This window comes from Rhizobium sp. SG570, assembly GCF_012275345.1.
GTDB lineage: Bacteria > Pseudomonadota > Alphaproteobacteria > Rhizobiales > Rhizobiaceae > Rhizobium > Rhizobium lusitanum.
This window is the reverse complement of record NZ_JAAZQI010000002.1, coordinates 1-109,853: the sequence shown is the minus strand read 5'-3', so window position 1 is coordinate 109,853 and position 109,853 is coordinate 1. Positions and strand designations below refer to the sequence as shown.

The 109,853-nt window shown below is 59.9% G+C and carries 121 protein-coding genes and 1 tRNA gene (1 of these 122 running past the window's edge); 70 read left to right on the top strand and 52 right to left on the bottom strand.

The window, feature by feature from the left end; translation table 11 throughout:
* Positions 1 to 294, top strand: the 3' portion of a protein-coding gene (locus tag FHT28_RS04300) for a tyrosine phosphatase family protein (protein WP_092572828.1). Its footprint begins 240 nt before the window's first position; only the last 294 of its 534 coding nucleotides appear in the window; its start codon lies beyond the left edge, outside the window; its stop codon occupies positions 292 to 294.
* Between the two features lie 60 nt (positions 295 to 354).
* Here the strand turns inward: FHT28_RS04300 and FHT28_RS04295 are convergent, their stop codons facing one another.
* From FHT28_RS04295 to FHT28_RS04285, 3 genes are all read right to left on the bottom strand, one after another.
* Positions 355 to 1,023, bottom strand: a complete 669-nt coding sequence (locus FHT28_RS04295; protein WP_092572829.1) for an EF-hand domain-containing protein — start codon at positions 1,021 to 1,023, stop codon at positions 355 to 357.
* 232 nt (positions 1,024 to 1,255) lie between these two features.
* Complete coding sequence (locus FHT28_RS04290; protein ID WP_037193888.1) at positions 1,256 to 1,762, bottom strand: superoxide dismutase family protein; 507 nt, start codon at positions 1,760 to 1,762, stop codon at positions 1,256 to 1,258.
* A gap of 142 nt (positions 1,763 to 1,904) precedes the next feature.
* Positions 1,905 to 2,228, bottom strand: coding sequence for a hypothetical protein (locus FHT28_RS04285; RefSeq protein WP_037193886.1), 324 nt, complete (start codon positions 2,226 to 2,228; stop codon positions 1,905 to 1,907).
* 289 nt (positions 2,229 to 2,517) lie between these two features.
* On the opposite strand from FHT28_RS04285, the gene FHT28_RS04280 reads away from it, so the two are divergent.
* The 3 genes from FHT28_RS04280 to FHT28_RS04270 all read left to right on the top strand — a co-directional run bounded on the left by FHT28_RS04280 (position 2,518) and on the right by FHT28_RS04270 (position 6,893).
* Positions 2,518 to 5,310, top strand: a complete 2,793-nt coding sequence (locus FHT28_RS04280) for a DUF2339 domain-containing protein (protein ID WP_245297418.1) — start codon at positions 2,518 to 2,520, stop codon at positions 5,308 to 5,310.
* Between the two features lie 70 nt (positions 5,311 to 5,380).
* Positions 5,381 to 6,034 (top strand): HD domain-containing protein, encoded by a 654-nt coding sequence (locus FHT28_RS04275; protein ID WP_174156934.1) that lies wholly within the window; start codon positions 5,381 to 5,383, stop codon positions 6,032 to 6,034.
* 10 nt (positions 6,035 to 6,044) lie between these two features.
* On the top strand, positions 6,045 to 6,893 hold the full coding sequence (locus tag FHT28_RS04270) for an MOSC domain-containing protein (protein WP_168595686.1): 849 nt from the start codon (positions 6,045 to 6,047) through the stop codon (positions 6,891 to 6,893).
* A 96-nt stretch (positions 6,894 to 6,989) separates the two neighbouring features.
* Here the strand turns inward: FHT28_RS04270 and recO are convergent, their stop codons facing one another.
* The 11 genes from recO to rpoZ form a co-directional block, all read right to left on the bottom strand.
* Positions 6,990 to 7,769, bottom strand: coding sequence for a DNA repair protein RecO (gene recO / locus FHT28_RS04265; protein ID WP_113118324.1), 780 nt, complete (start codon positions 7,767 to 7,769; stop codon positions 6,990 to 6,992).
* Between the two features lie 58 nt (positions 7,770 to 7,827).
* Entirely contained in the window at positions 7,828 to 8,202 is a 375-nt protein-coding gene (locus FHT28_RS04260; RefSeq protein ID WP_037193875.1) for a response regulator, read from the bottom strand.
* Positions 8,203 to 8,532: 330 nt separating this feature from the next.
* Positions 8,533 to 9,285: a Crp/Fnr family transcriptional regulator gene (locus tag FHT28_RS04255; protein WP_037193873.1), complete on the bottom strand. Its 753-nt coding sequence runs from the start codon at positions 9,283 to 9,285 to the stop codon at positions 8,533 to 8,535.
* 85 nt (positions 9,286 to 9,370) lie between these two features.
* Positions 9,371 to 10,315, bottom strand: a complete 945-nt coding sequence (era, locus tag FHT28_RS04250; RefSeq protein ID WP_037193870.1) for a GTPase Era — start codon at positions 10,313 to 10,315, stop codon at positions 9,371 to 9,373.
* A 22-nt stretch (positions 10,316 to 10,337) separates the two neighbouring features.
* Positions 10,338 to 11,057 (bottom strand): ribonuclease III, encoded by a 720-nt coding sequence (gene rnc / locus FHT28_RS04245; RefSeq protein WP_037193868.1) that lies wholly within the window; start codon positions 11,055 to 11,057, stop codon positions 10,338 to 10,340.
* A complete protein-coding gene (gene lepB, locus FHT28_RS04240; protein ID WP_037193866.1) occupies positions 11,054 to 11,800 on the bottom strand; it encodes a signal peptidase I in 747 nt (248 codons plus the stop codon). The genes rnc and lepB overlap by 4 nt, the downstream gene beginning before the upstream one ends.
* A 115-nt stretch (positions 11,801 to 11,915) precedes the next feature.
* A complete protein-coding gene (gene acpS / locus FHT28_RS04235; RefSeq protein ID WP_047552783.1) occupies positions 11,916 to 12,320 on the bottom strand; it encodes a holo-ACP synthase in 405 nt (134 codons plus the stop codon).
* Positions 12,321 to 12,360: 40 nt separating this feature from the next.
* Positions 12,361 to 12,951: a DUF2062 domain-containing protein gene (locus FHT28_RS04230; RefSeq protein WP_047552780.1), complete on the bottom strand. Its 591-nt coding sequence runs from the start codon at positions 12,949 to 12,951 to the stop codon at positions 12,361 to 12,363.
* A gap of 221 nt (positions 12,952 to 13,172) precedes the next feature.
* Positions 13,173 to 13,322 (bottom strand): DUF3563 family protein, encoded by a 150-nt coding sequence (locus FHT28_RS04225; RefSeq protein WP_080739544.1) that lies wholly within the window; start codon positions 13,320 to 13,322, stop codon positions 13,173 to 13,175.
* Between the two features lie 192 nt (positions 13,323 to 13,514).
* Positions 13,515 to 15,743 carry a bifunctional (p)ppGpp synthetase/guanosine-3',5'-bis(diphosphate) 3'-pyrophosphohydrolase gene (locus FHT28_RS04220; RefSeq protein ID WP_037193859.1) on the bottom strand — a complete coding sequence of 743 codons (2,229 nt, stop codon included), beginning with the start codon at positions 15,741 to 15,743 and terminating at the stop codon, positions 13,515 to 13,517.
* A 100-nt stretch (positions 15,744 to 15,843) separates the two neighbouring features.
* Positions 15,844 to 16,245: a DNA-directed RNA polymerase subunit omega gene (gene rpoZ / locus FHT28_RS04215; protein WP_034507844.1), complete on the bottom strand. Its 402-nt coding sequence runs from the start codon at positions 16,243 to 16,245 to the stop codon at positions 15,844 to 15,846.
* A 310-nt stretch (positions 16,246 to 16,555) separates the two neighbouring features.
* Here rpoZ and FHT28_RS04210 point away from each other — a divergent pair, with 310 nt between their 5' ends.
* Entirely contained in the window at positions 16,556 to 17,143 is a 588-nt protein-coding gene (locus FHT28_RS04210) for an NYN domain-containing protein (RefSeq protein ID WP_037193857.1), read from the top strand.
* 71 nt (positions 17,144 to 17,214) lie between these two features.
* Here the strand turns inward: FHT28_RS04210 and smpB are convergent, their stop codons facing one another.
* Entirely contained in the window at positions 17,215 to 17,694 is a 480-nt protein-coding gene (gene smpB, locus FHT28_RS04205) for an SsrA-binding protein SmpB (protein WP_034507847.1), read from the bottom strand.
* Positions 17,695 to 17,833: 139 nt separating this feature from the next.
* Positions 17,834 to 18,718, bottom strand: coding sequence for a 4-hydroxy-tetrahydrodipicolinate synthase (dapA, locus tag FHT28_RS04200; RefSeq protein WP_047552772.1), 885 nt, complete (start codon positions 18,716 to 18,718; stop codon positions 17,834 to 17,836).
* 216 nt (positions 18,719 to 18,934) lie between these two features.
* Here dapA and FHT28_RS04195 point away from each other — a divergent pair, with 216 nt between their 5' ends.
* Both FHT28_RS04195 and FHT28_RS04190 read left to right on the top strand, forming a co-directional pair.
* On the top strand, positions 18,935 to 20,989 hold the full coding sequence (locus FHT28_RS04195) for a lytic transglycosylase domain-containing protein (protein ID WP_047552770.1): 2,055 nt from the start codon (positions 18,935 to 18,937) through the stop codon (positions 20,987 to 20,989).
* A gap of 69 nt (positions 20,990 to 21,058) precedes the next feature.
* The gene (locus FHT28_RS04190) at positions 21,059 to 21,952 is read left to right on the top strand and encodes an alpha/beta hydrolase (RefSeq protein ID WP_047552768.1); all 894 of its coding nucleotides are present in this window, start codon (positions 21,059 to 21,061) and stop codon (positions 21,950 to 21,952) included.
* A gap of 120 nt (positions 21,953 to 22,072) precedes the next feature.
* Here FHT28_RS04190 and FHT28_RS04185 read toward each other — a convergent pair whose 3' ends face one another.
* Together FHT28_RS04185 and FHT28_RS04180 are read right to left on the bottom strand one after the other, a co-directional pair.
* The gene (locus tag FHT28_RS04185) at positions 22,073 to 23,140 is read right to left on the bottom strand and encodes a porin (protein ID WP_037193849.1); all 1,068 of its coding nucleotides are present in this window, start codon (positions 23,138 to 23,140) and stop codon (positions 22,073 to 22,075) included.
* A gap of 469 nt (positions 23,141 to 23,609) precedes the next feature.
* Entirely contained in the window at positions 23,610 to 24,671 is a 1,062-nt protein-coding gene (locus FHT28_RS04180) for a porin (RefSeq protein WP_168595685.1), read from the bottom strand.
* A gap of 855 nt (positions 24,672 to 25,526) precedes the next feature.
* On the opposite strand from FHT28_RS04180, the gene FHT28_RS04175 reads away from it, so the two are divergent.
* Complete coding sequence (locus FHT28_RS04175; RefSeq protein WP_281408430.1) at positions 25,527 to 25,946, top strand: hypothetical protein; 420 nt, start codon at positions 25,527 to 25,529, stop codon at positions 25,944 to 25,946.
* Between the two features lie 265 nt (positions 25,947 to 26,211).
* On the opposite strand, the gene FHT28_RS04170 is transcribed toward FHT28_RS04175, so the two are convergent.
* Positions 26,212 to 26,646 carry a MarR family transcriptional regulator gene (locus tag FHT28_RS04170; RefSeq protein ID WP_037193845.1) on the bottom strand — a complete coding sequence of 145 codons (435 nt, stop codon included), beginning with the start codon at positions 26,644 to 26,646 and terminating at the stop codon, positions 26,212 to 26,214.
* Positions 26,647 to 26,730: 84 nt separating this feature from the next.
* Between FHT28_RS04170 and FHT28_RS04165 the strand changes: the two genes are divergently transcribed.
* Positions 26,731 to 27,597, top strand: a complete 867-nt coding sequence (locus FHT28_RS04165; protein ID WP_168595684.1) for an SDR family NAD(P)-dependent oxidoreductase — start codon at positions 26,731 to 26,733, stop codon at positions 27,595 to 27,597.
* A 63-nt stretch (positions 27,598 to 27,660) separates the two neighbouring features.
* Here the strand turns inward: FHT28_RS04165 and FHT28_RS04160 are convergent.
* From FHT28_RS04160 to FHT28_RS04110, 11 genes are all read right to left on the bottom strand, one after another.
* A tRNA-Ser gene (locus FHT28_RS04160) sits at positions 27,661 to 27,750 on the bottom strand.
* Between the two features lie 115 nt (positions 27,751 to 27,865).
* Complete coding sequence (locus tag FHT28_RS04155; protein ID WP_168595683.1) at positions 27,866 to 28,975, bottom strand: site-specific integrase; 1,110 nt, start codon at positions 28,973 to 28,975, stop codon at positions 27,866 to 27,868.
* Positions 28,976 to 29,131: 156 nt separating this feature from the next.
* On the bottom strand, positions 29,132 to 29,326 hold the full coding sequence (locus tag FHT28_RS04150) for a hypothetical protein (protein ID WP_168595682.1): 195 nt from the start codon (positions 29,324 to 29,326) through the stop codon (positions 29,132 to 29,134).
* Positions 29,323 to 29,748 carry a hypothetical protein gene (locus FHT28_RS04145; protein ID WP_168595681.1) on the bottom strand — a complete coding sequence of 142 codons (426 nt, stop codon included), beginning with the start codon at positions 29,746 to 29,748 and terminating at the stop codon, positions 29,323 to 29,325. Before FHT28_RS04145 ends, FHT28_RS04150 begins: the two co-directional genes overlap by 4 nt.
* A complete protein-coding gene (locus tag FHT28_RS04140) occupies positions 29,745 to 30,812 on the bottom strand; it encodes a hypothetical protein (RefSeq protein WP_168595609.1) in 1,068 nt (355 codons plus the stop codon). The genes FHT28_RS04145 and FHT28_RS04140 overlap by 4 nt, the downstream gene beginning before the upstream one ends.
* 99 nt (positions 30,813 to 30,911) lie before the next feature.
* Positions 30,912 to 31,238, bottom strand: coding sequence for a hypothetical protein (locus FHT28_RS04135; protein ID WP_168595680.1), 327 nt, complete (start codon positions 31,236 to 31,238; stop codon positions 30,912 to 30,914).
* 76 nt (positions 31,239 to 31,314) lie between these two features.
* Entirely contained in the window at positions 31,315 to 32,292 is a 978-nt protein-coding gene (locus tag FHT28_RS04130) for a DUF2303 family protein (RefSeq protein ID WP_168595679.1), read from the bottom strand.
* A gap of 28 nt (positions 32,293 to 32,320) precedes the next feature.
* Positions 32,321 to 32,665: a hypothetical protein gene (locus FHT28_RS04125; RefSeq protein WP_168595678.1), complete on the bottom strand. Its 345-nt coding sequence runs from the start codon at positions 32,663 to 32,665 to the stop codon at positions 32,321 to 32,323.
* A gap of 29 nt (positions 32,666 to 32,694) precedes the next feature.
* On the bottom strand, positions 32,695 to 32,871 hold the full coding sequence (locus FHT28_RS04120) for a hypothetical protein (RefSeq protein ID WP_168595677.1): 177 nt from the start codon (positions 32,869 to 32,871) through the stop codon (positions 32,695 to 32,697).
* Between the two features lie 2 nt (positions 32,872 to 32,873).
* Positions 32,874 to 33,011 (bottom strand): hypothetical protein, encoded by a 138-nt coding sequence (locus FHT28_RS04115; protein WP_162737699.1) that lies wholly within the window; start codon positions 33,009 to 33,011, stop codon positions 32,874 to 32,876.
* Between the two features lie 79 nt (positions 33,012 to 33,090).
* Positions 33,091 to 33,393 (bottom strand): hypothetical protein, encoded by a 303-nt coding sequence (locus FHT28_RS04110; RefSeq protein ID WP_168595676.1) that lies wholly within the window; start codon positions 33,391 to 33,393, stop codon positions 33,091 to 33,093.
* Positions 33,394 to 33,566: 173 nt separating this feature from the next.
* Here FHT28_RS04110 and FHT28_RS04105 point away from each other — a divergent pair, with 173 nt between their 5' ends.
* The gene (locus tag FHT28_RS04105) at positions 33,567 to 33,872 is read left to right on the top strand and encodes a hypothetical protein (protein WP_168595675.1); all 306 of its coding nucleotides are present in this window, start codon (positions 33,567 to 33,569) and stop codon (positions 33,870 to 33,872) included.
* Between the two features lie 14 nt (positions 33,873 to 33,886).
* Here the strand turns inward: FHT28_RS04105 and FHT28_RS04100 are convergent, their stop codons facing one another.
* Complete coding sequence (locus FHT28_RS04100) at positions 33,887 to 34,531, bottom strand: S24 family peptidase (RefSeq protein ID WP_168595674.1); 645 nt, start codon at positions 34,529 to 34,531, stop codon at positions 33,887 to 33,889.
* Between the two features lie 464 nt (positions 34,532 to 34,995).
* Here FHT28_RS04100 and FHT28_RS04095 point away from each other — a divergent pair, with 464 nt between their 5' ends.
* The 25 genes from FHT28_RS04095 (at position 34,996) to FHT28_RS03975 (ending at position 57,370) form a co-directional block, all read left to right on the top strand.
* A complete protein-coding gene (locus tag FHT28_RS04095; RefSeq protein ID WP_168595673.1) occupies positions 34,996 to 35,466 on the top strand; it encodes a hypothetical protein in 471 nt (156 codons plus the stop codon).
* On the top strand, positions 35,463 to 36,824 hold the full coding sequence (locus tag FHT28_RS04090) for an SAM-dependent methyltransferase (RefSeq protein WP_246704798.1): 1,362 nt from the start codon (positions 35,463 to 35,465) through the stop codon (positions 36,822 to 36,824). Before FHT28_RS04095 ends, FHT28_RS04090 begins: the two co-directional genes overlap by 4 nt.
* Positions 36,821 to 37,366 (top strand): hypothetical protein, encoded by a 546-nt coding sequence (locus FHT28_RS04085; RefSeq protein WP_168595672.1) that lies wholly within the window; start codon positions 36,821 to 36,823, stop codon positions 37,364 to 37,366. The genes FHT28_RS04090 and FHT28_RS04085 overlap by 4 nt, the downstream gene beginning before the upstream one ends.
* Positions 37,363 to 37,749 (top strand): DUF4031 domain-containing protein, encoded by a 387-nt coding sequence (locus FHT28_RS04080; protein WP_168595671.1) that lies wholly within the window; start codon positions 37,363 to 37,365, stop codon positions 37,747 to 37,749. The genes FHT28_RS04085 and FHT28_RS04080 overlap by 4 nt, the downstream gene beginning before the upstream one ends.
* A complete protein-coding gene (locus FHT28_RS04075; protein WP_246704797.1) occupies positions 37,746 to 38,387 on the top strand; it encodes a hypothetical protein in 642 nt (213 codons plus the stop codon). Before FHT28_RS04080 ends, FHT28_RS04075 begins: the two co-directional genes overlap by 4 nt.
* 5 nt (positions 38,388 to 38,392) lie before the next feature.
* Positions 38,393 to 38,677 carry a hypothetical protein gene (locus FHT28_RS04070; RefSeq protein ID WP_210255681.1) on the top strand — a complete coding sequence of 95 codons (285 nt, stop codon included), beginning with the start codon at positions 38,393 to 38,395 and terminating at the stop codon, positions 38,675 to 38,677.
* Positions 38,674 to 39,894: a helix-turn-helix domain-containing protein gene (locus FHT28_RS04065; protein ID WP_168595669.1), complete on the top strand. Its 1,221-nt coding sequence runs from the start codon at positions 38,674 to 38,676 to the stop codon at positions 39,892 to 39,894. Before FHT28_RS04070 ends, FHT28_RS04065 begins: the two co-directional genes overlap by 4 nt.
* Positions 39,881 to 40,549, top strand: a complete 669-nt coding sequence (locus tag FHT28_RS04060; RefSeq protein WP_168595668.1) for a transcription termination/antitermination NusG family protein — start codon at positions 39,881 to 39,883, stop codon at positions 40,547 to 40,549. Before FHT28_RS04065 ends, FHT28_RS04060 begins: the two co-directional genes overlap by 14 nt.
* Positions 40,550 to 40,767: 218 nt before the next feature.
* A complete protein-coding gene (locus FHT28_RS04055) occupies positions 40,768 to 41,160 on the top strand; it encodes a hypothetical protein (RefSeq protein ID WP_168595667.1) in 393 nt (130 codons plus the stop codon).
* Between the two features lie 114 nt (positions 41,161 to 41,274).
* Positions 41,275 to 41,892 (top strand): phage terminase small subunit P27 family, encoded by a 618-nt coding sequence (locus tag FHT28_RS04050; protein WP_168595666.1) that lies wholly within the window; start codon positions 41,275 to 41,277, stop codon positions 41,890 to 41,892.
* 2 nt (positions 41,893 to 41,894) lie between these two features.
* Positions 41,895 to 43,664, top strand: a complete 1,770-nt coding sequence (locus FHT28_RS04045; RefSeq protein WP_168595665.1) for a terminase TerL endonuclease subunit — start codon at positions 41,895 to 41,897, stop codon at positions 43,662 to 43,664.
* Positions 43,661 to 45,034, top strand: coding sequence for a phage portal protein (locus FHT28_RS04040; RefSeq protein WP_246704796.1), 1,374 nt, complete (start codon positions 43,661 to 43,663; stop codon positions 45,032 to 45,034). The genes FHT28_RS04045 and FHT28_RS04040 overlap by 4 nt, the downstream gene beginning before the upstream one ends.
* Positions 45,031 to 45,939 (top strand): S49 family peptidase, encoded by a 909-nt coding sequence (locus FHT28_RS04035; protein ID WP_168595664.1) that lies wholly within the window; start codon positions 45,031 to 45,033, stop codon positions 45,937 to 45,939. The genes FHT28_RS04040 and FHT28_RS04035 overlap by 4 nt, the downstream gene beginning before the upstream one ends.
* 98 nt (positions 45,940 to 46,037) lie before the next feature.
* Positions 46,038 to 47,330 (top strand): phage major capsid protein, encoded by a 1,293-nt coding sequence (locus tag FHT28_RS04030; RefSeq protein ID WP_168595663.1) that lies wholly within the window; start codon positions 46,038 to 46,040, stop codon positions 47,328 to 47,330.
* A 77-nt stretch (positions 47,331 to 47,407) separates the two neighbouring features.
* On the top strand, positions 47,408 to 47,812 hold the full coding sequence (locus tag FHT28_RS04025; protein WP_168595662.1) for a hypothetical protein: 405 nt from the start codon (positions 47,408 to 47,410) through the stop codon (positions 47,810 to 47,812).
* A 65-nt stretch (positions 47,813 to 47,877) separates the two neighbouring features.
* Positions 47,878 to 48,246, top strand: coding sequence for a hypothetical protein (locus FHT28_RS04020; RefSeq protein WP_168595661.1), 369 nt, complete (start codon positions 47,878 to 47,880; stop codon positions 48,244 to 48,246).
* 19 nt (positions 48,247 to 48,265) lie between these two features.
* A complete protein-coding gene (locus FHT28_RS04015; protein WP_168595660.1) occupies positions 48,266 to 48,856 on the top strand; it encodes a hypothetical protein in 591 nt (196 codons plus the stop codon).
* On the top strand, positions 48,853 to 49,197 hold the full coding sequence (locus FHT28_RS04010; RefSeq protein ID WP_168595659.1) for a hypothetical protein: 345 nt from the start codon (positions 48,853 to 48,855) through the stop codon (positions 49,195 to 49,197). Before FHT28_RS04015 ends, FHT28_RS04010 begins: the two co-directional genes overlap by 4 nt.
* On the top strand, positions 49,197 to 49,883 hold the full coding sequence (locus FHT28_RS04005; RefSeq protein WP_168595658.1) for a hypothetical protein: 687 nt from the start codon (positions 49,197 to 49,199) through the stop codon (positions 49,881 to 49,883). Before FHT28_RS04010 ends, FHT28_RS04005 begins: the two co-directional genes overlap by 1 nt.
* The gene (locus FHT28_RS04000; RefSeq protein WP_168595657.1) at positions 49,883 to 50,302 is read left to right on the top strand and encodes a hypothetical protein; all 420 of its coding nucleotides are present in this window, start codon (positions 49,883 to 49,885) and stop codon (positions 50,300 to 50,302) included. The genes FHT28_RS04005 and FHT28_RS04000 overlap by 1 nt, the downstream gene beginning before the upstream one ends.
* Positions 50,303 to 50,354: 52 nt before the next feature.
* Positions 50,355 to 51,284, top strand: a complete 930-nt coding sequence (locus FHT28_RS03995; RefSeq protein WP_168595656.1) for a phage tail tube protein — start codon at positions 50,355 to 50,357, stop codon at positions 51,282 to 51,284.
* Positions 51,285 to 51,390: 106 nt separating this feature from the next.
* Positions 51,391 to 51,822 carry a hypothetical protein gene (locus FHT28_RS03990; protein ID WP_168595655.1) on the top strand — a complete coding sequence of 144 codons (432 nt, stop codon included), beginning with the start codon at positions 51,391 to 51,393 and terminating at the stop codon, positions 51,820 to 51,822.
* 23 nt (positions 51,823 to 51,845) lie between these two features.
* Entirely contained in the window at positions 51,846 to 52,193 is a 348-nt protein-coding gene (locus tag FHT28_RS03985; protein WP_168595654.1) for a hypothetical protein, read from the top strand.
* 39 nt (positions 52,194 to 52,232) lie between these two features.
* Positions 52,233 to 56,720 (top strand): hypothetical protein, encoded by a 4,488-nt coding sequence (locus FHT28_RS03980; RefSeq protein ID WP_168595608.1) that lies wholly within the window; start codon positions 52,233 to 52,235, stop codon positions 56,718 to 56,720.
* Complete coding sequence (locus FHT28_RS03975; protein WP_168595653.1) at positions 56,717 to 57,370, top strand: hypothetical protein; 654 nt, start codon at positions 56,717 to 56,719, stop codon at positions 57,368 to 57,370. Before FHT28_RS03980 ends, FHT28_RS03975 begins: the two co-directional genes overlap by 4 nt.
* Positions 57,371 to 57,393: 23 nt before the next feature.
* Here the strand turns inward: FHT28_RS03975 and FHT28_RS03970 are convergent, their stop codons facing one another.
* A complete protein-coding gene (locus FHT28_RS03970; RefSeq protein ID WP_168595652.1) occupies positions 57,394 to 57,684 on the bottom strand; it encodes a hypothetical protein in 291 nt (96 codons plus the stop codon).
* A gap of 111 nt (positions 57,685 to 57,795) precedes the next feature.
* On the opposite strand from FHT28_RS03970, the gene FHT28_RS03965 reads away from it, so the two are divergent.
* The 11 genes from FHT28_RS03965 to FHT28_RS03915 all read left to right on the top strand — a co-directional run bounded on the left by FHT28_RS03965 (position 57,796) and on the right by FHT28_RS03915 (position 67,815).
* The gene (locus tag FHT28_RS03965) at positions 57,796 to 58,431 is read left to right on the top strand and encodes a hypothetical protein (protein WP_168595651.1); all 636 of its coding nucleotides are present in this window, start codon (positions 57,796 to 57,798) and stop codon (positions 58,429 to 58,431) included.
* A complete protein-coding gene (locus FHT28_RS03960) occupies positions 58,428 to 58,856 on the top strand; it encodes a hypothetical protein (protein WP_210255674.1) in 429 nt (142 codons plus the stop codon). The genes FHT28_RS03965 and FHT28_RS03960 overlap by 4 nt, the downstream gene beginning before the upstream one ends.
* 3 nt (positions 58,857 to 58,859) lie before the next feature.
* The gene (locus tag FHT28_RS03955) at positions 58,860 to 63,326 is read left to right on the top strand and encodes a phage tail protein (RefSeq protein WP_168595649.1); all 4,467 of its coding nucleotides are present in this window, start codon (positions 58,860 to 58,862) and stop codon (positions 63,324 to 63,326) included.
* A gap of 4 nt (positions 63,327 to 63,330) precedes the next feature.
* The gene (locus tag FHT28_RS03950; protein WP_168595648.1) at positions 63,331 to 63,789 is read left to right on the top strand and encodes a hypothetical protein; all 459 of its coding nucleotides are present in this window, start codon (positions 63,331 to 63,333) and stop codon (positions 63,787 to 63,789) included.
* Entirely contained in the window at positions 63,779 to 64,207 is a 429-nt protein-coding gene (locus FHT28_RS03945; RefSeq protein WP_168595647.1) for a hypothetical protein, read from the top strand. Before FHT28_RS03950 ends, FHT28_RS03945 begins: the two co-directional genes overlap by 11 nt.
* Before the next feature lie 118 nt (positions 64,208 to 64,325).
* Complete coding sequence (locus FHT28_RS03940; RefSeq protein ID WP_168595646.1) at positions 64,326 to 65,549, top strand: hypothetical protein; 1,224 nt, start codon at positions 64,326 to 64,328, stop codon at positions 65,547 to 65,549.
* 24 nt (positions 65,550 to 65,573) lie between these two features.
* Positions 65,574 to 66,059, top strand: coding sequence for a hypothetical protein (locus tag FHT28_RS03935; RefSeq protein ID WP_168595645.1), 486 nt, complete (start codon positions 65,574 to 65,576; stop codon positions 66,057 to 66,059).
* 39 nt (positions 66,060 to 66,098) lie between these two features.
* Positions 66,099 to 66,731: a hypothetical protein gene (locus FHT28_RS03930; RefSeq protein ID WP_168595644.1), complete on the top strand. Its 633-nt coding sequence runs from the start codon at positions 66,099 to 66,101 to the stop codon at positions 66,729 to 66,731.
* Positions 66,732 to 66,788: 57 nt separating this feature from the next.
* Positions 66,789 to 67,106, top strand: a complete 318-nt coding sequence (locus FHT28_RS03925; protein WP_168595643.1) for a hypothetical protein — start codon at positions 66,789 to 66,791, stop codon at positions 67,104 to 67,106.
* 38 nt (positions 67,107 to 67,144) lie between these two features.
* Positions 67,145 to 67,405 (top strand): hypothetical protein, encoded by a 261-nt coding sequence (locus tag FHT28_RS03920; protein WP_168595642.1) that lies wholly within the window; start codon positions 67,145 to 67,147, stop codon positions 67,403 to 67,405.
* 80 nt (positions 67,406 to 67,485) lie between these two features.
* Positions 67,486 to 67,815: a hypothetical protein gene (locus FHT28_RS03915; RefSeq protein WP_168595641.1), complete on the top strand. Its 330-nt coding sequence runs from the start codon at positions 67,486 to 67,488 to the stop codon at positions 67,813 to 67,815.
* A gap of 8 nt (positions 67,816 to 67,823) precedes the next feature.
* Here the strand turns inward: FHT28_RS03915 and FHT28_RS03910 are convergent, their stop codons facing one another.
* The 9 genes from FHT28_RS03910 to FHT28_RS03870 form a co-directional block, all read right to left on the bottom strand.
* Positions 67,824 to 68,018, bottom strand: coding sequence for a hypothetical protein (locus FHT28_RS03910; RefSeq protein WP_168595640.1), 195 nt, complete (start codon positions 68,016 to 68,018; stop codon positions 67,824 to 67,826).
* 204 nt (positions 68,019 to 68,222) lie between these two features.
* Complete coding sequence (locus FHT28_RS03905) at positions 68,223 to 68,522, bottom strand: hypothetical protein (RefSeq protein ID WP_168595639.1); 300 nt, start codon at positions 68,520 to 68,522, stop codon at positions 68,223 to 68,225.
* Positions 68,523 to 68,531: 9 nt separating this feature from the next.
* On the bottom strand, positions 68,532 to 69,257 hold the full coding sequence (locus FHT28_RS03900) for an SOS response-associated peptidase (protein ID WP_168595638.1): 726 nt from the start codon (positions 69,255 to 69,257) through the stop codon (positions 68,532 to 68,534).
* A 501-nt stretch (positions 69,258 to 69,758) separates the two neighbouring features.
* Positions 69,759 to 69,950, bottom strand: coding sequence for a hypothetical protein (locus tag FHT28_RS03895; protein WP_168595637.1), 192 nt, complete (start codon positions 69,948 to 69,950; stop codon positions 69,759 to 69,761).
* 173 nt (positions 69,951 to 70,123) lie between these two features.
* Positions 70,124 to 70,621: a hypothetical protein gene (locus tag FHT28_RS03890; protein WP_168595636.1), complete on the bottom strand. Its 498-nt coding sequence runs from the start codon at positions 70,619 to 70,621 to the stop codon at positions 70,124 to 70,126.
* On the bottom strand, positions 70,614 to 71,018 hold the full coding sequence (locus FHT28_RS03885) for a hypothetical protein (RefSeq protein WP_168595635.1): 405 nt from the start codon (positions 71,016 to 71,018) through the stop codon (positions 70,614 to 70,616). Before FHT28_RS03885 ends, FHT28_RS03890 begins: the two co-directional genes overlap by 8 nt.
* 188 nt (positions 71,019 to 71,206) lie before the next feature.
* Entirely contained in the window at positions 71,207 to 71,953 is a 747-nt protein-coding gene (locus FHT28_RS03880) for a TIGR04255 family protein (RefSeq protein ID WP_168595634.1), read from the bottom strand.
* A 408-nt stretch (positions 71,954 to 72,361) separates the two neighbouring features.
* Positions 72,362 to 73,579 (bottom strand): FAD-dependent oxidoreductase, encoded by a 1,218-nt coding sequence (locus FHT28_RS03875; protein WP_037193841.1) that lies wholly within the window; start codon positions 73,577 to 73,579, stop codon positions 72,362 to 72,364.
* Positions 73,580 to 73,824: 245 nt separating this feature from the next.
* Positions 73,825 to 74,943, bottom strand: coding sequence for a Gfo/Idh/MocA family oxidoreductase (locus FHT28_RS03870; RefSeq protein ID WP_168595633.1), 1,119 nt, complete (start codon positions 74,941 to 74,943; stop codon positions 73,825 to 73,827).
* Between the two features lie 232 nt (positions 74,944 to 75,175).
* Here FHT28_RS03870 and FHT28_RS03865 point away from each other — a divergent pair, with 232 nt between their 5' ends.
* The 5 genes from FHT28_RS03865 to iolB all read left to right on the top strand — a co-directional run bounded on the left by FHT28_RS03865 (position 75,176) and on the right by iolB (position 81,836).
* The gene (locus FHT28_RS03865; RefSeq protein WP_168595632.1) at positions 75,176 to 76,048 is read left to right on the top strand and encodes a MurR/RpiR family transcriptional regulator; all 873 of its coding nucleotides are present in this window, start codon (positions 75,176 to 75,178) and stop codon (positions 76,046 to 76,048) included.
* A 178-nt stretch (positions 76,049 to 76,226) separates the two neighbouring features.
* Entirely contained in the window at positions 76,227 to 78,164 is a 1,938-nt protein-coding gene (iolC, locus tag FHT28_RS03860; RefSeq protein ID WP_168595631.1) for a 5-dehydro-2-deoxygluconokinase, read from the top strand.
* A gap of 25 nt (positions 78,165 to 78,189) precedes the next feature.
* On the top strand, positions 78,190 to 80,040 hold the full coding sequence (iolD, locus tag FHT28_RS03855; RefSeq protein ID WP_168595630.1) for a 3D-(3,5/4)-trihydroxycyclohexane-1,2-dione acylhydrolase (decyclizing): 1,851 nt from the start codon (positions 78,190 to 78,192) through the stop codon (positions 80,038 to 80,040).
* 67 nt (positions 80,041 to 80,107) lie between these two features.
* On the top strand, positions 80,108 to 81,022 hold the full coding sequence (gene iolE, locus FHT28_RS03850) for a myo-inosose-2 dehydratase (protein WP_168595629.1): 915 nt from the start codon (positions 80,108 to 80,110) through the stop codon (positions 81,020 to 81,022).
* A 16-nt stretch (positions 81,023 to 81,038) separates the two neighbouring features.
* Positions 81,039 to 81,836 carry a 5-deoxy-glucuronate isomerase gene (gene iolB, locus FHT28_RS03845; RefSeq protein WP_168595628.1) on the top strand — a complete coding sequence of 266 codons (798 nt, stop codon included), beginning with the start codon at positions 81,039 to 81,041 and terminating at the stop codon, positions 81,834 to 81,836.
* Positions 81,837 to 81,885: 49 nt separating this feature from the next.
* On the opposite strand, the gene FHT28_RS03840 is transcribed toward iolB, so the two are convergent.
* Together FHT28_RS03840 and FHT28_RS03835 are read right to left on the bottom strand one after the other, a co-directional pair.
* A complete protein-coding gene (locus tag FHT28_RS03840; RefSeq protein WP_168595627.1) occupies positions 81,886 to 83,253 on the bottom strand; it encodes an MATE family efflux transporter in 1,368 nt (455 codons plus the stop codon).
* Positions 83,254 to 83,317: 64 nt separating this feature from the next.
* Positions 83,318 to 83,755: a glyoxalase superfamily protein gene (locus tag FHT28_RS03835; protein ID WP_047562220.1), complete on the bottom strand. Its 438-nt coding sequence runs from the start codon at positions 83,753 to 83,755 to the stop codon at positions 83,318 to 83,320.
* Between the two features lie 309 nt (positions 83,756 to 84,064).
* On the opposite strand from FHT28_RS03835, the gene FHT28_RS03830 reads away from it, so the two are divergent.
* Positions 84,065 to 84,457: a PilZ domain-containing protein gene (locus FHT28_RS03830; protein ID WP_037193823.1), complete on the top strand. Its 393-nt coding sequence runs from the start codon at positions 84,065 to 84,067 to the stop codon at positions 84,455 to 84,457.
* A 91-nt stretch (positions 84,458 to 84,548) separates the two neighbouring features.
* Positions 84,549 to 85,661, top strand: coding sequence for a pyridoxal phosphate-dependent aminotransferase (locus tag FHT28_RS03825; RefSeq protein WP_168595626.1), 1,113 nt, complete (start codon positions 84,549 to 84,551; stop codon positions 85,659 to 85,661).
* 133 nt (positions 85,662 to 85,794) lie between these two features.
* Here the strand turns inward: FHT28_RS03825 and FHT28_RS03820 are convergent, their stop codons facing one another.
* Positions 85,795 to 86,058: a sel1 repeat family protein gene (locus FHT28_RS03820; protein ID WP_034507870.1), complete on the bottom strand. Its 264-nt coding sequence runs from the start codon at positions 86,056 to 86,058 to the stop codon at positions 85,795 to 85,797.
* A 464-nt stretch (positions 86,059 to 86,522) separates the two neighbouring features.
* On the opposite strand from FHT28_RS03820, the gene FHT28_RS03815 reads away from it, so the two are divergent.
* The 3 genes from FHT28_RS03815 to FHT28_RS03805 all read left to right on the top strand — a co-directional run bounded on the left by FHT28_RS03815 (position 86,523) and on the right by FHT28_RS03805 (position 88,966).
* Entirely contained in the window at positions 86,523 to 86,861 is a 339-nt protein-coding gene (locus tag FHT28_RS03815) for a DUF2147 domain-containing protein (protein ID WP_047640150.1), read from the top strand.
* A 316-nt stretch (positions 86,862 to 87,177) separates the two neighbouring features.
* A complete protein-coding gene (locus tag FHT28_RS03810; RefSeq protein ID WP_162693676.1) occupies positions 87,178 to 87,339 on the top strand; it encodes a hypothetical protein in 162 nt (53 codons plus the stop codon).
* 124 nt (positions 87,340 to 87,463) lie between these two features.
* Positions 87,464 to 88,966, top strand: a complete 1,503-nt coding sequence (locus FHT28_RS03805) for an AMP nucleosidase (RefSeq protein WP_037193816.1) — start codon at positions 87,464 to 87,466, stop codon at positions 88,964 to 88,966.
* A 27-nt stretch (positions 88,967 to 88,993) separates the two neighbouring features.
* On the opposite strand, the gene FHT28_RS03800 is transcribed toward FHT28_RS03805, so the two are convergent.
* The gene (locus tag FHT28_RS03800) at positions 88,994 to 89,224 is read right to left on the bottom strand and encodes a hypothetical protein (RefSeq protein WP_168595625.1); all 231 of its coding nucleotides are present in this window, start codon (positions 89,222 to 89,224) and stop codon (positions 88,994 to 88,996) included.
* Positions 89,225 to 89,377: 153 nt separating this feature from the next.
* Between FHT28_RS03800 and FHT28_RS03795 the strand changes: the two genes are divergently transcribed.
* The 4 genes from FHT28_RS03795 to FHT28_RS03780 are packed head-to-tail and all read left to right on the top strand — an operon-like array spanning position 89,378 to position 91,758.
* Positions 89,378 to 89,737, top strand: a complete 360-nt coding sequence (locus FHT28_RS03795; RefSeq protein ID WP_047562149.1) for a YciI family protein — start codon at positions 89,378 to 89,380, stop codon at positions 89,735 to 89,737.
* A 10-nt stretch (positions 89,738 to 89,747) separates the two neighbouring features.
* Entirely contained in the window at positions 89,748 to 90,110 is a 363-nt protein-coding gene (locus tag FHT28_RS03790; RefSeq protein WP_168595624.1) for a YciI family protein, read from the top strand.
* Between the two features lie 18 nt (positions 90,111 to 90,128).
* A complete protein-coding gene (locus FHT28_RS03785) occupies positions 90,129 to 90,506 on the top strand; it encodes a YciI family protein (RefSeq protein WP_168595623.1) in 378 nt (125 codons plus the stop codon).
* 10 nt (positions 90,507 to 90,516) lie between these two features.
* A complete protein-coding gene (locus FHT28_RS03780) occupies positions 90,517 to 91,758 on the top strand; it encodes an RNA polymerase sigma factor (RefSeq protein ID WP_168595852.1) in 1,242 nt (413 codons plus the stop codon).
* Positions 91,759 to 91,763: 5 nt separating this feature from the next.
* Here the strand turns inward: FHT28_RS03780 and FHT28_RS03775 are convergent, their stop codons facing one another.
* The gene (locus FHT28_RS03775) at positions 91,764 to 92,723 is read right to left on the bottom strand and encodes a lysylphosphatidylglycerol synthase domain-containing protein (RefSeq protein ID WP_168595622.1); all 960 of its coding nucleotides are present in this window, start codon (positions 92,721 to 92,723) and stop codon (positions 91,764 to 91,766) included.
* Positions 92,724 to 92,817: 94 nt separating this feature from the next.
* Here FHT28_RS03775 and FHT28_RS03770 point away from each other — a divergent pair, with 94 nt between their 5' ends.
* From FHT28_RS03770 to FHT28_RS03760, 3 genes are read left to right on the top strand one after another with little or no spacing between them, the layout of a single operon-like run.
* On the top strand, positions 92,818 to 93,837 hold the full coding sequence (locus FHT28_RS03770) for a glycosyltransferase family 2 protein (RefSeq protein ID WP_037193803.1): 1,020 nt from the start codon (positions 92,818 to 92,820) through the stop codon (positions 93,835 to 93,837).
* Positions 93,830 to 95,326, top strand: a complete 1,497-nt coding sequence (locus tag FHT28_RS03765; RefSeq protein ID WP_092572847.1) for a glycosyltransferase family 39 protein — start codon at positions 93,830 to 93,832, stop codon at positions 95,324 to 95,326. Before FHT28_RS03770 ends, FHT28_RS03765 begins: the two co-directional genes overlap by 8 nt.
* Before the next feature lie 15 nt (positions 95,327 to 95,341).
* The gene (locus FHT28_RS03760; protein WP_168595621.1) at positions 95,342 to 95,962 is read left to right on the top strand and encodes an NUDIX hydrolase; all 621 of its coding nucleotides are present in this window, start codon (positions 95,342 to 95,344) and stop codon (positions 95,960 to 95,962) included.
* On the opposite strand, the gene FHT28_RS03755 is transcribed toward FHT28_RS03760, so the two are convergent.
* Entirely contained in the window at positions 95,963 to 97,330 is a 1,368-nt protein-coding gene (locus FHT28_RS03755) for an aspartate aminotransferase family protein (RefSeq protein ID WP_168595620.1), read from the bottom strand.
* A gap of 288 nt (positions 97,331 to 97,618) precedes the next feature.
* On the opposite strand from FHT28_RS03755, the gene FHT28_RS03750 reads away from it, so the two are divergent.
* The gene (locus FHT28_RS03750; protein WP_168595619.1) at positions 97,619 to 98,959 is read left to right on the top strand and encodes a glutamine synthetase family protein; all 1,341 of its coding nucleotides are present in this window, start codon (positions 97,619 to 97,621) and stop codon (positions 98,957 to 98,959) included.
* Between the two features lie 5 nt (positions 98,960 to 98,964).
* Here the strand turns inward: FHT28_RS03750 and FHT28_RS03745 are convergent, their stop codons facing one another.
* Positions 98,965 to 99,912, bottom strand: a complete 948-nt coding sequence (locus FHT28_RS03745; protein ID WP_168595618.1) for a diacylglycerol kinase family protein — start codon at positions 99,910 to 99,912, stop codon at positions 98,965 to 98,967.
* Between the two features lie 334 nt (positions 99,913 to 100,246).
* Here FHT28_RS03745 and FHT28_RS03740 point away from each other — a divergent pair, with 334 nt between their 5' ends.
* On the top strand, positions 100,247 to 101,455 hold the full coding sequence (locus FHT28_RS03740; protein WP_348644969.1) for an MFS transporter: 1,209 nt from the start codon (positions 100,247 to 100,249) through the stop codon (positions 101,453 to 101,455).
* On the opposite strand, the gene FHT28_RS03735 is transcribed toward FHT28_RS03740, so the two are convergent.
* Entirely contained in the window at positions 101,420 to 101,824 is a 405-nt protein-coding gene (locus tag FHT28_RS03735) for a helix-turn-helix domain-containing protein (RefSeq protein ID WP_113119275.1), read from the bottom strand. The genes FHT28_RS03740 and FHT28_RS03735 overlap by 36 nt on opposite strands.
* Before the next feature lie 104 nt (positions 101,825 to 101,928).
* Between FHT28_RS03735 and FHT28_RS03730 the strand changes: the two genes are divergently transcribed.
* Positions 101,929 to 102,942, top strand: a complete 1,014-nt coding sequence (locus FHT28_RS03730) for a zinc-binding alcohol dehydrogenase family protein (RefSeq protein WP_168595616.1) — start codon at positions 101,929 to 101,931, stop codon at positions 102,940 to 102,942.
* Between the two features lie 355 nt (positions 102,943 to 103,297).
* Positions 103,298 to 104,671 carry a magnesium transporter gene (gene mgtE / locus FHT28_RS03725; RefSeq protein WP_037193786.1) on the top strand — a complete coding sequence of 458 codons (1,374 nt, stop codon included), beginning with the start codon at positions 103,298 to 103,300 and terminating at the stop codon, positions 104,669 to 104,671.
* Between the two features lie 66 nt (positions 104,672 to 104,737).
* Here mgtE and FHT28_RS03720 read toward each other — a convergent pair whose 3' ends face one another.
* Positions 104,738 to 105,211: an Lrp/AsnC family transcriptional regulator gene (locus tag FHT28_RS03720; RefSeq protein ID WP_037193784.1), complete on the bottom strand. Its 474-nt coding sequence runs from the start codon at positions 105,209 to 105,211 to the stop codon at positions 104,738 to 104,740.
* A 144-nt stretch (positions 105,212 to 105,355) separates the two neighbouring features.
* Here FHT28_RS03720 and FHT28_RS03715 point away from each other — a divergent pair, with 144 nt between their 5' ends.
* On the top strand, positions 105,356 to 106,264 hold the full coding sequence (locus FHT28_RS03715) for a DMT family transporter (protein WP_168595615.1): 909 nt from the start codon (positions 105,356 to 105,358) through the stop codon (positions 106,262 to 106,264).
* A 66-nt stretch (positions 106,265 to 106,330) separates the two neighbouring features.
* Here the strand turns inward: FHT28_RS03715 and FHT28_RS03710 are convergent, their stop codons facing one another.
* Both FHT28_RS03710 and FHT28_RS03705 read right to left on the bottom strand, forming a co-directional pair.
* A complete protein-coding gene (locus tag FHT28_RS03710) occupies positions 106,331 to 106,858 on the bottom strand; it encodes a GNAT family N-acetyltransferase (RefSeq protein ID WP_168595614.1) in 528 nt (175 codons plus the stop codon).
* Between the two features lie 6 nt (positions 106,859 to 106,864).
* Entirely contained in the window at positions 106,865 to 108,529 is a 1,665-nt protein-coding gene (locus FHT28_RS03705) for an electron transfer flavoprotein-ubiquinone oxidoreductase (RefSeq protein WP_113119219.1), read from the bottom strand.
* A 294-nt stretch (positions 108,530 to 108,823) separates the two neighbouring features.
* Here FHT28_RS03705 and FHT28_RS03700 point away from each other — a divergent pair, with 294 nt between their 5' ends.
* Together FHT28_RS03700 and FHT28_RS03695 are read left to right on the top strand one after the other, a co-directional pair.
* On the top strand, positions 108,824 to 109,612 hold the full coding sequence (locus tag FHT28_RS03700; RefSeq protein ID WP_047638902.1) for an SDR family oxidoreductase: 789 nt from the start codon (positions 108,824 to 108,826) through the stop codon (positions 109,610 to 109,612).
* A gap of 75 nt (positions 109,613 to 109,687) precedes the next feature.
* Positions 109,688 to 109,853: transposase (locus tag FHT28_RS03695; RefSeq protein WP_168595613.1), on the top strand; the 166-nt coding region annotated here is incomplete at its 3' end.

Sequence of the window (109,853 nt, the reverse complement as noted above, 5' to 3'; positions counted from 1 at the left end):
CGCGCGGCGCCCTTGCTGATCCATTGCTGGATGGGTGTATCGCGTTCGCCAGCCGCGGCGCTGATCGCGGCCCTCGCCGTTCATCCGGAAGAGGACGATCTGGCGCTCGTCCGCCGCCTGCGCTCGGCCTCCCCTTATGCGACACCAAATGCCCGGCTGATCGCCATCGGTGACGACATGCTCGGGCGCAAGGGCCGGCTGGTCGCGGCGGTCAAGGAGATCGGACGCGGCGCAGATGCCGATGGCAACGCGGCTTTCATCCTGCCATTGGCTGTGCACAGCGACATTCTATGAAAGAACGGAGACTGCGCTTGCGCAGCCTCCGTCCGTATCGCAACAATCCATCCCGATGGATCAGGCCGCAGCGCTGCCCGTCTGGTCAAGATCATACTGGCCGTAGGTATTCTGATAGAGATTCATCGACGATTGCATTTCGGCAAGGAAGTTATCCAGCGCGTTATTCTTGGCAGTCGTGGCTAAGCTCGTTGCGCTGCTGCCGCTGGACGTCGGCTCCAGGGACAGCATGTCGGCGGCAGAAGCGTCCAGGGGCTTGAGGACATCGAGGCCTTCGGCGAACTGATCCTTCGACAGCGAGCCAGAGCCTTGCGTATCAATGCTCTTGAAGAGGTTCTGGGCGTCGCTTTCGCTCATGTCCTTCGGTCGCCCGGCAACGAACTCGTCCGCCGAAACCTTGCCATCCTTATTGGTGTCTAGGCTGGCAAACAGCTGGTCCATGGGCGATTGGCTGGATGAGCCGCCAGTGGACGAAGCCGTGCTCGACTGGCTGGCGCCTGTCTGCTGCATCTGCAGCAGCATGGATGCCAGATTGCCGGAGAAAACATCGGTCGCGCTCGGATCGCTGCTGCTGCCATTATCCTCGTCGCTGAGGACGCTTGCCGACAGGAGACCGGATTGTGCCGCCTCCTGCAATTCCTGGGCGTCCACAATGCCGTCCTGGTTCTTATCAAGGGGACTGTACGAGGCAGCCGTCATGCTGCTTCCAACTGAAGAAACTCCACTCATCCAAATCTCCTAAAGCAAACGCCATCGGCGTGTTCGGTTACCCCCCGGCACACTTATTCATCTGCGGATAGAATAGGTCGATTTGGTCGCGTGATTAAAGATATGTGTTAATTGATCATTAACCTCAATTGACAGCTACCGAATCATATCGCCAATGGGCCTTGGCGCGGCGAAGACAACCTTTGCTACACACCGGCAGCATAAAGGGTCCGAATCACCCTGACCGCCTCATCTATTGAATGACAGCACATGCGAGGCGCTTGCCGGCACCACCAACCGGCTGACTGCGGTAATCATCCGAGTCGGCATGGATCATCAGCGTCCGGCCGCGAATGCCATTCTTGCCGTTCAATGACACCATGCCGTTGAACACCTGGGCGTGCAGCTTGCCGTCCTGATCGACATATTGGTTGGGCATATCGCCCGCATGCGGTCCCTTGGCGGCAAGGAAACCATGCTCGGCCTTGGTGGGATTGAAATGGCCGCCTGCGGACTCGAATCCGTGCGTGTGATCGCAGCGGCTGCTTTCATGAATGTGGAAAGCCACCCAGCGATTGGACGGCAGGCCGGACACCTCCATCTCGATCAGCACGCCCGCCTTGCCTTCGGTCAGCGTTGCCCGCCCCGCCTGCTTGCCATCGAGACCGACAAAATCGGCCGTCGCCGTTCCCTGGCTCTGCGCTGCGGCGGGCAAGGCCGCGGCGAGAGTGAGAATTGCAGCGATCATCATCCGTTTCATGGAACAGTTCTCCCTTGCGTGTCGGTATCTAACGCTTGGCGGAGACGAGTGTTCCGAGGAGGGGAAATGCGGCTGCATCAAATAGATAAGGCGGCCCGCCGGCATATCCGGCTGGCCGCCAAAACACTGCAGCGGACATCTATCAGGCGGCTATGCCGCTGACGTCGTACTGGCCATAGGTGTTGTTGTAGGCATCCATCGGTGACAGAAGGTCCACGCCAGACGCAATATTGGATTGCGGCGACGTGGCCGTGGATGCCGCATCGGCGCTCGGCAGTTGCATCAGCTTTGCGATGAGGCCACCCAATGCGCTGGCGGAGCTATCAGTATTGGCTTCGAGAATGCCTGGACGCTCGCCGGCTTCAAGCTCCGTACGACTGAGGACGCCGTCACCATTGGCATCGAGACGCGAAAGCGTGCCGCGATACGGATAGGAGCTGCTGGATATGGAAGAAACATGGGACATACAAACCTCCTGAGGTAGGAGCCGCCTCATGCGACATCGTTTGTACGCAATACATTCAGAGTTGAACTATGGAGCCTTGATAAGCTGCTTTGCTCGGCTCGTAAAGACAAATTGTTAATGAGTATTAACCATAGTTTTCAAGCAGTAAATCGCAATTGTCTAATATTTCTTCCGCATGGCTTTATCGAGACGATGGCCATAATCCACTGGAATCATAAGCAAATTTGACTGTCTGGTCTTACCGTTCTGGCCGATTGGTATATTGTGCGGCGGATTGCCTAGAGAGGACATGATGGAACTATTGCCGCTCGTCATCCTGATCGCCGGTATTTTCATACTGCGAGGATACAATCTGCGGATAAGGCGACTGGAAAAGCGCGTCCAAGGGTTGCAAAATGCACTCGCTGGCAGGGTGCTGATGGCGGACGCAGGCGAATCAGTCCGCATGACGGAGCCGGCGATCGCCGCCGCCGCGGGACCCGCAGCAGCCATCCAGGAGCCACCGACCGAAGCGGCAATCAAAGAGCCTACAGCGGCCGGCATCGAAGAACCTGCCGTCGCCGCGCGCAACATCCCCGATGCACTCACGGATGGCACGCTCACGGATGATGGTCCGGATATCGCGGCGCGGGAAGCGCCGCAGCCGAGAGAGAGCCTGGAAAGCACGATCGGCGCGCGCTGGGCCGTGTGGGTCGGCGGCATCGCTCTCGCGCTTGGCGGTATCTTCATGGTCAAGTATTCGATCGAGAGCGGCCTGTTGAGCCCGGGCGTCCGGCTTGTGCTTGCGGCGATCTTCGGCTTGATCCTCGTCGCGGCAGGCGAAATCATTCGCCGACGCTCGGCGCCTGTTCTCGGCAATGCCTTCCAGAACGCGATGATCCCCGGCGTGCTGACGGCAGCCGGCGTCGTCGCGTTGTTCGGATCGACCTATGCGGCGCATGGCATCTATGGCTTCATCGGGCCGGCGATGGCCTTCGTTCTTCTGGGCCTGATCTCGCTTGCAACGCTTGCACTGTCGCTGCACCACGGACAGGCGCTCGCCGGCCTCGGCCTGCTCGCCTCCATGGTCACCCCCGCCCTGATCGCGTCGACGGCGCCGCAGCCATGGGTCCTGTTCGGCTATCTCGTTCTGACGTGGCTTGCGACCCTGCTCGCGTCGCGGCTGCGGCGTTGGTTGATTACGCCCTCCTTTGCCAATGCGCTGCTCAGCCTTTGGCCGATGCTCTATGTCGCCTACAGCGAAGTCGTGGACTTCACGCCGGTTACGCTTTCCATGCTTGCCATGATCGGCGGCACCATCTTCATCTGGCCGGGACGCTACCTAGCTGCCACTGCCGCGAAGGCGGCAGATGGCATGGGGACAGAGACGGCGGCCGATCCGATGCAGCTAGCGAGCACCGGAGGCTGGGGCGCGTTCCTTGCCCGACCGCCGCTCGGCATGACATTGACGGCGTCGATCGGCGCCCTTGCGGTATCACTCCACCTGCTGACCTACAGTCTCCAATCTGGATATCCCATCGTCGATGCCATGTTCATGTTCGCGGCGATCGTCGCGGCAGTGGCGGCTTTCGGCGCTGGCCGCATTCATGCGGGCTGGGCGGCGATCCTGTCAGCCGTCGTCGCCGTCGTTGGCGTGTCCGGCGTTCTGACCAACTGGATTGCCGGTGTCGAGCCCAAAAGCGCCGACGGCATCGTGACGATGCAGAGCATGGTGCTCTATGAAGCGCTCGGCCTTGGAGGCATCTTCGTGCTGGTCGGCGCCTTCTTTCTGAGGCGGTTCGCAGAGGGCGAGAAGCCCTTCGCCGCGCTCTGGAGCCTGATCATGGCCGCCACGCCGCTGGCGATCGCGACGATCAGCTTCATCAATTTCGGCAACTGGACGTTCGACTGGCTGCACGGCCTTTATGGCATCGGGCTGGGCATCGTCCTGATGGCGCTCGCGGAATGGCAACATCGCCGCTCAAGCGAAGGGCTGAACCTGCCGACCAACATACTCGCCGCCGGCTCCTTCGGCGCCATGGTCTTTGCCTTGCACATGTTTGCGCATGACGCCGCGCCTACCATACTGCTGCCGGTCCTCGGCATCGCTTATGTTTCGGCGGCGCGCCTGCGCGACTGGCCGGTCCTTCCCTGGACCATGGTCGCCGCATTGATCATCACCATGACGCGCATCGCGTGGCAGCCGACCATCGTCGATCCGTCGGAGCTCGGCACGACACCGGTCTTCAACATGCTGCTGGCGGGCTACGGCATTCCTGCCGCACTTGCCGCGTTGGCGGCTTTCACGGTCCGTCACTCTCCAAGTGTCCGGCTGCGCAACACGCTGCAGGCATTGGCCTCCTTCCTCGTGCTGCTGACGATCGCCATCCTGGTGCGCCATGCCATGAATGGCGGTGTCCTCAATGACACCGTGCCAACACTCGGAGAACAATCGATCTACACGCTGCTGGCGATCGGTGCTTCCGCGACGCTGATGGCCCTCGACCTCAGCGCCGCGAGCCCTGTCTTCCGCTATGGCAGCATGGCTCTCGGCACCCTCTCCGTCATCCTGATCCTGACATTGCATTTGCTGGGATTAAACCCGTTTATCACTGGCGAGAGCACCGGCCGGATTCCGTTGTTCAATCTGTTGCTGTTGGGCTATCTCCTGCCCGCCATCGCCTATGGCGGACTGGCGCTCTATGCGCGGAACCGACGCCCCCTACCCTATGTAAGCATGCTGGCCGTTGCCGGCGCGGTCATGGCCCTTTCCTGGGCGACGCTATCGGTGCGTCGGCTATGGCAGGGGGAATACATTCCTTTCTGGAACGGCTTCATCCAGGGCGAACTCTATTCCTATTCCGTCGTCTGGCTGCTGATCGGCATCGCCCTTCTCGGTCTCGGCGCCCGTTTCGAGGCACGCAGCCTGCGCATCGCCTCGGCGGCGCTGGTCTTCATTGCCGTCGTCAAGGCCTTCCTGATCGATATGGCAAACCTCGAGGGTTTCCTGCGCGCCCTGTCCTTCATCGGCCTCGGCGCTGTCCTGATCGGCATCGGCCTGTTCTACCAGAAGATCCTGACACGCAAGAAGACGACGGGGTGATTGCGGCGAATCCCTTGTCCCGGTAGGACGAGGGAACCTGGCGACAGATCATTCCGGAGCAAGTGCGATAATGGACACCAACAGGATGGCGCGGGCGTTTGCCCCCTTCGAAACGCTGGCGGCGGATCTTATCCCGCATGCCGCCGACGGCGATGACGGTTCGCATGATATTGCCCATATCCTGCGCGTCTTCAGGAACGCCATGGCTATCCAGGCCGAGGACGGCGGCAATGCCCGGATACTCGCCGCGGCCGTGTTGCTGCACGACTGCGTTGCGGTCGAGAAGAATTCGCCCCATCGCGCGCAGGCTTCGCGGCTGGCGGCCGAGAAGGCCTCGGGCATCCTGCGACAGCTCGGATGGACGGATGCCGACATTGCGGCCACGGCGCATGCGATCACCACGCACAGTTTTTCCGCCAATCTTCCGCCGGAAACGCTCGAGGCGAAGATCCTGCAGGATGCCGACCGGCTGGACGCGATCGGCATGGTCGGCGCGGCGCGCTGCTTCTATATCGCAGGCCGCCTCGGTTCCGGCCTCTACGACCCATTCGACCCGCTTGCAACGGAGAGACCGCTCGACGACAAGCGCTTCGCCATTGACCATTTCGAGACAAAGCTGTTCAAACTGGCAGATGGCTTCCAGACCGAGACCGGCCGCAGGTTTGCAGGCGCGCGGCACGACCGGCTGAAGACGGTGCTGGCAATGTTCATCGACGAAATCTGAGGGCTAAACCATGCGGGTCAGCGATCTCTTTATTTATCCGCTCAAGAGCGCGCGTGGCATCGCCATTCCATCGGCCGCCATCGACGCCTTCGGGCTGACTGATGATCGCCGTGCCATGCTGGTCGATCCCTCCGGCCATTTCATTACCCAGCGCGAGCTGCAGGCGCTTGCGCAGATCGATATCCAGCCCGGCCCCTCCAACCTGCGCCTGAAGATGGAGGGCAAGCCCGACATCATCGTGCCGCCGCAGCACCCCGACAATCGCATGGACGTCATCGTCTGGAAATCGGCCGTCAGCGCATCGGTTGCCGATGAAGAAACCAACAAGGCCCTGTCCGACTGGCTGAAGCGCGACGTGAAGATGGTGTTCTTCGACGGGCTTGCCAAGCGCGCCGCCAATCCGGAATGGGCGGGCGACGATACGCCGGTCACCTTTTCGGATGGATACCAGATCCTCGTCACCACAACCGGCTCGCTGAAGGCGCTCAATGCCAATCTTGCTGCCCATGGCGAAGGCGCTGTGGGCATGGAGCGCTTCCGTCCGAACATCGTCATCGATTGCGACGAGGCGTGGCCGGAAGACCGCTGGGCGACGATCGAGATCGGCGGCATCCGCCTCGATCTGGTCAAGCCCTGCGCGCGCTGCATCATGACGACGCAGGATCAGAAGACCGGCTCCCGCGACGGGCCGAACCCGATGCCCGCCATGGGTCGCGTCCGCATGTCCGCCGATCGCCGCGTTCCCGGTCCCCTGTTCGGCTGGAATGTCGTGCCGCGCGGCGAAGGCTCGGTCAAGATCGGCGATGCGGTGACGGTCATCGAGGAACGGCCGGAGGGTTGGGCCTTCAAGCGGCGATAGCGCAGTTCATTTTTTACGCAATTCCGGAGGGAAAACCGCTGCGCACTTTTCCTGGAATTGCTCTGGGAATCGCGCCACGGGCGCACAGCCCGCTTTTCAGTGCTTTGCGATGAGAACTGGCGAGGCAGTCGTATCATCCAACGCAACGGAATTGACCGCCTTCAGCGCCGCCTGAATGAAACCCTCGCGCGCTGCGGCGATCTGTATGCCGCGCGGCTCATAGACATGGCGATGCAGGAAGAAACCCGTCAGACGGAAAGCGGCGGCCAGGCTTTCGCTATCCGCGGCGACGACGGCCCCGATCGTGAGGAAAGGCGGCAGGACCAGCATCTTGTCGGCCCACGGCAGACCTGCAGCACGGCAGACGGCGCGCCCGGTCTTTGGCGAAACGAATGCCAGGTCTTCGCGTATGCCGGTCGCCGCGCATTCGGTCAGATCGAGACCGAAGCCGAGATCGTTCAGCACCGCGAGCTCGAAACGCACGAAAAGCTCGCCGGCATCGGCGGGATTCTCCAGGTTTTCCAGGATGACATCGAGCGCATCGTAAAGGTGCGGGTGTGGATCCCGCTCCGGCAGCAGCCGCAACAGGGCGCCCATCGCCTGCACGCCGTAGACGGCGGTCGCCGTTTCCATCAGCCGCGCTGCTCTCAATGCAATCGGCTCCATGCGAAATTCGCCGAGATGCTCGTGCAGCCTTGCCCGCCAGGTCACCTCGACCAGATTACCGGCCTGCAGCACCGGCTGCATGGTACGAGACCGGCCTCCTCGCACCAGGCCCATATGCCGGCCGCGCGACCGCGTCATCACTTCGGCGATGACGCTGGTCTCGCCAAGACGCTTGACGCCCAAGATGATTGCGTGGTCCTGCCATTGCATTGGCTGGTCTGCCCCAAAAGAATTCGCGATTCGAGTTTAGGACAAATAGCTGCGGCTGTCACATGGCGGAAGATCTGCCGACCGCTGTCAGCCTTTCGACAAAGAGGCGCATGGACTGCTCATCGAAAGGTTTGTTCAAAAGCGGCACATGCCGCAGGTCCGGCGGGAAATCGAGCGTATCGGAATAGCCGCTGACGAAACCGAAGGCGATGCCGCGCTCGGCCAGCAGCCGGGCAAAGCCAAAGCTTGTCGACTCCCCGAGATTGACGTCCAGCATAGCAAAATCATAAGTATCGGAATGAATGGCGTTGACCGCCTGTTCCAGATTCGAGGCAATCTCCACCTGCTCGATCCCGACAAGACGCAGTATTTCCTCCGCCTCCATCGCAATAATGAGATTGTCTTCGAGAATAAGAACGCGCTGAAATGTCATATCAGCGCCATCCCTGCGTGTGTGCGCCAAGCGGCGCCCCCCGTAAATAAGTCCACATCTATCCCTCCGGCGCCAATCATCGGCCCGTATTGAATGGATGGTTTTCCCCATCCGTGCTGGCTCGGTCCCTTGTGACATGACCTCGCCTCTCAACCGCTTCGCACTTTTTGCAATGCGGCACTATGGGCTCGTCAACATGCTCCAATCGCTTCTGCTGCCGGGGTTAGTAAAAGGTGAAACTGGTCGAAAAGTGACGGTGATAGTAATCTATGCTGATACAGTTGCCGCCGACATTTAAAAAAGACATGTCGCCGACGAAATGAATTGCCTTCAAATGAAGGGCCGCTTGCCCGAATCAAGCCCGTCCCAACCGGCGATTTCGGCGAGCTTTTTCACGTCCAGAACGTTGCATCCGCGCTCCTGCCAGAGAATCAGCCCGCGTTCGGCCAGTTTTTTCAATGTCTTATTGGTATGGACAACGGAAAGGCCGAGTGTGTCGGCCACATGCTGCTGCGTGATCGGAATGACTTTGCTGCCATTGAACAGCCGAAGGGCGCTGGCGCGCTGATACAGGTAGGCGATCAGATAGGCTGCTCGCTCGATTGCCGACCGGCGTCCGATGCTCAGCAGATGCTCATCCAGTATTCGCTCTTCCCGGGCCGCAATCCAGGTCAGATCGAAGGCAAGAGGCGGATGGGAATTGTAGAGCGTCATCAATTCCGTGCGTTCAAAAACACAGAGCGATATCGGCGAAAGCGCTTCGGTGGAGTGCTGCATCTCTCCCATGATCGAGCCCTGCAAGCCAACGAGATCGCCAGGCATGACATAGTTGAGAATCTGCCGGCGGCCGTCCTCGAGCGTCTTGTAACGGAAACCCCAGCCGGACAGGATCGTGAAGAGGTGGGCGCTGTGCGCACCTTCGAGGAAAATCGTGGCGCCCGCGTCGACGAGAAGCTCGCCCTTCTTGAAACTGCTGATGAAATTCAGCTCATCGCGGTCGAATTCGCGAAAATGCGGGAGAGACCTCAACGGACATTGTTGGCATGGCGTTCGTTGCCCATGCATCGTCGCGGCCTTCGCCATGGATCGCCTCCCTGAGTTGCATCAGCTCAAGCGGCAAGCCCGATAAGCTGCTGCAATATAAAGCACTCAGCGAAGCAAAGTTCCATCAACGCGGGAAGTCCAGCCCCATCTCCCGGAAGCGCTCGGGGTCGTCTCCCCAGTTCTCGCGCACCTTCACGAAGAGGAAGAGATGCACGGGCTGCTCCAGGATCGCGGAGAGTTCCTTGCGCGATGCGGTGGAGATCGATTTGATCGCTTCACCGCCCTTGCCGAGCGCAATCTTCTTCTGACTTTCGCGCTCGACGTAGATCACCTGCTCGATACGAACAGAGCCATCCTTGCGCTCTTCCCACTTTTCCGTCTCGACATGCGAGGCGTAAGGGAGCTCCTGGTGGAGCCGCAGGAACAGCTTTTCACGGGTAATTTCGGCGGCGAGCTGACGCATCGGCAGATCCGAGATCTGATCCTCCGGATAATACCAAGGCCCTTCCGGCAGGGTCTTTGCCAGATAGTCCATAACATCGTCGCAACCGGAGCCGTTTTCGGCCGATACCATGAAGGTCTGCGTGAAGGCGATCTTCTCATTGGCAGCGGCGGCAAGCGCCAGCAGGTCCTCGCGGCGGACACGGTCGATCTTGTTGAGAACGAGGATCTTCGGCTGAAAAACCTCCTTCAGCCCTTCGAGAATGGCCTCGGCGTCACCGCGCAATCCTCGCTCGCTGTCGATCAGCAGCATGATGAGATCGGCATCCTTGGCGCCGCCCCAGGCGGACGTCACCATGGCGCGGTCGAGACGTCGGCGCGGCTTGAAGATGCCGGGCGTATCCATGAAAACGATCTGCGCATTGTTGTGGATGGCGATGCCGCGAACGATCGCGCGCGTGGTCTGCACCTTATGGCTGACGATCGAAACCTTGGCGCCGACGAGCCGGTTGAGCAGCGTCGACTTGCCGGCATTGGTCGGGCCGATGAGGGCCACGAAACCCGAATGGGTCGGACCGGTCTGTTCAACCGCGCCGTCGTCGGCGGGCGTGTCTTGCTGATTGGTCATCTTTTCCGTCGTTTCCAGGCAGTCATTTCTCAGTCGACTGAGGCTGCCATATACCTTCGCGCTCCAAGATCCGCGTCGCCGCAACCTGTTCAGCCGCGCGTTTGGAGCGTTCTATTCCTGTCTCGGGCGCCGTTCCCGCCACTTCCACGGTCACCGTGAAGCGGGGATCATGATCCGGTCCGCTGCGATCATCAACCCTGTAGACCGGGGTGACGCCGAATTTCGCATGCGCCCATTCCTGCAATTCCGTCTTGGCGTCGCGCCTTGCGCCATCGGGCCGAACCGCGCGGCGCTCCCAATAACGCAGAATGAACTTGCGGGCCACTTCGAGGCCGCCATCCAGATAAAGCGCTGCAATCAGGCTTTCGACGACATCGGCACGCACATTGAGCATGCGCTTCCCGGTCAGCTTCTTCACGTCGGCGCCGGTGCGGATATAGAGATGCAGCTGCATTTCATCGGCGACTTCGGCGCAGGTATCGGCGCTGACCAACTGATTGAGGCGCACAGAAAGCTCACCTTCGGTCGCCGTCCCGAACGTCTTGAACAGCAGCTCGGCGATGCACAGGCCAAGAACCCGGTCGCCGAGAAATTCCAGCCGCTCGTAGTTATCAGTCTTTTGCGTGCGGGCGCTGGCATGCGTCAGCGCCCAATCGAGGCGTTCCCTTTCGGCGAATTCGTAGCCTATCGCAGATTCCAGTTTGGCACGATCCGCCTGCGAAAGCGTCTGCACTTTCGTCATTCGACAACCTTGAAGAGGCGATCCCAACGCATGTTGGTCGGCCATTTCCAGATCTCGCGGAACGACGTGTCGTGCCCAAGCGAGAAGAAGATGATGCTGGCGCGGCCGATCAGGTTCTCAGCCGGCACATAGCCGACATCGAAGCGACTGTCGTCGGAATTGTCGCGATTATCACCCATCATGAAGTAGTGCCCAGCCGGGACGACGTATTCCTGGGTATTGTCGCCGCGCGAATTCGGCGAAAGATCCAGCGTGTCGTAGACCTTGCCCGTATCCGACAGCCGCTCGCTGTAGACGGGGATATTGTCGCCCGGCTCCTGGCTGTAATCCGACGAGAACGTGCCATGCGGCTCACGCGGCACGGCCTGGCCATTGATATAAAGAATATCGTTCTTCACCTGGATGCGGTCGCCGGGCAACCCGATGACACGCTTGATATAGTCGACATCCGGATTCGGCGGGAAGCGGAAAACCACGACGTCGCCGCGCTTCGGTTCGCTGCCGAGGATACGGCCGCTGAACACGTCCGGCGAGAACGGCAGCGAATACTTCGAGTAGCCATAGGCGAACTTGTTGACGAAGATATAGTCGCCGACCAGCAGCGTCGGCATCATCGAACCGGACGGAATGGTGAATGGCTGAAATAGAACCGTGCGGATGATCATGGCCAGGACAAGCGCCTGAACGATGACCTTGATGTTTTCCCACAGGGCGTTCTGCTGTTTTACGGCTTTCTCGGACACGCAGTCTTATTCCTTTTTCGCACCCCACCGGCGCAACTTCCATTCAGGCACTCTCTACCCGCTTCATATCGCGGCGGCAATGGCACCGGTGCCAAAAGCGACATCCGGTGGCGATTCAGCCGTCCATCGGCAGCGCCTCGATGATCACAAAGGCCTGAGCAAGAGGAAAATCATCCGTTATCGTCAAATGAATGGCGGCGCGATGATTTGCCGGCAGCATGGCGGCCAACCTTTCGGCTGCCCCGCCGGTCAACTGCATCGTCGGCTTGCCGCTCGGCAGATTGACGACGCCCATGTCGCGCCAGAAGACACCCTGCGCCAGACCGGTACCCAACGCCTTGGAGCAGGCCTCCTTGGCGGCAAAGCGCTTGGCATAGGAGGCAGCCTTGTTCTTGCGGCGCTCGGATTTGGCCCGCTCTATCTTGGTGAAACAGCGGTCCGTGAAGCGGACGCCGAAGCGCTCTATCGTCTTTTCGACGCGGCGGATATCGATGAGATCGCTGCCTATCCCGATGATCATGAGAAGGCCCTCCAGCCGGCCGGGGCGCAGTCGGGCTTCGTCAAACGCTCGACGCGTTGTCGACAAGCGCCAGGCGCTCGCGGGCACGCTCCATCAGGCGCTCCTTGCGGCGCGTCTTGAAGGTCTTCACGCCATAATAGGTCAGAGCGTAGACGATCACGCCCGAAACGATCGCCGGGGGAATGCCGCCGATCAGCATCGGCTTCAAAACCGGGTCCCAAATCTGCAGGAGATCGCCCTTGTGCCACAACGCCGGCAGATCGATGCTGCCACCGCCCTGACCGCCGCTGTCGCGCGCCAGGATCAGATGGCCGATTTCCCAGGTGAAGGCCCAGATGAAGGGGTAGGTAATAGGATTGCCGGCTGCCAGGCAGCCGAGGGCGGAGGCGATGACGTTGCCGCCGATCAGATAGGCGATGATGATCGCCATCACAAAGTGCACGCCGATGAACGGCGTCCAGGACACGACGATACCCGCCGCAAAACCGGCCGCAACCGAGTGCGGCGAGGCGGCAAGGCGGACGAGACGCTTACCAAAATATTGGAACGAACGAAGGAAACCCTTGCGGGGCCAAATGTGCTCCCGCAGTTTTTCTTTCAGTGTCAGTGGTTTTCGGCGACGAAACAGCATGCGGCTTATCTAGTGCACTGGGGGCCGTCATGACAAGACCGGCCAAGCATATCACGCGCTGATTAAGAACCGAAAGTGCGGCCCTTTTTGGGAGCGTCACCTGTTCAGGGGCAGGAAAGAGAACGCCCTGACATTTTCTGGAAGCATTATCGCAAGTTGGCGACTGCTCCAAGGGCGCAACAATGGCGCGCCCCTCCTGGTCTTGAAAGTATTAACAGCTATTAACGCTGGCGGAACAGACCGCGGTCGACCTGACGCTGACGATATTCAAGGTCAAAACGGTCGTGCGAGCCGTTCAGATAAGCCATTTCGCGTTCTTCAACACTCGGAACACGCAGGGCGCGGGCGAATTTCTTGATCGGGCTAAACATTGTCTTCTCTCATCTTTGTTTCGTTTCTTCGATGACCAGAAGATAGGCTGGACGGAGGTCAATTACCACCGCTCTAAAATAGACACAGCAATGCGTTCAGTGCATACCTATCCAGAAAGCCGCTCGAATTTGGTCATAAAATGATCACAAAATATGCAGCCTGCACTGGATCGACAGCGGCGGCGGCCGATGTCACTCGTAAAGCCGCTTCACCGTCGCGATGCAATCAAGTTCCTTGAGCTGCACGAGAAGCTGGTTGAGCTGACGCAGATCCCAGACCTCGACATCCAACGCCATCTCGGTGAAATCGGCGGCAACGCGAACCGTGTTGAGGATGCGGATGTTCACGTCGATATCGGCAACGGTCTGCGCGACCTTGGCGAGCGTCCCGGGTTCATTCAGCGCGTTGATGAGGACACGGGCGGTAAAACGGGATTTGTTGGCCTCGTCCAGATCCCAGCGCACATCGATCCACCGTTCCGGCTCATCGTCGAACCGTTGCAGGATCGGCGACTGGATCGGATATATGGTGATGCCCTTGCCCTTTTCCATGATACCGACAATGCGGTCGCCGGGCACGGCGCCCGTCGGTGCGAAATGCACTTCGACATTGGCTGCCAGGCCACGGATCGGCGGCGCATCGGCGCCGTCGGCGAGATCGGCCTTGTTCTTGCCGGGGATCTTGAAGATCATCCCAGCGGCACTGTGAACATTGAACCAGCCCTCGTCGCCGGCGGGCTTGACGGTCACGCGTTCGTCCTGGTGGTCGGGATAGACGGCGCGCAGAACGTCGAGCGACGACATTTCCCCTCGCCCGACCGCAGCAATGGCATCCTCGACATCCTTCTGGCCGAGACGATGCAGGGCAGGCTTCAATGCTTCCCGCGAGAAGACCTTGCCGGCACGCTCGAAGGTACGCTCCAGAATGCGATGGCCGAGGCCGGCATATTGCTTGCGAATGGCAAGCCGGGTGGCGCGGCGAATGGCGGCGCGTGCCTTGCCGGTCACGACGATCTCTTCCCAGGCGGCCGGCGGCACCTGCACGCCGGAGCGGATGATCTCGACCTCATCGCCGTTGGTCAGCCGCGTGACCAGCGGCATGATGCGGCCGTTGATCTTGGCCCCGACCGTGGTGTCGCCGATATTCGTGTGGACGGCATAGGCAAAGTCGATCGGCGTGGCGCCGCGCGGCAAGGCAATCAGCTTGCCCTTGGGCGTGAAGCAGAAGACCTGATCCTGAAACAGCTCGAGCTTCGTATGCTCGAGGAACTCTTCCGGGCTGTCGCCCTCGGCCAGCGCCTCGATGGTATGACGCAACCAGGAGTAGGCATTGCTTTCCCGCGACAGGAGCTCGCCGTCGCCGTTGTTGCCGGTACTGGTGCTGGTGCCGTCCTTATAGAGCGTGTGGGCGGCAATGCCGAATTCGGCGATCTCATGCATGCGCTTGGTGCGAATCTGCAGTTCGATGCGCTGACTGGAGGGGCCGACGATCGTCGTGTGCAGCGAGCGGTAGTCATTCTGCTTCGGCGTCGAGATATAGTCCTTGAAGCGGCCCGGAACGACGCGCCAGCGCGTATGCACGATGCCGAGCGCGCGGTAGCAGGACGGAATATCGTCGACGAGAAGACGGAAACCGTAAATGTCTGAAAGCTGCTCGAAGGACAGCGACTTCGACTGCATCTTGCGGAAGACCGAATAGGGCTTTTTCAGCCGGCCCTTGACCATGGCATTGGCAAGGCCGTTGGCGACCAGCAGGTCACGCAGTTCGGTCTCGATCTTCTTGACCAGGCCTTCGTTGCGCCGCGACAGCTCTTCCAGGCGCTTGGTGACGGTATCGTGCGCCTCGGGATTGATGTGGCGGAAGGACAGCTCCTCCAGCTCCTCGCGCATATCCTGCATGCCCATGCGGCCGGCAAGCGGCGCATAGATTTCCATCGTCTCTTCGGAAATGCGGGCGCGCTTTTCCGGCGACATATGATCGAGCGTCCGCATATTGTGCAGGCGATCGGCGAGTTTCACCAGAAGCACGCGGACGTCGTCGGAAATGGCGAGCAGCAGCTTGCGCAGGTTTTCCGCCTGCTTCGCCTTCTTGGTGACGAGATCGAGCTTCTTGATCTTGGTCAGGCCTTCGACCAGACGGCCGATATCCTCGCCGAACAATTCGTCGATCTCGGCGCGCGTCGCCGTCGTATCCTCGATCGTATCATGAAGGAGAGCGACCGCGATGGTCGACTCGTCCAGACGCATGTCCGTCAGAATGGCAGCAACTTCGAGAGGATGGGAAATATAGGGATCGCCGCTGGCACGTTTCTGCTGGCCATGCTTCTGCATCGCATAAACATAGGCCTTGTTGAGCAGAGCTTCGTTGGCATCGGGCTTGTATTTCTGCACGCGCTCAACAAGCTCGTATTGCCGCATCATTCCAAAGCTACTCCCGCCAAAACAAAAGCGCGCCAGTCATATGACCGGCGCACGCATCCCCTCATCATATCGCTCCTGCCTGGAGCATCAAGCTCAACGATCAGTAATCGTCGCTTTTTTCCGGCGGAACCAGGCCTTCGATGCCCGCCAGAAGCTCTTCTTCCGACATCTGGTCGAAAGTAACGGCTTCCGGGAGATCTTCTTCCTCGTCGCTGGAGGCGGAAGCGCCGCCGGTCGCCAGCAGGCTTGCCGGATCCGGCTCGGGCTCGTCGATCTCGACATGCTTCTGCAGCGAGTGGATCAGGTCTTCCTTGAGATCGTCCGGAGACAGGGTCTCGTCGGCGATTTCGCGCAGCGCAACGACGGGATTCTTGTCGTTGTCGCGATCGATGGTGATCGAGGAGCCTTGCGAAATCAGGCGGGCGCGGTGGCTGGCGAGCAGCACGAGCTCGAACCGGTTCTCAACTTTATCAATGCAATCTTCTACTGTGACACGGGCCATTGCCTGTCCTTTGCGGTCGTGATGTCGTCATCATGTCTCGGAGTAGACACGCCGATACAAGCAAACGAAGGCAAATTCAAGTTTTTCCTGTTTGAGTGCTCTCGCGCCATCCCAGAAGGTGCTAAAATTCCCCTAGACAAATAGCTAGTTCTACCTAAGATTGCTTGGAATATCGCCTTTCGTGCCCTAAATCTCGATTATATGAATAATTCATAAAGTAATACGAATTATTCTGCAATGCCATACAAGGCCTTGTTTTAGCTTCACTTTGAAAAAATAATGCATTTTTGTAACAGTGGATATGTAAGCGATGTTTGACCCACGCGAAAAAATTGCCCTTTTTATAGACGGCGCCAATCTTTACGCTGCATCGAAGAGCCTCGGCTTCGATATCGACTATCGTAAGCTTCTGAAAGCATTTCAGAAACGCGGATATCTGCTGCGTGCCTATTATTACACGGCGCTTATCGAAGACCAGGAATACTCCTCGATCCGCCCGCTGATCGATTGGCTTGATTATAACGGCTACAAGGTCGTCACCAAGCCGGCCAAGGAATTCACCGATTCCATGGGACGTCGCAAGATCAAGGGCAACATGGACATCGAGCTGGCGATCGACGCCATGGAGCAATCGGAAACCGTCGACCATCTGGTGATCTTCTCCGGAGACGGCGATTTCACCACCCTGGTGGAAGCGCTGCAGCGCCGTGGCCGCAAGGTCTCGGTCATCTCGACCATGGCAACCCAGCCTCCGATGATCGCCGACGACCTGCGTCGTCAGGCTGATCATTTCATCGATCTCGTGTCCTTGAAAGCTGAAATCGGACGCGAACCGTCGGAGCGCCCTCAGCGTTCGGCCGAGGTAAGCCATGCGCAAACGGATGCCGACGAGCAATAGAGCCGGCAAGGTTTTCGCCGGCACCTGTCGGCCATGCCTGACCTATGCCCCGCGCTGGCCTGCCGCCGCCCTTACCGGTTGTCCTTCAACAGCCGGCTCTTCTGCCGATTCCAATCGCGCTCCTTCTCGGATTCGCGCTTGTCGTGCAACTTCTTACCCTTGGCGAGGGCCAGTTCCAGCTTTGCGCGGCCGTTGTCGTTGAAATAGATCTTCAACGGGACCAGCGTCATGCCCTCGCGATTGATGGCGGAGCGCAGCCGGCCGATCTCGCGGCTGGAAAGCAGCAATTTACGGCGGCGCCGCGGCTCGTGATTGAAGCGGTTCGCCTGCAGATATTCCGGCAGATAGGAATTGATGAGCCAGATCTCGCCACCTTCGTCCGAAGCGTAGGATTCGGCGATGTTGGCCTTGCCTTCGCGCAAGGACTTGACCTCCGTGCCCATCAGCACGATCCCCGCCTCATAGGTATCGATGATCTCGTAGTTGAAGCGGGCCTTGCGGTTTTCCGCCACTATCTTGTTGACTACGCGTTGGCTGCCTTTGGGGGCCATGATTTTTCTTCTTCTTTTCTTATGTCATTCCGGCGGCAGCCGTCGGCGCGCCAAGTTCCTGTACCCTAAATAGGCGAGACCGCCCTCCTTGTGAAGAGAGCGGCCCGGCGGAGATTCCAGCGATACGCTTGCTATACGCTCAGTTCAGCAGGCCGGCATGGCGCATTGCCGCATCGATTGCCGCCTCCGTACCCGGCTCCAAGGTCGAGAGCAGCGGCGAGCGGACGTTGCGGCTCATGCGGCCGAGGCGCGAGAGACCGTATTTAGCGCCACAAAGTCCCGGTTCAATAAAGATGGCCTTGTGCAGCGGCATCAGGCGATCCTGATATTCCAGAGCCTTGGCGTAGTCGCCGGCAAGCGTCGCCGCCTGAAGTTCGGCGCAAAGGCGCGGCGCAACGTTGGCCGTTACCGAAATGCAGCCGACGCCGCCATGGGCATTGAAGCCGAGTGCCGTTGCATCCTCGCCGGAAAGCTGGCGGAAATCACGGCCGCAGGTGATGCGCTGCTCGGAGACACGCTCTATCTTGCCGGTCGCGTCCTTCACCCCGACGATATTGGCGTAGGCCTTGGCAAGCGCGCCCATCGTCTCCGGCGTCATGTCAACAACTGACCGACCCGGAATATTGTAGATGTAGATCGGCAGTTTCACCGCCTCCGCAACGGCAGCAAAATGAGCATAGAGGCCCTTCTGCGTCGGCTTGTTGTAATAGGGTGTGACGACGAGAACCGCGTTGGCACCGACCTTCTCGGCATGCTGGGCAAGCTCGACCGCTTCGCGCGTGTTGTTCGAGCCGGCACCCGCCATGACCGGAACACGCTTGTTCGCCACCTCGATGCAGAGCTCGACGACGCGCTTGTGCTCCTCATGCGACAGGGTCGGCGATTCACCCGTCGTGCCCACAGGCACCAAGCCGCTGCTACCCTCTTTTATCTGCCAGTCGACATGTGAGGCGAAGGAAGCCTCATCCACCTTGCCGGCGTCAGTAAAGGGCGTAACGAGTGCGGGAATGGACCCCTGGAACATGCAAGTCTCCTAGCGGCGCTGCTTTCATGCTTCAGCCGCAATCCATGGTTATGAATCCGCGCACCATAAAGCGCCGGCTTGACGGCGACAAGCACGCTTTGAATGGTGAAGGGCAGTTTCCGATATGATAATTGATTGAAATTCGGACCCCGGTAAGGTTTCGTTAATATAGCATTTGGCAAATGGAAGGGGCCTGATAGTTTTGTGAGTAGCCGGATGAAGAGACCTGTCACGATCTGGACCGCTGTAGGCTTGGCGGTCGCATGGGGCGCTTTTGCCTCGCAGCTTCCCGGTGAACAGACATCGACCCGCGGCAGCGCCGATGTGGCCATGGCGATGCCCGATCCGATGAGCACCGCCTCGATCCCGCGCGGCCCTGCCGTTGCACCCGTGAACGGCGACTTGAAGGCCGGCCTCGACGCACTCTCCAACAAGAACCCCATGCAGGCGCTTGCCATTCGCAACGGCTTGGGCGAAGGCACGCTCGACCGCCATATTCTGACCTGGGCGATCGCCACGTCGGGTCAGCCGGGCATTCCCTCCGGCGAGATTGCCGCCGCCGCCCGCGAGCTTGTCGGGTGGCCTGGGCTCGGCAGCCTGCGCGGCAACTCGGAACGGGCGCTCTACACCGAAAATCCGCCGACGGATCAAATCCTTGCCGCATTCGGCAACACCCAGCCGGAAACTGTCGAAGGCTCGGTGATCCTGTCACGCGCGCTCGTCGCGCGCGGCAACTCGGCGCAAGCTGCCAAGCTGATCCGCAAGATCTGGCGTAACGAAGCATTGGACAAGCCTTTCGAGGACAAGATCCTCGCGGAATTCTCCGGCCTGCTGTCGTCTGCCGATCACAAGGCGCGCATGGACTATCTGCTTTACCGCGATCGCACCGCGCAAGCGAAGCGCTTCGGCGATCTCGGGAAGGCCCAATCGCTCTACAAAGCGTGGGCAGCGGTCAATGATCACTCAGCCAAGGCCGATGGGTTGATTGCAGCCATGGATGCGCAATGGCGCAAGGACCCGGCCTATCTTTTCATGCGGATCGAAAACCTCCGCCGCCAGAACAAATATGACGATGCCGCCAACCTTCTGGCGCAGATGCCGCGCGACCGCAGCGCGCTCGTCGATCCCGGCCAATGGTGGAACGAACAACGCATCGTCAGCCGCGGGCTGGTGGATCAGGGTGAGTTCAAGGCCGCCTATGGCGTCGTCGACGCCAATGTTGCGGAAAGCCCGCAGGATGTCGGCGAGGCCGAATTCCACGCCGGCTGGTATGCATTGCGCGGCCTGCAGGACGGCGCAACTGCGGCGATGCATTTCCGCAAGATCCTGCAGGTTTCGAATGGACCGATCTCGCAGTCTCGCGCCTGGTACTGGCTCGGCCGTGCGGCCGAAGGCGGCGGACCAGGCAAGGCCGGCGATTTCTATGCCAAGGCTGCTTCCTACCCGAGCACATTCTACGGCCAGCTTGCGGCAGAGAAACTTGGCCGGCAGACGTTGAATGTCTCCTATCCATCGCCTTCGACCGAGGACCGTCAACGCTTCCAGGCACGCGAGTCCGTGCAGGCCATTTCGCGTCTGGAGGCGGCGGGACATGGCTGGCGCGCCGAGGCACTCTACCGGGCGCTAGCGAAGCAATTGCAAAGCCCAGGCGAGATCGCCATGCTGGCGGCGCAGGCCGAGCGCTCGGGCAACCATCAGCTTTCGCTGCAGGTCGGCAAGATCGCCTATGGCCGCGGCGTCGATGTGGCGGCACTGGCCTTCCCGATCGGCGTCATCCCGAACAATGCCAATATTTCCGGCTCCGGCAAGGCGCTTGCCTATGCCATCGCCCGGCAGGAGAGCGCCTTCAATCCGGCTGCCGTCTCCTCGGCCAATGCGCGCGGCCTGCTGCAGCTTTTGCCGAAGACGGCGAAGGCCGTCGCCGGCCGACACGGCATGGCCTATTCCGCCGATAAGCTGACGCAGGATGCCGGCTATAACGCGACACTCGGCGCCCACTATCTCGGCGAGCAGATCGACACGTTCGGCGGTTCCTATATCCTCACCTTCATCGCCTACAATGCCGGTCCGAACAAGGTTCCGGAATGGATCAGCCGCTATGGCGATCCACGCGGCAAGTCGCTGGACGATGTCATCGACTGGATCGAACGCATCCCCTTCCCCGAAACCCGCAACTATGTCCAACGGGTGATGGAGAACTATCAGGTCTACAAGGCACGCCTCGGACAAAAGACCGACATCGTGCACGATCTCGTCAGCGGTCGCGGCTAAGCCGAAGCCACAACCACGGTTGTGCATGCTGCGGAAATGACGTTACATCCCAAGCACGAGGCACGGTGCATGCGCAGCGACGATCAAAGCGGCTTCATTGCCCGAACGATAGCAGCCCCGGACGGGCTGCAGCTCTACACCCGGGATTATGGCGGCGGGCAATCAGCAAATCTGGCGAGACCGCCCGTCATCTGCCTGCCGGGGCTGACGCGCAATTCCCGGGACTTCCACCAATTGGCCCTGCTTCTGTCGCGGGACCCCACGGTTCCCCGCAGGGTGATTACGCTCGACGCTCGCGGACGCGGTTCATCCGCATGGGATGCGGACAAATCTCACTACAATCTTGCCGTCGAAGCTCAGGACGTGCTGACCGTCTGCGCAGCCCTCGATATCCCAGAGGCCATCTTCATCGGTACGTCGCGCGGCGGTCTCGTGCTGCATATGCTTGCGGCCAGCCGCCCGGATGTCCTGAAAGCGGTCATTCTCAACGATATTGGCCCTGTCCTGGAAAAGGTCGGGCTGGTCGATATCCGCGATTACCTTAACCGTGACAGAAAACCTGCTGATTGGGATGAAGCCGTAGATATCCTGCGGCAGAATCACGGCAGCGCCTTTACCGCCCTCGGCGACGGCGACTGGCAGGATATGGCGCGCGCGATCTATGCTTTCACCGACGGCAAGCCCGTTGCCGATTACGACCCCGCTATCGCGGCACAGATGCAATCGCTTGATCTCGAGGCGCCGCTTCCTGACCTGTGGGCACAGTTCGAAGGCTTCCATGGCATACCGCTGATGGTGATTCGCGGCGAGAATTCAAAGCTTCTGACAACTGCTACCACCGCCGAAATGGCAAGCCGTCACCAAGGAACCGTCATCAAGACCGCCACCGGGCAAGGGCATGCCCCCATTTTGCATCTCGGCGACATTCCAGATGCAATTCGGTCTTTTCTCTCGGCGGTTTGACGGCACCCTCGGCCATTCAGGACTGCACAAAAGGAAAGGCCCGGTTGGGAAAACCGGGCCAGTTTTTTCTGATCGGAGGTCTGATCAGAAGTTTTATCGAATCCGATTCGGCGAACCGAATTAGAAACTGCGCTGGAAGCGGAGGATGCCGGCCCAGGTGTCTTTGTTCACGGAGTCGTAGTTCGTGTAGGTCACTTCCGGCTCGACGAGTAGATTCTTGACCGGATTGAACTTGAGGTTCGTGGTCGCGGAGAAGGTCTTCAGGTCGTCATAAGCAACCTGCAGGTTCCACTTCAGCTTGTCGTTGACCGGAACGCCAACACCGCCCCAGAGAGCCCAGTCACCCCAGCCGATACCAGCGCCGCCAGCACCAGCGTACTTGTTGAGCTTGCTGCCGTCGGTGTTGTAGCCGCCCATGATGAACGCGGAGAGAATACCGAAGTCGGCATCGACGCGAGCCTTGACAGCGCCTTCTTCAACGATCGAGTCATAGCCGCCTACGACACGGAACTGCCAAGCGCCAGCCTTGTAGCCAGCACCGGCGACAACGTCCGGCGCATAGTGGTCAGAGCTGTCTTCGCCGTTTGCACCCGTGGCACCCGTACCGGAGTTGGAATCTTCCACCGAGACTACAGCCGTGAAGCCGTTACCAGCATCATAATTGTAGGTGAGCTGGTTCAGTTCGTCGGTACCATTGATACCGTATTCGATCACGTCGTCGTTGATGACGTCGCCGGCGTAGCCGAGGAAGGTCGAGTAGGCCGAATCGGCCTTACCGACGAGGAAACCACCGAGGCTGATATTGGCCCAGAGCAGTTTGGTGGTGGTGGCGTTGCCGTCATTCCAGTCCCAACGATAGACCGTGTTGGTCTTCAGCGGACCGTATTCGGTGTCCGTTGCGGTATCGATGCTCAGCTGAGCGCGGGTATGCCAATATGTGCCGCGGGCGCCTTGGTCCTGACCAGCCTTGTAAGCGTTGTACCAGCCGCCTTCGGTACGGACCTGGCCGCCGATCTTGAGGCAGGTTTCGGTGCCTGGGATGAAGAAGTAGCCAGCGCCGTAAGCGTCGCAGATGCGGACGTATTCGAGCGGCTCCGGCTCAGCGGCGACGACAGCGTCAGCCGCATGAGCACCGGATACTGCTGCCAGCGCAGCAGCGGAGCCGAGAAGAAGGCTCTTGATGTTCATAGTAACTCCAGTTCCAATATCAATTAGGCATGAGAAATCACGCCGAAAAACGACGCGCCCCACCCCACCTAGATGTTCAAAGTTGACCCCTGATCTGGGAGAACCGAGACTAAAGTGAGTCTCGGTTCCGGTTTGGAACCTACAGATCGTTTTTTTCAGAGCAATATCAGATACAAACTATCGGCATTTATGACGCGCGTTTCAAAAAGTGCGTTGCACAAAAATCACGTCGCAAAACCGTCACAAATCCGCTGGACTCAAAGCCGATCTTTACTTGGAGTTACTTTAGAAGGAAAGCCGGAATATAAGGATATAGTGCATTAGAAAAATCAAGAATCAAAAGTCGTCTTTGTCTTTTCAATCACACGCGATTTATGTTCGATCACGCACACGAAAAAGCCCGGCCGTTAAGGCCGGGCTCTTCCTCACCGTAGTGAGAGAAATCAGATATGACAGACGTCAGATCAGATTAGAAGCTACGCTCGAAGCGGAGGATACCAGCCCACTGGTCTTCGTTGATCGAATCCCAGTTGGTGTAGGAAACTTCCGGCTCGATGAGCAGGTTCTTGACCGGGTTGAACTTGAGGTTCGTGGTCGCAGCGAAGATCTTCGAGTCGGTGTAAGCGACCTGGAAGTTCCACTTCAGCTTTTCGTTGATCGGAACGCTTGCGCCGCCCCAAAGAGCCCAGTCACCCCAGCCGATACCGGAAGCATCGCCAGCACCGTTCGAACCAGCGTACTTGTTCAGCTTGTCGCCGTCGGTGTTCCAGCCGCCCATCAAGAAGGCCGAGAAGACACCGAAGTCAGCATCGACACGAGCCTTGATGGCGCCTTCTTCGACGATCGAGTCGTAGCCGCCAACAACCTTGAAGCCCCATGCGCCAGACTTGAAGCCGGCACCGGCAACAACGTCAGGAGCGTAATGGTCGGAGCTGTCTTCGCCGTTAGAGCCAGTGGCGCCCGTACCGGAATTGGAATCTTCGACGGAGATCACAGCCGTGAAGCCGTTGCCTGCATCGTAGTTGTAGGTGATCTGGTTCAGCTCGTACGGGCCGTCATAGACCACGTCGTCGTTGATGACGTCGCCGGCATAACCGGTGAAGACGTTGAACTGCGAGTCCGTCTTACCAACGGTGAAGCCACCGAGGCTGATGTAAGCCCACAGCAGGTTGGTCTTGGTCGTGTTGCCGTCGTTCCAGTCCCAACGAATGATGGTCTCGGTCTTCAGCGGGCCGTATTCGGTATCGGTCGCAGTGTTGACGTTCAACTCAGCGCGGGTGTGCCACAGCGTACCCAAACGGCTGTTCGGGTTGTAAGCGTCGTACCACTGACCTTCGGTACGAACCTTGCCGCCGATCTTGAGGCAGGTTTCGGTGCCTGGGATGAAGAAGTAGCCGGCGCCGTAAGCGTCGCAGATACGGACGTATTCAAGCGGCTCCGGCTCAGCAGCAACGACAGCGTCGGCTGCGTGAGCACCGGAAACTACTGCCAGAGCGGCAGCGGAGCCGAGAAGAAGGCTCTTGATGTTCATTATTGACCTCCAGTCAAAGTTTTGTTCGAGAATGAGAACTACCCGAAGGTATTCCCTGTCCCATCCTCGCGTTTCAAGAAGTGGACGATCAATCGCCCTCGCTTCCGAGAGTGAAAATACAAGACGCGCTCTGTCACGCAATCGACATCTACTCGGAAAGGGGGATTTGCGTTAGCCTTCCCTAAGTCCTGTTGCCGAAAGGACACAAATCGGCAACCCCGCCGCAATATAGGTTTAGACTTTGTTAAGAAAATCTTTAATCCACGGGGACTTACGAGACAGGCGCAAACATCGCCGAAGAAATGGAATTGGGCGCAAAAATAGCCGTTCCATGGCGAATTGCAGGCTTTCGCGACGTCTCAGGGATCATTTACGACATTTACCGTTGCGATTGCAGGTAGTGGGCGGCGGCGAAACAGCTCACCTGCCGTCCCAAATCGATGCAGGTACCCAAATGATTCCGTCGTGGACGATTCGCTATTGGATGACGGAGCGGCCCCATGGCGAGATTATTGCGATGCCGCAACGCATCCGTGGAAGAATTGAACAGGCAGCAACGGAGGTGGGCCTGTGTTGGCCGATCTATCGCAATTCCGATTTGAGGAACGGCCGGCGGCTAATACTGACGATTTGATAGGAATGGCGGGCCACGCCTGACGAAGATGAGAACTGTGAGATCGTTATAATCATCCGACAGATAAGCAGATATTTCGCATTTTGCGGCAATCGGCGGGCGGCCGTATCGGACAATTGGCGATGTTTGACGCCGCTTCACCTCACCGGAAACGTCACTCCGGTAAGCTCTTCGGAGACGGCCACAGGCGCCGTTGGACGGCTTGGTCGTAGAAGTCGGCGCTGTGCAGCCTCTTCGGCGCGCAGGGCGGCGTCCTGGAGCACAATGTCTCGGTCGAGACGATCAAGAGGCACAAGCGGTCCTCCCTCGGCAGGCTCGCGACCATGACTGTCCTCGTGCGACACCATGTGCCGGAGCTTGGCGATGGCGCGCAAATGTTCTGCCTGATGAGCCTCCTTTCAGCGGGCGCGGCGTCGGCCTATGCCCCGCCGCCACCCAGTCTCCTTGCCGCTTACAAGGACGAACCCGCCCTTGGCGCACTTCACATGGAACTGCGTGACGCGCTGCGGGCCTCGTTCACCTCGACGCTGCTGGGCGCGCTGTCGCGAGCCAACCGGGCATCAGCCAGCCAACGGCTCATCTGCGGTGATCAGCACCAGTCGCCACGGGCGGTCAAAACGGCTACCGAGCCGTTTCCCTGACGACTTTCCAGATGTTCGACGGGACGATATCGGCTGGACTCAATTATGATTTGATGGCGCCGTATCGGGCTATAGCGTGGAATCGGTGATTCCTACCCCGCGTGTGGTATGCGGTGGTCGGCGGCTCTATCGGGCCATCGAGGGAAATAGGCGGGGCTGGCGGGCCGCGCCCGATGATGATGAGCACTATGTCTACGCCATAGCCCTCTAAAGCCGCATTTTGCCGGATGTTTGTCGTCGAAATGCCCGTGCCGCCATTTGCTTTTCAAAAACGATTGAACTTTCTCAGTAAGCCGATGAACAGGGTGAGTTCTTCATTCTCCCACCCAGCTACGCGCGAAAGGAACGCGTCGGATTTGACCGCGTCCGCGGCTTGAATTCCTTCACGGCCCGCGTCCGTCAGGCTGTAGACGATCGCCCGCCCGTCGTCCGGGTCAGCAGAGGCTTGCGCAAGCCCATTGTCGCAAAGCGTTTTTGCCAACCGGCTGACGGCGCTTTTGTCCATACCGAGCCGGTCCGCGAGGCGCCCTGCCTTTGTGGCACCCTGGCCGGCAAGCATGGCCGCAAGCTGGTAGGCGGCCGGCTGAAGATCAGGACGAAACCGGGCGGCCGAAGCGGCTATGACCGTGCGGGACGCCACGAGCAGGGCGTTCAGTTCGCGACCCAATTCCGTCACAAGCTCCGTATGCGTCTTGCTCATTGCGTACCCCTCAAAGAAATTTAGTGGACATTTGTCCACTAATCCGACTAATGGACATATATCAACTAAATGGTGCCGTGCCAAATGTCCGCTCGTCCTAAAATTCTGATCACCGGCGCTACCGACGGCATCGGTCAGCTCGCCGCTTTGAGCCTAGCCCGATGCGGGGCGCACCTCATCCTGACCGCGCGCAGCAAGGCCAAGGCCGACCAAACTTCCGCCGCGCTCGAGGCAGTCGCGCCCGGCACGCCGGTCGATGTGCATTTCGTCGACTTCTCCGACTTGGCGGCGGTGGTGAGGACCGGCAAGGCCATTGCTGCGCGGCATCCGCGCATTGATGTGCTCATCAACAATGCAGGACTGCACGCCTTCGAGCAGCGCGTCACCGCGGACGGCTATGCGGAAATGATCGCCGTCAACTATTTCGCTCCCTGGTTGCTGACGGATACGCTGCGCGAAACCCTCGTGCATTCTGCGCCATCGCGCATCGTTACCGTCGGCTCGGAAGCCTCGCGCCAGAGTGGCGCTTTCGACATCGAAAAGGATTTGCTCGACATCGCCCCCTTCACCGCACGGGGATCCTCAAGGATCTATGGCCGCACCAAGCTTCTGGACATCATGTTCTCCCTCGAACTAGCCCGGCAGCTCGACGGGACGGGGGTCGTCGTCAATTGCCTATCTCCGGGTTTCAATGTCACCGGGCTCGGCCGTGAACTCAGCTTTGCTCGTCCAGTCGCCGGGTTGCTGACGTGGCTTGGCATTGGCAATCCCGAGCGTGGCGCAGGGGCCATCGTGAGGCTGGCCACCGATCCGGCCTTCGGCAAACAGACCGGGGCATATGTCTCGGCGAAGAGTGCGCGCCTGCTGACGCCTGTTGCCCCCGCGGATAACGAGGAAGCACGGCGACAATTGTGGGAAAAGACGACTGAAACGCTTTCCCGCTTCCGCTGATGCCGTGCGGCATTCGGCGGCGGTTAAGCAGAATATCGCGACATGGCGTAGAAACGGTGGGGCTGGCGGAGAAGATGGGATTCGAACCCACGATACCATCTCTGGTATACTCCCTTAGCAGGGGAGCGCCTTCGACCACTCGGCCACCTCTCCGGTGCGGCCTAACTATGGTGATGCGCTTAGGATTGCAAGGCTTTTTTGTAGTGTCTGCTGATTATTCGGCTGAAAAGTTCTGACGGCCAAAAACGGGAACAGACGCGAACTTTCCTTAGTTTTCCGCTTGATACCGCAAACTTTCCGCAGAGTCTGATCTCTCTTCGTTCTCGGTATCGAAGGAAAATCCGAGCTTGGCGGCCAGTCGGCCGATCGATGGGTTTGCCAATTTGACGTAGCGCTCCCATTCGTCTGATTCCCATCCACCTTCCGCCTTCAGGCGCACGACATCCTTTGTCTGGCTATAGAACCAGGTCGCCCATGAATGCCGCGCGACGTGCGGTGTATATATAGAAGTGTCAAAATCCATATCGCTGATCGCGCGCGTCCAGAAGGAAAGCTTATAGCCCCTGTCCTTCTTCTTCTCATACGGCCGACCGTCGTAACGAAGGAAAAGCGGGCCTTTGGTGCCGAGGTTCGGCAAGGTCGACAGCGCGGCCACGACGCGCGGGCACAGATTGACCATCCTCTCTTTGCCATTCTTCGTGTCGCGCAGGATCGCATAGCGATGCTCCAGCGAGACATCATCGCGGCCGTCGACCATCAACGTCTCGCCGACGCGCGCGCCCTGGCCGAAAAGGAAAGTGGCGAGCGCTGGCGACCATGGGTTAGGAAAGCGTGACGCGGAAACGTGTGTCAGGAATGTCAGCGCCTGGTCAGGTCGCAGGAAGTGCGTTCGCTTCTCGCCGTCGTCGGGCCGGGTGATTTCAGGTCGGAACTTGTTGGCGCGCATGACCGCAATGATCGGGCCATGCCATTGCCGCCGTCGCGTTGAGTCATTCGGGTAATGCTTTTTCCCTTCAGTGTTGATCAGCTCTTCTTTAATCTGATCTATTGGCTTCGCCGCGAAAAGGTCGAAGCGTGAATGAAGGCGGAAGGGTTCGCCTTCTTTATGGCTGGCCCGCAAGAAGCGCGCCTCGCCGCCGTCCCTTACATATTTTTCCGCCGCTGCGCGGAACGTGACAGTGGGTTCACGACCGGTGATATTTCGCTCCGCAGCCTCGTTTTCGATTTGCCGGCGGATTGCGTCTGCCTGGGCTTCGTCGCGGACTTTGGTCGATCGGCGGACCTCAACTGAATTAGGTTGCCCATCTCGCCAGATTGTGACGGTACCGGTGACATAGAATATTCCGGACTTTTCATCTCGTTTGAGCTTGAGGGGCATTCGACCATCTTCTCGGAAAGCAGGCGCAACTGATCAGGGCGCAACTTAACCGTTCGTCCACAGCGCACAAAGGGTATTTCGTGGCGGCGAATCAATTCGCGCACCACACGGGCGGGGTTTCCGACTTCGGTGATGCCGAGCAGGCCGGCAGCTTCCTCAAGCGGGATGGGTTGCGGGAGAAACATTGGTCCCCTCCTTCACCTTGGCGAGCGCATTCCGGCTCGTGACCATCGTGTAGCCGTCCCCAAAGCGGACACAGCAGCTGTTCATGGTGCCGCGTGCGATGACTTCGCAGTGCTGGCCTTTGCGACCCTGGCGATTCCAACGATAGACGTAGGGCAGCGCCGTCATGAAATCGTCCTTCCATGTGCCGTGATCGCGTCGGCAACAGTCTGCCTCATCTCGCGATCGAGGTTGAAAAAACCGAGCTGCCCACGGCAGGGAATGAGTGGAAGCGGGAAAGAATCGCGGAGGACGAAGCCATAGCGGCCGTAAAACCAGCGGCTTCCCATTTCGGTGACGCAATCTACAATACAGGCCATTCCGACAACGGCACCGCGCGGCAACGCCATATCGCGCTCGTCATCCTTGTCCAGCTCAGACTTGGAAACGCCGGCATGAACGATGAACCAGCCGCGAACCTTGGTCGGCCAGTCCCTGTTTTCGACATCCTTGCCGTCGTGGAAGATGTGATGCGGGTACGGCTGTTTTATGCTCAGCTCCTTGATATCGCCTGCCGCTACGCGTGCGGCCAGATTGAGGTAATCGATCATGCGCTGTCTCCCTGTTGGAGAGTAGAGCGGGTCTCATCTAATATCGGCCGAAGAGCATCAAGATCGTAATCCTCAACGCCAATCTCGCGAAGACGCGCTTCCGTTGTGAGGGCGGCAGCGCTGATGATTTCCCTTGCTTCAGTATCATGACCCCAAACGCGCATGATGATGGCGGCTGCAATCGCCATGCCGATCCCAACGCTATCGTCGTCGCGTTCGCTGATTCGATGCTGCAGCTGCTCGACGGCTTTCAGATAGCCGCTGGCCTCAGTCTGTTTGACAAAGACTTCGGTCTGCAACTCGTCGACCTTGGCGCGCAACGTTACCAACTCAGCGCAAGCCATATCCATCAAGGCGTAGGCTTCCGGCTGATAGCCGGTAATACCGGCGCCTATGGCCTTCATCCACTTGTCGAGGTCGCCTTCAAAGCGCAGGCGTTCGCGCTCTGCTGATTTTGCGATCTCATCGCGCATTCGCTTCATGCTGTAGCGCGGGCGAGTGTCCGCATCGGCTTCGGCCAACGGCGCGACGGGATCGCCATATAGATAGCCGATCTCGTGACCATTATCGCGCGCATTGCCTTCGATCAGCGCAACGTCGAGACTCATATGAAAGCAGCCGGTGCTGTCCTCATACCACGCTGCTCGCGGCTCTGCGGACTCGCCGGCCGTTATCGCGGCGCCGCGCTGGTGGATCATCATTGCGAAATTCGCAACGTCGATCGGGTCGCCCTTCAGCGCATGCCTGATCAGCAGCTTCGATAGATGCTCGATCGTGCATTCGTCTGGATCGTCCCATCCGCCATAGCCTTCCGCGCGTTTCTTCGCGAGCTTGGCTTTCATGGCGTTCGCGAAGCGATCAACGGCGCTGTAGTCGGTATGTAGGACTGAGCTGATGGCGCGGCTGATATCGCCTGCGCGCACGTTCCCGATGATGCGGGCTTCCGCAACCCATGTCGCCGCGCATCCCAGCACGGCCAGCAAGACGCGGCGCGGATCGGCCTCGTCGACATTGCCGGCAGCTGCGGCGGATGCTTCAGCGAAAAGAAGCTGATTATCGGTCATTTCCGTTTTCTCCGTTTGCGGCCAATGGCAATCATGAGGGCAACGAGGATCGCCAGCAGCGCCCAACCGAAGGCGCCAAGGATGACAAAGCGCCAGTCGTCAGACATGCCCATTCGCCTTGTCCGCCAAAGCCAGAAGGTGAAGGGTGTTGCGCGGCAGTGAGATCGGCATGATGTAGGCGCCGCCGCTCTTTTCCGTCCCAACCCACGGCAGCACCGTGCGGCGATCGTCGGATACGATGCGGCTGAAGCGGGCCTCGTCGAGCCATGCCTGCTTATTGTCGGAAATGAAGGTGGAGACGGCGCGCCAATTGTGACCGCCGCAGCGGGCCGCGATCGAGCTTGCAGTTTCGCCGGCCAGATAGGCCTTGCGAATGGCGTCCTCGTCGAATTCCATGCGGCTGACGCGGTTTTCTATCCTGTTCATAGTTGGCTCCGGATACGGGTCGTTGTGAAAAAGGGCGGCGTTGAGCCGCCCTTTCTGCGTTTGCCGGGTCGGGTGATTACTCGGGCTTGCCCTGGTAGGCCGGCAGATCGGTGTCAGCCGCCACGCGCTCCAGATCGCGCGTGACCTGCTCCGTCACATAAATGTCGGGCCGATAGAGGTGGACCGACCAGGATACAGAACCGCCGCCCTGCGGCATGCGGTAGCGCAAGCGAGCCGGCAGGCGTGCCTTTTCACCCTGGTAGAAGGGTGCGACGGAGATCATGAACAGGCTTGGCACGATGATCTTGCCGCCCTTGGTATCACGGGCGGTGTGGGTTTCCTCCCACGTCAACTCGCCCTCGCCCGTCGCCAGCGTCACCGCGCTGCTGGCCTTCGTCTCCGCATGAATCTTCAGGCCGCGCGACAGCATCTGCAGCTCGTTGGGATAGGCCACTTTCCCACCAAGCATTTCCTGCCAATAGGTGATTTCATCCTCATGCGGCGCGGCAAGGTCGGCGCGATGATCTTCGATGAACTCGGCGAACTGGCCCTGATTGAGCGGCTTGCCATTGATTGATACCCAGGCCTGCCATTCTTCCGTGAGGGGGAACGGATACTGGATGCGGTGGCTGCAATTGTCGGCAGCACCGCCCGGCTCGATCGAGTGATAGTCGATGATCGACATAAGCGACGGCTCGCGCCAATTGGTATCAGCGAAGATTACACTATCGCTGGTGGCATGACGCTTGGTGAGTCTCGTGAAGCTCTCCAGCGTCTTAACGACGGCCGTTCCTCTCTTGCGCTTGGGCACGGTGCGCCACTCGTCGAACAGCGCCGCGACACTCTCGGGCTTCCCGGTGGTGCGATTGATGAAAACCGGAATGCTATCCGGTACGCCAATCGCCTTTGCATCGTTGGCGATCACGGCTAAGCCCGAGCCGGCGGCATCACAAAGCTTCTTGAGGGTTTCGAGGTCGACGGGTGCGCCGACGTTGAGCAGCGGCGAAGCGGCGGCTTCAAGCGTGGCGGCGGTGTCATTGGTCTTGCTCGTCATGGGTCTTCCTTTCTGACGGGTTGCAGGCTTAGCGGTTGTGGATGATCTCGCGAGGGCCGCCGATCATGTCCATTTGCTGGGGGTGCTCGGTCGAAAAGCCGCCGTCGTCGGTCGTGAAATACATCGTGGTCCGACGCTTCAGTTGCGGCAGCTTGGGAATGGGAATCTGCGGATTGAGAGCGACCATTTCGCCGCCGTCCTCGACGACAAGATCGAAATGGAGCGAAACGCGGGCCTTGAAGGTGCCACGGTGATTGTCCATTGCCATGTCGGTCAGCGCCTTGACCGTCGCGTTCAGTGTGTTTGAAAGATCATCGTTGACCTTGCCGCCTTCAAGCGTGGCGAGCAGGGTTTTGGCGTCACGAATTTTCATGATCGGTCTCCGGTTGAGGGGGTGGCGCGCTATTTCGCCGCGCGCTGCGTCTGGTCGTCTTTGACGACTTTGATCTTGCGGATGATGCCGTCGTGTTGGGCTTTCGCGACCTTCGGCACGTCGCGGCCGTCGACACCGCTGATTTTGAGCTTGGTGCCGTCGTCGAAGTGGACGCGGAACGTGGGGTTTGCGCTGCGCTTGCCCATGGTCAGCCCCTCCCCGCGATCACGAACGCGAACGCAATGACGGCGACGACAAGCTGAATGCCGACAAGGGCGGTGAGCGCCGCCGAAGACACGGCGGGTGCACTCGGGCGCTGGCTGATGCGGGGGGTGAAGTGGTTCACGTTCGGATGCCTCCTTTGATCCGTTTCGGAAACCGTCGACGCCAGGGGTGGGACGTGACGGTTGCCGAACCGGATCGGCTCAGGCGGCGAATTCCATATTCGCGGCGCGCACGCCGGCGGCGACGGCCTCAAAGTTGCGGTTGAAGCTGGCTTCGCTGATGCCAGCTTTCAGCGCGTCTTCTTTGGAGATGCTGTTGCGCTCAAGGGTCAGCTTGATCATCAGCTGGATATCGAGGGCGTCGGTTGCGGTGGTATCGGATTTGGTTTTCATGGCTTGCTCCGGTTTTTCCCGCCGCTCGCCGCTGTCCGGAGGAAGGGACAGCGGCGGTTCGCGGCATCCGGGGATGGGAGGAAATCGACCGGATGAGAAATAGGTACACATTGCACCTATGCCAGGCAAGCACAAAATAGGTCTGTTTTGCACCTACGCCAAAAACAACCATAAACAGCTGCCCATCGTAGGTGCAATTTGCATCATCTTATCAATGTGATTCGCGGTTGATTGAACCCGATACATCAGGCTAACGTTCTGGTCGAAAAAGTGAGGGGCGAGCCATGTTCAGGCGCCGTGCGACAGTCGTTTGTGTGATTATCGGTTTTGCTGCCTCGGCGAATGCCGACCAGGCAGCGTGTAAGATCTACGCACCGGTCTTGGAGCCCTTGGGGCCTGCGATGAGAGATGTCGCTACAGGCCTCGAAGGACAGGATACGTCAAAGATAAGTGAAAACTTCGACGGAGAGCAACGCGCGGCACTGGAGAAGATGGAAGCTCTTCGCAAGCAGCTCTTGCCACTTCTGAAGGCCTACGCCGATCAGATTGAAGATACGGCCTACGTTATGAAAAAATGCGCGCGCGATTAGGCGCGCGCCTTCCCTTACATCTCGATAACTGACCGCTTGACACGGCCAATCACCGTGACCGCTCCCTGAAAATCAGGGGCTTCTATGTCGGCATATGATGCCGGCTGGAATGGCGGATTATCGTTAGGGCGATATCGTTTATAGGTGGCGTTTCCGGACTCGTCCGCAACGACATAGCATGCATTTGGTGCAAGACGCTTGTCGCGACGGTTCACGAACACGATCGAACCAGGTGGTGAGATCTTGTTCATCGAATCACCTACGACACGCAATGCAATCCAATCGCCGTCAGGAAGATCCAGAGCGGGGATTGTGGGGAAATCGGCCAACTCGGTTATCCCCTCATGTTCCCCGAGCGCCCCGGCGCTGATCCACGATATCAGCGGAACATCCGTTGCTTTGATCGGCTCTTCGTCGATATCGTCCGGTTCGCCGGCTCCCATGAAAAGCCAGTTGAGCGAGACTTTGAACGCTTTGGCGTATTTCCGCGCGTCGGTCAGGCTGAAGCTTCCACGTAGCTCGTGACCTTTGTAGGTGTTTTCATTCCAGTCGAACCGTTGCGCAAGCTTGCGATAGCCGCCAAAACCCGCGTTGACGCGCGCTTGTGCAAGCCTTTTGGCTCGCTCTGCTTTCTCAAATTGTTCTATTCTGTCGGTCATGGTGTAAATTGTACCTACGTTTGAAGGTGCAAATCACATCCATCGTCACTTGACATATGTAGGTGTGTATTGCACCTATATGGCATGTTTCACGCTCTGCTCATTGATCTTTGGCCCTCATTGTCCGCGTTCGCCGATGACTTGGCGGTCCCTTACGAGACCGCGAAAGCCATGCGTCGGCGCGGATCAATCCCCGCCGGCTATTGGAAGCGCATGATCGAGGCTGCTGCTGATCGAGAGATTTGCGATGTGACGCTGGAGCGTCTGGCGGATTTAGCGGCGGAAGCAAGGGAGGCGGTAGTATGAGCCTCGCCCTGTTTCGCGCCGATGGTTTCCTGCGTTTTTGTCTGCCGCAATCATGTGGGCCTCCGTGATGTCCTGACGGCATCCTTACGGTGTCGCCGTCCAGCACTCACTGAATCCTTTCTCCGATCTTTTTCCTTGCCAAACTGCGAGGTGCTTTCGTGCGTTCAATTTCTGACATCGGCGCGCGTGCGCTGAAAGCTGCTACCGTAGCCGCTTATGAAGCGCTCGGCGGCGTTTCGCTGGTTTCCGAGATCCTTTCGATCGGGATTTCAACCCTCTCGAAATATGCGTCGTTCAATCACGAGTGGCGCGAAAACTTCATTCGCATCGATCTGGCTGTCGAGCTGGATCGTCGCGCCGATCATCCTTTCATCCTGTCGACGATGGCGCGCGAACTTGGCTACGAGCTGGTGCGCGATGTTCATTGCGAGATGATATCGGCCGATCTCAGCCCTACCGGCGTTCTTCGCCTTCATCGCATCCTCGACGATGTAGGCCACGAGACGGCCCGCGCGATCGAGGATGGCTATGTGGATGCCGCCGAACGGCAGAGCATCCGCCGCAAAATCGCGCTTGCCATGCAGGAACTGGCCCGCCTCGACGGCTTCATGATCGGCGGTGCACAATGAGCGCGGCGCCAAAGACGGGCGATCGCGCCGCTCAGATCCTGCGCGATGTAGTCGACAACGGACAGTACAAGAGCGGCGACCTGTCGGAACGTCGCGCCTGTGTTCGTCTGAACGGCAAGGGGCTGCTGCGCCGCGACAAGAAAGACGCTGACCTTTGGTTTCCATCGCAAAGGCTGCTCGATCAGGACGGCGCCATAACGGCGGTAGCCGAAACAGCCGGCGCTGCACATGACGCGGAAATCGCGGCTGCGGCGCAGGCGGACACGTCCGGTCTGGTCGCCACGGTGCAACGCGCTCGCGCTTTGCTTGACGACGGCGACATCATTCGCGCCAGGATTGTTGCTGCCGGCGCTTATGAGCAGGCGAAAACGGAGGCAGGCTTTGCCGAAAAGTTCGGCGCAACCGAGGCGCTGGTTGCAAAGGCTCGTCGCCTGCAGGGTGACGCGCTTCTGATCGAGACGCGCGCGAAAATGCTGATCGCCGACGAATGGGATGCCGCGCGCGCGGCTGGTCTCGTTTCTAAGGGTGGTCGGCCGAAAGCCGTTTCCGATGGAAACGAGTTAACATCTGAAAATACAGGTCTTTCGCGGAAAGAAATTCATGAGGCGCGCAAGCTCGCAGCCGCCGAAGGTCGCGAGCCGGGTCTGATCGAGAAGGCGATTCGCGCACGGCTTAGGGCGGGTCTGGAGCCGACGCGCGCCAATCTTCGCGCATCGATCGGCACGAAAACCGCCACGAAGGAAGAGCGCAGCAACAATCTTTACCAAACGCCTCCGGAAGCAATGTGGGCGTTGCTCGCGCTTGAGAAATTCGAGGGAACGATTTGGGAGCCGGCCTGCGGGCGCGGCGCCATCGTTCGCCTGCTGGAAGCGGCGGGCCATGATGATCTGATTCTGTCAGATATCGTCGATTACGGCACGGCTGACCAGTTCGGCGCGGTGCAGGACGTGTGCGATTTCATGGCGACGGAGCCGATGGACGGCAGGCCGGTCAGTATCGTGACCAACCCGCCCTACGGCGAAAACCTCAATGCCTTCGTCGCGCATGCGCTGCGCGTCCATCGCCCTCGCAAGATGGCGCTGCTGCTCAACATCAATTTCTACTTCGGCTTTGAGGATGCTGACCGCAATTTCGCGCTGCAGGACCATAAGCCTTCGCGGATATGGGCGTTTTCGCACCGTCTTCCGATGATGCACCGCGACGGATGGGATGGGCCTGTTTCGACCAGTTCCATGAATACCGCCTGGTTCATCTGGGAGCTGGACGCAGATGGCAACTATGCGAGCCGCACCGAACTCGACCGCGTGCTTTGGGATGATTTTGTGCCGGCAGCTGCGGCGGAAAGCGAGGCGGCATGAACGCGCCGCTGACCGACCGCGACCGCCAGAAAGCGAAGCTCGCCCGTCTTACCGATATCGCCGACCGTCTTGCTGGCGATGTCTGGCACGTGGATGCGGATGGCGACAAGATCCGTATCGTCACACGACGCTCGACGGGCGAGGACGCGTTGCTGCTGACGATTAACAGCGATGCTCTGCACGACGAAATCGAAATCATCGCCAGCGCGCTCGATCACCTGTTTCTCTTCCTTGGTCTGCGCAGTCGCGCCGTCGAGACGGTGCAGGAACTGCGCGCGGAAATCGAGCGCCTGAAGCGCAAGACCGATTCTGACGACCTGACCCGCACCGTCTCCATCATGCTTTCGTGGCGGATCTTTCAGCGCTTTCTCGAAACGCGCGGCGCTGGTGGCCCGGTGCGCAGCAAGGCCGAAGCCGACACGCGCCTGAAAAGCGTCCTCAATATCAGCAGCAAGACGCTTCTGAACACGGACGATCGCGCCCGCCAGGCCTGCCTGAAACTGCTGAGCGATTACGACATTTGGAAGCGAGGTGGCCGATGAGCGTCTATGTCGACGATATGAAGGCCGCCTTCGGCAACATGGTCATGTGCCATATGTGGGCCGATACAGACGCCGAGCTGCTGGCCATGGCTGACACGATCAGGGTGCAGCGCAAATGGATTCAGGGTCACCCGACGCTGTCTTTCGGCAAGCATCGCAACGCCAGTTGGGTGCATTTCGATATCGCTCTTTCCAAGCGCGCTCTCGCCGTCAAGGCCGGCGCGATTGAAACCGACCGGTTCGGACCTGTCATCCACAGGGCCAAACTGATGCTGCGCCACGCCGAAAGCATCGGTGATGCCGAATTGGCCGCGCGCGCCAGCGACAAGATCGCCCGCATTGAGGCATTGCGCGACGAAAATGCGAAAGGGCCGCTGCTATGACCAGCCGCACCTTTCCTGAAGTCTCGATCACGGCCGGCGGCCAGCAGGTCAAGGCCATGAAAATCAACTGCTCGGAATGCGAGGCCGTTGGCTATTACGCATTTCAGAGCGGGCACAAGCGCAGGCCGCCCGTCGCGGCGGTCCAGCATTTCCAAAACAAGGATTGGGTGGTCGGCAGCACGCCGCGAAAGGACTTGTGTCCTGTCCACGCCAAGCTTTCCAGAAAGAAGGGGACGAAGGCCATGGCGGACGCAACCGCGCCTGCGGCGGATAAGCCGCGCGAGATGACACGCGATGATCGCCGCATCATCAATGACAAGCTCGACGAGGTCTATGCCAACGACGCCTATAAGTCGCCCTGGAGCGATTCCGCGGTCGCCCGCGATCTCGGCGTGCCGCGTGATTGGGTGGCGCAGGTTCGCGAGGCGTTCTTTGGCGAGGCCGGCACCAATCCGCTTTTCGACGAGTTCCTGAGCGCCAAAACAGCCATTGAGCAGGGCATGACGGCGGTCGTGGCTTTGCAGGATGCCGCGATCAAGAAATTCGACGCCTGCACCAAGGAGCTTGCCGATCTGCGCAAGAAACTCGACGACCTGCGCATCCTCGGTCGCCGCATCGAAAAGGAGATCGGCAAGTGAGCGAAATGCTTCCGATCGTCGAGCAGTTGGCGGACTGCCAAACGCATGCAGAGCGCGAGGACTGGCTAATGCGCTGCCCTGACGGTGTCCTCGGCCGTGATCATATGGCAATCCGCCGTATTCTTCAGTCGGTCAGTCTGCTTGCAGGCATCGCATATCTCGAAGCGCGCGTTGCCGCTGTCAACGCTGTGCGCCTAGCTGACGGCAATCTGCCGCAGACTGTCGTCTTGGCGGTCAATGTGGCGCGCATCGATCTCAAGATCGCAGCACGGCAGGGAGGGTGTGTATGAGCAATGCGCGTTTCTCCATCATCCCGGCTTGGATCGTCACAGATACACGCTTAAAGGGCAGTGATCTGAAAGTGCTTTGCCTTCTCGGTACCTACACCAACAAAGAGGGCTGGTGCCGCCGCAGTCAGGTGAAGATGGCGGAACAGCTCGGTTGTGGCCGCTCGACGGTACAGGATTCACTCAACCGCCTTGCTGAGATCGGCGCCGTCGAAAAGCGCAAGGTGGATAGCGCGGATGGCCGAGACAGCGCCCATTGGTATCGCGTCATCCTTGATCGCGTCTTGGGCGCCGATGTCTTCACCGCTTTCGACGAGGAAGATGAAGAGGAATTCGGTCCTAAGTCTGGCTCCCAGGGTGGTGCTACCCCTGCCGGCACACCGGCACCCCCTGCCGGTATACCGGCACCCCCTGCCGCCCCTAGACCGGCACCCCCTGCCGGCTCTGGGCCGGCACCTATTAACGATACTCTTAACGATCCTTCTAACGATCGAGAGAGAGCGCGGGATGCGGGCGAAGAGGATTTGAAAAAGATCCAGCGTGATTTCAAGCGCTGGTATCCGACATGGCCGACCTACATCGGCGACAGCGAAGATGCTGCATGGCGTCATTTTGTAGCCCTGACAGCGGAGGAGCGGGCTGCCTGCCTCGATCGTACGCCTGAGTTCATTAGCGCGGTGAAGGGTATCAAGGGCAAGTTCACATATGCCAGCGTCTATCTGAAGGGCAAGGCGTGGGAGAAGCTTGGCGATCCCAAATCGGAACTGGCAACGCCCGCCGTTCACAATCCCTACAGCCGCGCGTGGATGGCTCTACGCCTTGCTGAGCTGCTGAAGCCGATGGCAACGGCTATGCCGGTTCTAACCGCATTCCAACGTTCTCAGGTCGCAGCAGGTGGCGATGCTGCCCGCCAGGTCGAGCGCGAGCGCCGTGAAAAGTATGGCTGGCCGAAGGTTAACACCATGCACGAATTTGCCGAGCGTGCGCAGGGGGTGACCGTGTCGGCGCCGCTCGTCGTGGTCTCCGAAGGCTTTGAAAAGGTCCATCGCGATAGCGAACAGGCTGCCGCGTGGCGTGACTTACATGCGCGGATGGGGTGGCCCTGGCTTCCCATCCCGAGTGGCGTGAACTGGCTGTACTTCCCGGCGGGCGAGCCAGGTGAAGCGATGGCGGATTTTGAACAGACGATCAGCGAGGGACGCGGCAATGACGATGCATAGAACAATCACCATGGGCAAGGATTTCGACATGGCACGGCTGATGCCCGTACTGGAAAGGCAGGCGAACCTGCGCGCCATCCGTGCACGCATGCTCCACCTTGCAAGCGCGAATCAGAACGGTGATCGTCATTGGTACGTGCTGGAGACCTTCTCTAGCTGCGAAAGGGCTGTGGAAAAGCGCCTGTCGGATGAAAATGTTCGTGCCTACTTGCCGCTGATCGATGGCGGTAAAGCGGTCGTGCGGCACCGTGTTGTGCAGCGTGGTGCCCGCCCTGCCCTGCCTGGATATCTGCTCGTTTCTATCGTGCCATCGCCCGCTGCATTTGTCGCTTTGGCGAACCTAAAGCAGGTTGTCGGCTTTGTCGGCGGCACAGAAAACCCGCATCGTGTCTCCGATGAAGATGTTAGCAGATTCAAGATCAAGCTTGGCGAGTATGATGCTAACAGCGCCCACTCTGAAATGTTCGTAAAGGGCGACTGGGTGCGCTTCGACGAAGGGCCGTTTATCGGCTATTCCGGCCGCATCCTTAAGATCCGGAAGATGACGGTGATGCGCGGAGTGAAGCCGATCGCGGTGGAGGCTGTTGTTGAAGTGCGCTTTGGCGATCAAGTGAAGACGGTTTCCACCCCTCTTGCACTGCTCGGAAAACTATGAGCTTATTCGCTCCACGGATGATCTGATGATCCTGAAGCAAGCGTTTGACTCGCCCGACAAGAACGGGCCAGGAGTGAGGGAAACCTCCACGTGGGTATGCCGGTCAGACCCTGCCTTGACAGCCTCAACGGAGGCACCGATTCAAGGCCAGTGCGCAAGCTATGTCTCATCACAAGAACGATAGGCGGCCCTCGGGTCGCCTTTGTCGTTCATAGGGTATGGCAAGCAAGCCGAAGTCCTTCCGTCTCCGTGGTACGCCTACCGGCCAGCAGCGCGAACGCGAGTATGATCGCGAGCGTGATAGGCAGCCTGGCCGCCAATGGTACAAGACCAGCCGCTGGCAACGCGAGCGCGCCGACTTCCTCGCTCAGCCTGACAACCAGTTCTGTCGTCGATGTGAACAGGTTGGCCTGCTGAACGCGGGTCACCTGACGATGGCAGGCGAGCTGCAGAGCAACCCACGGCGTATGCACCTGGTCATCGACCACATCAAGCGCCACTACGGCGACGAACGCTTGTTCTGGGATCGGTCGAACTGGCAGCCTCTCTGCCCTGATCACCATGACATCGTGAAGCAGGCCGAAGAGCGAGCCGCCGCCCCTCATAGGTAGGGGGGCGGGTCAAAAGTCTGGAGCCTTGAGGGGCTAGACCGGTGGGTGTGCCCGCGCACGTCGCCGCGAAATTACCGAAATATTTTTTTCTGTCGCCAAATAGGAGGGCGAACGATGGCACGTGGTCGCAAGCCCGATACCGTAGAGCAACAGGCTGCAAAAGGCGCGCCCGGCAAGCGCATGTCTGCACCGGAAGTGCAGAAGGCTCGCGAGCCAAAGGCGGCAACGCCGGTCGCGATCGGCAAGGTTCGCCCGCCGAAGTGGCTCAAGCGCAGCCGCAAGGCAACCGAGATCTGGAATGATCTGGCGCCGAAGCTTGAGCGGCTGAACCTGCTGAACGATCTCGATGCAACTCCGCTATCGCGCTACTGCCGTTATATCGTCGAGTGGATTGCCGCTGACATCACCGTCCAGAAAGAAGGGACATGGTTTGAAGCCAAAGATACGAACGGCAACCTGACGAAAAAGCGTCATCCGGCTTGGCAGGCCTGCCAGGACATCGAAAAAATGCTGCGCGATCTAGAGGCTACCTTCGGCATGCGTCCTGATGCTCGTTACAAGATCATGCGCGACCAGGCCGCCGCCCATGGTCTCGGTAACCTACCGCTTTGGGGCGATCAGCAGCCTGTTGCCGGTGAGAAGCCAACAGCCCCTGCGCCTGAAGCGAGCCAGCAGGACGTTATGGGCATCCTGAAGTCCTTCGATTCAGCAGCGCCAGGCCGGCCGAACTGATCATGGACAGCATTTCAACTGCTGCTATTCAGGCGTCCGCCGGTGCGCAGCTGTGGCCCGAACCGGAATGGATCACCGACGCGGCTGATAAGCACGGCTGGGAATGGGCGCGCATCGCATGGCGCCGGTGTTGTACGGTGTCCGGCGCATGGTTCGACTATGCCAAGGCTGATGCGGCGGTAACGCTCTTCCCGACCGTCTTCCGTCTGACAGAGGATCGCTTTGCCGGCAAACCCTTTCGCCTCGGCCTATGGCAAGAGATCATCGTTAGGCTGCTCGTCGGCTGGAAGGCACCAAACGAAATCCTGGATGAGCAAAACGGCGAGCCGACCATTGTGCATGTCCGGATCTTTCGGCGCCTCATGTTGTGGGTGCCACGTAAGAACGGCAAATCCGAGTTTCTGGCCGCCCTATCGCTGCTGTTCTTCATCCTTGATGGTGTTGTCGGCGGTCAGGGTTTCGTGTTCGCCCGCGACGAGAAGCAAGCCCGCATCATCTTCGACAAGATGAAGGCCATGATCAGCATGTCGCCGTCTCTCGGTGACACGCAGATGTTCAAGAAGTCGATCTATCTGCCGAAGATCCGCGCGCTGTTTGAGCTGCTGTCGGGCAAGCCGGAAGGCAAGCACGGCAAGTCGCCGACCGTCATCACCGGCGACGAGATGCACGAGTGGGAAACGCCCGATCTGGCGAACTTCCTGCGACAGGGTACAGGTGCCCGGCTTGAGCCGATCGAACTGTACGCGTCGACCGCCGGTGTGAAGTCGAATGCGACAGGCTGGGGTCTTTGGGAGGAAAGTCGATCCATCCTTGACGGGCGGATCGACGAACCGTCGACGCTGGTCGTGATATTTGCCCTCGATCCAGAAGATGATTGGGCTGATGAAGCCATGTGGTCGAAAGCAAATCCATCGCTGGGCATATCGCCAACGATCCAGTTCCTGCGGCGCGAGGTGGCGATTGCCAAAGATAACCCCCGCGCTGAACAGCACTTCCGCTGTTACCACGCTAATCAGTGGATCGACGCGGTCACGCGCTGGCTGTCCATCAAAAAATGGGATGCCTGCGCTCAAGATAAGAAGGCTTGGGATCGTTGGCGGCGCGGCGAAGGTATGGAAGGTCGGAAGTGTTTCGTTGCTTTCGACGTTTCCTCGAATGAGGACATAACCGCGAAGATCACCGCATTTCCTCCTGACGAGGAATTCAGCAAGTGGATCTTGTCGGCGCGGTTTTGGGTGCCGGAAGAGACGATCAAGCGGCGGTCGAGGCAAGATCGTGTCCTTTACGACAAGTGGGCCGGCATCGGTGCGATCGAAACGACACCGGGCGACTACGTCGATCAGGATTACGTTCGCAAGGCCATCGACGAGGATCTGCAGAACTTCGACGTATCCCTGATCGGCTATGACCCTTGGAACGCTGCAAAGCTCGTCACCGACATGCAGAAAGACGGCGTCGACGAGGATCTGTTTCAGATCATGCGCCAGGGCATTCCGACGCTCGGCGAACCGACGAAGTACCTTGAACGCCTTGTCATGTCCGGTCAGCTCGATCACGGCGGCCATCCTGTCTTGCGTTGGATGGCCGGCAACACTGCCGTCCGGTTCGACGAAAACCTGAACTATGCGCCGACGAAAAAGAAGTCGGCAGAGAAGATCGACGGGATTGTTGCCAGCATCATGGCCGTGGGCCTGTCCATGGCAGAGGAAACCGAAGGTCCGTCGATCTACGAAACCCACGGCCTCGCCGAACTGGAAATCGAGGAACTATGAGCATCGCAGCACGACTTCGCGGAATGGGCAGCGCGGCCGCCGGCTATATGGCCGGCCTCATGGCGTCGAGCCGATTTGAGGATGGTGGCTCTTTCTCGTCTCCTGGTGGCTGGCTTGTTCGCCATCTCGCGCCTAAATCCAAATCAGGCGTCTACGTCAGTGAATATACCGCTCGGCATCTGCCGGTCGTCTATGCCTGCGTCAACCGCATCAGCAACCCGATCGCGCGCTTTCCCCTGCGCATGTATCAGACGATCGACGACCGCAAGAAGCGCGTCGTCACCGATAAGGATCACCCTTTCGCAACGTCGATTGGCCTACGCCCGAATGAGTTCATGAGTTCCCGCACCCTGCGCAAGACCGGTCAGGGTCATGCGTTGTTGTGGGGCAACGGCTATCTGGAAATCGAGCGCAACCGGCGCGGCCAGTCGGTGGGCCTCTTTCCCCTTCGTCCGGAAGTCACAGCGCCGGTTCGCGAGAACGGCAATCACTTCTTCCGCAGCTCGATCAACGGCCAGTCGATCGAGCTGTCAAGCGACGACGTGATCCACATCATGGACCAGAGCCAGGATGGATATGTCGGCCTGTCGCAGATCCATATGGCTCGCAATGCGGTCGGCATGGGTCTGGCGTTGGAAGAGTTCGGCGGCAAATTCTTCGCGAACGACATGAAGTCAGGCGGCTTCCTGATGCATCCCGGCAAGCTCAGCGCCAATGCGCGGGACAACATCAAGGGCAGAGGCGACGGCAAGACCAGCGCTGCCAGCCCGGCAAAGAGCTTGGAAGATCAGGGCGGCCTCGATAACGCGCACCGGGTCAAAGTGCTCGAAGAGGGCATGAAGTTCATACAGACGACGATCCCGCCGGAAGATGCGCAGTTCCTCGGCACGCGCGAATTCCAGATCGCGGAGATCGCCCGCATATATGACGTTCCGTTGATCCTGTTGCAGAGTCAGGAGAAGCAAACCAGCTTTGGCGCCGGTATCGAACAGCTGATGATCGCCTTCGTTCGCCAGACTATCGATCCATGGATCAATGCATGGGAAGAAGAGCTGAATTATAAGCTGTTCACCGATTCCGAGCGGGCCAACGGCTATTATGTCAAGTTCAACATGAACGCGCTCCTGCGCGGCGACATGGCGGCACGCGCTGACTTCTATCAGAAGCTCTTCGGTGTTGCTGGGCTATCCCCGAACAACATCCTCGCTCTTGAGGACATGGACGATATCGGCCCTGCCGGCGATCACTACTTCGTGCCGTCCAACTACGTCACCTTGGAGCGCGCGACAGATCCGAACTACGTGCCCGGCGCGGCACAATCCCCCACAAGTCCGAACGACGCGACCGAAATCGGCGAGGAAGACGAATGAGATACGCTCATATCATCATGGCGCTGGCGGAAGAGCGCTGGGCCATTCATCCGGACAAGCTGCAGGCTATCCTTGATTTTATGGCTGACCGGTCGGCCGGCTTGAAATACAGCGCCGAAGAGATAGAGGCCAAGATTGGCAAGGGGCAGGAACAGGCCGTTGCACGTCAGGAAGGCAATGTTGCGATTCTTCCGCTGCGCGGTGTCATTGCTAATCGCATGTCCATGTTCGGCGATATCTCAGGCGGAACAAGCTCTGAAGGTTTCGCTCGCAATTTTCAGGCCGCCATGCGCGACGACGGGGTGAAAGCCATCATCCTTGACGTTGATTCTCCCGGTGGCGTTGTCAGCGGCACGCCGGAATTATCGTCGATGATCTATCAGGCGCGCGGATCGAAACCGATTGTTGCCCATGTCAACGCGAACGCAGCAAGTGCAGCCTATTGGATCGCGAGTGCGGCGGATGAGATGGTGGTGACACCCAGCGGTTCCGTTGGCTCGATCGGCGTCGTCGGCGTTCACGACGATCTGAGCGCGGCCCTCGAAAAGGCTGGCGTTAAAAAGACCATCATCAAAGCTGGCGAATTCAAGACGGAAGGCAATCCCTTTGAGCCGCTGTCCGACGACGCTCGCGCTCGCAAGCAAGCCAAGGTTGACGCCAGTTATGACCAGTTCGTGCGCGCCATCGCTCGCAACCGCAATGTCTCGCTAGCTGCAGTTCGTGAAGGTTTTGGCCGTGGTGACATGGTTGATGCGGAGCCGGCAGTGGCGGAAGGCATGGCCGACAGCATCGGCACATTGGAAGATACGCTGCAGCGCTTCGGCGCTTCGCAATATGGAGCTGCGCCGCAGACGAGGCGCCGTGCTTTTGCATCCGAGCGCGAAAAGCGCGCCTTGATGCTCTGATCATCCCGACATCGTCGGTTTTCATCGCGCTCCAGGGGCAACGCCGGGCCTGGGCGATCTCTAGTCATGACCCGGTAATCAGCAATAGAGAGGTTCCCATGCTGAAACAACTTCGTGAGAAGCGCGCAAAGCTTGTAGCTCAGATGCGCGGCATCATTGAAACTGCAGAGGCCGAAGATCGCGACCTGACGGCGGAAGAGCAGCAGAGCTTTGACGATATGCAGGCCGAAAGTGCTGCGCTCGAAAGGCGTATCGGCCGGATCGATGGCGTCGAGACTGTCGAAAACGCGCTCAACCAGCGTGTTGACGCTCATTCCCGCCGCAGTGGCATCGAGCGCGCCGGCGGCCCGGAAGCAAGCCGTGAATTCGAGAACATGGGTCAGTTTCTGAATGCGGTTCGCTTCAATCCGAACGACCAGCGTCTGAACTTCGTCGAAGGTGTCGGCGCGGCCGGCGAGGGCGATGATCGTCGCGCAGAACAGCGGATGGACAACGACGCTCAGGGCGGCTTCATGGTGCCGCAGCAGTTCAGCCAGACCATCATGAGTGTTGAGCCGCAGGATGCGCTGGTTCGTCCGCGTGCAAATGTGATCCCGGCCGGTTCTCCTCCGGATGCTGGCATCACCATGCCGACACTCGATCAGTCGGGGGCCGCACCTGGTAATGTCTTCGGCGGCATGACCTTCGACTGGATCGAGGAAGGCGGCGACAAGCCGGAAACCGATGCAAGCCTTGGCTCCGTCAGCCTGGTGCCGAAGGAAATCGCGGGTTTCGTCACGGTTACCGACAAGCTGCTGCGCAACTGGGCGGCATCGAGCACGTTCCTGACGAACCTCATGCGCGGCGGCGTGGCTGCAGCCGAAGACTTCGCATTCTATCGCGGCGACGGCGTTGCCAAGCCACTCGGCATCCTCAATGCGCCGGTCACGAAGTTCATCCACCGCGCCGTTGCAAATCAGGTCGCCTACGAGGATCTGGTTGCCATGGCGGCGGTTCTGCTGATGCGCGGTGGCTCGCCGGTATGGTCGGCGCCGCAGTCGGCCCTGCCACAGTTCGCGACCCTGAAAGATCCGCAGGGCCGTTACATCTGGCAGGCAAATGCGGTCGGCGGTTTCGCCGGCACCCTGCTCGGTTATCCGCTTCGGTGGAATAATCGCGCGCCTGGTCTTGGCCTGAAGGGCGATATTCTTCTCGCTGACTGGTCGAACTATCTCATCAAGGATGGTTCCGGCCCTTACGTCGCCGCTTCCGAGCACGTCAAGTTCACGCAGAACAAGACGGTGATCAAGATCTTCTGGAACGTCGATGGTGCGCCTTGGATGAATGCGCCGTTCAAGGAAGAGAACGGCTACGAGGTATCGCCCTTCGTTGCCCTCGACGTTCCGGGCTGATCGCTCGCCAGCTTAGCCTGTCGCTTGGTGCGGCAGGCTTATCCTTCATTTCCACCTACACCAAAAAGGATTCCGCCATGCGCGATCTCGCTACGCATCTCACGGTCAAGCGCGCCATCAGCCCGGCCGCAGCAATCGTCGATAACACCCCGCTGGTTTCCGCGATCGTCGATCGCTCCGGATATGACAAGTTCATGTTCGCCATCCTAACCGGTCAGCTCGCCGACACCGACGCCACCTTTACGGTTCAGGTCGATCACGGCAATGATCCGGCGCTGGCTGATGCTTCCGCTGTTCCCGATAGCCAGTTGACAGGCACCGAAGCCGCCGCAGGGTTCAATTTCAGCGCCGACGATCAGACGCGGAAAATCGGCTATGTCGGCCCCAAGCGCTACCTGCGCATGACTATCACGCCGGCAGGCAATACGGGCAACGCCTTCATTGCCGCCATCGCGATCCTGTCGGCGTCCCGCTACGAGTGATCGGCTCGATCGCTCTCCCCTCCCGAAATTAGTCCGCCTTTGGGCGGTGAACTGAGGATACTCAGATGAGCAAAGATCTGATTGTGCTTGCCGAGTGCGTCGACAAGCGAAACGGCCGTCGTTTCCAGCGGGGCGAGACCTTCGATCCGGTTCCCACGGTAGAGCAGGCAAAGCGCCTGATCAGAGCCGGGTGCCTTCCGGAGGAGGCTTATTATCTGGCCCGCGAAGCCGCAGACGACGAAAAAGGTCGCCAAGAATCGGAATCCGACTTGGCGTTGAAGGCTTCGCAAGAAGCCGACCAGGCCGTGACGGATGCTCAAGCTGCTTTCGACGCGGCTGCTGACGACGCAAAGGCCGCCGCCAAGACAGCACTCGACGAGGCGAAGGCAACCGCCAAGGCAGCGCAGGCTGCCCTGAAAAAGCTGACGAAGTGAGCTAACCATGACCATTCGCGTGATCGAGCCGCCGCAACCGTTCCTGACTCCAGCCGAACTGACAGGTGTGGATCAGGAAACGATTGATGCCGTCGTCGGCGAAATCGACGGGCCTGACGGCTGGCTCGGTCGCGCGATTGGCGCTCAAACCCTTGAATGGGTTTTGGACGACTGGCGCGGCCGCAATCTCCTCCTGCCGTGCGCGCCCATCATTGATATCCTCAGTGTCGTCTATACAGACACAAAAGGAATCGAGCAGACCGTTGATTCTATCAATTACGGCAAGACCGGCGATTATCTCTGGTTCAAGCCGGCTTGGCACATGCCATCACTCGGCTCCTATCCGGAACCGGTGCGCATTCGTTATCGCGCCGGTTACGACAGCAGCCCGGTTGCTGATGGTGGCACTGGCCCGATCCCAGCGCAGATCCGCAAGGCCGTCAAGCTGGTCTGCCAGTATGTGCAGGCGATCGGTAAAGATGATCTGTTCCTGCAGGTTGACGAGGTCGAAGGCGTCGGTCGCCGTCAGTATATCGTTTCAGACGTTGCAGCGAAGATCATCCGAGATGCAGCGGATCAGCTGCTATCGGGTCTTAGGCACTACGCATGACGCCGGCCGAAGCAATAGCCTCGCTCGATTCCGCCCTGGCAGCTAAAGGTGCGCGCGTCAACGTCTATCGCTACACGGCGGCAGGCGGGAATCCTCGCCCGAAAACAGAGGCCGCCGACGTTCCCGCCTTTGTGCGTGCCGTGAGTGCCGATCAGCTCGTCGGCACGATTGATCAGACTGGCCTGAATATCGTACTCAGCCCGACCATGCTTGCCGACCTCCTGCCGCTCAAGAAGGGCGACAAGCTCCTGATCGACGGCCGCGAACGTAATGTCGAGCTGGTAAAGCCGATCAGCATGCAGACGACACTGGTCCGCATCAATCTCGTGGTTATCGGCTGATGGCTGGCTTCGACGCCTTCGATCGCGAGATCCGCCTTGCAACGGCAGGACTCGAGGCGAAAGACATCAGCGCGGCGCTTGCCGCCTTCGCGCGCCAGCAGCTGGCAGATGCGCTCTCGGCGGGTGCCAGCCCGGTCTATGATCTCTATGTGAATGGCCGGCCGGCGCACTCGGAAAGCGAAGTGCAGGCACCTGGTCCGATTGTCTATGAGTTCGCGCTTTGGGAACCGGTCATCACCTTTGCGCTCGACGAGCTGCGCACACGGTCGCCGGCCAAGTCTGGCCGCTTTCGCAGTTCGTTTATCGTCATCGCGCAGCAGCGCATAGTCGACGATTACGACGCCATTCCGGCGCGCTCCGAAGTGATCATTACCAATTTCCAGCCCTACATCCGGAAGATAGAGGGCGGTTTGGGAAATCAGAAGGGCAAGCGCTACCAGGTCTTTGACGGCACCAAGCGCGCCCTGGCTCGACGCTTCGGAAACGAAGGCCGCAACACGCAGGCCGCCTTCAGTTTCGAAACCAAGTGGCTTTCGATCTCGGGCGGCGTCCACCCGGCCATTCCCTATATTCTGAAGGGTCATCAGCGCCTCGGCAAAGGCGCGAAAGCCTATGGCCGCCGCAAGGATCGCGAGGCCGGCCAACCCCTGACCTATCCCGCCGTCGTCATGAACATGGTGTTTTGATGCCTTCTGCCTTCGACGAGTTTCATACCTATCTGACGGCCTCATGGGCTGAAACGGATCTCGTTTTCGAAAATGAGGAGTACGAGTTGCCCGGCATCCCGACAGAATTCGTCTATGCCGAGTTCGTCAGCGACGGCAGCTCGCAGGATACCTTTGGCGATCCCGGTAACAATGAATGGCTTGAGGGTTTCGGCATCTATCTTCACGTCATGACGCCGAACGGAGCCGGCAGTCAGCGAGCGCGCCAGATTGGCGGCCGTCTCGAATTGTTGTTCCGCGAGCAGCCGCTTGGCGCCATGTGGTTTCGCTCGTTTTCGATCGGCGCTGGCGAGCCGGGCCGCACCTTCGGCAATTACTTCGCGATGACGGTGGCGATCTCGGGTGACCGGCGCAACCGAACTTCGCAACTCAATCCGTAACTGCCTCCCCCAATCATCATAGCCCTTAGCGGGCCAAAACTGGAGAAAAGCTATGTCAACAGCTGATAGCTCGCTGACCCGCCTTGCCTATGTCATGGAAGATCAGCCGGGCGTGATCCCTGATACCCCGGCTTGGAAGGCGCTGAACTACGTCAGCGAAACGCTCGACGTTCAAAAGCAGACCGATACGCCGGAGGAAATCAACGGCACCCGCGATGTCACTGACATTGTCGATCTTGGTCGCTCCGTCACCGGCGGCGTCAACACCCTACTGCGATACGCTGCCTATGACGACCTGTTTTCGGCTCTTTTCTGCGCCGAGTGGGCCGGCAACGTTCTGAAGAACGGCCGCCTGGTGAAGAGCATGGCATTCGAAAAGACCTTCGATTTCGGCGGGTCGTCGGGCTACGCGCGTTATTATGGCTGCCGGATGAACACTCTCGATCTGCAGCTTAATAGCCGCACCTTTGCGCAGGCCAATTGGGGCGTCATGGGTTTGGGTGCTCCCGATCCTGACGATGATATCATCACCGACGCAACCTATGCCGCCGCCTCGACGGCGCCCGTTCTGAATACCGGTCTTAACATCGGCTCGCTGGTCGTCGGTGGCGTCACGGTCCCGCCGAAGATCCAGCAGGCCAATCTGAACATCACGAACAATATCTATGCCAACGATGTTCTCGGCAAATACGAGCCGGATAGCCATGGCCTCGGAACCTTCACGGTGACCGGAAGTCTGACGGCGCTTTTTGACAGCATTGAGCTGTATCAAAAGGTTCTGCAGCACGCGGATCTGTCGTTGTCCCTCAAGATCGGCGCTGCGGCAAACTCGAATTATGTGTTCTCGCTCGGCAAGATCAAGGCCAGCGGCGGCCCGCAGGTCGGCGGCAACAATCGCGCCGTCGTCATGCAGATGAATATTTCCGCCAAGATCGACCCAGCAATCTCGGGCACGATGTCGTTGACCAGAGCGGTCGCATAAGGCGCAAAACAAAGAGATCCGCACCCGACGCGGTCAATCTTCAGTGCACTGAACGGCCCAGCATTGTCGGGTGCCGGGCCACCCCTTCCGACAAAGGATTTCCATCATGGCAACCAAGACCGCAGAACTCGACAGCTCCACCAAGGTCGTTTCGCTCGCCTCGCTCAAGAGAGACCAGGTGCGCGAGGAAAAGGGCGATTGGATCGAATCCGACAGCATTCCCGGCGTTTCCTACAACGTCTCGTCGCTGAACAAGACTGCTTTCGTTAATGCGCGCGATCTCATGTATCAGCGCCTCAATAAGGTCTATCGCAGAAAGCCGATCCCGCAGGAGGTGTTGCGGGTCGAGCTTGGCAAGCTCTATCACATCCATATCCTGCACGATTGGAAAGGTCTTGACGTGCCCTACACGCCAGAGCTTGGCCTGACCGTGCTGACGGATGCCGGCTATCGCGCCGTGCTTGCCGATGTTGAAAGCGCCGCCGCGCGTGTCGCCGATATCGACATCGAGTTTGTTGAAGCCGCATTGGGAAACTGATCAAGGCTTTTCGTGCTCGCGAATTGCGGCAGGGAACGGCCGCGACCGACGCATGGGTTGCCGAGATCGCGGCTGAATATCCAGACGAGGAATGGATAGAAACCGCCCTCGACGAACCTGACGAAGAGGTCGAGCTTGAACCGTGGTTCGACCTCTATTTCCGAGCATGGGACAGCCTTCGTCATGATCGCTTTTTCGGTGCCTTTGGTGGCGAAAGCCCCATCTCCTACCAGGCACTCAGTCGATATGCTCGCGATCACGATATCGCGGGCGACAATCACGAAATCTTCGTGACCTTCATGTCGGCGATCGACGCCGAATATCTCTCCATTGCTGCGGAACGTCAGAAACAGCGGTCGCAACACCGCTGAGCGCTTCCGCAGCGCCTTCCCTGAAACGTGGATCATCCCATGGCCGTAGAGCTTCGCAGTCTCCGCATCTCTGCCGATTTCGATGCTGCCGCGTACGTGCGCGGTGCGCAGCAAAAGGTTGCTGCCGATAAAAGCATGGTCGAATCAAGCAATGAAGCGGCTGCGGCGGCAGTTCGCGTCTCGACCTCCAATGATGCCGTCAATATCAAGGTCTCGTCGACGGTCAGCGCTCTGGAGCGTTTAAGCCGTCAGTATGTCGATGGTTACGGCGCGGCGCAGAAGTTCAATTCTGAACTGCTGCGGCTTGCCAAGGCTTCCGATACGGGCACGGTTTCCGCCGAGCAGCTGCAGCGCGTTTACGCCGGTGTCTCGCAGCGCTTCGGGCTGACTGCAAATAGCGCCGACTTGGCCGCAAGAGGTTTCACCGGTCTCGCAACTGCCATCGATACCGTCAATGCGAGCCTGCGTGAGCAGCAGCAGGCGGCCGCCGCAGCCTCGCGTATCGCGGAACTGACTGCCAAGTTTGACCCGGCCTCAGCGTCGGCGGCTCGTCTGACTGCCGAACTCAGCGATTTGGCAGAGGCTGAGCGCCTTGGCGTGCAGGTCACCGGCGGCTATGAATCGGCGCTCGATCAGCTGATTAACAAGTTCGACGCCGGCTCTGCTGCAATCCGCCGCCAGAGCGAGGAATACGCCGCGCTCGCCAGAGCTGCCCGCCAGGCGGAAGCCGCCGATCGGACGCAAGGCAAGTACAATCAGGTTCTGAGCGTCCGCGATCCGCATGAGTTTAACGGTTCGGCGCGTCAGTCGGCTTCTGTTTTCAGCGAGCAGCTGGATTTGGCTGACGAGCAGGCGCGCGCCAATGCGGCCGCCATGCGGCTCGCTGAGCAGGAGGCGGAACGCTACGCCAAGGCTGCAAACGACTTGCGAGGCGAACTCGATCCCGTTTGGGCGGCGCAACAAAGGCTGAATGATGAGCTTGACCTTTATAATACGCTGGCCGCAAAGGGTCTGATCAGCGCCGAGCAGTTGGCGAAAGCGCAGGAACTTGCGCGGGTGCGCATGGCCGCAAACCAAAACCAGCCTGGCAGCCCGAAACCGGTCAATCACTATCAGGCCGTCAACGTCGCCTATCAGGCGCAGGACACCATCACGCAGGCCATCGGCGGCAGCAGTGCCGGGACGATCGCGTTCCAGCAAGGTCCGCAGCTAGCCATGGCTCTTTCCGAAGGCGGCGCAGGCGGCGCCGGTGCTCTGCGCACCTTGGGGGCTGGCCTCGCATCATTGCTCAGTGTGACCAACCTCGCATCTATCGCGTTCGTTGGGCTTGGTGCTATGGGCATTCAGGCTCTGATGAAAATCCGTGGCGAGACGAAGAGCCTCAGCGATGCTATGAAAGATCAAGAAGACGTGCTCAAGCGGATTGCTGCAGCTTTCGGTGATGTTGCCGAGCAAGCGGCTAAGGCGGGAACGGAGAATAGAAATTTCCTCTCGGCGCTGGCCTCAAAGAGCAGCTCTGCTCTTACCATCGCAGCGCAAACTGAAGCGAAGGAATATTTCGGAAACTCCAAGGTTGGTGCTGTCCAGATGGGCGGCCGTTTCGGCGACCGTGTTCGGGGATACCAGGCTAGAACCCCTGATTTCCAGGAGCCGCTTACAACGCTGCGCGAGGGCGTCAAGGATGGCAAGGCTGATTTTGACGCCTTCTATGATTCTATCGCCCGCAAGGTTCAGGTAAATCCCGGTCTTGCAAAGGCGGCGAACGATGTGATCGCCCTAAGTGACAATCTGAAAAAAGCCAATGACGAGCTGGAGCGCATGCGCAAAGTGCAGCTTGCGCTGCAGAGCGGCAATCAGCGCGGTTTCATCATCAATGGGCCAGGCCAAAACGCCTACAACGACTATCTTTCATCCGAATCCTCAAGCCTGACTTATGGTCAGATGCAGTTCGATGCGCGTGTCGCCTCGATCCGCGCTAAGTCGGACGCCCAGCGCATTGCCGCCGCGAGACAGAGTGCGGAAGCGCAAAGCGCTCCGGGCGAAACCGGGCCGGTGTATCAGCAGCGTGTCTCTCAGGCTGAAGCTCTCGCACAGGCGCAACTCGACCAGGACGCCGCCAATGCGCTGCAGCAGCGCAAGCGTAGTCTGAGTGAGCTTCTGGCATCACAGCAGCTCGACATCGATCTGATCGGCAAGTCAGCTGGGCAGGTGGCAGCGGCTCGCGAGGAATATCAGCGCATGGCAGCGCTACGCGAATATGCGGCGCAGAAGGGGATCGAGGGCGAGGCTAATATCCGACAGGCCTTTGCGTCTGAAATCGAGGATATTCGCAAGACGGCTGAGGAATATGGCAAGCTCGCCGAAGCCCGCGCCCGTGCGCAGCTCTCCGATAACGTCAAATTCCAGCAGGATCAATTGGACCGTTCGCCGCAGCAGCGGACGATCGCCGAGCAGTTGCGCGCCGCAGGCCTGCCAATCGACTTTTTGTCACCGCAGGCCAAGCAGATCGCGGATCTGGACACAGCGCAGCGCGAACGCGATATGAAAAGACAGCGCGGCTCTTATGACGCGCAGATCGCCACGATCAACGCCCGTACGCCTGATCAGCGTATTGCAGCCGCCCGCCAGACGGCGGAAGCGCAGGCCGGCGACAACGATTCGGACGAACAGAAGCTGCAGAAGGCCAATCAGGCCGAAAGCCTTGCTCGCGCGCAGGAAGCGCGCCAACTGGCCGATGCGCAGCGCGACCGCCTCTTGTCGCTTAATCAGTCGGTCACGGCGCAGCAACAGGAAATTGCCCTTATCGGCAAGACCACGGGCGAAGCGACCGCGCTTCGGACGGCTTACGAGCTGATTTCCCAGATCCGGATGGAGGCCGCGAAAAACGGCACGCAGGTCGACGAGAAGGAAATCGAGCTGATCAAGCAGAAGGCGCAGGAATTGGGCCGGCTGGCGGATCTCTACGCCAAGGCCAGCCTGCGCAACGATCTTGCCTTTGAGCGTGATCAGATTTTCAGGTCTGACAATGACCAGCAGATCGCATCCCGCCTGCGTTCGTCCGGTCTGCCTGTCGACATGAACTCGGCGGAAGCCAACGCCATTCGCGACAACATGAATATCCAGCAGCTGCGGGACGGCGTGAAGGGCTTTTTCACCGATTTCCGCGACGGGTTGCTGCAGGGCGACAGCCTCGGCAAGTCGCTTGGCAACGCTATCCTGAAGGCGCTGAGCAATGTCGCGACGAAGATCACGGATTCGCTGATCAACGACCTGACGAACTCGATCATTGGCACCGGTAAGCCCGGTGGAGGCGGCCTGCTCGGTTTGCTTGGTATCGGCGCGACGAAGTCGGCGGCCAATGACAATTTCGTAGCCAATACCACGCTCGGCGCCGTCATCGGCATGCCAGCCGCCGCCAATCAGAACCTTTCCGGCAATATGCAAGCCTATGGTGCCGCCATTCGCTCGATCGAGAGCGGCGGCAACTACTCTGCATTAGGACCGATCACGGCCAGCGGTGACCGTGCCTATGGTGCCTATCAGGTCATGGGCGCCAATATCCCGTCATGGACGAAGGGCGCGCTTGGGCAATCGCTGTCGCCATCGCAGTTCCTGTCCAGCCAGAGCGCTCAGGATGCTGTCTTCAGCAAGTATTTCGGAGCATCGCTTTCCAAGTATGGCAACCCGCAGGACGCTGCCAGCACTTGGTTCACCGGTAGGCCCTTGGCGCAAGGTGCTGGCGCGAGCGACATCCTCGGCACGACGGGATCGTCTTACGTCAACAAGTTCAATGCCTCGCTTGGCAAGCTCGATACGACGGTCACGTCAGCGACCGGTACAGTCGGAAACCTGAACTCGGCGACGGGCACGGCGGCTGATGGCCTGACGAACTTTGGCGGCGGCCTCAATCAGTTCGGTCAACAACTCTCTTCCAGCGTCACAGGGGCGTCTGGCGGTGGCGGCGGGATCGGCGGTTTCTTCTCCAATCTGTTCGGCTTCGGCGGAGGCGGTTTCAACATCGGCTCGAATGCGGTCAAGCCGACATCGGGTTTCGATCCCTTCGCCGCTTACGCCGGCTTCGATAGCGGGGGGTACACCGGCCCGGGCGGAAAATACGAACCCGCCGGAACGGTCCATCGTGGCGAAGTTGTCTGGAGCCAGGACGATATTGCGAGATGGGGCGGCGTCGACAACGTCGAGCGTATGCGCGTCGGCCGTCCTGAGTATCGCGGCATGCCACGCTATGGTTATGCGGACGGGGGCGTTGCTGGCAGGCCGCCACGCCGCTCGACGATCGGCGATGCCACCGAACGTCATCAGCTGCGCATGGAGCGCGCGGCTTCCATGGGTCTGGACGCCAACATCGGCGTCTCAGTCGACGAGGAAGGCAATCTCAAGGCCTACGTGAAAAGCGTGGCGAAACGCGAGGCCGACAATTCCAGCGCAAAGGCTGTGTCCGATTTCAACAGCAAGCATCTGCCCGGCCGGGTCCAGCAGATCAACAAGGAACCGAGGAAGCGCGGATGACCGTCACCTATCCGTATTCTCTCGCCGACTTTGCCGACCAGCTGCGCATTACCAGTGTCGTTTGGGATATCCAGCGCAATGACGAACTCTCGGGAACGGGCGACGGCCGCGTCTGGCAGGCGGAGCTTGCTGCTCCGCTCTGGATCGGTACGGTCAGCCTGATCACCATGGAAAATAGCGTGGCAAAGCAGATTGCCGCCAAGATCCGCAAGCTTCACGGCGCGCAGGAAGCCCTGTTCCTTTGCGATCCGCTGTCGAAATATCCGCAGTTCGACCCGGATGGCAGCATCATCGGAACGCGGGTCGTCACCGTCAATTCGGTGGCGGCCGATCTCGACGGCCTGAGCCTGAAAGGCCTGACGGCTGGCTATCAGCTGACAGCCGGCGACAAGTTGCAGATTGCCTATGGTGCGAACCCGACGCGATATGCCTTCCTTGAAGTGTCGGAAACCGTGACTGCGGATGGCACAGGGGTAACGCCGGTTTTCGGCGTCTTCCCCCACGTCTCGCCCGCCATCTCGGCCAATATGACCGTCACCCTCGTCAAGCCCGCCTGCAAGTGCATCATCATGCCCGGCAGCCATAATCCCGGCACGGCCACGAAGATGCACACCGATGGCGCCGGCTTCAAAGTGATCCAGAAGAAGTAAAGTGATGACCCCTAACGACTATTTCAGCGACGTGGCTCTGTCACAGTCTCGACCTTTGCGCCCGTCTCTTTTTCAAGTGTTTCCTTGTAGTTCTTCAGCATCTCCGCAATGCGCCGATAGACCAGCTCTGCGCCTGGTTGAGCCTTTGCATTCCGCTTCGCCAGATCCTCATGATGTCCGACCAAGTCGCCAAGGATCAGTGCTCCTTCGCCTGGTGAAATCTTCTTCAGATTAATCAGCCGAAATATCAATCGCCCCGTCATGTCGGTTGACGCGGTTGCCACTGCATTCATCTGCTCGGCGATCTGCCGCATATGTTGATCGTCCATAGTCCCCTCTCTTCGTAGGCGCCGGCAATTGATCACGATTGCAATCAAGAGTCGAGCGCAACTAACGCTACTTCCGTCGACATGGAGACCGTCATCATGAAGAATCCGGACCCGAACTTTCTCGGCGCCCTGCAGGGCGCGCGCGACAACGGCCTGTCGATCCGCAGCCTGGTCTATTTCTCGGTCAAGAAATTCGACGGCACACCGGTCGAACTCGGCGTCTGGACCGGCGACGAGGATATTTCCATTGCAGTCATGTCAGGCATTACCGGGCAGATGGTGACCCGCAACTATTACGGCTTCGGCCTGATCGAGGATATCGATCCCATTCCGCGCGTCTCGGATCTGACCATTCAGACGGTGACAATCTCGCTCAGTCAAATCGCCGGCGTCACGCAGCAGCTGGCACGCGGTTACGATATCCGGCTCGGCAAGGTCGAGATCCATCGCGCCATTCTCGATCGAAAGAGCCGGCGACCGGTCTCTGCGCCAGAACTGGATTTCCTGGGTGAGATCGATGGATCGCCGATCGACACGCCGCAAGTCGGTGAAGAAGGCAGCATCCAGATCAGGGCGGTGTCCGACGCGATCTCGATGCTTGAGCGCAAAAACCCGCTGAAGTCCTCCTATGAGGGGCAGAAGCGGCGCAGCGGTGACGAGATGGGCAAATACGCCAGCACGGTTGCCACATGGGATATTCCATGGGGCCAGAAAAAGACGAAAAACTCATGATCGAATTGAAGCGTCTCCCTGACTGGCGTGCCCGCATGACGGCCGCCATCGATATCGTCAAGTATCGGCCGTTCGATTGGCGGCAGTGCGATTGTGTCTCTGGCCTTGCAGCACCTCTGATCGCTGCGATCACCGGCGTCGATCTCTTTGCCGAGCAGGGCGATAAGTACGCCGATGCGGATAGCGGCTACCAGCTGATGAAACAGCTCGGCTTTGCGGATCTGGCAGACCTCGCCGGCAGCTTCCTGCCGGAATATGAGCACCCGTCGCGCGCCTCGACGGGCGACATTGCGGCTATCGCCGTTTCCACCCGCTTCCGGCATGCGCTCGGCGTCATCAGCGGCGACCGCATCTTCGTTCTTTCCGAGACCGGCTTCGGCACGGTCGACCTGCTGACAGCCGCACGAGCCTTCAAGGTCGGATAATCCATGAAACTCTTCATTCTGGCGCTTAACGTCATCGGCTTCTGGCTGATGGCGGACCCGGCGCATGCCGATCCCCTCACAACCCTGATCGCGACAGCGATCGCCAAGGGCGGCATCAGTGCGTTCCTCGTCAAGTTCGTCCTCGGCGCGGTACTGACCTTTGCTACGTCGCTGCTGCAGAAGGCTTTGGCGAAAAAGCCAAAGCAGGATGCGGTCGGCGTCAACGTCCAGATCCAGATGGGCGACGATGTGTCAGCCACGGTTTTGATCGGCACTTATGCCACGGCGGGCCGACGCAAGTATTCTGGCACTTGGGGCGAGCCACGCCAGACACCGAATTCCTTCCTCGTCGATGTGATCGAGCTGAGCAATATGCCGAGCAATGCCGGGCCGCTCGGGCTGACCAGCGTCTGGATCGACGACAAGAAATGCGGCGTGCGCTGGGATCAGCCGCATCCGGACGGTCGCGGCTATCCCGTCGTCGAGTATCGGGGCACGGATGGCGACGATCACCTTTGGATCAAATATCTCGACGGATCGCAGACGGCGGCTGATCCCTATCTGCTGACGAAATTCGGTGCGGACCCGGATCGGCCGTACTTGCCGACCATGATCGGCCGTGGCTGCCAGATGGTTATCCTGACGGCGCTCTATAACACCGATTATTTCTCGGGCATTCCGCAGGGTGTCTATGAGACGCATCCCATGCCGCTCTACGATATCCGCAAGGATTCGGCGAATGGCGGCTTTGGCTCGCATCGCTGGGGCGATGCGTCGACCTATGAGCCGTCCGACAACAATGCCGTGATGATCTACAATATCATGCGTGGCATCTATTACGGCGACCAATGGATGTGCGGCGGCCAGAACCTTGCTGCCCACCGCCTGCCGGCATCGAACTGGATCGCTGCCGCCAACGAATGCGACCGTGCGATTGATCTGGCTGAAGGTGGAACGGAAAAGCAGTTCCGCGGTGGATACGAAATCGCCATTGCCGACGTGGAACCGCTCGATGTCATCGACGACATCCGCGATGGTTGCGCCGGCCGCATCGCCGAAGTCGGCGGCATCTTCAAGATCCTTGTCGGCGGCCTGCCTGCGGCGGTTTACAGCTTTTCGGATGGCGATGTGCTTGTCACCAAGGGCCAGAGCTACGACCCGTTTCCGACGCTGAGCGCCACCTATAACGCCATTGAGGCGACCTATCCGGAGCCGGAAGAAAAATGGGTGATGAAGGATGCGCCGGGTCTCTACAATGCCGACTTCGAAGCTGCTGACGGCAATCGTCGTCTGCCGATCGGCCTGAAGTTCCCCTCGACGCCGTTTTCGACACAGGTTCAGCGCCTGCAGCGCGCCTTCATTCAGGAAGAACGGCGCTTTCGCACGCATCAGTTCTACCTGCCACCGGAGGCGTGGAACCTTGAGCCGAACGATGTCGTGTCCTGGTCGTCGCAGCGCAACGGCTACGACAATAAGAAATTCCTCATCGTCAACATTGATGGCGAGATGGATGCCAATCAGCTCGTCACGCTGAAGGAAATCGACCCCTCCGATTATGATTGGAACGTCAATTTCCAGCTGCCGACGACGATCGGATGGACTGGCGCGATCTCGGCGCCACCGCAGCCCATGTGGGGCTGGACGGTCGATCCGGCGACGATTGTCGATGCCAACGGCATTCCGCGCCGGCCGGCGATCAAGGTCAGCTGCGCGCCGGATCTCGACGACGTGCTGCAGGTTCAGGTGACGGTTCGGTTGAAGTCTTCCGGCGACATCGTCTTTGATAGCGATGCCACGCCCTATGCAGATCCGTTCAGCTGGATCATGTCGGGCAACTGGTGCCTTCCGGCGACGGATTACCAGGTGCGCGGCCGTCTTATTCCCTACACGACCCGCACTACGCTGTTTTCTGACTGGATCGACGTTACAACGCCGGACACGCGCCTGTCCTTCGTCGACCTTGCGGCTGATATCCTCTCACAGCTGCAGACGCTGCAGCAGTGGATCAATGATGATCTGCCCGACCAGATCCTTGATAACGCGCAAGCGATCCTCGACGAGGCGCAGACTCGAGCCAATGCTATCGCGGCGGAACAATCCGAGCGAGTTGCCGGCGCACTGGAGGCGGCCGGTCGCTATCGCAATCTGGTCAGCGAAATTGCCGCGATCCGCGACTATGCTGCAGATCTGGCGAATGAGCAGTACACGCAGAAAGAACAGCTGCGGCAGACGCTGAATGCACGCATCGGCGATGTGGTCGCCAGCTTCACCGATCAAATCACTGTCGCGGTCTCCGCCAATTCGGCGCTGGCTCTGCGTGTCACTTCGCTTGAGGCGGATACCGGCAGCATCCATTCGCAGATTACGCAGGTCGACCAGGCGCGCGCCGATGGAGACCAGGCGCTTGCCGATCGCATGTCGTTGCTCTCTGCCGGCACGGATAATCAATTCGATCCGGCAGCTGGCTCGCTCTGGACGTTTGATTCGACTGTGCTCGGCTGGACCGGCAACGGCAATCCGACCGTCGCCAACGGCTTCCTGCGTCCTGCCAATCAGGCAGCCGACCCTTACGTGCTATCACCCACTGGCCTCGCGATCTCCGCCAACGCCTACCGTCAGGTCCGCGCCCGTATCCGTCGAACCGGCGCGCCGGCATGGGAGGGGATCGTCTGGTGGAAGTCAGCAAGCGATGCCAGTTTTGACGTCTCGCGCCAGCTCGTCCACGAAGCACCGGCTTTCGACCTCGACGGCGTTGCGCTGATCACCTTCAACATGACGTGGTCGGGCACGATCGACCAGATCCGCATTGATCTGTCCTCTACTCAGACGGCGACGGACTATTTCGAATTCGACTGGGTTGCCATTGGCGCGCCGTCGCCGGGCGCCTCTCGTGCCGAGCTGGCCTCTGAACAGCAGGCGCGTGCCTCGGGTGATAGTGCCAATGCTCAGTCCATCACGCAGCTGCAGGCGCAGCTGGCGACGACAAGCGGGACCGTTCAGGCCAACTCGACGGCTCTCGGCACCTTGCAGGGCACGGTCACCTCGCTCGGCAATACCGTTGCTGCGCAGGGACAATCGCTCACGTCACTGTCTCAGACGGTCGACGGCAAGGCCAGCATCGATAGCGTCAACCAGCTTGCGAACGATGTCGAAGCCTTGGGCGGTGGCGTTGGCATTACCAGCGTTGGTCAGGCCGTCACAGCAATCCGCAACAGCCTACTTCCGCAGTCCATGGAAGGCGTCGAGCAGGATTTTGCCAACTTCCTTGACAAGATGAATGGACAGGCGGCGCTGTCCCTGGTCTCGCAGACCCTCACCTCGCAGATCACGCTGACGCAAACGAGCCTCGACATTCTATCGCAGGCCGTGACGCAGGTGCAGGCCACCCTACCGGGGCTGGCGACATCAACCGCGCTGAATTCGCTGACCAGCCGCGTGACGGCGAACGAAAACGCAATCACGGTCACCAGCCAGGCCGTCACGGCGCTGCAGGCGGCTTTGCCGGGCAAGGCCGATGCAACGGCCCTGCAGTCGCTATCGCAGACGGTCAGCCAGCAAGGGAACGCGATCACCTCGCAGGGCAATGCCATCACGAGCCTGCAGAACTCGGTCGGCGGCAAAGCGGACGCGGCAGCCCTGACCAGCCTGCAGACGACGGTCAACCAGCAGGGCGACCAGATCACCGCCGCCGCTGCGGCGCTGACGGAGGTTAGCGCTTCGGTCGGCGAAGTCTCGGCCGATGCCAAGTTCAAAATGGAAGTGGTCAATGGGCCTGCCGGCTATACCCGCATCGGTGCGCAGGCTCGCTACGACAGCGGCTCCGGCTATAAGTCGGCCGGCTGGTATATTCAGGTTCCGAGCGATCCAAACGCGCCAGCCGGCTTCTATGTGACGGCGAGCCAATTCGGTTTCATCGACAACGGAGCGGTGCCCTTCGCCGTCAGCGGCGGCATCACCTACCTGGTCAATGCCAATATCCAGTATGCCAATATCGGCACGCTGCAGGTCGGTACGTCAAACATTGCCGGTGGCGCCTGCACCGCCATGGGCATCGGACGGGTAGCTGGCACGCAGAGCGTCGGGCCGAATTCTATCCTCAATCTGGTGAGCTGCACCGTCGACGTTCAGGGCGACGGCCGTGTGGCAATCGACGCCATGTCCATTGCGCAGATGAATCAGAACGGCAACAGCGCAAATGCTCAGGCTGTAGGCGTCAACATCTTCCGCGACGGCGCGCTGATCTTTCAGCAGGTCTATTATCTGCCGAACGTCAAGACGGTCGTATCAACGACGGGCGGTAGCGGCGGATCGACAACACAAACCGCATGGACGGCAGGCCACATAGCACTCTCGGGTCTCTATGACGCGCCGGGCGCTGGCAGCCACACCTACACCATTCAGGTGAACAACCCCGGCAATACGATCGGCTGGAACGAAAGCAACATCACGGCCACGGCCTACAAGAGGTAAAGACATGGCAGACGATGCGTTGCCAGAGCAAGAACCCGTAACCTTTGATCCGATCGTGAATTGCATCGTCTTCGATGCCAGTGGTCGCATCAGGCAGAGCGGTGCATGCGCCCGAAGCTTGCTTGATGTGCATGCTGCGTATTTCGGCGACGGCTTCACCGCCATGGAGGTACCGGAAGGGCAGTTTGACCGCGACATCGACGCGGACGCCTACGTGCTCGATGGCGTGATCACACCGAAGGGCACCGTTCTTTCGGCGAGAGAGATCACGATAGAAGCCGATGGCGTTTCGTCCGTCATGTTCCCGGTCCCGGCCGGGTCGACGGTCATGCATGACGGCGAGACGATCGAGATCGACGACGGCGAGTTCGAGTTTTCATCCGATGATGTCGGCTCTTTCGACTTCTTCTTTGCCGTGCCGCCCGCCTTTAAGGATTTCAGGGTGACGATCCATGCGGTTTGATCGTCGCGCCGATATCGGGCAGCTCAAGGCGGATCTGCAGAAGGGGATCGATGCGCAGGCCGGTGCGCTACGGTCTCGCTTCATTACCGTCGCAGCCGGCCAGGACATGGTCTATTGGGCCAAACAGCAGGAGGCGCTGCTGATCGCTGCCGATCCGCAGCAGGGCGCGAATGTGCCTGATGCCGAGACGCCGCACATTTCGCTGGAGGCGGCGGCCGATGGTGTTAGTCGCTTCGAAAAGGCCGCCGAGATCCTGACCATCTACCAGCTTTGGGCGACGGTCTCCCCTCTCATTGAAGGACGCCGGCTTTCAGCGAAAGCGGCCGTCGCCAACGCAACCACACCCCGCGCCGCACGTGCCGCCGCCGTTGTCGACTGGCGGGACATAGACGCTTACGCGCAATCACAGGAGCAATAAGATGGCGCTTCCTACCACCTACAATTCCGGCACGGCCACGATCGCCGCCAATGATACGGCCGTCACCGGGCAGAACACGACCTGGGCCACCTCTGGCATTCAGGCCGGCGATGTGTTCATGGCGGCCGGTCTGAGTGTGCCGATCCTGTCCGTCAACAGCAACACCTCGATCACGCTTGCCGATCCCTGGCCTGGCGCGGCACGCAATACTGCAAGCTACCGCATAGCCTTCACTCCGGATGCGCAGCGCGTCCTTGCCTCGACGCGTGCCGTGCTCGATGCCCTGACGAACGGCGTTCTCTATGCCATCGCAGGCCTTGCGACGGCGGCCGACAAGATCGCCTATTTCACCGGTCAGGGCACGGCGGCACTCACGAGCTTTACAGCATTTGCAAGAACGTTGGTCGGGGCGGTCGATGCGCCATCTGCGCGCACAGTCTTGCAACTCGGGTCGGCCGCCCTCTTGAACACCGGCACGGCGGGAGCGGTAGTTGGACGATTGGACACAGGTAATACCTGGTCAGCGAATCAGACAATAGCCACTACCTTTGACGCGATCCTCGCGCTCTCACCAAACATCGCGTCGTCGGCGGTCATCCGCACCTTGAAGGGCGGAAACCTGCGATGGCAAATGCTCATGGGCAACAACAACACAGAATCCGGTTCCAATTCTGGTTCAAATTTTTCCCTCGATCGGTTCGATGATGCCGGGGGCTATCTAGGCTCCGCGATCAATATCAATCGCTCCACCGGCCTGGTTACGCTGGGGACACCGTTGGGCATTTCCTCTGGTGGCTTGGGAGCAAACACAGCAGCGGGCGGCCGCACGAGCCTTGGGCTTGGCTCTGCAGCCCTCGAAAACATCGGCATTAGCGGCAATGCCATCGGCAAGCTCAATGCACAAAACGTCTGGTCTGGCCTTCAAGTTTTTGATGCCGGCGGTGGCAATACGGGCTTGAGCTTCAACGCTCCGGCTACTGGCGCTGTCGGCACTGTCTTGCAGTCGTATAAGGGCGGAAGTGTTGCGGCTGGTTTGCGCTGGCAGTTTTGGTTTGGCGACTTCAACCAAGAGACGGGATCGAACGCAGGTACGGATATCAACATCACTCGTTTTAGTGATAACGGGACATTTATTGACCGGCCGCTAATAATTACGCGCTCCAGTGGCGTCGTCGCTTTCGGGAGCGCACCTAAACTACCTTCCTTCACCGTGTCCACATTGCCATCTGCGGCCGCCAATCCGCAGGGCATGGTCTATGTTTCCAACGGAACCGCCAACAAGCGCCAGGCAATCTCGGACGGCACCAACTGGCGCTTTCCGGACGGCGCTATCGTCTCCTGACCCTCCCACAAAAGGACTTCTGCTATGCCTGATATTCAGGATCAAACCTTTCCCTATGAACTGCTCGTGCGCTTCGGGACGGATGGCACGCCGACCGGCGCGCATGTCCAATACCTGCGCCGCATCACGCTCGATGGCGAAATCATCAAGGATGATGTGCTGCCGGCGCAGCCAATCGACCTCGCCGGCTTTCCGACCAGCCCCATCATGGAGGATGCATGCCGCGATGCGCTCGCCAAGGTCGCTTCGCAGACGGCGCAGATCACGGCTCTGGCCGGTCAGCTCGACTCAGCCAATGCCGACCTCGCGAAGGCGCATAGCGATCTCGCAACGGTGACCGGCGACGTTGACCAACTGCGCACGGAACTGACGAATGTGCAGGCTGCAGCTGGCGCGAACGAAACCGCCCTTCAGGGGCAGATTTTCACGCTGAACGACCAGCTTGCCGCTGCCGATGCCACCATTAAGCAGCTGCAGGCGACGATCGCCGGCATGCAACCGGCTGGCTAATAGGCCGCGCCAAAACTCCCTTCATTCAGGATCATCACAATGGATCACGCGAAATTCTTCGCGGCGGTGCGCCTGTCGCTGTTCGGCGGACGCCTGTCGACTAACCAGGTCAACGGCATGGAAGCCATTCTTGTCGAGTGGCAGGACACGCCTTTCGATCAGCGCTGGCTTGCCTACATGCTGGCGACGGCGTTTCACGAAGCGGACAACACCATGTGCGCCGTCTCGGAAAACCTCAACTATTCGGCGGCCGGCCTATGCGCCACCTTCCCGAAATACTTCAACGCCTCGCAGGCGGCCGCCTATGCCCGTCAGCCGCAACGCATCGCGAATCATGCCTATGCGAACCGCATGGGCAACGGCACTGAAGCGAGTGGCGACGGTTGGCGCTATCGAGGGCGCGGCCTGGTGCAGATCACTGGCCGCGATAACTACGCGAAATACGGCATTGCCGACTATCCTGATAAAGCGCTCGATCCCATCAAGGCCGTCGAGATTTTGTTCGACGGCATGATCAACGGCCGCTTCACCGGCAAGAAGCTTGCGGATTATTTCAGCGCCACCGCGACCGATTGGGTCGGTGCCCGCAAGATCATCAACGGCACCGATCGGGCGATCGACATCGCCGGCTATGCCAAGAAGTTCCTCGCGGCGCTTGAAGCGGCGCGATGATGCCTGCCGCCTGACAGCGGTTCTTTTCTCCCTCCCTGACATCGAAGGATCTTCATCATGCGCGCATTGCTCTTCGCAATGGCGGCCGGCATCGCTTTATCCGGCTGCGTAACCACCGAACAGGTCGACAAGACGAACTCGAAAATCGAGAGCGGCCTTAACGATGCCTGCCCGAAGCTTGAGGCGGCACACAACGCCTTCCTGCTCTCCAGCATCTTCATTCACTATTCGCAGAAGGTCGTCGACACCGAGCGCCAGGCCTATGCCGGCGTTCATTCCATCTGCGCCGACCCCGCTTCCGTCACCCTGCAGTCGTCCGTCTCGAAAGTCCTGCAGGCGATCGAAGATATCAAGGCCGCCAAGTCTGGCGGCTGATCCTCCCTCAACCCTCTGTCCAAATCAGGAGCATTCCCATGTTCAACACGAACCTGGTGCATAACATCATCAACCTGCTCGGCCTCATCCTCGGCGTGCTGCTGACGGTCGACTGGACTGGCCTTGGCCTGTCCGACACGACGGCGGCCAAGGTCGCGGCCGGCGTGCTGCTTCTCAGCAACCTTATCAAGGTGACGATGAACCTCACGCGTGATGGCGCCACCGGCATCTTAAAGCCGCAGCCGCCTGTCGCCGCCAACGACTCCAAGCCCGCAGCGGAAACGCGAGCAGCCGCGTAAGGCGGGACAGTTGCATGCGCTTCCCGGCCTCGAGCCGGGGAGCGTCTTCCTTATCCACATTCGGGCATTCGAGGGGCAGAATGGCTATCAATGATTTCATGGATGCTCTTGGCATCAAGGTCGGCGTTGCGGTTGCAGGGCTTATGGGTGGCGTCCTGCGCGGGCTTTCTCGTCGACGCTATACCGCACGCGAGATATTCGCCTCGCCCATCTGCGGCGCGATCGCGGCCGCCTATCTGACGGAGCCGGTGCTCTATTATCTCCGGTCGCTTAACTGGCCGCTTCCAAATCCCGATATTGCCGCGATGAACGCGACGGCCTTCGTGGTCGGCGTCTGCGCCATGTGGATCGCGGATATTATCTTCGAAGTTGTTGTGCGTTGGGCGCGAGGCGGACGGTCGGCCTCTTAGAGGCTGGCCTAACGGTCCACCGGCACATGCTCAAGGAGCGTGGTGTCGAGCGTCATCTGACGGGCATTCATGTTGGCATCAAACCTGAGCAGTTCGGCGAGCTCCGTATCATCCGTCTGCAGGTGAAGCTTGATCACCAGCATCGACGGAGATCGCATGCCTTTGGTCCGGACGATTTCGCCGAAGCGAATTGTTTCACTCATCGATCTGACTGCGCCCTTCTGCTCGCTCGTCGTTCCTCGACCCATTCTCTATCGGGAAAATGGTCCCAGCACCAAAAGCTGTTTTGACCTTTTACCGGCTCATAGCCGAGCATTCCCCACACCTTGCATCCCGGCTCTTCGCAATAGTGCTCGAAAAGTATCGTCGCTGCCGGCCGTGTAGTCGTCCTGGCTTCGTCGCCCATGTCAGTTCAAGCCGTTCTTCGGCTGCGTTTCTAATGAGCGCTTCATCGAATCCGCAAATTGCTCGAGCGTTTTTATCGCATAGGCGAAACGCTGTGCATCAGGGGTTCCGACTGCCCGCACTCCGTTATCCCGAATATCAGCCGCGACGCTGCCCAGCAGCCTGTTGACGAAATCATACGTGTTGCCTGTGGCCGAGCCGACGCTGCCCAGCAGATGGGCTATGAGCATATCCTGCATCACGCACCGCCCATCGAGTTCATCGACGAGCTTTTCCAACTTCTTGACGCGATCCTCGATCATTTCTTCACCTCATGCGGTTTTCGTGTTGGGGAGCAGGATGAGTTCATCGTCGGGAAGCGGCCTTTGAAGAGCCTTCGCTTCCGACCAAGGGGCCGTCATCCATTTCTCGATCTCATCTTCGGTTCGCAAGATGACCGGCATAGCTTTCTGATGGACAGGCGCGACGACCGCGTTCGGCTCGGTTGTCAAGAAGCCGTAGAGATCGACCGTAATCTCTCCCTCCTTTACCTTCCTCACAGACCGCCATTGGGGCACCCATAGTCCTGCGAAGAACATCAGCGGCTCGTCCGCGCCGCCTGCAAACCAGGCGTTTGGTGTTCTGCCTCCCTCGACCTTGCTGGACGGATCTGGCTCAGCAAACCGGTTGAACGGCACCACGCAGCGGTTCTCCACTCCCAGCCATCTCGCCCAGTGCTTGCTCGACGTGTTGCGGACGTTCGTCGTTCCGCCGTCAGGCTCCATTCTCAGAAGCTCATCGAAGTTCACTACCTTGCCCTTGGCTCGAAGCTTGTCGGCTCGCTTGGTAGCGTTGTCGAAGATCGCCTTTTGGGAGGAGGGCAATCCCCAACGAACCTTCACCAGTTCTCGGCCGGCTGGCGTGTTCCGGACAATCGGTCCCATCTGATCGGGATACAGGTCTAGCTCCGGCTCAAGGTTGCCGACGCTATCGATCAACGCGCGAGTGATCTGCCGGATGGATTCCTGATTGGTCGAGATATTATAGAGATTGCACATTCAAAACTCCTCTATCCTCGCGTTTGCGAGACCACGACGACTTTCGCTGAGCCTTTGAGGCCGCATTTCTTGCACCTAAGCACCTTTGCGGCGTCAGAGATTGGGGCATCCTTTCCTAGGATTTTCTCCAGTCTCGGTCGTTCAATCTCGGTCTTCCGGCCGCAAGTGCAATGCGCGTAGAGCCTATGCCACTCCCTCAGGTCCGAAAATACAACAGCATCATTCTTTCTAGCCTTCGGATTGATGTACCCCATCCTCTTTGCCCATTCGTCTGGCGAAAAGTGAAAATGAAGGCGGCATCGATTATTGAATGCATTCTCGGTGCGCGTGCATCCCAGGGATTTGGCGATCAACGATGGAAGCGATGGCATCGTAAGATTGCCATGTTTTTCCAAGAGGTCCTTTCGATCCAGGCGCCGCAGGATCTCGCAGTCCTCGCAGATTACGTCGACCGTCTCGCCCTTGTGATCTGCAAGCATATTGGCGGGCGAATCCGCACGCTCAGTTGTGCTCATCGGGACGCATGTGCTCGACTACGGCGCGGGCTTCGGTGATCTTCCGCAGAAATGCATCCGACTTGGCGATGGTGCCGTTTCCCTGCCGTTGATCAAAGACATCCTCACCCAGGAAGGCGATTAGGTCGCGAATGACCTCCGCATCGTGGGGCGTGATTGTGTAATCGGTCGTTTGCATGGCGCACGTCTCCGTTCCGCCGATCGCGGACGGTCCTCTTTGTCAAATTGTTGGTAAACCTAGACCGTGGCCGGTCCCGTTTGTTCTATAAATGTTCTTGTTTTGAGAAAGAGTCAAGCACGTCGGATATGTCGCGGAAATAAGGATAAGACTCGACCTTGTCGCTACGCTGACTACGCCGTCCCGGCTCCGCGAGCGCTAACTGAACAGCCGGAGGTCGGAAGGTTATTAGCGCTCTGCGCGTCGAAGTTGGTCGACCATACCGAACTGGCCAGCAGCTCCAAAACGCCTAGATCTTCGCGAGGCCAATGACGGACGGCGGCATGAGCTGGATTATCGTCTTCGGGTTCATGGATTATGCGAAGCTTTTTCGCGGCCTGCGGAGCTTCAACAATCGCCCTTATCTCGCCGACCACTCCAACGGCAAATCTAGCCTTAGGGCCGACTGTCAAATCGCTATTTCGAATTGCTTCTATAGCGCATCTCAACTGCTCGCTATCAGTGCCATTATAATACTCGCACCAAGTCGCAGAAAGATAGTCTTCATCGGCACGGAGTTCGAAGGCCTGGGGCAGAACGCCGATCACGTTGTCGTCTTCATCTCTGCGGAGCTTAGACCAAGGCACGAAACGCACGATCCGCTCGTCATCGCGGAGGTAGTTACTAGCCATGCTGGAACCAAATCGACGGATCGTACGGCTTCAGGAAATCTTGCAGTCGCTCAATTTTTCCCTCGCCTGCGGCTCTTTCGATCTCGCCATCTAATTCGCGCATCAGCACCCATCGCACCTTATCATTCGATAGGCATTCAACGGTGAGCTTGTTAGCGCCGGCGGTCCATGCGGCTATTATTCTCCCACTATTTGAAACGCCAATGCCAGGTTTCCGGTCAACTGAAAGCGTAAGCAGCATGCGAATGAACGTTCTTGCCGTTTCATGACCGGGAACGGGATCACGAGGATCCCACTCCTCGGCGTCATACAGATTATCAATCTGGAGAAAAAGCTTTTGCAGCCAAGCCAATCCCAGATGCATAGAAACGCGTGATACGGATATCTTGAATTCCATTCTCGCGTTCTCGAGTTGGCCTTTCAGTTCTGACGGCTGTGCCTGCGTACTCCACACTGCTTCACGTTTGTCAGGTGTCGGGAATGGCGCTCCAGGCCACACGGCAGATGTCACCCCCTCCCAATCTCCAGTAATCGGAAATGGAATGGAGTTCTGCTGACTTACGCGGCTACTTAAGACAGGTGCGTTCACTGAAAGAGCCTTCTAGATTCATCTGTTATAGACGCTTCGAACACGCGATTCTTAATAGAACGCATTTCATCTATTAATTGCAAGAGGGCGTCTCGCCTAGCGGGTATGTCAACAACGCAACCGATATCGATGTCGAGCGTGAAAGAGTACATTTTTGGTGCGGGAGCCACCACCGACGCAGACTGCAGCGTCACCGAGAATCTACCGTCGTCGAGTGCGACGTTTGCCGCCACCGCATAGGAATCGATCGGTCTCTTGCTCAGCGATGGAATAGTCGGATAGACGTTCAGGAAAGTCGCCACGTCCATAACAGGATGATTGTTGCTTTTATCGGGGAAAGGCACGTCAATTCGATTTATGTACCGCGCACCAACTCGCACCACAGGCCGACGACTGAAGGTATCGAAGTAAAGTTCGATGTCACGACCAATCCTCTTTCTGAACTCAGTCCAACCCGGATACGGAGCCAATTGCGATACCACCAATACTTGGGTGTTGATGACAACCATTTCAAGCGCACTGTGGGAAGCAAGGCGCAACCCAATGGGTTCCTGACTTCCGGAAATGCCTTTTTCGGATATCTGTGCGTTAAAACCGACGTTTCGGGTCTCCTGCGGATAAAACCGCTTAAACTTTTCCACCCTTTTTGTGATTTGGTCGAAAGTTATTGGCTCACCAAATTGGAGTTCAACGACGCATTCGATTATCGGTGGTTTTCCGTAGTGCTTGTGTTCATCGTCCATATATTCCTCATATTCCTCCAAGCTAATGCGGACTACCATGTTCCTTTAAAATGTCGATGTTCATATCGACTGGCAAGATAATTGAGGACAAGTTTTGTCGCCGGGTCCACCCGCGTTCGCGCATACAGTTTCTCCGCCGCAAACTTTCCGCAAAGTTCAGCGAGAAGCCACAGCGTGTTTAAATGTAACTTATTGAATTTTTTGAGATAAATTTAGATCTCGAAGTTTGGCTTTTGACCCTTAGCAGGGGAGCGCCTTCGACCACTCGGCCACCTCTCCGGTGCGGCCCTGATAGGGCCATTCATTTATCGACGCAAGCGCTTTTTCATCTCCGCGCATGTTCTCCATGCATTAAGACGGCGAGAGCAGCCTGCGGAGGCGAACCTCATAGCCGGCTTGCAGTTGATATCAAACCAGAAGCTGTTTGATATCCGCAGCCGGATCGGCCAGAACGGCTTTCGACGGATTGACGCCCGTTTCCAGCAGCTTCTTGCCGGTAACATAGGCTTTTGCGTCGTTGACGGCATCGACAGCGATGAAACGGCCCTGCTTGAAATACCAGACGGAAACGGAGCCCTCGCGGGCGCCGGCGCGCATCAATGTTTCGTCATAGCCGAGGTTGAAACCGGCGATCTGCAGTTTCACGTCATATTGATCCGACCAGAACCACGGCTTCGGATCATAGGCCTCGTTGCCACCAGCAATGATCTCGGCTGCGGCTTCCGCCTGATCGACGGCGTTCTGGACCGATTCGAGTCGGATCCGCCCGCCCTCCCATGGCAGCTCGACACAATCACCCACGGCGAAAATGGATGGATCAGAGGTGCGCGCGAACGAATCGACGACGATGCCGTTGCCGACCTCAAGGCCGGCTTCCTTGGCGAGCCTGTCATTCGGGGCGACACCGATACCGACGACGACGAAGTCGACATCTATGGTGGATCCGTCCGAAAGCTCCGCGGCGGCGACATGACCGTTCCTGCCGACGAGCTGCTTCAGTCCGGTCTTCTCGCGAATGACGACATCATGCTTCCTGTGTATCGCCCTGAAGATATCGGCCGTCTCCTTGGCCGCGACACGCTGCAGGATTCTGTCGCTCATTTCGATCAGGGTGACCTCAAGGCCGCGATGGCGCGCGACGGCCGCCGCCTCAAGTCCGATATACCCCCCACCGATGATGAGAACCCGGCGTCCGGGGCGCATCTCGCCCGCAAGAAGATCCGCATCGCGCTTGTCGCGGGCGAGATAGACGCCTTCGAGCGTGCCACCGACGGAAGGCGGCAGTCGACGCGGAGTGGCCCCCGTCGCAAGCGCCAGCGTTTCATAGCCCAGCACCGAGCCGTCCTGCATGACGATCTGCTTTGCGGCGCGGTTGATCTGCTCGACCCAGGTGGACAGGCGGATATCGACATTGTTGTCGGCATACCAATGTTCCGGGCGGAACAGCAGGCGATCGAACGTCATCTCGCCGAGCAGATATTTCTTGGTCAATGGCGGTCGCTGATAGGGAAGGCTCTCCTCCGCACCAACGATGGTGATGGGCCTGGAATCACCAAGTGCCCGCAATTTGGCTGCGAGCGCAAAGCCCGCCTGCCCGGCCCCGATAATGACCAATCTGCCCGTCACGATCCGTACTCCATTGTTATCATGGCGATCCGCCGGCGTGATGCGGGACGGATGCGCCTATGGATCTCAGGGGTAACGCTTACACCTGCAAGCGTCAATCACGACTGACCCTGCGCCAAGGATCGGGAGAAAATTAGGCCGGCAGCCAAGAGCGGCGGACCTCCGGCCGAAGCCGAACTGCCGCTCCATCTCCTTTTCTGCCGCACGTGTGCCGCGCCAGGTGGGTCCACCCGACTGCAGAATGCCTAATCGACGATTTCGATCCAACGCCGCTCGTGGAACGATCGCGCCATGGCATGAACAGACTTTTCGATGCGCAGGCCATCCGCGAAAGCGACGACGGACGCAGCTTGCCCGGAAATGGCGCGGATCAGCTCGCGGCATTCGATGATCTTCAGATCGTTGAAGCCGAGGCCATGGCCGGGCGCCGGGATGAAGCGATCGTAGGGCTTGTGCGCGGGGGCGGCGAGAACCTTGCGGAATCCCTGTTCGCTATCCCTGCCCTCGGCCTGGTAAAGCTCGAATTCGTTCATGCGCTCCTGATCATAGGAGATCGACCCCTTGGAGCCGAAGATCTGCAAGGCGATACGGCCCTTGCGGCCCCAGGCCGAGCGATTGGCCATGAGCACGGCGGAAATGCCGCCTCCCAGCCGCATCAGCACATTGGCGAGATCGTGATTTTCGACGGTGCGGCGGCCGCCGTCCTTCAATGGCCGCTCGGCATAGGGCTTCGCCATATCGGTGATGACAGCTTCGACATGACCGAACAGGAACCACAGCAGCGAGAGAGGATGCACGGCAAAATCATCAAGAGCGCCGTAACCCGAGGCAAGCTCGCTCTTCCAGTAGAACAGGCCGTTTGGATCGGCCATGAAATCCTCGTCCATCTCGACGCGGACGTGATTGACCGCGCCGATCGCACCCTCTCCGATCAGCGCCTTGATGTGCCGCATCACCGGGTTCTGGATATAATTGTAGCCGAGAACGGCAACCTTGCCGGAAGCCTTGGCGGCAGCCAACATGCGTTCGGCATCGCCATAGGCAGGCGCCATCGGCTTTTCGCACCAGACATGCTTGCCGGCTTCGAGAGCTGCAATCGCCATTTCCGGGTGGAACTGATTGGGCGTCGTGACGGAAACGACATCGACATCGGGATCGGCAACAAGCTCGCGCCAGTTGGCCGTCGCCTTTTCGAAGCCGAATTCGTCGCCCCGTGCCTTCGCCAGATCGGCATTGGCCTCGGCCAGATGCACCAGGCGCGGCCGCGCGACATCGCCGAACACGGTCTTGACCGCATTCCACGCCAGCGCATGGCATTTGCCCATGTAGCCGGTTCCGATCAATCCAACGCCCAACGGCTTCATTTGCCTGTCCTCCCACATAATCTCCCGAAGTTGGGCTGATTTTTGGAATATCTGGACCGTTTTGACAAGCGCACTCTTGCGACCGCCGTCGCCACAACTCACAAAAAATCTAAGTTATATGTTCTAAATCATTCACTTAAAAATATTCGTGCTGGATGAATCAAAATCCGCTATCGTTGCGAATATGGAATATTTGTTTCATTAGCGGGTGTGGCGGCGGAAGGACGGGGGCATGGACAATAGCATCGACACGCAGATCAGGGTGCCACGTGACTTCGAAAGCCTGCGCAGCATCATCATAGAGCGCAAGAATGCCATGCCGAAGCGCCTTGCACAGGTGGCGGCCTTCGCGCTTGCCAATCCCGACGAGATCGCCTTCGGCACGACAGCCAGCATTGCTATGGCGGCCGAAGTCCAGCCGTCGACGCTGGTGCGCCTGGCCCACCATCTCGGCTATGTGGGCTTTTCCGACCTGCAGAGCATCTTTCGCGAGAGGCTGCGCGATCGGACGCTGAGCTACGAAGAGCGGCTGGTAACGCTGGAGCGCTCCGGTATCACGGACGAGGAGGCCGGCATTCTCTCCGGCTTCCTGTCTGCTGCCAGCCAATCGGTCAACAAACTCGCCGCCACCATCGAGACGGAAACCTTTACCAAAGCAATCGATGTGCTTGCTGCCGCGGAGACGATCTATCTCATCGCCAAGCGCCGCTCATACCCGTTGACGGCGCATATGACCTACGCCTTCTCCAAGCTGAACATACGCCACCAGATCGTCGCCTCGCCGAACGGCATCGATGGCGAGATTACCCGCTTCGCCACGCAGAAAGATGCGGCGATCGCCGCGAGCTTTTCCCCTTATGCCGCCGATAGTCTGGCGCAGGCGGAGGATCTCGCCGCGCGCCAAGTGCCCGTCATCGCCATCACCGATTCGGCCTTCTCGCCGCTCACCGCCTGCGCCACCCATTGGTTCGAAGTGGCCGAAGCCGACTTTGCCGGCTTCCGCTCGCTGTCGGCCTCGATGGCGCTCATCATGGCCTTTCCCGTCGCCATCGCGGAGCGTCGGCGAAAAAGCGGGATAAAAGCAGACAAAACGAAAATGGAATAAACATTCCGAATTGACAAAATATCGGAACCAATGTTTCATTACCGCCAGGATCACGGTCGTGGGAGATGACCGCCCGATCGACCACAACCGGGACAAAACGAACACCGGCACTTTCAATAATGCATGATCCCGGCGCAAGCTGAAGAGCAAGAGGGTCATGCTGGGACGGGAGGACATCATGGCACACGACAATCCGGGCGCTCGGCCGGAGGCGAAACTCGATGTGATTACCATCGGCCGTTCCTCCGTCGATCTCTATGGCCAGCAGATCGGCTCGCGGCTGGAGGATATCGCATCCTTCGCCAAGTCGGTGGGCGGCTGCCCGGCCAACATCGCCATCGGCACGGCACGGCTGGGACTGAAATCCGGCCTCATCACCCGCGTCGGCGACGAACAGATGGGCCGTTTCATCCGCGAACAGTCGGCGCGCGAAGGTGTCGCCGTCGACGGGATCGCGACGGACAAGGAGCGCCTGACAGCGCTGGTGCTGCTCGCGGTCGAGGCCGAGGGCGTCTCGCCGATGATCTTCTATCGCTCCGATTGCGCCGACATGGCGCTGGAGGAGAGCGATATCGACGAGGACTTCATCAAGTCCTCCGCTGCCGTTCTGGTTTCCGGAACGCATTTCTCCAAGCCGAACACCGAGGCCGCACAGCGCAAGGCAATCCGTATCGCCAAGGCGAACGGCCGCAAGGTGATTTTCGATATCGATTACCGGCCGAACCTCTGGGGCCTCGCCGGCCATGCCGAGGGGTTCGAGCGCTATGTGAAGTCGGATCGCGTTTCCTCGAAGATGAGGGAGACGCTACCGGATTGCGACCTGATCGTCGGTACGGAAGAGGAGATCATGATCGGTTCGGGCGTCGACGACGTGCTCGGCGCGCTGAAGGAAATCCGCCGCCTGTCGCCCGCGATCATCGTGCTGAAGCGCGGTGCCATGGGCTGTATCGTCTATGAAGGCCCGATCTCGGACGACCTCGAGGCCGGCATCGTCGGCGACGGATTCCCGATCGAGGTGTTCAATGTGCTCGGCGCCGGCGATGCCTTCATGTCCGGCTTCCTGCGCGGCTATCTGCGCGGTGAACCGCTGAAGACCTGCGCCACATGGGCGAATGCCTGTGGCGCCTTCGCTGTCTCCCGTCTGCTCTGCTCGCCGGAATATCCGACCTGGACAGAGCTCGATTTCTTCCTCAAGACGGGCAGCAAGCACCGGGCATTGCGCAAGGATGAGGCGATCAACCACGTCCATTGGGCGACGACCCGTCGCGGTGACGAGATCCCGCTGCTGATGGCGCTTGCCATCGATCACCGCTCGCAGCTCGTCAGCGTTGCCGACGAACTGGGTGTCGGCCATGACAGGATCGTTGCTTTCAAGCGACTGGCCGTCGAGGCGGCGGCGCGGGTGGCCGACGGCCGGCCTGGCTACGGCATGCTGATCGATGAGCGCTTCGGCCGCGATGCCTTCTTCGATGCCGCAACCAAGAATTTCTCCTGGATTGGACGGCCGGTCGAACTGCCGGGATCGAAACCGCTGAAATTCGAGTTCAGCCAGGATATCGGTTCGCAGCTCGTCGAATGGCCGCTCAATCATTGCATCAAATGCCTCTGCTTCTACCATCCGGACGATCCGAAGGAATTGAAGGCGGAGCAGCAGGAGAAGCTGCGGACGCTGTTCGAGGCAGCGCGAAAGGTCGGCCGCGAACTGCTGGTCGAAATCATCGCCGGCAAGAATGGTCCGCTCACCGACGACACGATCCCGACCGCCATGGAAGAGCTCTATGCGCTCGGCATCAAACCGGATTGGTGGAAACTGGAGCCGCAGGAATCGACCGCCGCGTGGAAAAAAATCGATGCCGTGATCGCCAAAAATGATCCATGGTGCCGGGGTATCGTGTTGCTCGGTCTGGAGGCACCGGCAGAGGAACTGATCCGCAGCTTCGAGGCGACGCTGGCCGCACCCTCGGTCAAGGGTTTCGCCGTCGGGCGAACGATCTTTTCCGATGCGGCGCGGGCCTGGCTGTCAGGCAGCATGAACGACGAGGAAGCGATTGCCGACATGGCCAGCCGCTTCCGGCAACTGACCCAGGCGTGGCTGAAAACCCGCGGCCTGCAATAGTTTAAAAGCATTTGGGAGGCGCCCCATGGGCAAGACGATCCGATTGACGATGGCGCAGGCCGTCGCACATTTCCTCAAGAAGCAGATGACCATCATCGACGGGCAGAAGCAGCCGATCTTCGGCGGCGTCTGGGCGATCTTCGGTCACGGCAACGTCGCCGGCATCGGCGAGGCGCTCTATCAGGTGCGCGAGGAGCTGCCGACCTATCGCGCTCACAACGAGCAGGGCATGGCCCATGCCGCCATTGCCTATGCCAAGGCGAGCTTCCGCCAGCGCTTCATGGCCTGCACAACATCGATCGGCCCCGGCGCGCTGAACATGGTGACTGCCGCAGGTGTCGCGCATGTCAACCGCATCCCCGTTCTCTTCCTCCCCGGCGACGTCTTCGCCAACCGCGCGCCCGATCCGGTGCTGCAGCAGATCGAGGATTTCGGCGACGGCACGGTCTCCGCCAATGATGCCTTCCGCCCGGTTTCGCGCTATTTCGACCGCATCACCCGGCCGGAGCAGATCATCACGGCGCTGAAGCGCGCCATGCAGGTACTGACCGATCCGCTCGATTGCGGTCCGGTGACCCTGTCGCTTTGCCAGGATGTGCAGGCGGAAGCCTTCGACTATCCCGAGAGCTTCTTCGAGGAACATGTCTGGACGACGCGACGCCCGCAGCCGGATGCCGACGAGCTGGCGAATGCCGTTGCGCTGATCCGCAAATCCGAAAAGCCTGTTATCCTTGCCGGCGGCGGCGTGCTCTATTCACAGGCGACCAAGGAACTGACTGCTTTCGCCGAAGCGCATGGCATCCCCGTCGTCGTTACGCAGGCCGGCAAGTCGGCGATCGACGAGAGGCATCCGCTGGCGCTCGGCTCGGTCGGCGTCACAGGCACGTCGGCCGCCAATGCCATTGCCGAGGACACCGATCTGGTGATCGCCGTCGGCACCCGCTGCCAGGACTTCACCACCGGCTCCTGGGCGCTGTTCAAGAACGATAAGATGGTCATCATCGGCCTCAACATCGCGGCCTATGATGCATTGAAGCATGATAGTCACCCGCTGGTGACGGATGCGCGCGAAGGTCTGAAGGCACTCGACGCGGGCCTTGCCGGCTGGCGGGCTCCGGCCTCGCTCGCGGAGCAGGCAACGCGGGAGAAGAAGGTCTGGATGGAGGCCGCCGCCAAGGCGATGGCGACCACGAATGCCGCCCTGCCCTCCGACGCCCAGGTGATCGGCGCCGTCACGCGCACGCTCGGCGGCGATAAAACCATCGTGCTGTGCGCCGCCGGCGGCCTGCCGGGCGAGCTGCACAAGCTCTGGCCGGCAACCGCGCCCGGCAGCTACCACATGGAATACGGCTTCTCCTGCATGGGTTACGAGATCGCTGGCGGCCTCGGCGCAAAGATGGCGCGGCCGGACAAGGAAGTTGTCGTCATGGTTGGCGACGGCTCCTATATGATGCTGAATTCGGAGCTGGCGACCTCGGTCATGCTCGGCCTGAAGCTCACAGTCATCCTCCTCGATAACAGGGGCTATGGCTGCATCAACCGGCTGCAGATGGCAACCGGCGGCGCGAACTTCAACAATCTGCTGAAGGATTCGTACCATGAGGTGATGCCGGATATCGACTTCAGGGCGCATGCCGCGAGCATGGGCGCGGTAGCCGTGAAAGTCGCCTCCATCGCCGAGTTGGAACAGGCGATCGAGGCATCGAAGAAGAACGAGCGCACCTCGGTCATCGTCATCAACACCGATCCGCTGATCACGACGGATGAAGGCGGTCACTGGTGGGACGTCGCCGTTCCCGAAGTCAGCCCCCGGCTTGAGGTCAACAAGGCCCGTGCCGCCTACGAAAAAGCGCGCGCCGTCCAGCGTATCGGCTGATCGATTTCTTTCATTTTTCCGGAGGAGCGTTTCGGCTCCTCCAACACTATTTTCAAGGAGACCATTGATGAAGGCCAAACTTGGCATGTCGCCCATCGCGTGGTGGAACGACGATCTTCCGGAGCTGAGCGACGACGTATCTCTCGAAGAATGCCTGCGCCAGTCACGCGGTGCCGGCTTCACCGGCATGGAACAGGGTCGGCGTTTCCCGAGCAATCCCGAGGAGATGCTGCCGATCCTGCGCGCCGCCGACGTGACGCTCTGCGGCGGCTGGTTTTCGGGCACGCTGGTCAACGAGGAGCTTGCCGCCAACAAGGACCGCATCGCTCCGATGATCGCGCTGTTCAAGGCAGTCAACGCACCCTGCATCGTCTATGGCGAAGTCGGCCGCTCCATCCAGGGCGACCGCTCCAAGCCGCTCGCCACCAAGCCGCGCCTTTCGGATGACGAGATGAAGGCCTATGCGCGCCGCGTGACCGAATTCGGCGAATGGTGCGCCGAGCAGGGCATGCCGCTCTCCTATCACCATCACATGGCCGCGGTCGTCGAAACCGAGCCGGAACTCGACGCCTTCATGCGCTATTCCGGCGAAGGCATTCCTCTTCTGCTCGATGCGGGTCACCTCGCTTTTGCCGGCGGCGACGTCCTGCGCGCCATCGACAACCACCACGCCCGCATCAACCATGTCCACGTCAAGGATATCCGCAAGCCTGTCGTGGATGGGCTGGATCGCAGCCGGCAGTCCTTCCTCGACGCGGTGGCGCTCGGCGCGTTCACGGTGCCGGGCGACGGCTCGCTCGATTTCGGCGCCATCGTCAAGCGCTTCGCCGATTATGGCTATGAAGGCTGGTTCGTCGTCGAGGCCGAACAGGACCCGCGCAAGGCTCCGCCGCAGAAAATGGCCGAGATCGGCCATGCCGAATTGATGCGCGTCATGACGGCCGCAGGTTATACGGTGGAAACCGAGGGTTTCCCCAAGTAAGTGAGGAAGAACGCCCATGCCAAATTTTAAGGTCAAACCTGATGGCTCCCATGGCCGCGTCACCCATGTCACGCCGGAAAGCGCCGGCTGGACCTATGTCGGCTTCGATCTCCATCGCCTGAAGCCGGGCGAAACGGCCTCGGCGGAAACCGGCGATCGCGAAGTCTGTCTCGTCTGGGTCAGCGGCAAGGGAAGCGCCAAGGCGGGCGCGAAGGATTTCGGCGTGCTCGGCGGCCGCATGAGCCCCTTCGAGGGCGCCCCCCACGCGCTCTATATCCCGGCCGGTTCAAGCTGGTCGGTCACGGCCGAAACCGAACTGGAACTTGCCGTCTGCTCGGCTCCGGGCGGCGGCTCCTATGAGGCGCGCGCCATCCCGCCGGGTACGCACCCCGCGCTGACACGCGGCAAGGGCACCAACGTTCGCCATGTCAACAACATCATGCCGGAAGACGACGGCGCGGCGCATTCGCTGCTTGTCGTGGAAGTGATCACGCCAGGCGGCCATACCTCGTCCTATCCTCCCCACAAGCACGACCAGGACAACCTCCCGAACGAAAGCTTCCTCGAGGAGACCTATTACCACCGCCTCAACCCGCCGCAGGGGTTCGGTTTCCAGCGCGTCTATACCGACGACCGATCGCTGGACGAGGTGATGGTGCTGGAGGACGGCGACGTGACGCTGGTGCCGAAGGGATACCATCCCTGCGCCGCGTGCCATGGCTATGATCTCTACTATCTCAATGTCATGGCTGGTCCGAAGCGCATCTGGAAATTCTACAACGCGCCGGAACACGAATGGCTGCTCAAGGCCTAACGGGCCTTCAAAAGGAAAGGCCGCGCCTCGACAGCGCGGCCTTTCTGTTTCATGCCGGCAACAGGCCGTAGCGCCAGCCCCGGTTTCTGGCGTTGCGCGACAGCACGAGCCAGATGAGCAGGATCATTCCCGCCTCGGCAAAGACCGGTGTCATCCAGATCCCGCCTTCGCCGAAGAAGAGCGGCAAAAGAAATGTCAGCGGCAGCGTGAACAGATAGGGCCGCGACAAGCCGAAGATCGCGCCGCGTTTCGCATCGCCGACCGACTGGAAATAGGATGATAGAATGATCGCCTGGCCGAAGAGGAAATAGGCGCCGATCGTCCATGGCAGGATACGGCCGACTTCCGCGACGATCAGGGGATCCGCAACGAAGATCGCCCCCAGATGTCCCGCCAGCAGTTCGACGATCAGTTCCACCGCGGCGCAATAGATCAGAGCCGAGGCCATGGCGATCAGCACGCTGCGGCCGACGCGGGCCGGAAGTGCCGCACCATGATTGTGGCCCGATACGGTCTGCAGCGCGATGCTGAGGCCGAGAAGCGGCAGATAGGCGAAAGTCATCACCCTCGTCACGATCCCATAGGCGCCAACGGTCGAGACGTAGTCGCCCTCGTGCCAGATCGACAGGTTGAAGAGGATTGCCGCCGAGCTCAACGAGATACCGATGAAGCCGAGGCTCATCGGCGCGCCGAACGCGAAGATGCCGCGCCATTCGCCCAGGTGCAGCTTCATGTCGACCGCGAGCGCACCTGGACGACGCAGGCGATATACGAGAATGATCGCCAGGCAGATGAATTGCGCGAGAATCGAACCGCCGGCCGAGCCGACGACACCCCAATGAGCCACGGCCATCAGCAGCCAGTTGGCGAAGATATTGAGCAGGGTCGAGGCAAGCGTCACCAGCGTCATGAAGCCGAGCCTCCCCTCGCAACGCAGTGCATCGACATGCAGCGACAAAAAGAAGCTGATCGGCGCGAAGGCGACCATGACGCCCATGAAGGCTTCGGCATTGGCGGCAACCGTTGCATTTCCTTCCGCCGCCATGACGATGAGCTGTCGGCCCGCCGTCCAATAGACGATGTTGATGAGGATCACGACGGCGATCGCCAGCGCATGGGCGCCGGTGAACACACTCCTTGCCCCGACACGATCCCCGGCCCCGAGGCGGCGCGCGAGAATGCTCGCCATGCCGTTCGAGACCAGCGATTGCAGCGCAATGAGCAACATCAAGGCGGGAAAGATGAGACTGACCGCAGACAGCGCGGCGGCGCCGACATAGACGCCGAGGAAATAGGCGTCGACCACGGCAAAAAGGCCGCTGACTGTCGTGATGACGACGATCGGCGCGGCGGTTTTGGCAAAAACGCCGGGCAGCCAGCCGGTGAGGAACATGTTGGTTTCGGAATGACGTGTCATGTGAAGATCCAGGCGGAGCCGCTTGCGAAAGGCGAAGCTCGAGATTCGTTGAGGACGGGATAAATCAGATGTCGAGCACCAGATGCGGCACGCCGTTCGACGTCTTGCGCGGCGAGATACCATCGGCGTCGACCTGGGCGTTGATGCGCTGCCGGAAGGCCGAAAAGCTCTCGAAGGCGACCACGTCAACCGGCTCGTCGAAGTGAATGGTGATCTTGTAAAGCCCGCCGGACTTCGCTGATAGTGCAAGAACCTTGCCGGTGAAGGCTTGGTTCAGATAGCGGCCGCGAACGGCAGCGCCGACCGCGAAGGGCGCATCGGGCCTGTCATTCGGTTTGGCCGCGAGCGCTGAGAGCGTGTTCCAGTCTCGCAGGCCATGTTGCTTGGCGATGAGCTCCAGCGCGGCGCTATGGCTCATGTCATCGCCGCGCTCAGCCATGGCCTGACGCAAACGCCGGGCCTGCACCTTTAATTCATCTATGGACGGATAGGTCGTCGTCATAAGGTCAGCCTTTGCTAAGGCACGCATTTACGACCGTGGAACGGGGCTCGCATTGCCGTCAGTCAGCATGCCCTATGTGGCTGTGACCAAAACTGCGAGGACTTCACCTTGGATTTTCATCCGCGAGCGGCAGGCGCCTCGAACCGACAATCCGTATGATCGAAGCCAATGTTCCTGTCAAGCTGCATCCAAATCGGCACAAAAGGCGAACCCGTTAAAATTCTACCAATGCAATTGACGCTTCCGCAAAACCTCCGTGCAAGGTTCATGGTGTAACCGAGATGAATTCGGTCTGCTCTTCAACAGGGAATGACAATGCTTCGCGCAACGCATCTGGCGAAAGTCAAATCCGAAGTCTACGAACGGAGTTGGGAACGGTTCTTTGTCCAGAGGCCGGCGCGTCTCGTGGCGGTACGTCCCTGTCTCACCGGTATTTCCATGCGCAGCGCCGAGATCGTCGACATCTCGCGCGGCGGCGCCAGCTTCGTCGTCGCCACGACCGTCGGGCTGCCGAGCCATTACTACCTGAACATTCTCGGCCTCGCCTATCGCATCGCCTGCGCCGAAACGAGCCGCAACGGCAACCGCATCCATGTCCGCTTCATCAACCTGATCGAGCCGGAGACATTGCGCCGCGTCGTTCGCGCCGATTTCATGATCGGCAATACCGAAGCACTCGCCGCGCGCGGCAGGAGACGGTAGGCGCAGATCCCGCAGCTTTCCGCTCTTGCAACGGCACGCCAAGCGCCTATTCTGCCGCACCTTGCAACAGAATTCGGGAAAACAAGCCAGCATGTCCGCCTTTTCGCGCTTCACGCCGCTGATCAGCGCCCTTCCCTCCACCGTGCCTTTCGTCGGCCCCGAAGCGCTGGAGCGTCAGCGCGGGCTGACGGTCAAAGCCCGCATCGGCGCCAATGAAAACGGCTTCGGCCCCGCGCCCTCGGTCATCGCAGCCATGCGCGAGCAGGCCGGCGACATCTGGATGTACAATGATCCGGAAAATTTTGCGCTGAAGCAGGCGCTCGCCGCGCATCTCGGCGTCCAGTTCGCCAATATCGCCGTCGGCGAAGGCATCGACAGCCTGCTTGGGCTCATCGCGCGCATGGTCATCGAGCCGGGCACGCCTGTCGTCACCTCGCTCGGTGGCTACCCTACCTTCAATTTCCACGTCTCGGGCTTCGGCGGCCGCCTGGTGACCGTGCCTTATGTCGACGATCGCGAAGATCTGGATGGGCTGCTCGAAGCGGTCAGACGCGAGAATGCGCCTCTGGTCTATTTCGCCAATCCGGACAATCCGATGGGAAGCTGGTGGGATGCCGACAAGGTCGTCGCCTTCGCTCGCGCGCTGCCGGAAAACTGCCTGCTCATCCTCGATGAAGCTTACAGCGAGACGGGACCAGCGAGCTCATTGCCGGCGATCTCGACGTTGATCGATTTGCCGAACGTGCTGCGCACCCGCACATTCTCCAAGGCCTATGGTCTTGCCGGCGCCCGCGTCGGCTATGCCATCGGCATGCCCGAGACAGTGCTGACCTTCGACAAGATCCGCAATCATTTCGGCATGAACCGGCTGGCGACGGTGGCAGCGCTCGCCGCGCTGAAGGATCAGGCCTATCTCTCCGAGGTCGTCCGCAAGATCCAGGCGGCTCGTGAGCAGATCGGTGCGATCGCGCGGGACAACGGACTCCTGCCGCTTGCCTCCGCTACCAATTTCGTCGCCATCGACTGTGGCCGCGACGGTGTCTACGCCCGCGCCATCGTCGATGGGCTGATCCAGCACGGTGTTTTCATCCGCATGCCGGGTGTCGCGCCGCTCAACCGCTGCATCCGCATCAGTGTCGGACCCGCCCGAGATCTGGATCTGCTGGCCGAAGCGCTGCCTAAGGTGCTGAAGGCGATCGGTTGAATCTCAAACGACGAAACCGCGCCGGCCTTGTTCCGGCCGGTCGCGGTTTTCGATATTTCGGCGGTTCGCCTCTCCGTCGTCCGCCAACATCCCCTCTTTCGAGGTCAGTACGTCGTATTCTTTGTGGCGCGCTTCAGTGCGTGGTCATCCACTCGCGGGCGGCGCGGAGCGCTGCAGCGAGCTGCATCTTGGTCAAAGTCGCGGCGACGTCGGCACGAAGCTCGGCGGCCCGCGCGCTGCCACGGATGGCCGCGATATTCAACCATTTATGGGCGGCCACGAGATCTGCGGTGCAGCCCCTGCCGGTCGCGTAGTTCACGCCCAGCTCGCAAAGGGCATCGGCGCTGTTGCCACCCATCATGGCCATTTCAGACATCGGTGTTTCGAAGCGTGCCATCGGTTTTATCCCTGTTTTACTTCTGTTCGTACTTGCCCTGTTTTTCCGTTAAGACCTTGCCGTCGTTCGCGGCTTTCCGGTCCTTCCGGCCGGCGGGTTTGCCCCGCTCGTTTGATGACCTCACTATCGCAGACGGCCTTCAAAAAACGGCTAAAATGCATGCTTAATTCGGTGCAAACAAAGTGCAAATGCTTGGTAAACTTGGGATTTTGTTAAACATCGCTTGCCTTGCAAATTAAGGACTTTTGCGCGAATTTTACGTTTTGTTAGGATCTGGATTTAAACCCTTCGTTCACCACGAAATGAGCTGTAGTCATCGAAAACAGTATTTTTCGACAGGACGCTGGAGGCCGCATAACGGGAATTTGCGCTTGGAAACCATATTTACCTTTACGTTCGCGTTAGATAATCTTGGCGTATTTCCGGTCGCAGGGCCGGACGGCACCCTGGGGAGGAACAACAAAATGATCCGTGTAACCATTCTCGCCGCGGCGCTGCTCGTCAGCGCAAGCGCAGCCTTCGCTGACGAGCCGATCGTGGGCAACTGGAAGACCGTGGAAGGCGATACCGCCGCCATCACACCTTGCGCGGACAGCTATTGCGTGACGCTGAAAACAGGCAAATATGCCGGCCGGCAGATCGGCAAGATGCAGGGCAAGGACGGCAGCTATACGGGCGAACTCACCGACCCTTCCGAAGACAAGACCTATAGCGGCTCCGGCTCCGTCAGTGGCAATACCGTCAGGATGAAGGGCTGCGTCCTGAAAATCTTCTGCAAGTCGCAGACCTGGACGAGGCTCTAGAGCAATTCCAGGAAAAGTGCGAAGCGGTTTTCCGTCCGGAATTGCGCAAAAACAATAGCATGGAGCGGTGGGGCGATTCCGTGAAACGCGTAACCGCTCTAAGGAGCACACCGCGCGAAAAATGCGTGATTATGTGCGCCTGCCCGCGACCCTTCGGGCAGGCCTCATTAGGCGCGGCATGCAAATCGACAATCAAGTCCGGTAAGATTCATGAACGCTGGATGAACCGGTATCTCAGCACCTGTTCAGCCTGACCATGGCAAAACAGTGTCCAGTATAGGGCACGGGTAGGGTCAGGAACATGGACTCGTTTATCATGGCACGGCGTTTTGTCATCGTTATGCTGTTTGCAGCCGTCTTCGCATTCAGCTTCTCTGTTGCGGTCGAACACGCCGGCCGTAGCGGCGCGCAATCGCATTTCGGGGCAAGCTTCACCTGCCTGCAAACCGGCGCGCCTTATTGCACGACCGTGCAATAAGGAAACATCTCTCCATCCCGGATGGCTGGGCTGGAGGCACGATTGCAAGAAAATAGCTGCGAAAATCCAGAGCCGTCTCTTTCAACGTCGTTTGCTTGTTAACAACGACACTCTATAATGGCTCATGAGCAACAGAATCTCTCCTTTTTCACCCCTCGACATCTCCTCCCCCAGCCCGGTCCAGCCCCGGACGTTCGATGATTCGGCCAAGGCCGTCGACGCGCTGACGGAGCTTTACGATCGCAATACCGCCTTCCTGATCGCCAGTTTCACCGAGTTGGCCAAGGGTGCGCCGATCACGGCGCGCTACCGCGCCTTCTACCCGCAGGTCAGTATCGAAACGACGAGCTTCGGCCATGTCGACTCGCGTCTTTCCTATGGTCATGTCACCGCGCCGGGCGTCTACACGGCCACCATCACGCGTCCGCAACTGTTTCGCCATTATCTGAAAGAGCAGCTGACGCTCTTGATGCGCAGCCACAATGTACCGGTGGTCGTGTCCGAATCGTCGACGCCCATTCCGCTGCATTTCGCTTTTGGCGAAGGCGCGCATGTCGAGGCCTCCGCTGCGGCTTTCGAGGATATTCCGCTGCGCGACCTCTTCGATACGCCGGATCTGAACACGACGGACGACGAGATCGCCAACGGCGAATATATCCCGCCTCCGGGAGAGCCCTCGCCGCTCGCACCCTTTACCGCGCAACGTATCGACTATTCGCTGGCCCGCCTCTCGCATTATACCGCGACGAGCGCCGCGCATTTCCAGAATTTTGTGCTGTTCACGAACTATCAGTTTTATATCGACGAATTCTGCAAATGGGCGCGGGATCTGATGGCCAGCGGCGGAGACGGCTATACCGAGTTCGTCGAACCCGGCAATATCGTCACCAAGGCCGGCTCCAGCCGGCCCGAGGGTGATGTGACGTCGCCGCGCCTGCCGCAAATGCCGGCCTACCATCTGAAGAAGAAGGGGCATGCCGGCATCACCATGATCAATATCGGTGTCGGCCCGTCCAACGCCAAGACGATCACGGACCACGTCGCCGTGCTGCGCCCGCATGCATGGCTGATGCTCGGCCATTGCGCCGGCCTGCGCAACAGCCAGCGGCTCGGTGACTATGTGCTTGCACACGCCTACATGCGCGAAGACCATGTTCTGGACGACGATCTGCCAGTCTGGGTGCCGATCCCGGCGCTCGCCGAAGTGCAGGTGGCGCTGGAGGCGGCCGTCGCCGAAATCACCGGTTTCGAGGGCTTCGAGCTGAAGCGCATCATGCGCACCGGCACAGTCGGCACGATCGATAACCGCAATTGGGAACTGCGCGATCAGGCAGGCCCGGTCAAGCGCCTGTCGCAGGCCCGCGCCGTGGCGCTGGACATGGAATCGGCAACGATCGCCGCCAACGGCTTCCGATTCCGCGTTCCCTACGGCACGCTCCTCTGCGTCTCCGACAAGCCGCTGCATGGCGAACTGAAGCTGCCGGGCATGGCGACCGCCTTCTATCGCACCCAAGTGAACCAGCATCTGCAGATCGGCATCCGCGCCATTCAGAAACTGGCCGAAATGCCGCCGGAAAAGCTGCACTCGCGCAAGCTGCGCAGCTTCTTCGAAACGGCGTTTCAGTAAGCTGGCCAATAGGCTGGGGCTCTCGCCCTACCGCCCTTCTGCCGGTACCGAAACTATCTTGGCAGCGGCCGCAAGTTGCGGCCGTTCGTGGTTTGGCGCCGCACCCCAGCTCAGGCACAGGATCAGCAGGGCAAAGCCCGCGAACCCCATCCAGATGCAGAACACGACCCTTCCGACATCCGCCGCGTCAAGCAGCTCTTCTTCCGACATTGTCTTCTTTTGCCAGTAGTGCACGATTGCGGCTTCCAGACCGTACATCTCCGTCTCTCCTCGTGACGACGGAACTGGTCGACCGGGGTCGAGCTTTTTCGACAGGGCCGAAAATTTTTGTCATGCTGCGGATCGGGCTGTCGATTTGCGTACGGCCGGCTCGTCTATGGCTGTTATCAAATTGCGAGAGGAGCAGCTGCGATGAAATATCTCTGCCAGGTCTGGTTTGACGGTTCGATGCTCGACACCATGACCAAGGAGGAAAAGCACAGGCTCGATTCGGATTCGCTCGGCTACGACCGGGATCTGATGGCCAGCGGGCACATGATCCATGCCGAGGCGCTGCAGTCGCCAAGCTCGGCGGTTACAGTGCGGGTCCGCAACGGCGAGACCGCGGTGACGGACGGTCCCTTCATTGAGACCAAGGAATATCTAGGCGGCTTCATCCTGATCGATGCGAAGGATCTGAACGACGCAATCCGGGTTGCTGCCGGCATCCCGCTTGCAAAGCTCGGCAGCATCGAGGTGCGGCCTATCCATTCCTTCGGCCCGGATCTTTGAGGAGGCGGCGATGAAATTTCTTTGTCAGGTCTGGTTCGAGACAGCCGAGATCAGCAAGCTTTCCGAGGAGGAAGGGCGACAGCTGACGCAGGAGTCCATCGACAACGACAACCGGCTGCGCGCCAGCGGCCATATCCTCGTCGCCAATGCATTGCGGGAGCCGGAGACCGCCAGAACGGTTCGGGTGCGCCAGGGCGAGACCGCGATCACCGACGGTCCCTTCGCGGAGTTGAAAGAGCATCTCGGCGGCTTCGTGTTGATCGAGGCCAGGGACATGGAGGAAGCCATGCGCATTGCCGCCACCTTCCCCGTCGCCCGCTACGGCATGATCGAGGTCCGTGCGGCCTTCGACATCCGGTTTCCGGATGAATAGGCGCTAAGGGAGAGAGCGATGCGATTTCGATGCCTGATCTACACATACGTCGACGTCGACGGAAGGCTGACTCAAAGCGAGATGAACCATCTGATCGCCGAGCATTTCGTCTATGATGAGAGTCTGCGGCAGGACGGCCGCCTGATCGTTTCGGATGCGCTGGAACTCCGAGATAAATCGATCGTCATCCGGCCGCAGGGCGACACGTTTTCGGTGACGGATGGGCCATTCGTGGAGACGAAGGAACATCTGGCCGGTTTTTATCTCATCGATGCGCCCGATCTGGATAGCGCGACCGATATCGCCAAACACATTCCCTCGGCACGCTATGGTGCCATCGAGATTCGTCCGGTGCGTATCCTGACGCTTCGGGGAGACTTAGCGGAGAAACACTGACGCCGTGTCGCTGAACCAGACCATCGACAGCATCTATCGCAGCCATTCGCGCGGCGTGCTGGCAACGCTGATCCGCTTGCTCGGCGATTTCGATCGGGCCGAGGAGGCGCTCCACGAGGCGTTCGCAGCGGCCGCGCAGCAATGGACGGAGGAGACGATCCCGACCAATCCCTATGCCTGGCTTGTCTCCGCCGGTCGCTTTCGCGCCATCGATCACATAAGGCAGCGGGTGCGCTTCGATGCTGCCCAAGCCGATATCGCCGACAGCCTCTATCCGGATGGGGAGACGATGGAGATCGCTGAACGCAAAGAGATCGAGGACGACATGCTGCGGCTGGTCTTCACCTGTTGCCATCCCCTCATTCCGGCGGAAGCGCAGATGGCGATGTCGCTGCGCGAGGTGTGCGGCCTGACGACGGAGGAGATCGCCCACGCCTTCCTGATTCCGGCGCCAACCGTCGCCCAGCGCATCGTCCGCGCCAAGAACCGCATCCGCGCGGCCGGCATTCCTTATGAGGTGCCTGACAAGATGGAGCTGCCGGAGCGGCTGGCCCAGGTGCTGCACGTCATCTACCTCGTCTTCAACGAGGGCTATTCCGCATCCTCTGGCGCAACGATCGTTCGCGCCGATCTCGCAGCCGAGGCCATCCGGCTCGGCCGGCTGTTGCTGCAGCTTCTGCCAGATCCGGAGGTCTCGGGACTGCTGGCGATCATGCTGTTGCAGGATTCGCGACGGCTTGCCCGCGCGGACGCCGCCGGCGAGCTGGTTTTGCTCGCCGATCAGGACCGCTCGCTCTGGGATCACCGCAGGATTCGCGAGGGCCTGGCTCTCTCGGCCGAGGCCATGACCGCGGACGGCGTCGGCACCTACGCCCTGCAAGCCGCCATCGCCGCCGAACATGCGCGCGCCGCGACAGCAGACGACACGGATTGGCGGCGGATTGTCGCCCTCTATGACCTTTTGCTGCTGGCCAATCCCTCGCCGGTGATCGAACTCAATCGGGCGGTAGCCGTCTCGATGTGTGATGGGCCGGCAGCGGCGCTCGCCATCGTGAATAGCCTGCTCGGCGAGGAGCGTCTGGCGCGATATCACCTTGCCCACGCTGCCAAAGCTGATTTCCTGCGCCAACTCGAGCGCAACGAGGAAGCACGGCAATCCTACGAGATGGCGCTTTCGCTTTGCCAACAGGCGCCGGAGCAGGCATTTCTGCGCAAGCGGCTGGCCGAACTGGAAGACAAAACCCGGCATTAGCCGGATCAGGCACGCTTTCTGGAAACAAGCAGACCGATGGCGGTGCCCGTCAGTGCCGAAACGACGATCAGGAGATGGGCGTTGATGCTCGCCTGCGCCAGGTTCTCGATCGCAGCCTTCTCGCCCGAAGCGCCGAATGCCATGGCGCCGGCGGTGATGCCGGCCGGATAGGTGCCGACACCTCCCGGCGCGTGCACCGGCAGCACTGACGACAATTCGCCGCCGAGCGCGCCGCCGAAACTTGCCGACAACGGCGTGACATTCATCAGGCCGAGCGCCCAGGCAAGTACCGCGACCTTGACCAGCCAATTGACCACCGTCGTCAGCCAGGCGCGCGCAAAGGCCTGGGCATCGACAGGCAGGCCGCGCTCCAGCTCATGTACCAGCCCTTGCGCCTTCTTCGGCAGAATGCAGGCGGCAAGGCGGATCAGCGGCCGGCGCGAAACGAAAGCTGCGACCGGCAAGAACAGGAAAGCCAGCCATACGATCCAGGCCAAAACGCGGTAAGGCGAAGCAAGCGCAAGACCGACGCCGGCCGCCGCGAGCAGCGCATGCAGGTCGAGCAGCCGCATGACGAACAGCGCCGATGTGCCGCGCGCCAGCGGTATGCCGAATTCGGAGCGCATCAGCACCGGGAAACTGGTCTCCCCAGTGCGGAACGGCATCATGATATTAAGCAGATTATGCACCTGCGTCACACGGAAGAGCGCTGCGAAATGGCCAGCCGTTTCCTTCGGGAAATAATCATAGATGCGCCAGGTGCGCAGAAAGTAGGTGCCGGTCAAAAGCGCTAGGGCGAGCAGGATCGGCAGAAGGCCGACCTTGCCCCACTGCGCCAAGATAGAACTCCACCCCCAGAACCATTCGATGAAGGCGGCATAAGCGACGACCACCGCGAGAGTGAGCAGCGTCATTCGGTTGCGAATAAACCAATTCTGTCGGCTGGCAACCGTCGGAGTCTTCATGTAGTTAGGGCACCCAATGCGAGCGGTGGCTGAGGCCGGACATATCGCTCGTTCCGTCCGGCAGGTTCTGCCGGTCTTTTAGGAGAAAGAAGAGTTGCAGACAACGGCAGAGTCGACCCTCCCCCAGGCCGATACGGCAGGCCCTCTTGAGCTTTCGCTGGTTGTGCCCGTCTTCAACGAGGAAGAAAGCGTCGGACCGCTCGTCGAGCGCATCTGCTCCGCCATGGCTGGCTTTGCAAGACCCTGGGAACTGATCCTGGTCGATGACGGCAGCACGGACGCAACGCTTGCCAATGCGCGCCGGTCGCTGCCGCGCGACGGGCTGACGCTGCGCATCGTCGAGCTTCAGCGCAATTTCGGCCAGACGGCAGCCATGCAGGCGGGCATCGACGCCGCCAGCGGCCGGCTGATCGCCACCATGGATGGCGACCTGCAGAACGACCCGAAGGACATCCCTTCGATGGTCGAAGAGTTGGAACGGCGACAGCTCGACCTGCTCGTCGGCTGGCGCAAGAACCGCCAGGATGGGCTCCTGCTTCGCAAGATCCCTTCCTGGTGTGCCAATTACCTGATCGGCCGCATCACCGGCGTCAAGCTGCACGACTATGGCTGCAGCCTGAAGATCTATCGCGCCTCGATCATCAAGCAGGTGAAGCTGATGGGCGAGATGCACCGCTTCATCCCCGCCTGGGTCGCCGGCGTGGTGCCGAGCTCGCGTATCGGCGAAGTCCCCGTCACCCATCATGCGCGCCAGCACGGCACCTCCAAATACGGGATTTCGCGCACCTTCCGCGTCATTCTCGATCTGCTGTCGGTGATGTTCTTCATGCGCTACAAGGCGCGGCCGGGCCACTTCTTCGGCTCACTCGGCCTCGGCCTCGGCGCGCTTGCCAGCCTGATCCTGCTCTGGCTCTTCATCGACAAGTTCATTTTCGGCAGCGACATCGGCAACCGGCCGCTGCTGCTGGTCGGCGTCGTGCTGCTGCTGTCATCGATCCAGATGATCACGACAGGCATCCTCGCGGAGATGATCGCGCGCATCTACTATCGCGACGATCTTTCGCCGAACTATATCGTGCGCAAGATCTTCGATCGGGATCACCAGGATGCATAGGTTTCTGGTCCGCCGACCGGATGCCATCATCCCGCTTCTCGCTGGCTACTTCATCATCGAGTTCCTGGTGCGCCTCGCCATCCCGCATGGCATGCGCTTCGACGAGTCGCAGCAGGCCCTGTTCTCGCAATGGCTGACGCTTGGCTACGATTCCCAGCCGCCGCTATACAATTGGGTGCAGGCAGTCGTCGTTTCGGTCTTCGGCCTGTCGCTGACTGCAATCTCCGCCGTCAAGAACATCTTCCTCTTCCTCGTCTATCTCAGCTATTACAGGCTGGCCAGGGAAGTGCTGACCGACAAGGTCTTCGCGGCGATCGCAACGTTGTCGCTGCTCACCATCCCGCAATTCTTCTGGGAGGCACAGCGCGACCTGACGCACACGGTCGCGCAGCTTGTCACCATCAACCTGTTTCTTTGCGGCGCCATCCGCACGCTGAAGGCGCCAAGCCTTGGTTCCTATGCATTCACCGGCTTGGCGCTCGGCCTCGGCATGCTGTCGAAATACAATTTCGCGCTGCTCGCCGCCGGCGCCCTGGTCGCCGTGCTGATGCACCCGCAGGGCCGTGCCCGCGTCTTCGACAAGCGCTTCCTGCTGACCATCCTCATTTCCCTGGTGATCTTCCTGCCGCACGGGATCTGGCTGATCCACAATTTCGACCTCGCCTCCGGCCGCACGCTCGGCATCATGGCGGAGGAGGCGCCGGAGGGCGCTTTCGCCAAGTTCGTGAAAGGGCCGTTGAAATTCTTAAAGCTGATCGTCATCATCGGCGCACCGACGCTCATCGTCTATGCGCTGGTGTTCGGCAAGAGCTTGCTGAAGAACTTCGGCCGGTCGAACGAGTGGACCCGCTTCTTCGAAATCCTTTTTGCCGTCATCGCCATAATCGTGCTGATCCTGATCGTCACCATCGGCATGACGGATCTGCGCGACCGTTGGCTGCTGCCCTTCCTCTTCCTGCTGCCGATCTATCTATGCCTGAAGATGGAAGTCGCCGGAATCACGGCCGCGGATTTCGGCAAGCGCTTCTTCTATGTCCCGCTCGTCATGATGGTCGTTATCCCGGCGCTGCTTTTGACCCGCACCATCTTCCCGATGCTGTTTGGCGCCTACGACCACTACAACACCCCCTATCCCGCCTTCGTGCGGCAGATCCTTGCGAGCGAAGGCAAGCGGCCGGGCTTGATGCTGACGAACGGATGGCTGCCCGCCGGCAACCTGCACCTGCAGCTTCCCGACGTGCCGGCCATGTCGCTCTTCTTTCCAAATCTGAAAGCCGATTATCAGTGGAGCGCAAACAAGCCGATCCTGATCGTGTGGCGCCCGGGCAAGGACAATGGTGTCATGCCGCGGGAGTTGTCGAACTGGCTGCGCGACACTCTCGGTTCGCAATATGCGACGCCGGACATCAAGCTCACGGATGTGCAATATATTCATGGCAAACCGGGTGACATGGCGTCTTTCGCCTATGCGTGGGTCTATCCGAAATAGAGGCTCGATCCGTACATGGACTCGAAGGACGACGTCACACACCTACTGACCGACACCGCCGATCTTCCGCCCTGGGAGATAAAGAGCTCCACTTATCTGGTTCACGACCGGTGGCTGAAGGTCCGGGCCGATAGCTGCGTCACAGCGGAAGGCGTGGAAATCGCGCCTTATTATGTGCTGGAATATCCCGAGTGGGTCGAGATTATTGCGTTGGATGCCGAGGATCATATCTATCTCGTCCAACAGTATCGTCATGGGCTGGGTGTCGTGGCCCTCGAACTGCCCGGCGGAGCCATAGACGCGAGCGATGCAAGCCCGGTCGAGGCGGCAGCGCGCGAGCTGCGAGAGGAAACCGGTCTCTCCTCCACCGACTGGGACTATGTGGGCAAGCTTGCGCCCAATCCGGCCACTCACACCAATCTGGCGCACATCGTTATCGCCCGGAATGTCGAGTTTAGCGCCAGACCGGCGGACGACCCGACCGAACGCATTCGCCTGATCCGCATGCCGATCCGGCAGGCGATCGAGCTGGCGCTGGATGGCAAGATGATCCAGGTCATCCATGTCGCGGCGCTGACGCTTGCCCTTCACAAGGCGGGCAAGTGGGATGCGCCGACGCCGACGGACAAGCGCTGATTACGACTTCGCCTCCGCCCAGACGGCATCGAGCGCCAGCCGCGTGATGCGAACCATGGCATCCACTTCCTCATGGCTGATGACGAGCGGCGGCGACGCCAGCATGCGATCGGCCGTCGCGCGCAGCACGAGACCGTTGGCGAGCGCGTGGTTGCGGACGGCCGAGCCTATCGCATCGGGCTTCTCGAACCGGCGGCGGGTGGATTTATCGGCGGCAAGCTGCAATGCGCCCATGAGGCCGATGCTGACGGCCTCGCCGACCATGTCATGATCCGCAAGGCTGCCCCAGGCCTCGGCAAAATAGGGACCGATATCGTCGCGAACGCGCTCGACGAGCCGTTCATCCTCGAGAATTCTCAGATTCTCCAGTGCGGCGGCCGCACATACCGGGTGGCCGGAATAGGTGAAGCCGTGATTGAACTCGCCGACCTCGTTGATCAGCACGTCGGCGATGCGATCGCTGACGAGTACGCCACCGATCGGTAGATAGCCCGACGATAGTCCCTTGGCGATCGGGGCGAGATCGGGCTCGACGCCGAAATGCTGATAGCCGAACCATGAGCCAAGGCGACCGAAGCCGCAGATTACTTCGTCGCAGACCAAGAGGATGTTCCGGGCCTTGCAGATGCGCGCGATTTCCGGCCAATAGGTCGAAGGTGGAATGATGACACCGCCCGCGCCCTGTACCGGCTCGGCGATGAAGGCCCCGACATTGTCCTCGCCCAACTCATCGATCTTCTCCTCCAGCTCTCGGGCGACGTTGAGGCCGAACTCCTCCGGCGAGAACTCGCCGCCATCGGCGTACCAATAGGGCTGCCCGATGTGGACGACGCCTGGGATCGGCAGGTCGCCCTGCTCGTGCATGTATTTCATTCCGCCCATGCTGGCGCCGGCAACAGTCGACCCGTGATAGCCGTTCCTGCGGGCAATGACGGTCTTCTTGCCGGGCTTGCCGACCGCGCTCCAGTAGACCCGCGCCATGCGGAACCAGGTATCATTGGCCTCCGAGCCGGAATTGGTGAAGAAGACGTGATTGAAATGCGGCCCGGCATGGGCGCAGACTTTTTCAGACAGCAGCGTCGCCGGCGTTGTCGTCGTGCCGAAGAAGGTATTGTAGTAGGGCAGTTCGTTCATCTGCCGGATCGCGGCATCGGCAATCTCCGTGCGGCCGTAGCCGATATTCACGCACCAGAGGCCGGCAAAGCCATCCAGATATTTCCGCCCTTCACTGTCGAAGATATAGACGCCCTCGCCGCGCTGGATGATCCGCGCGCCGTCGGCGTTCAACTTCTTCATATCGGCGAAGGGATGGAGATGATGGGCGGCATCGAGAGCGGCAAGATTGGAGCGGCTTGGCATGTCGGGCATGATTGAAACTCACCTCATTGCAATTGGTTTCTGCCAGGCGAGTCCGCCGACGCCGCAATTGTGTGCATGGCCCCTCACCCCAGCCCTCTCCCCGTCAAACGGAGAGAGGGAGTTTTCGTGCCAATTACCGCATTGCGCGAAGATGGGCATCGGAGAGTCCCCTCTCCCCGCACATGCGGGGAAAGGGCTGGGGTGAGGGGCCTGGCACGGAGACTCAGCGTCGCCAGACTTGACTGATAGCTATCATGGTTTACGACCATGCCGTGAGCATTGGGGATTTACAAGAGTATGGCGGCCGACAACGCAACCGAAGGTAATGCGCGTATCGAGGTGCTGATATCGGACATGAACGGCCGGCTGCGGGGCAAGCAGATCCCGATCGCGGCCGAAAAGAAGGTCTGGTCCGGCGCCGTGCGGCTGCCGACCTCGACGCAGTCGCTCGATATCTGGGGCGACGACAATGACGACATGACAGGCCTGTCGCTGACGATCGGCGATCCAGACGGTACCTGTGTCGCTGATCGGCGCACACTCGCGGATATGCCCTGGGCACCGCCTGGGTCGAAGCAGGTGCTGGCTACCATGCATGAGCTCGACGGCAGCCCGAGCTTTCAGGATCCCCGCGCCATTCTTGCGGCCGTGGTCGACCGCTACAAGGCGCTCGGCCTGACCCCCGTCATCGCAACCGAGCTGGAATTCTATCTGCTTGCCGGCGATTGGCGCGAAAGAGGCATCCCCTCGCCGCCGCCGGCATTGACCTATCGCGACGAGCCGAACGGCTACCAGCTCTACGACATGGACGCGGTCGACCTGCTCGACGGCTATCTTGAAACGCTGCGCAGCTATGCCAGGGCGCAGGCGCTGCCGGCGGACGCGACGACGGCGGAATTCGGCCCCGGCCAGTTCGAGGTCAACCTGCTGCATCGCCCGGATGCCCTTGCCGCCGCCGACGACTGCATCATGCTGAAGCGCGTGGCCGAGCAGGCGGCGCGCAAGCACGGCCTGAAATCGACCTGCATGGCGAAGCCCTATACCGATCATGCCGGCTCCGGACTGCATGTACATGCCAGCATCATCGATGATCAGGGCCGCAATATCCTCGATGCGGAAGGCGGCGAGCCGAAGAAGCTGAAATCGATCTGCGCCGGGTTACTGCAAACGCTAGAGGATGCGCAGCTGATCTTTGCGCCCTACGCCAACTCGTACCGCCGCTTTCAGCCGGGCTCCTTCGCCCCCGTCGACCTGACCTGGGGCTATGGCCATCGCGGCACCGCAGTGCGCATTCCCGAAAAGGATGGGCCTGGCGCGCGCGTCGAGCATCGTGTCGCCGGCGCCGACGCCAATCCCTATCTGATGCTGGCGGCAATCCTTGGCGGCATGCTGCTCGGTTTAGAGAACCAACTGGACCCCGGCGAGGAGACGACACCGACCTACGTGCCGGCCAATGCCCCGCGGCTGACGCATGACTTCCTGACCGCCGTCGAATGCTTCCGCAGCTCTGTCTTCATCGCCGATATCTTCGGCGAGCGATATCAAAAGCTCTACGGCGATACGAAGCACAAGGAAGCCATCCGCTCTCTGCGCACCGTTTCCGATTTCGACTATCGAACCTATCTGCCGCGTCTCTAACCGCTTCAGACGGCCAGGCTGTTGACGGCACCCTCGCGCTCGATGCTGGCGGCGGTGCCTTCGCGGACCATCACCTTGAGTTCGCCGGGATGAACCTTGAGCGTTACATCGCGCTCCAGCGGCAGCAACTCGCCATCCATGACGCAGTTTGCGAGCTGGCGCAGCTTCGGGAAATGCAGATGCACTTCCGGCGCATGCATGACCATGACATCGGTGTTCTCACGAAACCGGCCGCGCAGCATATCGACGACAAGACGCGCCACGCCGAGCGGCCGCAATGGCTTTGCCATGTAGAAGCCGAGCTCACCGCCCTGCAGATTGTCAGCATAGAGCAGTGCATTGGCGCCAAAGGGATTGTTGGAGACGGAAATCGCCGACACGTGCCGGCGTTCGCGAACGCCGCCGGCTTCGAAGTCGACATCGAATTCCGGCGGATTGGCGATGACCCCGAAGGCGGCACGGGTGCTGGCCGACATCTTTCCGATGCGCGAGCGATAGGTATAGCCGTTGCGATAACGCACCATGCGCGCATGCAGGCCCGCTGAGAACTGATGCACGAAGGCCCGGCCGTTGGCGCTGCCGATATCGACCTTGTCGACCTCACCTGTCGCGAGCACGTTCAGCGTCTGCCAGATATCGAGCGGCAACCTCAGCGAACGGGCAAACAGGTTCATGGTGCCGGCGGGAATCACGCCGAGGGCGACGCCGGTCTTCCAGGCGATGGCGGCGGCGGCCGAAATCGTGCCGTCGCCGCCTCCGGCGACGATACCGTCTATGTCGTCCCGGCGCGCCGCGCGCTCCATCGCCGACACGACGTCTCGTCCCGCCACGACCACGGCTTCGAAATCATGACCGGCATCGCGGAAGACTTGCTCCGCCTTCGCCTCATAGGCAGCCATATCCGTCGTCCGGAAGGTACCGCCATCGCGGTTGAAAAAGCCGATCAACTTCATTGGGGCTCTTGGTCTTTCCGCAAATTGTATTTCGGGAAGGGGCGAATGCCCCCGTGCGCCTCCCCCACAGATGGTTCCGAATGAAGCGATTTCAAGCATTACAACCGCTCTGCCCGATCGGAACCAGCGTTCACTTATGCAGCATGCGACATGCTGCACTGCAAAAAATGCACGCGACAGAAATATCGACGCCATCGATACTATCGCTTGAGGTATGTCCATGCCCCTCCAGTCCTTTATTTCCCCATGATGCATCGAATGCCGGGTTCCGGGCTCGCTGCATGATTCGCGGCGCCTTGCCCGGGTTTGTCGCCAAGGAGCTTTCGTGAGCGATATTGCCGCCGACGTCCTCGATACCCAAACCGTCCTGGAAGCGCCTTCGCGCACGGCCATCGCGCTCGTGACAATGGCCCTCGCGGTCGGCAGCTTCGGCATCGGTACCGGTGAATTCGTCATCATGGGACTTCTGCCTAATGTTGCCGACACCTTTGGCGTCACCACGCCGGAAGCAGGTCATGTCATCAGCGCCTATGCGCTCGGCGTCGTCGTCGGTGCGCCTATTATCGCCGTGCTCGCCGCCAAGATGGCGCGGCGCACGCTGCTCCTGCTGATGATGGCGATCTTCGCCGCCGGCAATATTTCCAGCGCATTCGCACCGACCTTCGCAAGCTTCACGGCGCTGCGTTTCATCACCGGCCTTCCGCATGGCGCATATTTCGGCGTTGCCGCGCTGGTTGCCGCATCGATGGTGCCGGTTCACCGTCGCGTCCGCGCCGTCGGCCAGGTCATGCTTGGCCTGACGATCGCCACGCTGATCGGCACGCCGATCGCCACCTTCCTCGGCCAGCTTCTGAACTGGCGGGCGGCCTTCATGATGGTCGGTGGCATCGGCCTCGCGACCATGCTGCTCATCGCCCTCTTCCTCCCCAAGGATAGGGTCGAGGAAGGCGCCAGCATCACCCGCGAACTCGGCGCGCTCAAGCGCATCCAGGTATGGCTGACGCTTGGCATCGCCGCCGTCGGCTTCGGCGGCATGTTCTCGATCTTCAGCTATGTTGCCACCACCACGACACAGGTTGCGGGCCTTGGGGCAAGCATGGTGCCGGTCGTGCTTGCGCTGTTCGGCATCGGCATGAATGTCGGCAATGTCGTGGGCTCCCGTCTCGGCGACATCTCGCTCAAGGGCACGATCGGCGGCATGATGATTTTCAATATCATCATCATGACGCTGTTTTCGTTGACGGCCGCCAATCCGGTGATGCTCTGCGTCTGCGTGTTTCTGATCGGCTGCGGCTTTGCCGCCTGTCCGGCCGTACAGACCCGCCTGATGGATGTGGCGGCGGATGCGCAGACGCTGGCTGCCGCCTCAAACCATTCCGCCTTCAATATCGCCAACGCGCTCGGCGCCTGGCTCGGCGGCATGGTGATCACCTGGGGCTTCACCGCGGCTGCGACCGGCTATGTCGGCGCGGTTCTCTCGGTCGCCGGTCTTGCGGTCTTTGCCGTTTCAGTTGGCCTGGAGCGCCGTACCGGCCACGCATGAGGCCGCGGGTGCGGCCAGTTCCTGCCGGCCATTGTGGCAGAAGACATTCTCCTCGCCCCATACAGCCATCGCCTTGATGATCGGCCGCAGGCTTGTGCCGAGCGGCGTCAGAGCATATTCGACGCGCGGCGGCACGACCGGAAAGACGGTGCGTGAGACCAGCCCGGATTCTTCCAATTCGCGCAGTTGCTTCGTCAGCATGCGCTGCGTCACCGACGGAAGCTTGCGGCGGATTTCATTGAAGCGCAGCGTTCCTTCCATCAGGTGAAACAGGATCACGCCCTTCCATTTGCCGTCGAGCAGGCTCAACGTCGCCTCGACCGGGCATCCCGGAAAATTCCTGACGAGCTTGGAGCGGGGAAGCGACATCGACAGTATCCTTTTTGTACCTACGTACAGAATTTGTGCATTCTTGCGCCCTTTGATGATAATGCGCATCTAGCCTGTGTGCAACAAAACCAGGAGCTTCTCCCATGCGTGCAGTCGCCTACAAGCAACCTCAGCCCATTTCCGCCGAGACATCGCTCATCGATATCGACCTGCCGACACCCGAGGCCAAGGGCCACGACCTGCTCGTCGAAGTGAAGGCGGTCTCCGTCAATCCGGTCGACGTCAAGGTCCGTGCCAGCGCCGCGCCGCCCGAAGGCGAATACAAGATCCTTGGCTGGGACGCGGCTGGCATCGTCAGGGCCGTCGGTCCCGAGGTCACGATGTTCAAGCCGGGCGATGAAGTCTTCTATGCCGGCGCCATCAACCGCGGCGGCTCGAATGTCGAGTTCCATCTGGTCGACGAGCGCATCGTCGGGGCCAAGCCGAAGAGCCTCGATTTTGCGGCCGCGGCTGCGCTGCCACTAACCTCGATCACCGCCTATGAAGCGCTGTTCGACCGGCTGAAGGTGCAGGATCCCGTTCCCGGTGTCGCGAATGCGATCCTCATCATTGGCGGTGCCGGTGGCGTCGGATCGATTGCGATCCAGATCGCACGCGCCTTGACCGACCTCACCGTCATCGCCACGGCGTCGCGGCCGGAAACGCAGGCCTGGGTCAAGGAGTTGGGCGCGCATCACGTCATCGACCATTCGAAGCCGCTTGCGCCTCAGATCGAGGCGCTCGGCATCGGCGCGCCCGCCTTCATCTTCTCGACGACCAATACCGCTGACCACATCGCATCCATCGTCGATGCCATCGCCCCGCAAGGCCGGTTCGCGCTGATCGACGATCCGAAGACGCTCGACGTCATGCCTTTCAAGCGCAAGTCGGCCTCGATCCATTGGGAACTGATGTTCACCCGCCCGCTGTTCAACACGGCCGACATGATCGAGCAGCACAGGCTGCTGACGAAGGTCGCCGAACTGGTTGATGCCGGCAAGGTCCGTACGACGCTGACGGAGACTGCAGGCACGATCAACGCGGCGAATCTGAAGAAGGCGCATGCCCTGGTCGAAACCGGAAGAATGAAGGGCAAGGTCGTTCTGGCGGGCTTCTGAGAGACTGAAATTTTCAGCGAATATGGCCGGGCGCGAGGCGTCCGGCCAAGCTATTTAACGCATTCGCAACGGAATTTGTTGCAACGCACAAACTTTCAGCCGCCTAAAGAAATTTTTCTTGCGACATAGTGCCTTTAACTGCTTCCACCTCTTGACTTTTTATGCCTTCGGCGCGACTTCTCCCCCACGTGGGGAATAATGTTTTTCCATGCCGATTAACCGGAGCCATCTTTAGATGCCTAGCGACAGTAGTAGTCGATTGCCTTTGCCGTCAGTAGCATTCGTGCACTAACCGACTCCTGTCGGCTCGCCACGATCCGCTACGACGGCGGATCGACTGGAAAGGCGAGCTTTAATGAATATCAACAGCTTCCCCATGCGGGCTGGCAACGCCGCTCGTGCATTCATCAATAACAACCGCGCCGTAACCATCGCGGAACGCGTCGAGTCCTTGAACGTGCTCGATGTGGGCGAGGCTGCGCGCATTCTCGCCAAAATGCCGGAAGAGCGCGCCGTGCGCATTCTCGACCGGCCGGAATTGCGCAACGCATCCAAAATTCTCGAAGTCATGGGCAATGCGGACGCCTCCCGGCTGCTGCACGGCATGTCCAACGACCGTGTCGCCGACGTGCTGCTCGAGATGGATATCGACACCCGTGCCCGGCTCTTCGCCACGTTCGACGAGCATGCCCGACAAGCGATCCAGGGCCTGATGGGCTACCCGCCGCGCACCGCCGGCGGCATCATGACGACAGAGTTCGTGAGCGTATTGGCAAGCTGGACCGTTGCGCAGACGCTCGACCACGTTCGCCAGGTTGAGCGCTCCCGCGAAACCGTCTATGCCATCTATGTGCTCGACGACGAGACACATGTGCTGCTGCATGTCGTGACGCTGCGCCGCCTCATCACCGGCGAGCCCGACGCCTGTATCCTCACCGTCGCACAGAAGGGCACGCCGGTAACGGCGCCGCCACTGATGAAGCAGGAGGACGTCGCCCGTCTGATCCGGCGCCACGATCTGCTGGCGCTTCCGGTTGTCGACGACAAGGGCCACATGCTCGGCATCGTCACCGTCGACGACGTCATCGACACGATGATTGCCGATACGACCGAAGACGCCCAGAAGTTCGGCGGCATGGAAGCACTTGGTCAGCCCTACATGAAGATCAGCTTTGGCGGCATGATCCGCAAGCGCGCCGGCTGGCTTGCCGCCCTCTTCCTCGGCGAAATGCTGACGGCAAGCGCCATGCAGCATTTCGAAGGCGAACTGGAAAAAGCCGTCGTGCTGACGCTGTTCATCCCGCTGATCATGAGCTCCGGTGGCAATTCCGGCTCGCAGGCAACCTCGCTGATCATCCGGGCGCTGGCGCTCGGCGAGCTAAAGCTTGCGGACTGGTGGCGCGTGGCTCTGCGTGAACTGCCGACCGGCATCGTGCTCGGCGCAATTCTCGGTCTCGTCGGCTTCGCCCGCATCGTGCTCTGGCAGACCATCGGTCTCTTCGACTACGGTCCGCACTGGCAGCTCGTCGCCTTTACTGTCTTTGCAGCCTTGATCGGCATCGTGACGTTCGGTTCGCTTGCCGGCTCGATGCTGCCGTTCGTTTTGCAGAAGCTGCGGCTCGACCCGGCCAGCGCATCGGCGCCCTTCGTTGCGACGCTGGTCGACGTCACCGGGCTGGTGATCTACTTCTCGGTCGCGCTGATGATCCTCAGCGGAACGATGCTCTGAGGATAATCAGACTCTCATCCAAAAAGGGGCCTGCAACGGCCCCTTTTCATTTTCACTTCGCCTGTTTCATTCAGGCTGTGGCAGTTTCAGGGCACCATTGGTCTTGATCGTGCGGATCGCAAAGTTCGAGCGCAGATCGACCACGCCGGGAAGCACCAAAAGCTTTTCCGACATCACCTTCTCATAGGCGGCAAGGTCCGCCACCACGACCTCCGCGAGGAAATCGGCCGTTCCCGAAATCAAATGGCAGGCCACGACCTCCGGAATGGCGAGCAATGCTGCCTGCTGCGCCTCGGAATTTTCCTTCGAGTGATGACCGACCTTGAGTTCGACGAAAACCGTGAGGCCGAGGCCGGCCTCCTTGCGATCGATATCGGCGCGGTAACCGCGCAGTAGGCCGGATTTTTCCAGGTTGCGGATGCGCCTCAAACAGGGCGACGGCGAAAGATTGACGCGCTCGGCGATCTCGACATTGGTGGCGCGCGCATCCTCCTGAAGACAGTTGAGGATGGCAATATCGAATTTATCCAGTTTTGGCATATCTGAGAAACTTAAGCATCCATATTGGCAGATTATTGCCTGTATCATGTTTTTGGAGCCATAACTAGCAAGGACATGCCTCAGCCTTCGGCGCTATCTTCTTCCCATCGAAAGACAAACCGGATCGTTGGAAAGGATATGTCGATGACCGCCTTGACCCTCCCCACCCGCAAAATCAGCCCCACAGCGATCGGCTATGCGGGCGCTATCGTCACCGTGTTGATCTGGGCGAACTGGATTCTGGCGACACGCCACACGGCCGAGACGCAGATGAGTACGATCGACCTCGGCCTGATCCGCTACGGCGTGCCGGCCCTGGTATTGGCCCCCGTCTGGTGGCGGACCGGCCTGCTGCCGAAAGGCGTGCCACTGAAGCTGCTGGCGCTGATGGTCTGCGGTTCCGGCGCCGTGTTCTTTCAGTTGACCACCTTCGCCATTCAATTCACCCCGGCCTCTGCAGCCGGCATCCTGCTCGGCGGTTCCATGCCGCTGGCCGCCGCCCTAATCGGCGTGACGCTGTTTCGTGAACGGCTCGATGTGACCCGCTGGCTCGGCCTTGCCGGCATCGTCGCCGGCGTCGTCATCCTGCTGGCACGCAGTCTTTACGGCGTGCAGATCTCCTGGGAAGGCTTCACGCTGCTGCCGCTCGCAGCCTTGCTCTGGGCAAGCTATACCCATGCCTTCCGCCGCTCGGGCTTGAGCGTACTGCAATCGAGCGCCATCATCGCCGTCTGGTCCTTCCTCATCCATGTCGGACTGGCCTTCGTCTTCGGCAGCTCGCTCGCGTCGGTGCCGTTGCCGGAAATCGGCCTGCAGATCGTCAGCCAGGGGCTGCTGTCCGGCCTTGCCGCCACCCTGGCCTACGGTCTTGCCGTCCAGGCCCTCGGCGGCACGCAGGCCGCAGCCTTCACCGCCATCACGCCTGTTCTCGCCACCATCGGCGGCGGGTTCCTGCTCGGTGAGGAGATCGGCATGGCTGGCATTGCAGCCGCGGTCGTCACCGGTATAGGTGTTGCTCTCTCCACCGGTCTGCTCGCCCGGAAGAGCGCCTAGCATTAATTCCTGTCTTCAACATCATGACGCTTCGGATTGGCGATCTGGCCCACCCTGGGATACGGATCAGAACCGAAGCGCCATCGCCACGCGTCTGGCCGGATCGGCGCCGTGCGCGACCTCATTCTCCAGGATCCGCGTCAACTCAGCCGGCCTCTCTTCATTGCCCAATATTCGAAATCCCAGCGAGGCATAGAAAGGCGCGTTGAAGGCGGCATGCCGGTCCGTCGTCAAAGTGACGCCTGCAGCACGCTGCGTTTTCGCCGCCGCTATGACAGCTTCCATCAGACGCCTTCCGGCGCCCTTCTTCTGCCAGTGCCTGACGACATCGATTTCGGCAATGTGAACGGAACCGTCCTTGAGGATGCCGGCAAGGAAGCCGAACGGCTGGTCGCCGTCATCGACGGCGACGAGCAGCAGCTGCTCCGCCTGTGACTGCCTGAGCACTTCGATTGACAGCGATGTCGGCTCGCAGGCCACGGCACCGGCCTCATGCAACGCCCAGAACGCATCGATCTCGATATCAGCAAGCAAATGCTGCTCTTCCGGCCGAGCCAGACGGATCGCCCAGGCGCCTTGCCCGACCTCTGTCATTGCATCTCACATATTCGGATAGACAGGCCCTTCGCCACCCTGTGGAGGTACCCAGTTGATGTTCTGGTTGGGATCCTTGATGTCGCAGGTCTTGCAGTGGACGCAGTTCTGGGCGTTGATGACATAGGTCTCCTTGCCATCCTTCTCCACCCATTCATAGACGCCTGCCGGACAGTAGCGGGTCGAGGGGCCGGCAAAAATGTCGTGCTCCGACGATATCTGCAACGCCATGTCCTTGACCTTGAGATGCACCGGCTGGTCTTCCTCGTGGTTGGTGTTCGACAGGAACACCGAGGACAGCCGATCGAAGGTCAGGACGCCATCCGGCTTCGGATAGTTAATCTTCTCGTGCTTGGACGCGGGCTCGAGAGATTGAGCATCCGTCTTGCCGTGCTTCAGCGTGCCGAAGAATGAGAAGCCGAAAAGCTGGTTCGTCCACATGTCCAGACCGCCAAGGCCGACGCCGACCAGCGTGCCGAATTTCGACCACAGCGGCTTGACATTGCGCACCCGCTTCAGGTCCTTGCCGATATCCGTCTGGCGCCATTCGTTCTCGATCTCGATCACTTCGTCATTGGCGCGGCCCGCGGCGACCGCCGCGGCGATCTTGTCGGCTGCCAGCATGCCCGAGAGCACCGCATTGTGGCTGCCCTTGATGCGCGGCACATTGACGAAACCGGCCGAACAGCCGATCAGCGCGCCGCCGGGAAAGGTCAGCTTCGGCACCGACTGATAACCGCCTTCGGTGATGGCGCGTGCACCGTAAGAGATGCGCTTGCCGCCCTCGAAGGTGCCGCGGATCGCCGGATGCGTCTTGAAGCGCTGGAATTCCTCGAAGGGATAGAGATAGGGGTTCTTGTAGTTCAGGTGCACGACGAAGCCGACGGCGACCAGATTGTCTTCCAGATGATAAAGGAATGAGCCCCCACCGGTCTTGAAGCCGAGCGGCCAGCCGAAGGAGTGCTGCACCAGACCCCTTTTGTGGTTCTCCGGCTTGACCTGCCAGAGCTCCTTGATGCCGATGCCGAATTTCTGCGGCTCGCGATCTTTCGAGAGGTCGAATTTGGCAATGAGCTGCTTGGCGAGCGAGCCGCGCACGCCCTCGCCGATCAGCACATATTTGCCGAGCAGTTCCATGCCGCGCGTATAGTTCGGGCCGGGCTCGCCGTTCTTCTCGATCCCCATGTCGCCGGTGGCCACACCGATGACGGCGCCTTTGTCATTATAGAGCACTTCGGTTGCGGCAAAGCCGGGATAGATCTCGACGCCGAGGCCTTCCGCCTTCTCGGCCAGCCAGCGACAGACGTTGCCGAGCGAGACGATGTAGTTGCCGTGATTGTTCATGAGCGGCGGCATTATGAAGTTCGGCAGCCGGATGGAGCCCGCCGGGCCCAAGAACAGGAAGTGATCCGCTGTCACTTCGGTCTTGAATGGATGGCCCTCCTCCTCGCGCCAGCCAGGCAACAGGCGATCGATGCCGATGGGATCGACGACGGCACCCGACAGGATGTGCGCGCCGACCTCGGCGCCCTTCTCGAGCACGACGACGGTCAGGTCCGGATTGACCTGTTTCAGCCGGATCGCCGCAGAAAGCCCCGCAGGACCCGCCCCGACAATCACGACGTCGAATTCCATGCTCTCGCGTTCAGGCAGCTCGCTCGCGTCAGTCATATACTCTCTCCGATTGGCCGGGCGCCCGATGGCATCGAAGCGCGGCCTTGTCCCCTTTGGGCGTCTTCCCCATTTCGGTTATCTCTTGTCAAAATGGGAAGGGATTGTCGAGCCGGGAAGCGACAGGCAATCCTCCAATTCGCCCAAGTAGCAATCAAGTTAAATTACCTTTACGTTAACGTCAACTTTCGATCTCTTTTACCTAGCCGCTGTCACGCTGTGGCTTTCAAAATCGGCTGATGGCGCTCTATAAGTTCCCCTTGAGAACTTCGAGATAGCAGAAGGGTGATCAAGATGGATCTTCGTATCGACGGGAAACGCGCGCTGGTGCTCGCCTCTTCCAAGGGGCTGGGGCATGGCATCGCCGTTGCGCTGGCGCGCGAGGGAGTAAACGTCCTGCTTTGCGGCCGCAACGGCGAGAGGCTTGACAATAATTGCAAGGCCATCAACGCCGAGGGGAAAGGCCGGGCCGACTGGATCTGGGCCGATCTCAACGACGAGAATTTCATCGAGATCATCGGCAAGGCCGTTACTGAGAAACTCGGCGGCATCGATATTCTCGTCAACAATACCGGCGGCCCGACGCCGGGAACGACTGAGGATATGACCGCCGAGCGATTGGAGACCTATTTCATCTCCATGGTGGCGCGGATCATCACCCTGACCAATGCATTGTTGCCTGGCATGAAGGCGCAAGGATGGGGACGCATCCTCACCGTCGCCTCCTCCGGCGTCATCGAGCCGATCCCCAATCTGGCGCTCTCCAATACGCTGCGCCCGGCGCTCGCCGGCTGGAGCAAGACCTTGGCGAGCGAAGTGGCGGCACAAGGGATCACGGTGAACATGCTCCTTCCGGGCAGCATCGCCACTGATCGACTGGCCGAGCTCGACGCCGCAACGGCCAGGCGCGGCGGCAAGAGCCTCGAAGAGGTCAGCACCGAGCGTCAGCACCGCATTCCCGCCGGCCGCTATGGCCGCGTCGAGGAATTCGCGGCAACGGCCGCTTTTCTCTGCAGCGAACCCGCAAGCTACGTGACGGGGACGATGGTACGCTGCGATGGAGGCGCTGCGCGATCCCTCTAGGTTCCAAACCCAATCATGCATTTGATTTTGCTTGAACTGTATGATTCAATCTGGATATTTGAAGGAGATTGGCTCATGGCAGGAGAATTCTGGCTTGATGATCAGCAATGGGCAGCGATTGAACCGCTGCTTCCAACCAATCAGCTTGGAGCACATCGTACCGACGACCGCCGCGTGATCAGCGGTATCATTCATGTGTTGAAATCCGGCTGCCGCTGGCAGGACTGCCCGCCCTGCTACG

Excerpts from the sequence above, each read along its gene's own strand:
- FHT28_RS03765 (WP_092572847.1), top strand. The coding sequence starts at position 93,830 with ATGCATAGGTTTCTGGTCCGCCGACCGGATGCCATCATCCCGCTTCTC.
- FHT28_RS04030 (WP_168595663.1), top strand. The coding sequence starts at position 46,038 with ATGCTGAAACAACTTCGTGAGAAGCGCGCAAAGCTTGTAGCTCAGATG.
- FHT28_RS03735 (WP_113119275.1), bottom strand. The coding sequence starts at position 101,824 with ATGTCGCTTCCCCGCTCCAAGCTCGTCAGGAATTTTCCGGGATGCCCG.
- FHT28_RS03915 (WP_168595641.1), top strand. The coding sequence starts at position 67,486 with ATGGCTATCAATGATTTCATGGATGCTCTTGGCATCAAGGTCGGCGTT.
- FHT28_RS04010 (WP_168595659.1), top strand. The coding sequence starts at position 48,853 with ATGACGCCGGCCGAAGCAATAGCCTCGCTCGATTCCGCCCTGGCAGCT.
- FHT28_RS03720 (WP_037193784.1), bottom strand. The coding sequence starts at position 105,211 with ATGCCAAAACTGGATAAATTCGATATTGCCATCCTCAACTGTCTTCAG.
- FHT28_RS03810 (WP_162693676.1), top strand. The coding sequence starts at position 87,178 with ATGGCACGGCGTTTTGTCATCGTTATGCTGTTTGCAGCCGTCTTCGCA.
- FHT28_RS03885 (WP_168595635.1), bottom strand. The coding sequence starts at position 71,018 with ATGGAATTCAAGATATCCGTATCACGCGTTTCTATGCATCTGGGATTG.
- FHT28_RS03925 (WP_168595643.1), top strand. The coding sequence starts at position 66,789 with ATGCGCGCATTGCTCTTCGCAATGGCGGCCGGCATCGCTTTATCCGGC.
- FHT28_RS03830 (WP_037193823.1), top strand. The coding sequence starts at position 84,065 with ATGACAATGCTTCGCGCAACGCATCTGGCGAAAGTCAAATCCGAAGTC.
- FHT28_RS04180 (WP_168595685.1), bottom strand. The coding sequence starts at position 24,671 with ATGAACATCAAGAGCCTTCTTCTCGGCTCCGCTGCCGCTCTGGCAGTA.
- FHT28_RS03775 (WP_168595622.1), bottom strand. The coding sequence starts at position 92,723 with ATGAAGACTCCGACGGTTGCCAGCCGACAGAATTGGTTTATTCGCAAC.
- FHT28_RS04275 (WP_174156934.1), top strand. The coding sequence starts at position 5,381 with ATGGACACCAACAGGATGGCGCGGGCGTTTGCCCCCTTCGAAACGCTG.
- FHT28_RS03795 (WP_047562149.1), top strand. The coding sequence starts at position 89,378 with ATGAAATATCTCTGCCAGGTCTGGTTTGACGGTTCGATGCTCGACACC.
- FHT28_RS04110 (WP_168595676.1), bottom strand. The coding sequence starts at position 33,393 with ATGTGTACCTATTTCTCATCCGGTCGATTTCCTCCCATCCCCGGATGC.
- FHT28_RS04120 (WP_168595677.1), bottom strand. The coding sequence starts at position 32,871 with ATGGGCAAGCGCAGCGCAAACCCCACGTTCCGCGTCCACTTCGACGAC.
- FHT28_RS03990 (WP_168595655.1), top strand. The coding sequence starts at position 51,391 with ATGGCAACCAAGACCGCAGAACTCGACAGCTCCACCAAGGTCGTTTCG.
- FHT28_RS04145 (WP_168595681.1), bottom strand. The coding sequence starts at position 29,748 with ATGATCGATTACCTCAATCTGGCCGCACGCGTAGCGGCAGGCGATATC.
- FHT28_RS04190 (WP_047552768.1), top strand. The coding sequence starts at position 21,059 with ATGCGCAGCGACGATCAAAGCGGCTTCATTGCCCGAACGATAGCAGCC.
- FHT28_RS04285 (WP_037193886.1), bottom strand. The coding sequence starts at position 2,228 with ATGTCCCATGTTTCTTCCATATCCAGCAGCTCCTATCCGTATCGCGGC.
- FHT28_RS03970 (WP_168595652.1), bottom strand. The coding sequence starts at position 57,684 with ATGCGGCAGATCGCCGAGCAGATGAATGCAGTGGCAACCGCGTCAACC.
- FHT28_RS03865 (WP_168595632.1), top strand. The coding sequence starts at position 75,176 with ATGGACAATAGCATCGACACGCAGATCAGGGTGCCACGTGACTTCGAA.
- FHT28_RS04055 (WP_168595667.1), top strand. The coding sequence starts at position 40,768 with ATGGCAAGCAAGCCGAAGTCCTTCCGTCTCCGTGGTACGCCTACCGGC.
- FHT28_RS04165 (WP_168595684.1), top strand. The coding sequence starts at position 26,731 with ATGTCCGCTCGTCCTAAAATTCTGATCACCGGCGCTACCGACGGCATC.
- FHT28_RS04035 (WP_168595664.1), top strand. The coding sequence starts at position 45,031 with ATGAGATACGCTCATATCATCATGGCGCTGGCGGAAGAGCGCTGGGCC.
- FHT28_RS04040 (WP_246704796.1), top strand. The coding sequence starts at position 43,661 with ATGAGCATCGCAGCACGACTTCGCGGAATGGGCAGCGCGGCCGCCGGC.
- rpoZ (WP_034507844.1), bottom strand. The coding sequence starts at position 16,245 with ATGGCCCGTGTCACAGTAGAAGATTGCATTGATAAAGTTGAGAACCGG.
- FHT28_RS03965 (WP_168595651.1), top strand. The coding sequence starts at position 57,796 with ATGAAGAATCCGGACCCGAACTTTCTCGGCGCCCTGCAGGGCGCGCGC.
- FHT28_RS03745 (WP_168595618.1), bottom strand. The coding sequence starts at position 99,912 with ATGAAGTTGATCGGCTTTTTCAACCGCGATGGCGGTACCTTCCGGACG.
- FHT28_RS04005 (WP_168595658.1), top strand. The coding sequence starts at position 49,197 with ATGGCTGGCTTCGACGCCTTCGATCGCGAGATCCGCCTTGCAACGGCA.
- FHT28_RS03705 (WP_113119219.1), bottom strand. The coding sequence starts at position 108,529 with ATGACTGACGCGAGCGAGCTGCCTGAACGCGAGAGCATGGAATTCGAC.
- FHT28_RS04100 (WP_168595674.1), bottom strand. The coding sequence starts at position 34,531 with ATGACCGACAGAATAGAACAATTTGAGAAAGCAGAGCGAGCCAAAAGG.
- FHT28_RS04185 (WP_037193849.1), bottom strand. The coding sequence starts at position 23,140 with ATGAACATCAAGAGCCTTCTTCTCGGCTCCGCTGCTGCGCTGGCAGCA.
- iolE (WP_168595629.1), top strand. The coding sequence starts at position 80,108 with ATGAAGGCCAAACTTGGCATGTCGCCCATCGCGTGGTGGAACGACGAT.
- FHT28_RS03700 (WP_047638902.1), top strand. The coding sequence starts at position 108,824 with ATGGATCTTCGTATCGACGGGAAACGCGCGCTGGTGCTCGCCTCTTCC.
- FHT28_RS04060 (WP_168595668.1), top strand. The coding sequence starts at position 39,881 with ATGACGATGCATAGAACAATCACCATGGGCAAGGATTTCGACATGGCA.
- FHT28_RS03950 (WP_168595648.1), top strand. The coding sequence starts at position 63,331 with ATGGCAGACGATGCGTTGCCAGAGCAAGAACCCGTAACCTTTGATCCG.
- recO (WP_113118324.1), bottom strand. The coding sequence starts at position 7,769 with ATGCAATGGCAGGACCACGCAATCATCTTGGGCGTCAAGCGTCTTGGC.
- FHT28_RS04020 (WP_168595661.1), top strand. The coding sequence starts at position 47,878 with ATGAGCAAAGATCTGATTGTGCTTGCCGAGTGCGTCGACAAGCGAAAC.
- FHT28_RS03820 (WP_034507870.1), bottom strand. The coding sequence starts at position 86,058 with ATGGCACGCTTCGAAACACCGATGTCTGAAATGGCCATGATGGGTGGC.
- iolC (WP_168595631.1), top strand. The coding sequence starts at position 76,227 with ATGGCACACGACAATCCGGGCGCTCGGCCGGAGGCGAAACTCGATGTG.
- FHT28_RS03715 (WP_168595615.1), top strand. The coding sequence starts at position 105,356 with ATGACCGCCTTGACCCTCCCCACCCGCAAAATCAGCCCCACAGCGATC.
- smpB (WP_034507847.1), bottom strand. The coding sequence starts at position 17,694 with ATGGCCCCCAAAGGCAGCCAACGCGTAGTCAACAAGATAGTGGCGGAA.
- FHT28_RS03710 (WP_168595614.1), bottom strand. The coding sequence starts at position 106,858 with ATGACAGAGGTCGGGCAAGGCGCCTGGGCGATCCGTCTGGCTCGGCCG.
- FHT28_RS03910 (WP_168595640.1), bottom strand. The coding sequence starts at position 68,018 with ATGAGTGAAACAATTCGCTTCGGCGAAATCGTCCGGACCAAAGGCATG.
- FHT28_RS03900 (WP_168595638.1), bottom strand. The coding sequence starts at position 69,257 with ATGTGCAATCTCTATAATATCTCGACCAATCAGGAATCCATCCGGCAG.
- dapA (WP_047552772.1), bottom strand. The coding sequence starts at position 18,718 with ATGTTCCAGGGGTCCATTCCCGCACTCGTTACGCCCTTTACTGACGCC.
- FHT28_RS03940 (WP_168595646.1), top strand. The coding sequence starts at position 64,326 with ATGGCGGCCGGTCTGAGTGTGCCGATCCTGTCCGTCAACAGCAACACC.
- FHT28_RS03895 (WP_168595637.1), bottom strand. The coding sequence starts at position 69,950 with ATGCAAACGACCGATTACACAATCACGCCCCACGATGCGGAGGTCATT.
- FHT28_RS03995 (WP_168595656.1), top strand. The coding sequence starts at position 50,355 with ATGTCAACAGCTGATAGCTCGCTGACCCGCCTTGCCTATGTCATGGAA.
- era (WP_037193870.1), bottom strand. The coding sequence starts at position 10,315 with ATGACCAATCAGCAAGACACGCCCGCCGACGACGGCGCGGTTGAACAG.
- FHT28_RS04000 (WP_168595657.1), top strand. The coding sequence starts at position 49,883 with ATGCCTTCTGCCTTCGACGAGTTTCATACCTATCTGACGGCCTCATGG.
- FHT28_RS04280 (WP_245297418.1), top strand. The coding sequence starts at position 2,518 with ATGATGGAACTATTGCCGCTCGTCATCCTGATCGCCGGTATTTTCATA.
- FHT28_RS04130 (WP_168595679.1), bottom strand. The coding sequence starts at position 32,292 with ATGACGAGCAAGACCAATGACACCGCCGCCACGCTTGAAGCCGCCGCT.
- FHT28_RS03755 (WP_168595620.1), bottom strand. The coding sequence starts at position 97,330 with ATGCCCGACATGCCAAGCCGCTCCAATCTTGCCGCTCTCGATGCCGCC.
- FHT28_RS04025 (WP_168595662.1), top strand. The coding sequence starts at position 47,408 with ATGCGCGATCTCGCTACGCATCTCACGGTCAAGCGCGCCATCAGCCCG.
- iolD (WP_168595630.1), top strand. The coding sequence starts at position 78,190 with ATGGGCAAGACGATCCGATTGACGATGGCGCAGGCCGTCGCACATTTC.
- FHT28_RS03920 (WP_168595642.1), top strand. The coding sequence starts at position 67,145 with ATGTTCAACACGAACCTGGTGCATAACATCATCAACCTGCTCGGCCTC.
- FHT28_RS04210 (WP_037193857.1), top strand. The coding sequence starts at position 16,556 with ATGTTTGACCCACGCGAAAAAATTGCCCTTTTTATAGACGGCGCCAAT.
- FHT28_RS04080 (WP_168595671.1), top strand. The coding sequence starts at position 37,363 with ATGAGCGTCTATGTCGACGATATGAAGGCCGCCTTCGGCAACATGGTC.
- FHT28_RS04125 (WP_168595678.1), bottom strand. The coding sequence starts at position 32,665 with ATGAAAATTCGTGACGCCAAAACCCTGCTCGCCACGCTTGAAGGCGGC.
- mgtE (WP_037193786.1), top strand. The coding sequence starts at position 103,298 with ATGAATATCAACAGCTTCCCCATGCGGGCTGGCAACGCCGCTCGTGCA.
- FHT28_RS03750 (WP_168595619.1), top strand. The coding sequence starts at position 97,619 with ATGGCGGCCGACAACGCAACCGAAGGTAATGCGCGTATCGAGGTGCTG.
- FHT28_RS03930 (WP_168595644.1), top strand. The coding sequence starts at position 66,099 with ATGGATCACGCGAAATTCTTCGCGGCGGTGCGCCTGTCGCTGTTCGGC.
- FHT28_RS04045 (WP_168595665.1), top strand. The coding sequence starts at position 41,895 with ATGGACAGCATTTCAACTGCTGCTATTCAGGCGTCCGCCGGTGCGCAG.
- FHT28_RS04290 (WP_037193888.1), bottom strand. The coding sequence starts at position 1,762 with ATGAAACGGATGATGATCGCTGCAATTCTCACTCTCGCCGCGGCCTTG.
- FHT28_RS04170 (WP_037193845.1), bottom strand. The coding sequence starts at position 26,646 with ATGAGCAAGACGCATACGGAGCTTGTGACGGAATTGGGTCGCGAACTG.
- FHT28_RS03800 (WP_168595625.1), bottom strand. The coding sequence starts at position 89,224 with ATGTACGGTCTGGAAGCCGCAATCGTGCACTACTGGCAAAAGAAGACA.
- FHT28_RS03825 (WP_168595626.1), top strand. The coding sequence starts at position 84,549 with ATGTCCGCCTTTTCGCGCTTCACGCCGCTGATCAGCGCCCTTCCCTCC.
- FHT28_RS04065 (WP_168595669.1), top strand. The coding sequence starts at position 38,674 with ATGAGCAATGCGCGTTTCTCCATCATCCCGGCTTGGATCGTCACAGAT.
- FHT28_RS04105 (WP_168595675.1), top strand. The coding sequence starts at position 33,567 with ATGTTCAGGCGCCGTGCGACAGTCGTTTGTGTGATTATCGGTTTTGCT.
- FHT28_RS03880 (WP_168595634.1), bottom strand. The coding sequence starts at position 71,953 with ATGGACGATGAACACAAGCACTACGGAAAACCACCGATAATCGAATGC.
- FHT28_RS04140 (WP_168595609.1), bottom strand. The coding sequence starts at position 30,812 with ATGACCGATAATCAGCTTCTTTTCGCTGAAGCATCCGCCGCAGCTGCC.
- FHT28_RS03760 (WP_168595621.1), top strand. The coding sequence starts at position 95,342 with ATGGACTCGAAGGACGACGTCACACACCTACTGACCGACACCGCCGAT.
- FHT28_RS03905 (WP_168595639.1), bottom strand. The coding sequence starts at position 68,522 with ATGATCGAGGATCGCGTCAAGAAGTTGGAAAAGCTCGTCGATGAACTC.
- acpS (WP_047552783.1), bottom strand. The coding sequence starts at position 12,320 with ATGATCATCGGGATAGGCAGCGATCTCATCGATATCCGCCGCGTCGAA.
- FHT28_RS03785 (WP_168595623.1), top strand. The coding sequence starts at position 90,129 with ATGCGATTTCGATGCCTGATCTACACATACGTCGACGTCGACGGAAGG.
- FHT28_RS03840 (WP_168595627.1), bottom strand. The coding sequence starts at position 83,253 with ATGACACGTCATTCCGAAACCAACATGTTCCTCACCGGCTGGCTGCCC.
- FHT28_RS03945 (WP_168595647.1), top strand. The coding sequence starts at position 63,779 with ATGCGGTTTGATCGTCGCGCCGATATCGGGCAGCTCAAGGCGGATCTG.
- FHT28_RS03975 (WP_168595653.1), top strand. The coding sequence starts at position 56,717 with ATGACCGTCACCTATCCGTATTCTCTCGCCGACTTTGCCGACCAGCTG.
- FHT28_RS04085 (WP_168595672.1), top strand. The coding sequence starts at position 36,821 with ATGAACGCGCCGCTGACCGACCGCGACCGCCAGAAAGCGAAGCTCGCC.
- FHT28_RS04135 (WP_168595680.1), bottom strand. The coding sequence starts at position 31,238 with ATGAACAGGATAGAAAACCGCGTCAGCCGCATGGAATTCGACGAGGAC.
- FHT28_RS04075 (WP_246704797.1), top strand. The coding sequence starts at position 37,746 with ATGACCAGCCGCACCTTTCCTGAAGTCTCGATCACGGCCGGCGGCCAG.
- FHT28_RS04195 (WP_047552770.1), top strand. The coding sequence starts at position 18,935 with ATGAAGAGACCTGTCACGATCTGGACCGCTGTAGGCTTGGCGGTCGCA.
- FHT28_RS04295 (WP_092572829.1), bottom strand. The coding sequence starts at position 1,023 with ATGAGTGGAGTTTCTTCAGTTGGAAGCAGCATGACGGCTGCCTCGTAC.
- FHT28_RS03815 (WP_047640150.1), top strand. The coding sequence starts at position 86,523 with ATGATCCGTGTAACCATTCTCGCCGCGGCGCTGCTCGTCAGCGCAAGC.
- FHT28_RS03960 (WP_210255674.1), top strand. The coding sequence starts at position 58,428 with ATGATCGAATTGAAGCGTCTCCCTGACTGGCGTGCCCGCATGACGGCC.
- FHT28_RS04090 (WP_246704798.1), top strand. The coding sequence starts at position 35,463 with ATGAGCGCGGCGCCAAAGACGGGCGATCGCGCCGCTCAGATCCTGCGC.
- FHT28_RS03790 (WP_168595624.1), top strand. The coding sequence starts at position 89,748 with ATGAAATTTCTTTGTCAGGTCTGGTTCGAGACAGCCGAGATCAGCAAG.
- FHT28_RS04230 (WP_047552780.1), bottom strand. The coding sequence starts at position 12,951 with ATGCTGTTTCGTCGCCGAAAACCACTGACACTGAAAGAAAAACTGCGG.
- FHT28_RS04050 (WP_168595666.1), top strand. The coding sequence starts at position 41,275 with ATGGCACGTGGTCGCAAGCCCGATACCGTAGAGCAACAGGCTGCAAAA.
- FHT28_RS03980 (WP_168595608.1), top strand. The coding sequence starts at position 52,233 with ATGGCCGTAGAGCTTCGCAGTCTCCGCATCTCTGCCGATTTCGATGCT.
- FHT28_RS03935 (WP_168595645.1), top strand. The coding sequence starts at position 65,574 with ATGCCTGATATTCAGGATCAAACCTTTCCCTATGAACTGCTCGTGCGC.
- iolB (WP_168595628.1), top strand. The coding sequence starts at position 81,039 with ATGCCAAATTTTAAGGTCAAACCTGATGGCTCCCATGGCCGCGTCACC.
- FHT28_RS03890 (WP_168595636.1), bottom strand. The coding sequence starts at position 70,621 with ATGGCTAGTAACTACCTCCGCGATGACGAGCGGATCGTGCGTTTCGTG.
- FHT28_RS04220 (WP_037193859.1), bottom strand. The coding sequence starts at position 15,743 with ATGATGCGGCAATACGAGCTTGTTGAGCGCGTGCAGAAATACAAGCCC.
- FHT28_RS03870 (WP_168595633.1), bottom strand. The coding sequence starts at position 74,943 with ATGAAGCCGTTGGGCGTTGGATTGATCGGAACCGGCTACATGGGCAAA.
- FHT28_RS03805 (WP_037193816.1), top strand. The coding sequence starts at position 87,464 with ATGAGCAACAGAATCTCTCCTTTTTCACCCCTCGACATCTCCTCCCCC.
- FHT28_RS04260 (WP_037193875.1), bottom strand. The coding sequence starts at position 8,202 with ATGACATTTCAGCGCGTTCTTATTCTCGAAGACAATCTCATTATTGCG.
- FHT28_RS04270 (WP_168595686.1), top strand. The coding sequence starts at position 6,045 with ATGCGGGTCAGCGATCTCTTTATTTATCCGCTCAAGAGCGCGCGTGGC.
- FHT28_RS04225 (WP_080739544.1), bottom strand. The coding sequence starts at position 13,322 with ATGTTTAGCCCGATCAAGAAATTCGCCCGCGCCCTGCGTGTTCCGAGT.
- FHT28_RS04150 (WP_168595682.1), bottom strand. The coding sequence starts at position 29,326 with ATGACGGCGCTGCCCTACGTCTATCGTTGGAATCGCCAGGGTCGCAAA.
- FHT28_RS03730 (WP_168595616.1), top strand. The coding sequence starts at position 101,929 with ATGCGTGCAGTCGCCTACAAGCAACCTCAGCCCATTTCCGCCGAGACA.
- FHT28_RS03835 (WP_047562220.1), bottom strand. The coding sequence starts at position 83,755 with ATGACGACGACCTATCCGTCCATAGATGAATTAAAGGTGCAGGCCCGG.
- rnc (WP_037193868.1), bottom strand. The coding sequence starts at position 11,057 with ATGACGAAAGTGCAGACGCTTTCGCAGGCGGATCGTGCCAAACTGGAA.
- FHT28_RS04070 (WP_210255681.1), top strand. The coding sequence starts at position 38,393 with ATGCTTCCGATCGTCGAGCAGTTGGCGGACTGCCAAACGCATGCAGAG.
- FHT28_RS03955 (WP_168595649.1), top strand. The coding sequence starts at position 58,860 with ATGAAACTCTTCATTCTGGCGCTTAACGTCATCGGCTTCTGGCTGATG.
- FHT28_RS04155 (WP_168595683.1), bottom strand. The coding sequence starts at position 28,975 with ATGCCCCTCAAGCTCAAACGAGATGAAAAGTCCGGAATATTCTATGTC.
- FHT28_RS04255 (WP_037193873.1), bottom strand. The coding sequence starts at position 9,285 with ATGGCGAAGGCCGCGACGATGCATGGGCAACGAACGCCATGCCAACAA.